The 115,343-nt window shown below is 43.5% G+C and carries 103 protein-coding genes, 11 tRNA genes and 7 pseudogenes (2 of these 121 cut by a window edge); 91 read left to right on the top strand and 30 right to left on the bottom strand.

Annotated elements, in window-relative coordinates; translation table 11 throughout:
• Positions 1 to 729, bottom strand: the 5' portion of a protein-coding gene (locus AC3CH3_RS23175; RefSeq protein ID WP_488538560.1) for an endonuclease/exonuclease/phosphatase family protein. The gene continues 642 nt to the left of window position 1, outside the view; only the first 729 of its 1,371 coding nucleotides appear in the window; its start codon is at positions 727 to 729; the stop codon falls past the left edge of the window.
• Between the two features lie 279 nt (positions 730 to 1,008).
• Positions 1,009 to 2,151, bottom strand: a complete 1,143-nt coding sequence (locus AC3CH3_RS23170) for an acyl-CoA desaturase (RefSeq protein WP_488538559.1) — start codon at positions 2,149 to 2,151, stop codon at positions 1,009 to 1,011.
• 166 nt (positions 2,152 to 2,317) lie between these two features.
• Here AC3CH3_RS23170 and AC3CH3_RS23165 point away from each other — a divergent pair, with 166 nt between their 5' ends.
• Positions 2,318 to 2,863 (top strand): GNAT family N-acetyltransferase, encoded by a 546-nt coding sequence (locus AC3CH3_RS23165; protein ID WP_019824456.1) that lies wholly within the window; start codon positions 2,318 to 2,320, stop codon positions 2,861 to 2,863.
• A gap of 170 nt (positions 2,864 to 3,033) precedes the next feature.
• Here the strand turns inward: AC3CH3_RS23165 and AC3CH3_RS23160 are convergent, their stop codons facing one another.
• Together AC3CH3_RS23160 and ylqF are read right to left on the bottom strand one after the other, a co-directional pair.
• Entirely contained in the window at positions 3,034 to 4,059 is a 1,026-nt protein-coding gene (locus AC3CH3_RS23160) for a GGDEF domain-containing protein (protein WP_488538558.1), read from the bottom strand.
• A 282-nt stretch (positions 4,060 to 4,341) separates the two neighbouring features.
• Positions 4,342 to 5,277 carry a ribosome biogenesis GTPase YlqF gene (gene ylqF / locus AC3CH3_RS23155; RefSeq protein ID WP_029405588.1) on the bottom strand — a complete coding sequence of 312 codons (936 nt, stop codon included), beginning with the start codon at positions 5,275 to 5,277 and terminating at the stop codon, positions 4,342 to 4,344.
• Between the two features lie 402 nt (positions 5,278 to 5,679).
• Here ylqF and AC3CH3_RS23150 point away from each other — a divergent pair, with 402 nt between their 5' ends.
• Entirely contained in the window at positions 5,680 to 6,600 is a 921-nt protein-coding gene (locus tag AC3CH3_RS23150; protein WP_488538121.1) for an IS5 family transposase, read from the top strand.
• A 793-nt stretch (positions 6,601 to 7,393) separates the two neighbouring features.
• Here the strand turns inward: AC3CH3_RS23150 and ltaE are convergent.
• The gene (ltaE, locus tag AC3CH3_RS23145) at positions 7,394 to 8,398 is read right to left on the bottom strand and encodes a low-specificity L-threonine aldolase (RefSeq protein WP_488538557.1); all 1,005 of its coding nucleotides are present in this window, start codon (positions 8,396 to 8,398) and stop codon (positions 7,394 to 7,396) included.
• 17 nt (positions 8,399 to 8,415) lie between these two features.
• Complete coding sequence (locus AC3CH3_RS23140; RefSeq protein WP_050634206.1) at positions 8,416 to 8,931, bottom strand: NUDIX hydrolase; 516 nt, start codon at positions 8,929 to 8,931, stop codon at positions 8,416 to 8,418.
• Between the two features lie 287 nt (positions 8,932 to 9,218).
• Here AC3CH3_RS23140 and AC3CH3_RS23135 point away from each other — a divergent pair, with 287 nt between their 5' ends.
• The 6 genes from AC3CH3_RS23135 to AC3CH3_RS23110 all read left to right on the top strand — a co-directional run bounded on the left by AC3CH3_RS23135 (position 9,219) and on the right by AC3CH3_RS23110 (position 13,033).
• Complete coding sequence (locus AC3CH3_RS23135) at positions 9,219 to 10,874, top strand: ATPase RavA domain-containing protein (RefSeq protein ID WP_019822307.1); 1,656 nt, start codon at positions 9,219 to 9,221, stop codon at positions 10,872 to 10,874.
• An 11-nt stretch (positions 10,875 to 10,885) separates the two neighbouring features.
• A complete protein-coding gene (gene viaA / locus AC3CH3_RS23130; RefSeq protein WP_488538556.1) occupies positions 10,886 to 12,331 on the top strand; it encodes an ATPase RavA stimulator ViaA in 1,446 nt (481 codons plus the stop codon).
• A gap of 197 nt (positions 12,332 to 12,528) precedes the next feature.
• A tRNA-Cys gene (locus tag AC3CH3_RS23125) sits at positions 12,529 to 12,602 on the top strand.
• 48 nt (positions 12,603 to 12,650) lie between these two features.
• Positions 12,651 to 12,726 (top strand) — tRNA-Gly (locus AC3CH3_RS23120).
• A gap of 80 nt (positions 12,727 to 12,806) precedes the next feature.
• Positions 12,807 to 12,893, top strand: a tRNA-Leu gene (locus tag AC3CH3_RS23115).
• A gap of 66 nt (positions 12,894 to 12,959) precedes the next feature.
• A tRNA-Cys gene (locus AC3CH3_RS23110) sits at positions 12,960 to 13,033 on the top strand.
• Positions 13,034 to 13,141: 108 nt separating this feature from the next.
• Here AC3CH3_RS23110 and AC3CH3_RS23105 read toward each other — a convergent pair.
• From AC3CH3_RS23105 to istA, 3 genes and pseudogenes are all read right to left on the bottom strand, one after another.
• Positions 13,142 to 13,438 (bottom strand): IS3 family transposase, encoded by a 297-nt coding sequence (locus AC3CH3_RS23105; RefSeq protein WP_428784461.1) that lies wholly within the window; start codon positions 13,436 to 13,438, stop codon positions 13,142 to 13,144.
• Positions 13,439 to 13,467: 29 nt separating this feature from the next.
• Complete coding sequence (locus AC3CH3_RS23100) at positions 13,468 to 13,782, bottom strand: transposase (RefSeq protein WP_488538555.1); 315 nt, start codon at positions 13,780 to 13,782, stop codon at positions 13,468 to 13,470.
• 48 nt (positions 13,783 to 13,830) lie between these two features.
• A pseudogene (gene istA / locus AC3CH3_RS23095) lies at positions 13,831 to 14,946 on the bottom strand (IS21 family transposase); the annotation flags it as partial.
• Between the two features lie 566 nt (positions 14,947 to 15,512).
• On the opposite strand from istA, the gene AC3CH3_RS23090 reads away from it, so the two are divergent.
• The 8 genes from AC3CH3_RS23090 to AC3CH3_RS23055 are packed head-to-tail and all read left to right on the top strand — an operon-like array spanning position 15,513 to position 24,980.
• Complete coding sequence (locus AC3CH3_RS23090; protein ID WP_488538554.1) at positions 15,513 to 16,175, top strand: hypothetical protein; 663 nt, start codon at positions 15,513 to 15,515, stop codon at positions 16,173 to 16,175.
• Positions 16,176 to 16,184: 9 nt separating this feature from the next.
• A complete protein-coding gene (locus tag AC3CH3_RS23085) occupies positions 16,185 to 19,061 on the top strand; it encodes an FtsK/SpoIIIE domain-containing protein (protein ID WP_428784459.1) in 2,877 nt (958 codons plus the stop codon).
• 3 nt (positions 19,062 to 19,064) lie between these two features.
• On the top strand, positions 19,065 to 19,334 hold the full coding sequence (locus AC3CH3_RS23080) for a hypothetical protein (RefSeq protein WP_171313557.1): 270 nt from the start codon (positions 19,065 to 19,067) through the stop codon (positions 19,332 to 19,334).
• Entirely contained in the window at positions 19,327 to 19,635 is a 309-nt protein-coding gene (locus AC3CH3_RS23075) for a hypothetical protein (protein ID WP_428784458.1), read from the top strand. Before AC3CH3_RS23080 ends, AC3CH3_RS23075 begins: the two co-directional genes overlap by 8 nt.
• The gene (locus AC3CH3_RS23070) at positions 19,617 to 20,642 is read left to right on the top strand and encodes a hypothetical protein (protein ID WP_171313559.1); all 1,026 of its coding nucleotides are present in this window, start codon (positions 19,617 to 19,619) and stop codon (positions 20,640 to 20,642) included. Before AC3CH3_RS23075 ends, AC3CH3_RS23070 begins: the two co-directional genes overlap by 19 nt.
• A 14-nt stretch (positions 20,643 to 20,656) precedes the next feature.
• A complete protein-coding gene (locus tag AC3CH3_RS23065) occupies positions 20,657 to 21,103 on the top strand; it encodes a hypothetical protein (protein ID WP_171313560.1) in 447 nt (148 codons plus the stop codon).
• A 10-nt stretch (positions 21,104 to 21,113) separates the two neighbouring features.
• A complete protein-coding gene (locus tag AC3CH3_RS23060; protein WP_171313561.1) occupies positions 21,114 to 22,571 on the top strand; it encodes a glycerophosphodiester phosphodiesterase family protein in 1,458 nt (485 codons plus the stop codon).
• Between the two features lie 9 nt (positions 22,572 to 22,580).
• Positions 22,581 to 24,980, top strand: coding sequence for a hypothetical protein (locus AC3CH3_RS23055; RefSeq protein WP_488538553.1), 2,400 nt, complete (start codon positions 22,581 to 22,583; stop codon positions 24,978 to 24,980).
• 596 nt (positions 24,981 to 25,576) lie between these two features.
• Here AC3CH3_RS23055 and AC3CH3_RS23050 read toward each other — a convergent pair.
• A complete protein-coding gene (locus tag AC3CH3_RS23050; protein ID WP_488538552.1) occupies positions 25,577 to 26,230 on the bottom strand; it encodes a YiaD family glycine zipper/OmpA-like lipoprotein in 654 nt (217 codons plus the stop codon).
• Between the two features lie 498 nt (positions 26,231 to 26,728).
• On the opposite strand from AC3CH3_RS23050, the gene AC3CH3_RS23045 reads away from it, so the two are divergent.
• The 3 genes from AC3CH3_RS23045 (at position 26,729) to AC3CH3_RS23035 (ending at position 29,140) form a co-directional block, all read left to right on the top strand.
• A tRNA-Leu gene (locus AC3CH3_RS23045) sits at positions 26,729 to 26,815 on the top strand.
• A gap of 64 nt (positions 26,816 to 26,879) precedes the next feature.
• A tRNA-Cys gene (locus AC3CH3_RS23040) sits at positions 26,880 to 26,953 on the top strand.
• A gap of 297 nt (positions 26,954 to 27,250) precedes the next feature.
• Positions 27,251 to 29,140: a methyl-accepting chemotaxis protein gene (locus AC3CH3_RS23035; protein ID WP_488538551.1), complete on the top strand. Its 1,890-nt coding sequence runs from the start codon at positions 27,251 to 27,253 to the stop codon at positions 29,138 to 29,140.
• An 84-nt stretch (positions 29,141 to 29,224) separates the two neighbouring features.
• On the opposite strand, the gene AC3CH3_RS23030 is transcribed toward AC3CH3_RS23035, so the two are convergent.
• Positions 29,225 to 30,013 (bottom strand): lipase family protein, encoded by a 789-nt coding sequence (locus AC3CH3_RS23030; protein WP_146457481.1) that lies wholly within the window; start codon positions 30,011 to 30,013, stop codon positions 29,225 to 29,227.
• Between the two features lie 349 nt (positions 30,014 to 30,362).
• Between AC3CH3_RS23030 and AC3CH3_RS23025 the strand changes: the two genes are divergently transcribed.
• From AC3CH3_RS23025 to AC3CH3_RS23005, 5 genes are all read left to right on the top strand, one after another.
• Positions 30,363 to 30,449: transfer RNA gene (locus tag AC3CH3_RS23025), tRNA-Leu, on the top strand.
• A gap of 83 nt (positions 30,450 to 30,532) precedes the next feature.
• A tRNA-Cys gene (locus AC3CH3_RS23020) sits at positions 30,533 to 30,606 on the top strand.
• Between the two features lie 44 nt (positions 30,607 to 30,650).
• Positions 30,651 to 30,726: transfer RNA gene (locus AC3CH3_RS23015), tRNA-Gly, on the top strand.
• An 80-nt stretch (positions 30,727 to 30,806) separates the two neighbouring features.
• Positions 30,807 to 30,893 (top strand) — tRNA-Leu (locus AC3CH3_RS23010).
• A gap of 64 nt (positions 30,894 to 30,957) precedes the next feature.
• A tRNA-Cys gene (locus tag AC3CH3_RS23005) sits at positions 30,958 to 31,031 on the top strand.
• 506 nt (positions 31,032 to 31,537) lie between these two features.
• Here AC3CH3_RS23005 and AC3CH3_RS23000 read toward each other — a convergent pair.
• Both AC3CH3_RS23000 and AC3CH3_RS22995 read right to left on the bottom strand, forming a co-directional pair.
• Entirely contained in the window at positions 31,538 to 32,476 is a 939-nt protein-coding gene (locus AC3CH3_RS23000) for a VirK/YbjX family protein (RefSeq protein ID WP_114635291.1), read from the bottom strand.
• Positions 32,477 to 32,868: 392 nt separating this feature from the next.
• The gene (locus tag AC3CH3_RS22995; RefSeq protein ID WP_488538550.1) at positions 32,869 to 34,059 is read right to left on the bottom strand and encodes a hypothetical protein; all 1,191 of its coding nucleotides are present in this window, start codon (positions 34,057 to 34,059) and stop codon (positions 32,869 to 32,871) included.
• Between the two features lie 621 nt (positions 34,060 to 34,680).
• On the opposite strand from AC3CH3_RS22995, the gene nirB reads away from it, so the two are divergent.
• The 4 genes from nirB (at position 34,681) to cobA (ending at position 39,768) form a co-directional block, all read left to right on the top strand.
• Positions 34,681 to 37,254 (top strand): nitrite reductase large subunit NirB, encoded by a 2,574-nt coding sequence (gene nirB, locus AC3CH3_RS22990; RefSeq protein WP_488538549.1) that lies wholly within the window; start codon positions 34,681 to 34,683, stop codon positions 37,252 to 37,254.
• A gap of 15 nt (positions 37,255 to 37,269) precedes the next feature.
• On the top strand, positions 37,270 to 37,593 hold the full coding sequence (nirD, locus tag AC3CH3_RS22985; protein WP_004731122.1) for a nitrite reductase small subunit NirD: 324 nt from the start codon (positions 37,270 to 37,272) through the stop codon (positions 37,591 to 37,593).
• Between the two features lie 123 nt (positions 37,594 to 37,716).
• A complete protein-coding gene (locus AC3CH3_RS22980) occupies positions 37,717 to 38,532 on the top strand; it encodes a formate/nitrite transporter family protein (protein ID WP_488538548.1) in 816 nt (271 codons plus the stop codon).
• Between the two features lie 459 nt (positions 38,533 to 38,991).
• Complete coding sequence (cobA, locus tag AC3CH3_RS22975; RefSeq protein ID WP_488538547.1) at positions 38,992 to 39,768, top strand: uroporphyrinogen-III C-methyltransferase; 777 nt, start codon at positions 38,992 to 38,994, stop codon at positions 39,766 to 39,768.
• Between the two features lie 51 nt (positions 39,769 to 39,819).
• Here the strand turns inward: cobA and AC3CH3_RS22970 are convergent, their stop codons facing one another.
• Positions 39,820 to 40,371 (bottom strand): DUF4174 domain-containing protein, encoded by a 552-nt coding sequence (locus AC3CH3_RS22970; protein ID WP_019822799.1) that lies wholly within the window; start codon positions 40,369 to 40,371, stop codon positions 39,820 to 39,822.
• A gap of 270 nt (positions 40,372 to 40,641) precedes the next feature.
• On the opposite strand from AC3CH3_RS22970, the gene AC3CH3_RS22965 reads away from it, so the two are divergent.
• The 3 genes from AC3CH3_RS22965 to AC3CH3_RS22955 all read left to right on the top strand — a co-directional run bounded on the left by AC3CH3_RS22965 (position 40,642) and on the right by AC3CH3_RS22955 (position 43,243).
• A complete protein-coding gene (locus AC3CH3_RS22965) occupies positions 40,642 to 41,115 on the top strand; it encodes a LabA-like NYN domain-containing protein (RefSeq protein WP_004731130.1) in 474 nt (157 codons plus the stop codon).
• An 80-nt stretch (positions 41,116 to 41,195) separates the two neighbouring features.
• On the top strand, positions 41,196 to 41,861 hold the full coding sequence (locus tag AC3CH3_RS22960) for a response regulator transcription factor (RefSeq protein WP_019822797.1): 666 nt from the start codon (positions 41,196 to 41,198) through the stop codon (positions 41,859 to 41,861).
• Positions 41,858 to 43,243, top strand: coding sequence for a histidine kinase sensor domain-containing protein (locus tag AC3CH3_RS22955; protein WP_488538546.1), 1,386 nt, complete (start codon positions 41,858 to 41,860; stop codon positions 43,241 to 43,243). Before AC3CH3_RS22960 ends, AC3CH3_RS22955 begins: the two co-directional genes overlap by 4 nt.
• 185 nt (positions 43,244 to 43,428) lie before the next feature.
• On the opposite strand, the gene AC3CH3_RS22950 is transcribed toward AC3CH3_RS22955, so the two are convergent.
• The gene (locus AC3CH3_RS22950; RefSeq protein WP_488538545.1) at positions 43,429 to 44,733 is read right to left on the bottom strand and encodes a dicarboxylate/amino acid:cation symporter; all 1,305 of its coding nucleotides are present in this window, start codon (positions 44,731 to 44,733) and stop codon (positions 43,429 to 43,431) included.
• 548 nt (positions 44,734 to 45,281) lie between these two features.
• Here AC3CH3_RS22950 and AC3CH3_RS22945 point away from each other — a divergent pair.
• From AC3CH3_RS22945 to AC3CH3_RS22915, 7 genes are all read left to right on the top strand, one after another.
• Positions 45,282 to 47,378: a TonB-dependent siderophore receptor gene (locus tag AC3CH3_RS22945; protein ID WP_488538544.1), complete on the top strand. Its 2,097-nt coding sequence runs from the start codon at positions 45,282 to 45,284 to the stop codon at positions 47,376 to 47,378.
• Positions 47,379 to 47,557: 179 nt separating this feature from the next.
• Positions 47,558 to 48,325, top strand: a complete 768-nt coding sequence (locus AC3CH3_RS22940) for a DUF3450 domain-containing protein (protein ID WP_474357324.1) — start codon at positions 47,558 to 47,560, stop codon at positions 48,323 to 48,325.
• Positions 48,325 to 49,701 carry a MotA/TolQ/ExbB proton channel family protein gene (locus AC3CH3_RS22935; RefSeq protein ID WP_171312842.1) on the top strand — a complete coding sequence of 459 codons (1,377 nt, stop codon included), beginning with the start codon at positions 48,325 to 48,327 and terminating at the stop codon, positions 49,699 to 49,701. Before AC3CH3_RS22940 ends, AC3CH3_RS22935 begins: the two co-directional genes overlap by 1 nt.
• A complete protein-coding gene (locus AC3CH3_RS22930; RefSeq protein WP_004731144.1) occupies positions 49,701 to 50,261 on the top strand; it encodes a MotA/TolQ/ExbB proton channel family protein in 561 nt (186 codons plus the stop codon). Before AC3CH3_RS22935 ends, AC3CH3_RS22930 begins: the two co-directional genes overlap by 1 nt.
• A complete protein-coding gene (locus tag AC3CH3_RS22925; protein WP_004731145.1) occupies positions 50,258 to 50,662 on the top strand; it encodes an ExbD/TolR family protein in 405 nt (134 codons plus the stop codon). The genes AC3CH3_RS22930 and AC3CH3_RS22925 overlap by 4 nt, the downstream gene beginning before the upstream one ends.
• 19 nt (positions 50,663 to 50,681) lie before the next feature.
• Complete coding sequence (locus tag AC3CH3_RS22920) at positions 50,682 to 51,302, top strand: energy transducer TonB (RefSeq protein WP_488538543.1); 621 nt, start codon at positions 50,682 to 50,684, stop codon at positions 51,300 to 51,302.
• Positions 51,299 to 52,477, top strand: coding sequence for a tetratricopeptide repeat protein (locus AC3CH3_RS22915; protein WP_488538542.1), 1,179 nt, complete (start codon positions 51,299 to 51,301; stop codon positions 52,475 to 52,477). The genes AC3CH3_RS22920 and AC3CH3_RS22915 overlap by 4 nt, the downstream gene beginning before the upstream one ends.
• 175 nt (positions 52,478 to 52,652) lie before the next feature.
• Here AC3CH3_RS22915 and AC3CH3_RS22910 read toward each other — a convergent pair whose 3' ends face one another.
• A complete protein-coding gene (locus tag AC3CH3_RS22910; RefSeq protein ID WP_017082146.1) occupies positions 52,653 to 52,973 on the bottom strand; it encodes a hypothetical protein in 321 nt (106 codons plus the stop codon).
• Between the two features lie 398 nt (positions 52,974 to 53,371).
• On the opposite strand from AC3CH3_RS22910, the gene AC3CH3_RS22905 reads away from it, so the two are divergent.
• From AC3CH3_RS22905 to AC3CH3_RS22865, 9 genes are all read left to right on the top strand, one after another.
• Positions 53,372 to 54,001, top strand: coding sequence for a PepSY-associated TM helix domain-containing protein (locus tag AC3CH3_RS22905; RefSeq protein WP_488538541.1), 630 nt, complete (start codon positions 53,372 to 53,374; stop codon positions 53,999 to 54,001).
• A 97-nt stretch (positions 54,002 to 54,098) separates the two neighbouring features.
• Entirely contained in the window at positions 54,099 to 54,617 is a 519-nt protein-coding gene (locus AC3CH3_RS22900; RefSeq protein WP_065206167.1) for a DUF2271 domain-containing protein, read from the top strand.
• Between the two features lie 94 nt (positions 54,618 to 54,711).
• Complete coding sequence (locus tag AC3CH3_RS22895; protein WP_065206166.1) at positions 54,712 to 55,548, top strand: DUF4198 domain-containing protein; 837 nt, start codon at positions 54,712 to 54,714, stop codon at positions 55,546 to 55,548.
• 115 nt (positions 55,549 to 55,663) lie between these two features.
• Positions 55,664 to 55,999 (top strand): hypothetical protein, encoded by a 336-nt coding sequence (locus tag AC3CH3_RS22890; RefSeq protein WP_017079279.1) that lies wholly within the window; start codon positions 55,664 to 55,666, stop codon positions 55,997 to 55,999.
• Positions 55,996 to 56,574: a DUF6162 family protein gene (locus AC3CH3_RS22885; RefSeq protein ID WP_171308619.1), complete on the top strand. Its 579-nt coding sequence runs from the start codon at positions 55,996 to 55,998 to the stop codon at positions 56,572 to 56,574. Before AC3CH3_RS22890 ends, AC3CH3_RS22885 begins: the two co-directional genes overlap by 4 nt.
• A 49-nt stretch (positions 56,575 to 56,623) precedes the next feature.
• Positions 56,624 to 57,559, top strand: coding sequence for a metal ABC transporter solute-binding protein, Zn/Mn family (locus AC3CH3_RS22880; RefSeq protein WP_488538540.1), 936 nt, complete (start codon positions 56,624 to 56,626; stop codon positions 57,557 to 57,559).
• The gene (locus AC3CH3_RS22875) at positions 57,559 to 58,293 is read left to right on the top strand and encodes a metal ABC transporter ATP-binding protein (RefSeq protein WP_428784995.1); all 735 of its coding nucleotides are present in this window, start codon (positions 57,559 to 57,561) and stop codon (positions 58,291 to 58,293) included. Before AC3CH3_RS22880 ends, AC3CH3_RS22875 begins: the two co-directional genes overlap by 1 nt.
• On the top strand, positions 58,293 to 59,168 hold the full coding sequence (locus tag AC3CH3_RS22870; protein ID WP_488538539.1) for a metal ABC transporter permease: 876 nt from the start codon (positions 58,293 to 58,295) through the stop codon (positions 59,166 to 59,168). The genes AC3CH3_RS22875 and AC3CH3_RS22870 overlap by 1 nt, the downstream gene beginning before the upstream one ends.
• A 2-nt stretch (positions 59,169 to 59,170) precedes the next feature.
• Entirely contained in the window at positions 59,171 to 60,094 is a 924-nt protein-coding gene (locus tag AC3CH3_RS22865) for an ABC transporter substrate-binding protein (protein ID WP_065206161.1), read from the top strand.
• 139 nt (positions 60,095 to 60,233) lie between these two features.
• Here the strand turns inward: AC3CH3_RS22865 and AC3CH3_RS22860 are convergent, their stop codons facing one another.
• Positions 60,234 to 60,464 carry a DUF2986 domain-containing protein gene (locus tag AC3CH3_RS22860; protein ID WP_065206160.1) on the bottom strand — a complete coding sequence of 77 codons (231 nt, stop codon included), beginning with the start codon at positions 60,462 to 60,464 and terminating at the stop codon, positions 60,234 to 60,236.
• A 97-nt stretch (positions 60,465 to 60,561) separates the two neighbouring features.
• On the opposite strand from AC3CH3_RS22860, the gene AC3CH3_RS22855 reads away from it, so the two are divergent.
• Positions 60,562 to 61,077, top strand: coding sequence for a GNAT family N-acetyltransferase (locus AC3CH3_RS22855; RefSeq protein WP_065206159.1), 516 nt, complete (start codon positions 60,562 to 60,564; stop codon positions 61,075 to 61,077).
• A 2-nt stretch (positions 61,078 to 61,079) separates the two neighbouring features.
• A complete protein-coding gene (locus tag AC3CH3_RS22850; protein ID WP_171314411.1) occupies positions 61,080 to 61,475 on the top strand; it encodes a nitrous oxide-stimulated promoter family protein in 396 nt (131 codons plus the stop codon).
• 146 nt (positions 61,476 to 61,621) lie between these two features.
• Here the strand turns inward: AC3CH3_RS22850 and AC3CH3_RS22845 are convergent, their stop codons facing one another.
• The gene (locus tag AC3CH3_RS22845; RefSeq protein WP_114635308.1) at positions 61,622 to 63,019 is read right to left on the bottom strand and encodes an MATE family efflux transporter; all 1,398 of its coding nucleotides are present in this window, start codon (positions 63,017 to 63,019) and stop codon (positions 61,622 to 61,624) included.
• 50 nt (positions 63,020 to 63,069) lie between these two features.
• Here AC3CH3_RS22845 and AC3CH3_RS22840 point away from each other — a divergent pair, with 50 nt between their 5' ends.
• From AC3CH3_RS22840 to AC3CH3_RS22830, 3 genes are all read left to right on the top strand, one after another.
• Positions 63,070 to 63,963 (top strand): helix-turn-helix transcriptional regulator, encoded by an 894-nt coding sequence (locus tag AC3CH3_RS22840; RefSeq protein WP_488538538.1) that lies wholly within the window; start codon positions 63,070 to 63,072, stop codon positions 63,961 to 63,963.
• A gap of 172 nt (positions 63,964 to 64,135) precedes the next feature.
• Positions 64,136 to 64,480 (top strand): winged helix-turn-helix domain-containing protein, encoded by a 345-nt coding sequence (locus AC3CH3_RS22835; protein WP_488538537.1) that lies wholly within the window; start codon positions 64,136 to 64,138, stop codon positions 64,478 to 64,480.
• 155 nt (positions 64,481 to 64,635) lie between these two features.
• Positions 64,636 to 64,971 (top strand): helix-turn-helix domain-containing protein, encoded by a 336-nt coding sequence (locus AC3CH3_RS22830; RefSeq protein ID WP_017109589.1) that lies wholly within the window; start codon positions 64,636 to 64,638, stop codon positions 64,969 to 64,971.
• A gap of 227 nt (positions 64,972 to 65,198) precedes the next feature.
• Here the strand turns inward: AC3CH3_RS22830 and AC3CH3_RS22825 are convergent, their stop codons facing one another.
• Positions 65,199 to 66,350: an MFS transporter gene (locus AC3CH3_RS22825; protein WP_017109590.1), complete on the bottom strand. Its 1,152-nt coding sequence runs from the start codon at positions 66,348 to 66,350 to the stop codon at positions 65,199 to 65,201.
• A 270-nt stretch (positions 66,351 to 66,620) separates the two neighbouring features.
• Positions 66,621 to 67,646, bottom strand: a complete 1,026-nt coding sequence (locus tag AC3CH3_RS22820) for an AraC family transcriptional regulator (protein WP_488538536.1) — start codon at positions 67,644 to 67,646, stop codon at positions 66,621 to 66,623.
• A gap of 370 nt (positions 67,647 to 68,016) precedes the next feature.
• Here AC3CH3_RS22820 and AC3CH3_RS22815 point away from each other — a divergent pair, with 370 nt between their 5' ends.
• A complete protein-coding gene (locus tag AC3CH3_RS22815; protein WP_488538535.1) occupies positions 68,017 to 69,600 on the top strand; it encodes a long-chain-fatty-acid--CoA ligase in 1,584 nt (527 codons plus the stop codon).
• Positions 69,593 to 71,242: a GMC family oxidoreductase gene (locus AC3CH3_RS22810; RefSeq protein WP_488538534.1), complete on the top strand. Its 1,650-nt coding sequence runs from the start codon at positions 69,593 to 69,595 to the stop codon at positions 71,240 to 71,242. Before AC3CH3_RS22815 ends, AC3CH3_RS22810 begins: the two co-directional genes overlap by 8 nt.
• A gap of 144 nt (positions 71,243 to 71,386) precedes the next feature.
• Here the strand turns inward: AC3CH3_RS22810 and trxC are convergent, their stop codons facing one another.
• On the bottom strand, positions 71,387 to 71,821 hold the full coding sequence (trxC, locus tag AC3CH3_RS22805; RefSeq protein ID WP_004731082.1) for a thioredoxin TrxC: 435 nt from the start codon (positions 71,819 to 71,821) through the stop codon (positions 71,387 to 71,389).
• 122 nt (positions 71,822 to 71,943) lie between these two features.
• On the opposite strand from trxC, the gene AC3CH3_RS22800 reads away from it, so the two are divergent.
• The 5 genes and pseudogenes from AC3CH3_RS22800 (at position 71,944) to AC3CH3_RS22780 (ending at position 75,900) form a co-directional block, all read left to right on the top strand.
• Entirely contained in the window at positions 71,944 to 73,041 is a 1,098-nt protein-coding gene (locus tag AC3CH3_RS22800; RefSeq protein WP_488539091.1) for a beta-ketoacyl-ACP synthase 3, read from the top strand.
• Between the two features lie 22 nt (positions 73,042 to 73,063).
• A pseudogene (locus AC3CH3_RS22795) lies at positions 73,064 to 73,442 on the top strand (GNAT family N-acetyltransferase).
• Positions 73,443 to 73,541: 99 nt separating this feature from the next.
• Positions 73,542 to 74,774 (top strand): glycosyltransferase, encoded by a 1,233-nt coding sequence (locus AC3CH3_RS22790; protein ID WP_488538533.1) that lies wholly within the window; start codon positions 73,542 to 73,544, stop codon positions 74,772 to 74,774.
• 215 nt (positions 74,775 to 74,989) lie between these two features.
• Positions 74,990 to 75,469, top strand: a complete 480-nt coding sequence (locus AC3CH3_RS22785) for a YeeE/YedE family protein (RefSeq protein WP_019822733.1) — start codon at positions 74,990 to 74,992, stop codon at positions 75,467 to 75,469.
• Entirely contained in the window at positions 75,469 to 75,900 is a 432-nt protein-coding gene (locus tag AC3CH3_RS22780) for a DUF6691 family protein (RefSeq protein ID WP_488538532.1), read from the top strand. Before AC3CH3_RS22785 ends, AC3CH3_RS22780 begins: the two co-directional genes overlap by 1 nt.
• Positions 75,901 to 76,025: 125 nt before the next feature.
• Here the strand turns inward: AC3CH3_RS22780 and AC3CH3_RS22775 are convergent, their stop codons facing one another.
• A complete protein-coding gene (locus AC3CH3_RS22775; RefSeq protein ID WP_488538531.1) occupies positions 76,026 to 76,904 on the bottom strand; it encodes an endonuclease/exonuclease/phosphatase family protein in 879 nt (292 codons plus the stop codon).
• A 303-nt stretch (positions 76,905 to 77,207) separates the two neighbouring features.
• Between AC3CH3_RS22775 and nrdD the strand changes: the two genes are divergently transcribed.
• Positions 77,208 to 79,328, top strand: a complete 2,121-nt coding sequence (nrdD, locus tag AC3CH3_RS22770; protein ID WP_488538530.1) for an anaerobic ribonucleoside-triphosphate reductase — start codon at positions 77,208 to 77,210, stop codon at positions 79,326 to 79,328.
• Between the two features lie 174 nt (positions 79,329 to 79,502).
• Positions 79,503 to 79,973 carry an anaerobic ribonucleoside-triphosphate reductase-activating protein gene (nrdG, locus tag AC3CH3_RS22765; protein WP_488538529.1) on the top strand — a complete coding sequence of 157 codons (471 nt, stop codon included), beginning with the start codon at positions 79,503 to 79,505 and terminating at the stop codon, positions 79,971 to 79,973.
• Positions 79,974 to 80,122: 149 nt separating this feature from the next.
• Here nrdG and AC3CH3_RS22760 read toward each other — a convergent pair whose 3' ends face one another.
• Positions 80,123 to 81,550, bottom strand: a complete 1,428-nt coding sequence (locus AC3CH3_RS22760) for an MATE family efflux transporter (RefSeq protein WP_488538528.1) — start codon at positions 81,548 to 81,550, stop codon at positions 80,123 to 80,125.
• 169 nt (positions 81,551 to 81,719) lie between these two features.
• Between AC3CH3_RS22760 and AC3CH3_RS22755 the strand changes: the two genes are divergently transcribed.
• From AC3CH3_RS22755 to AC3CH3_RS22740, 4 genes are all read left to right on the top strand, one after another.
• Positions 81,720 to 82,556 (top strand): AraC family transcriptional regulator, encoded by an 837-nt coding sequence (locus tag AC3CH3_RS22755; RefSeq protein WP_488538527.1) that lies wholly within the window; start codon positions 81,720 to 81,722, stop codon positions 82,554 to 82,556.
• A gap of 211 nt (positions 82,557 to 82,767) precedes the next feature.
• Positions 82,768 to 83,952 (top strand): amino acid aminotransferase, encoded by a 1,185-nt coding sequence (locus AC3CH3_RS22750; protein WP_488538526.1) that lies wholly within the window; start codon positions 82,768 to 82,770, stop codon positions 83,950 to 83,952.
• Between the two features lie 11 nt (positions 83,953 to 83,963).
• Positions 83,964 to 84,650, top strand: a complete 687-nt coding sequence (locus AC3CH3_RS22745; RefSeq protein WP_488538525.1) for an ATP-dependent zinc protease family protein — start codon at positions 83,964 to 83,966, stop codon at positions 84,648 to 84,650.
• A gap of 326 nt (positions 84,651 to 84,976) precedes the next feature.
• Positions 84,977 to 86,584 (top strand): ABC-F family ATPase, encoded by a 1,608-nt coding sequence (locus AC3CH3_RS22740; protein WP_488538524.1) that lies wholly within the window; start codon positions 84,977 to 84,979, stop codon positions 86,582 to 86,584.
• Positions 86,585 to 86,721: 137 nt separating this feature from the next.
• Here AC3CH3_RS22740 and AC3CH3_RS22735 read toward each other — a convergent pair whose 3' ends face one another.
• Positions 86,722 to 87,246: a hypothetical protein gene (locus tag AC3CH3_RS22735; protein ID WP_019822713.1), complete on the bottom strand. Its 525-nt coding sequence runs from the start codon at positions 87,244 to 87,246 to the stop codon at positions 86,722 to 86,724.
• A gap of 98 nt (positions 87,247 to 87,344) precedes the next feature.
• The gene (locus tag AC3CH3_RS22730) at positions 87,345 to 87,734 is read right to left on the bottom strand and encodes a YgiW/YdeI family stress tolerance OB fold protein (RefSeq protein WP_488538523.1); all 390 of its coding nucleotides are present in this window, start codon (positions 87,732 to 87,734) and stop codon (positions 87,345 to 87,347) included.
• A gap of 294 nt (positions 87,735 to 88,028) precedes the next feature.
• On the opposite strand from AC3CH3_RS22730, the gene AC3CH3_RS22725 reads away from it, so the two are divergent.
• The 4 genes from AC3CH3_RS22725 to modC are packed head-to-tail and all read left to right on the top strand — an operon-like array spanning position 88,029 to position 92,112.
• Positions 88,029 to 89,495 (top strand): cobyric acid synthase, encoded by a 1,467-nt coding sequence (locus AC3CH3_RS22725; protein WP_488538522.1) that lies wholly within the window; start codon positions 88,029 to 88,031, stop codon positions 89,493 to 89,495.
• A 56-nt stretch (positions 89,496 to 89,551) separates the two neighbouring features.
• The gene (modA, locus tag AC3CH3_RS22720) at positions 89,552 to 90,310 is read left to right on the top strand and encodes a molybdate ABC transporter substrate-binding protein (RefSeq protein ID WP_019822705.1); all 759 of its coding nucleotides are present in this window, start codon (positions 89,552 to 89,554) and stop codon (positions 90,308 to 90,310) included.
• Complete coding sequence (modB, locus tag AC3CH3_RS22715) at positions 90,311 to 91,009, top strand: molybdate ABC transporter permease subunit (protein ID WP_019822703.1); 699 nt, start codon at positions 90,311 to 90,313, stop codon at positions 91,007 to 91,009. It abuts the gene before it with no gap.
• Positions 91,006 to 92,112 (top strand): molybdenum ABC transporter ATP-binding protein ModC, encoded by a 1,107-nt coding sequence (modC, locus tag AC3CH3_RS22710; RefSeq protein WP_488538521.1) that lies wholly within the window; start codon positions 91,006 to 91,008, stop codon positions 92,110 to 92,112. Before modB ends, modC begins: the two co-directional genes overlap by 4 nt.
• A 324-nt stretch (positions 92,113 to 92,436) precedes the next feature.
• Here the strand turns inward: modC and AC3CH3_RS22705 are convergent, their stop codons facing one another.
• Positions 92,437 to 92,874, bottom strand: a complete 438-nt coding sequence (locus AC3CH3_RS22705; RefSeq protein ID WP_488538520.1) for a DUF3069 domain-containing protein — start codon at positions 92,872 to 92,874, stop codon at positions 92,437 to 92,439.
• Between the two features lie 131 nt (positions 92,875 to 93,005).
• Between AC3CH3_RS22705 and AC3CH3_RS22700 the strand changes: the two genes are divergently transcribed.
• Together AC3CH3_RS22700 and AC3CH3_RS22695 are read left to right on the top strand one after the other, a co-directional pair.
• Positions 93,006 to 93,977 carry a GGDEF domain-containing response regulator gene (locus tag AC3CH3_RS22700; protein WP_488538519.1) on the top strand — a complete coding sequence of 324 codons (972 nt, stop codon included), beginning with the start codon at positions 93,006 to 93,008 and terminating at the stop codon, positions 93,975 to 93,977.
• Between the two features lie 77 nt (positions 93,978 to 94,054).
• Positions 94,055 to 95,086, top strand: a complete 1,032-nt coding sequence (locus AC3CH3_RS22695; RefSeq protein ID WP_237298138.1) for a Solitary outer membrane autotransporter beta-barrel domain — start codon at positions 94,055 to 94,057, stop codon at positions 95,084 to 95,086.
• A gap of 32 nt (positions 95,087 to 95,118) precedes the next feature.
• Here the strand turns inward: AC3CH3_RS22695 and AC3CH3_RS22690 are convergent, their stop codons facing one another.
• Positions 95,119 to 96,360, bottom strand: a complete 1,242-nt coding sequence (locus AC3CH3_RS22690; protein ID WP_488538518.1) for a GGDEF domain-containing protein — start codon at positions 96,358 to 96,360, stop codon at positions 95,119 to 95,121.
• Positions 96,361 to 96,754: 394 nt separating this feature from the next.
• Here AC3CH3_RS22690 and AC3CH3_RS22685 point away from each other — a divergent pair, with 394 nt between their 5' ends.
• The 9 genes from AC3CH3_RS22685 (at position 96,755) to AC3CH3_RS22645 (ending at position 105,375) form a co-directional block, all read left to right on the top strand.
• Entirely contained in the window at positions 96,755 to 97,123 is a 369-nt protein-coding gene (locus AC3CH3_RS22685) for a late competence development ComFB family protein (RefSeq protein WP_017060104.1), read from the top strand.
• A gap of 39 nt (positions 97,124 to 97,162) precedes the next feature.
• Positions 97,163 to 97,444, top strand: a complete 282-nt coding sequence (locus AC3CH3_RS22680) for an HlyU family transcriptional regulator (RefSeq protein WP_004731023.1) — start codon at positions 97,163 to 97,165, stop codon at positions 97,442 to 97,444.
• A gap of 300 nt (positions 97,445 to 97,744) precedes the next feature.
• Positions 97,745 to 99,292 carry a Re/Si-specific NAD(P)(+) transhydrogenase subunit alpha gene (gene pntA, locus AC3CH3_RS22675; protein ID WP_019822691.1) on the top strand — a complete coding sequence of 516 codons (1,548 nt, stop codon included), beginning with the start codon at positions 97,745 to 97,747 and terminating at the stop codon, positions 99,290 to 99,292.
• 10 nt (positions 99,293 to 99,302) lie between these two features.
• Positions 99,303 to 100,700, top strand: a complete 1,398-nt coding sequence (pntB, locus tag AC3CH3_RS22670) for a Re/Si-specific NAD(P)(+) transhydrogenase subunit beta (protein ID WP_019822689.1) — start codon at positions 99,303 to 99,305, stop codon at positions 100,698 to 100,700.
• A gap of 288 nt (positions 100,701 to 100,988) precedes the next feature.
• Positions 100,989 to 102,461 carry a sensor histidine kinase VxrA gene (vxrA, locus tag AC3CH3_RS22665; protein ID WP_017065947.1) on the top strand — a complete coding sequence of 491 codons (1,473 nt, stop codon included), beginning with the start codon at positions 100,989 to 100,991 and terminating at the stop codon, positions 102,459 to 102,461.
• Positions 102,436 to 103,095 carry a response regulator transcription factor VxrB gene (gene vxrB / locus AC3CH3_RS22660; RefSeq protein WP_017060099.1) on the top strand — a complete coding sequence of 220 codons (660 nt, stop codon included), beginning with the start codon at positions 102,436 to 102,438 and terminating at the stop codon, positions 103,093 to 103,095. Before vxrA ends, vxrB begins: the two co-directional genes overlap by 26 nt.
• Positions 103,095 to 103,982 (top strand): DUF2861 family protein, encoded by an 888-nt coding sequence (locus AC3CH3_RS22655; RefSeq protein WP_488538517.1) that lies wholly within the window; start codon positions 103,095 to 103,097, stop codon positions 103,980 to 103,982. The genes vxrB and AC3CH3_RS22655 overlap by 1 nt, the downstream gene beginning before the upstream one ends.
• A gap of 50 nt (positions 103,983 to 104,032) precedes the next feature.
• On the top strand, positions 104,033 to 105,181 hold the full coding sequence (locus tag AC3CH3_RS22650) for a conjugal transfer protein TraF (protein ID WP_488538516.1): 1,149 nt from the start codon (positions 104,033 to 104,035) through the stop codon (positions 105,179 to 105,181).
• A 41-nt stretch (positions 105,182 to 105,222) separates the two neighbouring features.
• Positions 105,223 to 105,375: a YoaH family protein gene (locus tag AC3CH3_RS22645; RefSeq protein ID WP_004731009.1), complete on the top strand. Its 153-nt coding sequence runs from the start codon at positions 105,223 to 105,225 to the stop codon at positions 105,373 to 105,375.
• Between the two features lie 795 nt (positions 105,376 to 106,170).
• Here AC3CH3_RS22645 and AC3CH3_RS22640 read toward each other — a convergent pair.
• Positions 106,171 to 107,478: pseudogene (locus AC3CH3_RS22640) on the bottom strand (GGDEF domain-containing protein).
• 391 nt (positions 107,479 to 107,869) lie between these two features.
• Here AC3CH3_RS22640 and AC3CH3_RS22635 point away from each other — a divergent pair.
• From AC3CH3_RS22635 to AC3CH3_RS22600, 8 genes and pseudogenes are all read left to right on the top strand, one after another.
• Positions 107,870 to 108,061: pseudogene (locus AC3CH3_RS22635) on the top strand (hypothetical protein); the annotation flags it as partial.
• Positions 108,058 to 108,255, top strand: a complete 198-nt coding sequence (locus AC3CH3_RS22630; RefSeq protein ID WP_488539090.1) for a hypothetical protein — start codon at positions 108,058 to 108,060, stop codon at positions 108,253 to 108,255. The pseudogene AC3CH3_RS22635 and the gene AC3CH3_RS22630, both read left to right, overlap by 4 nt.
• Positions 108,256 to 108,627: 372 nt before the next feature.
• Positions 108,628 to 109,278 carry a hypothetical protein gene (locus AC3CH3_RS22625; protein WP_488538515.1) on the top strand — a complete coding sequence of 217 codons (651 nt, stop codon included), beginning with the start codon at positions 108,628 to 108,630 and terminating at the stop codon, positions 109,276 to 109,278.
• A 93-nt stretch (positions 109,279 to 109,371) separates the two neighbouring features.
• The gene (locus AC3CH3_RS22620; RefSeq protein WP_488538514.1) at positions 109,372 to 110,085 is read left to right on the top strand and encodes a hypothetical protein; all 714 of its coding nucleotides are present in this window, start codon (positions 109,372 to 109,374) and stop codon (positions 110,083 to 110,085) included.
• Positions 110,086 to 110,145: 60 nt separating this feature from the next.
• On the top strand, positions 110,146 to 110,403 hold the full coding sequence (locus AC3CH3_RS22615) for a type II toxin-antitoxin system Phd/YefM family antitoxin (RefSeq protein ID WP_016787072.1): 258 nt from the start codon (positions 110,146 to 110,148) through the stop codon (positions 110,401 to 110,403).
• Complete coding sequence (locus AC3CH3_RS22610) at positions 110,391 to 110,693, top strand: type II toxin-antitoxin system RelE/ParE family toxin (RefSeq protein ID WP_017093597.1); 303 nt, start codon at positions 110,391 to 110,393, stop codon at positions 110,691 to 110,693. The genes AC3CH3_RS22615 and AC3CH3_RS22610 overlap by 13 nt, the downstream gene beginning before the upstream one ends.
• A gap of 787 nt (positions 110,694 to 111,480) precedes the next feature.
• A pseudogene (locus AC3CH3_RS22605) lies at positions 111,481 to 111,714 on the top strand (single-stranded DNA-binding protein); the annotation flags it as partial.
• Between the two features lie 14 nt (positions 111,715 to 111,728).
• Positions 111,729 to 112,130, top strand: coding sequence for a hypothetical protein (locus tag AC3CH3_RS22600; RefSeq protein WP_488538513.1), 402 nt, complete (start codon positions 111,729 to 111,731; stop codon positions 112,128 to 112,130).
• Positions 112,131 to 112,386: 256 nt separating this feature from the next.
• Here the strand turns inward: AC3CH3_RS22600 and yciH are convergent, their stop codons facing one another.
• Positions 112,387 to 112,698 carry a stress response translation initiation inhibitor YciH gene (yciH, locus tag AC3CH3_RS22595; protein WP_008221404.1) on the bottom strand — a complete coding sequence of 104 codons (312 nt, stop codon included), beginning with the start codon at positions 112,696 to 112,698 and terminating at the stop codon, positions 112,387 to 112,389.
• Positions 112,699 to 112,701: 3 nt separating this feature from the next.
• Positions 112,702 to 113,070, bottom strand: a complete 369-nt coding sequence (locus tag AC3CH3_RS22590; protein ID WP_048660165.1) for a DUF3319 domain-containing protein — start codon at positions 113,068 to 113,070, stop codon at positions 112,702 to 112,704.
• Between the two features lie 100 nt (positions 113,071 to 113,170).
• Between AC3CH3_RS22590 and AC3CH3_RS22585 the strand changes: the two are divergent.
• The 3 genes and pseudogenes from AC3CH3_RS22585 to AC3CH3_RS22575 all read left to right on the top strand — a co-directional run.
• A pseudogene (locus AC3CH3_RS22585) lies at positions 113,171 to 113,656 on the top strand (tyrosine-type recombinase/integrase); the annotation flags it as partial.
• A gap of 102 nt (positions 113,657 to 113,758) precedes the next feature.
• Complete coding sequence (locus tag AC3CH3_RS22580; RefSeq protein ID WP_102461521.1) at positions 113,759 to 114,913, top strand: IS110 family RNA-guided transposase; 1,155 nt, start codon at positions 113,759 to 113,761, stop codon at positions 114,911 to 114,913.
• Between the two features lie 303 nt (positions 114,914 to 115,216).
• Positions 115,217 to 115,343, top strand: a pseudogene (locus tag AC3CH3_RS22575) (tyrosine-type recombinase/integrase); its annotated part runs 356 nt beyond the window's last position; the annotation flags it as partial.

Here is a 115,343-nt window from a genome sequence, read left to right as displayed (position 1 = left end):
GTACCACTCGTCACCACAGTCCATGCCTGCAGGGAACTTACTAGGATCATCACACACTGTGATTGTTGGGATGGTAGCACCTTCAAGATCTTTCCATTTAAATTCTTGGAATGTACGAGTGTTGGCCGTGTCGATTTCGTATTTAGACATCAAAGCGAACGCGTACTGGCCATGGTAGAAACCGAAGCCCCAAGCGTCACCGGGAAGTGTTCCAAAGTTACCGTCATTGTCTAAATCAAAACCAAATTCGTTCAGCAAACCTGTATTGGTCGAGTAGCTCTCAAAATACGGGTATGAGATTGGTTCTAGGTTCGCGTCACCGCCTGCTCCTTCGATACTTTGAGCAACAGAAAGGTAGTTTTTCTGGAAGCCTTCGAGTGCTGATTTGTCAGTACCTGTTCCGTCGTTGTTAAACTCAGCCATCATAAGAACATCAGGACGATTCTTTTGAATCACGGCAGCGACGTTACGGATCTGAATAACTTTCGCTGCTGTTTCTTTGTCAGCGGCATCAATCGTGTTATCCAAATAGTCGCTCACTAATTTTGTTTGAGCGCTTGGTTCAATCTGCATTTCCGTTACGAGGTCTTCGAAGGTGGCACGATCAAAAGACAAGTTATAAGTCGCGATCTTTACTTCTTCAGGTTGAACGTAATCTGTGTCACTGCTGCAACCAATCAAAAGTGCAGAAGAGATAGCGAAAGCGATAGATGTTTTTAACAATTTCATAAAGTGGGTCCGCTAATTGCTGAAAGAAATTTGGGACGCGCATGTTATGAGATGGATATCATTCTGTAAGTGATTCTTGTCACAGGCAAGGCTCTGAATTGACATCTTGTTGCATTGAAAATGTGACATTTGGAACTAGTGTCTGTAATTAGAATAAAGACTTAAAATTCATAAATTTAATTAGAACTGTGAATTAAAAAAGCCCTCATAGCAATATAAGGGCTTCAGAATAAGAATCAAACTGTGTTGTTATTGGTGTGTTAAGCGTATTTTTTTGCTTTAAGCATATTGTTCCACTGTCATCGCCCAATTTTTCTTCTGTTGTTCGAAATTCATTTTGATTTGCTGGTAACGAACTTTAAGAACTGAGTGTTCGTACTTCTTCACAACGTCTTCACGTTTACTTTCAAGCAGCTGCTTTTTAACTTCGTAATACTCGTTCATGTTTGATACTAGAGCATCAAACTCTTGTTGAAGCTTCTCCGCGATTTGTTGCTTGTCGGCACGATGCATGATTTTTTGCTGTGTGCGTTTGAGTAGCATTGACGCTTCGGCTTTCTCAATGCGAGCTTGAGGGGTCTTCTTAAGCTTACTTGTCAGTCCCATCAATGAAGCACTTTTGATCAACCACTTTGTAGGATCGTATTGCCACCAGTAGATGCCGTTACGGTAGTCGTTCTCAAAAATGTGGTGGAAGTTATGGTAGCCTTCGCCAAAAGTTAGAACCGCCAACACACCGTTATCGCGGGCCGTGTTTTTGTCGGTAAAAGGTTGGCTACCCCAGATGTGAGCAAGAGAGTTAATAAAGAATGTTGTGTGGTGGTTAAGTACCAAACGAACAGCGCCTACGATTAACAACATGCCAAGTATGTCACCGTAAATAATACCTAACGCGATAGGAACACCGAAGTTCATCAGCAATGCCAACAGAACATAATGTTTGTGCTGCCACATTACGATCTTGTCTTTTTTAAGGTCACGGCAGTTTTCATAGTTTTCATACATTGAGGTGCTGTAGTTACGAATCATCCAGCCAATGTGTGAGTACCAAAAGCCACGTTTTGCTGAGTATGGGTCTTTGTCGTTGTTATCGACATGCTTGTGGTGCACACGGTGATCAGAAGACCAGTGTAGCGCGCTGTTCTGCAGGGCACATGCACCACCTAATGCAAACAGGAATCTTAGGCTTGAATGCGCTTCAAACGCTTTATGTGACCATAAGCGGTGATAACCCGTCGTGATTGAAAGGTTACAGAACGTAAAGCAGATTGCTAGCCATATCCAGTGCTCCATGCCATAGCCAAAAAAGTAGCCATAAACGGGAGCCGCAACAACAGCAAGCAGCATACTAAAAGAGAACAAAAAAATATTGAGCCAGATTAATGGCGGCTTTTTTGTAGATTGTTTGTCGGCACTATTCATTAGCAAATTTCCATTGGGCTTACATCTGTGCGCTAGAATATCAGCGTACACGTGTAAGTCAATATTGAAAGTGTAAACGTGTATTAGTATGTTTTGCTTAAATATTGTATAAAGGTAGTGTGAAATGTAGTAGCAAGTCATAAATGGAAGTACTAAGGGCTAATAAATGGAAATTAAGGTAGCTGAATATAAAGATTATGAGCGGATTGCCCAATTACACGCGGATAGCTGGAAGCTATATTACCGTGGCATTCTTGCTGATGATTACTTAGAAAATGATGTTTTGGAGGACAGATCTGTTATTTGGCAGACTCGTTTGATTAATCCTCCTTTCAACCAACACGTGTTATTGCTTGAAGAAGGCGGTTTACTGGTTGGTTTCGTCTGCGCGTTTGGTAATCACAACTTTGAGCGTGGCACGTTCATTGATGCGTTACACGTAGACAATAATTATCGTGGCCGAGGTGTAGGCAAGCGTCTGTTGTCTGAATTGTCGAAGTGGTTGCAGCAATATTATTCGGACTCAGGGCTTTACTTAGAGGTCATGTCTGAGAACCATCAAGCGATAGCTTTTTATCAGGCGATTGGTGGTAAAGAAGAACTAGAGCAAGTTTGGAACGCACCATGTGGCAGCCAAGTGAATGAAAAAGTGATTTCTTGGAGCTCTCCCGTTGAACTTGAACAGAAAACAGCGAGCGTTGTGTATTCTTAGTCGATTCTTGTTGAATACTGTTTTTTTTGCTGAGTAGCAGGTTCTTAACGAAGCTATTTTAAAGCAGAAGAACAAAGACAAAAGCCCCGAGTATTAAGTTGCTCGGGGCTTTTTTGATTGAATTAGTGGTCGTTTTAATGATTCGCGAAGATGCGTGAAATATTGGGCGATTAATCACACCATGTGATCTTATTCCTACCGCCTTTTTTCGAAATGTAGAGTGCTTGGTCAGCGTCGTCGATAAGCTGCTCGACAGAACCAAGGGCTTGAGGGGCATGTTTCACACCGATTGAAATTGTTACTTCTAATCTAAGGCGAGTAGGGGATTCTAAAAGGGCATTAACCAGCGATTCAATTGAAGCCTCGGTTTCTCCTTGGACCAGCACCAAAAACTCTTCACCGCCGTATCGAAAGCAGTTACTGCTAGTCGGTAGTCGTTTTTGAATCTCATCGGCCAGTTCTTTAATAACCATGTCACCCATTTGATGGCCGTAGGTGTCGTTAATCGATTTGAAATGATCAATATCTATCATGATCGATGTAATGGATCGCTGACGGTCTATGCTCGGTTCTATCACCTGATGAAGATAAAGGCGGTTGTAGCAGCCCGTTAGTGCGTCTTGATAGGAAAGGGCCTCGAACATATTAGATTGCTTGCGAAGCTGAATCGCTTGTTTGCGGAGTTGCTCGGATTGAGCGAAACGTTTGTGTACTTCCAGGTCACGTCTAATACAGGCCGCTGAGATTAGGATGTAAGCCGAGATATAAACGGAAATTGTTTCTATTTCATGCTCTGGCTCCGCTTTATAAAGCAGTGGCGCAAGGCCGATGAGATAAGCCAAAAAGATAAACGACGGCGTAGATATACTGTATCTGGCTGACAATCTTGAAAACGTACCAATGTAGATCATCACTAAAATGATGCCACCTTGGTAATCGAAGTTGTTCAGCTCGATGGCTAGTCGACCGACATAGACCAAGAAAAGTGAGCTAATTACAAGGAAGGCACTTTCTACGAGTTCCAAAACGTTGGGTTTGTTTGTAATACAGCATCTGGCGGCGGCCATCATCAATAAAAAAAGTATGACTCGGAAAATGATAGGCGTAATGCACTCGCTACCAAAGTGGATGTAGTCGGTGACGATAAAAGCACAGAATATTGAGATAGGGATGTAGATGAAATTTATGTACGGCAAATAAATTTCATTATCGAAATAGGTTTTAAATCTTTGATTCTTGAACCCAGAATAAGAGCGCATTGAGAAATTAGCCGAGATTGATACACAATAATTTGCGTAGTATGTCACAGTCTTTGGGATTGTAAACGACCGTTTCTATAGATTTGTCAGTATGTTAGCTAGATCAACAAACGGTAGCAGGCAATATTCACGCTCTATTATCGATAGAGCGTGAATATCTAGAGGCAGGTGTAAGAGTGGTAAACAGAAATTAAAGCAGATTATAAAAACTAATCGCGATTAACGCTTGTTCTTCAAATAACGCTTACGACGCTCTTCTTTTTTCTTGATCTGTTGTTCGGCTTTCAGCGCAGCCGCTTCTTCAACTTCGATCAGCTCTTGTGTGATCATTTCTGGCAACTCAAGCGTTACCTTACCTAAAGTGCCATTACGCAATTCGTGAAGCAGGATTTCTGAACATTTGTGAATGTCGATATGACCACCGGCACGAAGTGCACCACGCTTACGGCCAATCGCTTCCATCAGTTCGATGTCAGACTCAGGCAGCTCTTCAATTTGGTAGCGCTCTTGCAAAAGGTTAGGGTACTGTTTTGCTAGGTACTCTACTGTGTAAAATGCCACTTCATCGTATTCCATTGCTGTATCTTTTACAGCACCTGTTGCAGCCAAGCGGAAGCCACTGTGTGGGTTTTCTACTTTAGGCCAAAGGATTCCTGGAGTATCTGAAAGGATCACGCCATTTTGCAGATTGATACGTTGTTGGCGACGAGTTACCGCAGGTTGGTTACCAGTAACCGCAATCGTACGTCCAGCCAAGCAGTTGATGATGGTCGATTTACCCACGTTCGGGATGCCCATGATCATTGTACGAATGTTTTTGCCCATCTGTTCACGGTGCGGTGCCAGTTTACGTACCAGCTCCATAACGTGGTTAACTTCTTCTTTTACGCTAGTCGTAATCGCAATCGCTTTAACGCCTTGCTCCTTCTCGAAGTGCTCAATCCAACGTTGAGTCAGTTCAGGATCTGCAAGGTCACGCTTGTTCAGCACTTTTACACAAGGCTTATCGCCGCGCAGTGAAGAGATCATTGGGTTTTCACTACTGAACGGGATACGAGCGTCCAGTACTTCGATGATCACATCAACTTGTGGGATAACTTCTTCGATTTCTTTGCGGGCTTTATGCATGTGACCCGGAAACCATTGAATAGACATAGAGATAAACCTTGATAAATATATTTACTGCACATTGTAAGGGTTGGATGATACGTGTAAAGGTATATCTATCCCGACCTTCAATGAGCTCAGTGAGTTTGCTTGAAGTATAGGCGACTTGTTGATGCGCAGTTGTTGGATCTCAGAGCAGAAATTTGTTCACGGGAAACTTGCACCAAGCTTTGAAAGGGGACTTTCCTCAACTGCCATAATGCTTGTTGGTAACTCTAATTTACTATTATCTTTGTGTTGTGGTTATACCTTGAGCTTCATATCAGGTTGTATAATAGTCTCTAAACTATTGATAAAATATGCTTTTCTTAGGCTTTGTTGCGTAATTCAATGGAACTAAATCAAGAGCCTACGATCTGATCAGCTACGTTCACTCCTTCTCGTAGCTCTATGCCTAAACCTCGTTACAAAACAACCAACTGGAAGAAATACAACCAATCACTTATTAACCGTGGCTCTCTGACCTTTTGGATTGATGAAGAGGCAATAAACGGGTGGGCGCAAAGCAAACAGAGTAAGCGCGGGAGGCCACGTCGGTTCAGCGATTTAGCTATCACGACAGCGCTCATGGTGAAACGAGTTTTTTCTATGCCACTGAGAGCTCTGCAAGGGTTTATCGACTCAATATTTAGGCTTGCCCATGTTCCATTAAGTTGTCCGCATTACACCTGCATCAGTCGTAGAGCAAAGCAAGTTGAGGTCTCATTTAAGACTAAAGCGAGAGGAGCAATACAGCACCTGGCCATTGATGCAACTGGCCTAAAGGTTTATGGCGAAGGTGAATGGAAAGTCAAAAAACACGGGACAGATGGCAAGCGTAGAGTTTGGCGAAAGCTGCATATTGCCGTTGATACAAGCACTCATGAAATTATCGCAGCCGAGCTAAGTTTATCGACGGTTACAGATGGAGAAGTCCTCCCGAACTTACTGAAACAAACACGCCGAAGTATCCTTGAGGTGTCTGGTGATGGAGCTTACGACACGAGATTGTGTCATGCTGCTATTAAGATTAAGGGAGCCATTGCGCTTATTCCCCCAAGAGAAGGGGCAGCCTTCTGGGAGCGTGGTCATCCTCGAAACCTCGCCGTGGGTTGCCAGAAGTTATACGGCTCAAATAAGTATTGGAAAGAGCGGTATGGGTACCACAGACGTTCACTATCAGAAACAGCGATGTATCGAGTTAAACAGTTACTAGGAGGACGATTGAGCTTAAGACATTACAATGCGCAGGTGGGTGAGACTTACGCGATGATAAAAGCGTTGAACAAGCTTACTGGGTTAGGTATGCCTGAAACTTGTCGTATTGACTAAGAAACACACGAAATGGGGTAGCTCTATCTATAAATTTAATTACGCAACAAAGCCAACTATATGTGCTTTAAAAAACGGTGAAGTAGTAAAAAAAGTTTATTATTTAGGAGAAGTATGAGTTTTAGTATGATTTTAAGCTGAGAGGTAGAAGCGAAATTATTAGAGAATAATTTAATATTCAATTGGATAGCTTGGTTTTACTCAATACTAATATTGACGGAGATTTTTTATTTAATTGATTTAAATAGAGCTATGGTCTATACGGGTGTTTTGGAGTTTTTGATGGGTTAATGTCATCATGAATGTGACAGTATTATTAACGAAAACACCAATTTGATTATTTAATTTATAAGTTGATTGTAGCGATTTCAGATTTTAATAATGGAGGGCGAATATCTACTTTTTCTTTATTGAAATTAGTTCTTTACAAGAATCTATTAGGATTGATGTGTTCTAGTTTTAATTATCGTGTGCGTGGTGATTAAAAACTTGAATCTGTTATTACTAAGTCATTTACCTTTAGTGACAATACAATGCTGATAAGCCATTAATGTAAATCCAACTTAAACAATAATTTAATGTTTAAATGTTAGAATAATTTTCAGAAAGTATTCTCATAGGCCAAAACGAGATCGCGTTCTGTTCCAGTCAATCAAGTGTGTTTATTAGAAAATTAGCAGGTTTCGAGGGCTATTTGGGCTGTGGAATGGGTTAATTATTTTGCTGAAAGAATAAAGCTTCCCACAGGGGAAGCTCAAATCTAAATTGCTATAGAGGCTAATCTCGTCAAGAGTTAAAGCGCATTTTCTAGCTTTGTTAGGAAAGTAACGATGTCTTCTGAACTGATATCTCTATGGGTAACAAAACGTACTGGATTACCTGGCGACATCGTAATACCTTGTTCACCTAACTCTCGCGCGATGCGGTTAATATCCACAGATTCATCTAACTTCGCAAATACAATGTTAGTTTGAATGAAATCAGGGTTAACAGAGAAGCCTTTTAGCTTGCTTAAACCAATCGCTAGGTTTTTTGCGTTCTCGTGATCATTTTTAAGTTGAGCTACGTTCTCAGTCAGCGCCATTTTACCTGCGGCGGCAAGAATACCCGCTTGGCGCATACCACCACCGACCATTTTACGCAGTCGACGAGCTTTAGCGATGTACTCTTTGTTGCCAAGGAGTAGTGAACCGATTGGAGCGCCTAAACCTTTTGATAAGCAAATCGTCATAGAGTCGAAGTGCTGTGCGATCTCTTTGATGTGTACATCCAGCGCCGCTGCTGCATTATAAACGCGCGCGCCATCTAGGTGCATTTGTAAGCCGTGTTGGTTTACGAACTCACGTGCTTCCGCTAAATAAGACATTGGAAGTACTTTACCATTAATCGTATTTTCTAAACTAAGCAGCTTAGTACGTGCAAAGTGGCTGTCGTCTGGCTTAATCGCAGCAGCAAGTTTTTTAAAGTCTAGTGTGCCGTCTGCGTTGTTCTCAATGGGCTGAGGTTGAATAGAACCAAGTACCGCAGCGCCGCCAGCTTCGTACTTGTAGTTGTGCGCTTGTTGGCCACAAAGGTATTCGTCACCACGCTCACAGTGCGCCATTAAACCAAGTAGGTTAGCTTGCGTGCCAGAAGACGTGAACATAGCGGCTTCAAAGCCTGTTTCGTCTGCTGCCCATTGCTCAAGCTCGTTTACTGTTGGGTCGTCACCATATACATCATCGCCGACTTCTGCGTTTGCCATTACATCGCGCATTGCTTGTGAGGGTTTAGTTACGGTATCAGAACGAAAGTCCATGTTTCTCTCCTAGAGTATTATAGGTAGCCGCAGAGTTGGGCTTTACTTAAACAAGCGATAGTTTTTGTATCGGTGATTTGATCGTGTCGTATTTTGTTGTGTAGTTCTTCTAAGCTCAGCTCGATCACTTCTATGACTTCATCTTCATCACATTCAAAGCGGGTAGTGAGGCTTAGGTCTTTTGCGACGAATAGATGCTGTATCTCATCGCAGAAGCCAGCTAAAGGCGTAACTTGCCCTAAACTTTGAAAAGAAGTTGCACTGTAACCTGTTTCTTCTTCCAGTTCGCGCTGCGCGCATTCAAGAGGTGTCTCATCAATTTCCATAGTGCCTGCAGGTAACTCTAGAAGCCACTTTTTGAGAGAAGGGCGAAATTGATTAATGAGGATAATCTTTCCAGACGAAGTGATAGGAAGAATAACGGCCGCGCCAGGGTGGTTGATTGTTGTATGTTTTACCATGACGTTCGTAGGGAGCGTCACGTTCTCTTCTATAAGAGAAATACTTTTCCATTGATGGATAACTTTACTCATGCAGTCTGGCCACATTCCTTGCCAATTTGTCGATAACTGAAGACGTGCACCACCATAACGTCTATGGTGTCGAAAATAAAAGAAAAATTGGGTTTAGTTATAGATTTCGTTTTGCGCCGTTCGTGATGTTACTCTCATATTTGGAATCTATGATTACATGAAAATTACGACCCTAACCATCTGATATAAATGCAACTCAATAATAAAATACACTTGTAACAAAGTGCTAACAAATGTATAAAAACATATCTACACTCTCAACAGTTAAAAGATTTCCGGAGTAACGCATGAACCCTTCTATTTCCTCACATGCTGACAAAGCGCTACTCTCTGAAAGAATCAATAAATTAGCGCATGCTCTATCCGATGGTGTCTATGAAAGAGAAGACACGATTAAGCTCTGTTTACTGGCGGCTCTCGCCGGCGAAAGTGTATTCCTATTAGGCCCTCCGGGCATCGCAAAAAGCCTTATCGCAAAACGTCTTATTCAGGCTTTTGACAACAGTAGTTATTTTGAATATTTGATGACACGTTTCTCTACGCCAGAGGAAGTGTTCGGCCCGCTAAGTATCCAAGAATTAAAAGACAACGGTCGTTATGTAAGGCTGACCGAAGGTTACCTACCAACAGCACAAGTTGTATTCCTTGATGAGATCTGGAAAGCCGGCCCTGCAATCCTAAACACACTGCTTACTGTAGTGAACGAAAAAACATTTAAGAATGGCAGTGACATTGAACGCGTACCTATGCGCTTGTTGGTTTCTGCATCTAATGAACTTCCAGATGAAGACAGCGGCCTAGAAGCACTTTATGACCGTATGTTGGTTCGCGTGTTTGTTAACCGTATTCAAAACAAACAAAATTTCAAATCAATGCTGACAACCGGTACTTCTCAAGAAGCTGTGATTCCAAAAGGTTTGGCGATCACTGACATTGAGTACCATCAATGGCAGAAAGAGCTCGACAAGCTAGAGCTGACCGATAACTCGTTTAACAAGCTGTATGAACTGAAAACCATGCTTGAAGAGACGGTTAAGAAGCAAGGCTCAGCCTCAGAGTCAGACTTGTATGTATCGGATAGACGCTGGAAGAAGGCCGTTAAACTATTGAAAGCGAGTGCGTTCTTCAGTGGCCGCGATAGCGTGAACCCGCTAGATATCATGCTTCTGCAGGATTGTTTATGGCATAGCCCTGAATCGCGCGATGTAGTTCGTAGCGTGGTGAAAGACTTTGCATTGAACCGAGCGTTTGATCAACAAGAGTCGAAAGCTCAAATTGAGATGTCTCGTGAAGAGTTAGAAGAGATTCAAGACGATGTTGAATCGACGCTATCAGTTTCGCTCTCTATGGAATCAACCAGCGGCTTGTTGCGTAAAGACGTTTACCAGAATGATATCAAGAACGCGAAAATGTACAGCGTGGGCAGTGCATACAATCTAGTGAAACTCGTTATGCTGCAAAGCAACATGTCGGTGTCTGAATCTGAGAAAGGTGATAGTCGTTGGGTATACGTAGCCAAAGACGATTTTGATCGTGTTCTTAAAGAAGGCCACGGTGATATTTACGGTTACGTAAACGAAAATAAAAACCTATGCCGCTTAAAACTCGACTTGGATGCATCGAACCAATTAGTGATTAAAGACATTGCCAATCGCTCTGTCTTGGTGAGCGTTGTTACCACAGATGGTTTGGATCAAGAACTGTATAACAAGTGGTTGAGTGGTGCTGAGAAAGCCTTAGAGCAGTTAACTGAAGCTGAATTCAAGTTAAAACGTGTTCGTACTGAATTCCATGATGCGTTACCTCATAACTATATTGACCCTGATTTACCGAAAGCGATGGAAGCAAGTTTGCAAGCGGTAACGCAAGATCTTGAAACCACGAAAGTGAAGAGTGCAAAGATTGCTCAGCGTATTAAGTTTATGAGTCAGTACTTCGAGTAAGGGGAGAGCATATGTTAGGAGCAGACGGCTTAAACCTCGCTTTGATGGTGGCTGATTCAGGAATCATTGATACAGCGATGAACGATCTCATTGCTCGCTCTCAAGTCATGATGGCTGCTGAGAATAAAGGCGTAAAAACATCAGTCAAAAATCACTTAGTTAAATGGCGTGGTAAGGTCAAAAAGCGCGTAACTAAAGTGTGCGAAACCGACCGATTTCAAGAAGAAATCGCCCTCTACCAAGAAGTGATTCACTGGGATGAACCGCAATTCTTTGATGAGATTGATAGTGTCATCAAAAAACTGGAGTGGCACTCCGCGTTCTATCTACAAGCAAGACGCTTGATGGAAAACAACAAAGGCGTTTATAACGCGATGTTTCCACACTACTTTTGCGACCAATGGTACCAATCTCTTTCTGATGCGATCAAACAAGCTCAAGTAACCGAACTCGAAACAAGCAAAGAAAAAGTCTTAGCCGATCTTTATCAGCGCATGGAAACCATGAAAAACATGGACAAAGTGACGGAGTCGGGTGATGAAGGCAGTGTAGGGCGCTTGTGGGACATGGCATCTGCCAAGTTAAGCAAAACAGACCTTACCATCATGAAACGTCATGCTGAGTTCTTGAATAAGCACAAGGGCTTGCAAGAGATCGCTGAAAAACTAGGCCGTATGGCTGGTGAGGAAGATGATCCTTCGCTACATAAAGCCCCTGTAGAAGAATTGCAGATGGTTGAAGAGAAAAGCGATGAAGCGGTCGATGATATTGTTGGGATTCACGAAAGTGATGACCTCAACAAGATGCTGCCAAACGAAACCATGTTCTTAGCGTACCCAGAGTTAGAAGTCATTTTCTACAAACACTTGGCCGACAAGCGTTTGCTTAGCTATCGTTCGCAAGGTAAATCTCGAACCCTACGTAAAGTCAAAGCTCAAAAGCCAGACAGCAAATCGGTGGACATTGAAAAAGGTCCATTTATTGTTTGTGTTGATGCTTCGGGGTCAATGAGTGGTTTCCCAGAACAGTCGGCAAAAGCGATGGCTTATGCCTTGATGCAAATCGCCTTAGCTGAAGAACGCGACTGTTATGTGATTTTGTTCTCTTCAGAACACATTACTTATGAATTGACGCGACAAGACGGCCTACGTGAAGCCAGTGACTTCCTAAGTTACTCATTCCACGGCGGGACAGACCTTGAGCCAGTGCTAATGAAGTCGATAGATTTGATGATGGGCGACAAGTACAAGAATGCTGATTTGATCGTTCTTTCTGACTTTATCGCACCAAAGCAGTCTGATGAAATGATTGCTCAAGTCGAGAAACTTAAAACGCACAAAAACCGTTTCCATGCAGTTAGTCTTTCTAAGTACGGTAACCCTCAACTTATGACCATGTTTGATCACTGTTGGTCGTATCATCCAAGCCTCGTTGGCCGCTTCATGAAAAAGTGGTAGGGCGCAAACTCCTTAAATGAATCGACTTTGCTGTATGCTTTTTGAATAAAAAGATCGAACATGCAGCAATTTGATTTAAATGTCAGCAAACAGAATTTAAATTCACATTTTTGTTTGACTATCTTCACTCAATCCGTAAAGTAGGCACCCGAACACAGCGGGGCTAACGTTTAGTCGGTTCTAACGTGTTGAAAAATGGCGCCTTGGCAGAGTGGCTATGCAGCGGATTGCAAATCCGTGGACCTCGGTTCGACTCCGGGAGGCGCCTCCATTCTCTTTCTCTCTTATTTAGTTAATGAGAAATTAGACGAATGAAATTGCGATACTAGCTCAGTTGGTAGAGCGCAACCTTGCCAAGGTTGAGGTCATCGGTTCGAACCCGATGTATCGCTCCAAATTTTGTAATGTTGATTCATTTTGACATTAAGATGGTGTTTTACTTTTCAGTAATCGGCATCGCAATAAAGAATTGCGTGCCCTGGTGGTGGAATTGGTAGACACAAGGGATTTAAAATCCCTCGGCGTTCGCGCTGTGCCGGTTCAAGTCCGGCCCGGGGCACCATCTATTTGATTGTTACCTTTTGTTTGGTAGTTTTCAAAAGAGTTGTTCTCTTTAAACACTATTGAAGGCGCCTTGGCAGAGTGGCTATGCAGCGGATTGCAAATCCGTGGACCTCGGTTCGACTCCGGGAGGCGCCTCCATCATTTAGAAAAACCAGTCCTCGTGGCTGGTTTTTTCGTTTCTGGCTTATTCTCTTATTCTCTTCTTATTTCTTATTTCTTATTTCTTATTTCTTATTTCTTATTTCTTCATTTTGCTTTGGCAGCTCGTCCATATCGCTTCCTGCTAGTGCAAGAGCGATAGCCCATATTTTGCAAAAGCCTCTGTACTCGCTTTTTATTGCAAATAAAACCGTTAGCAACAGCCGCCTCCCAAAGTTTTCGATAACCAGGAATACAGTGCTGAGCTTTGCTTTCCCTCCTCAAGTAGTTACTTAAGGACTCATTTTCTGTCTCTCGTTTCGAGGGTTGTCTCGTGAGCCACTTGTAGTAACCCGCTGTAGAAACGTCTAACCATCGACATAAGCGAATAACAGGAAGCTTCACACAGGTTTTCTTTAGGATGTACTCGAACCTTATTCTTTTTGGCTGTCGAAGAAAGCCTTCGCTTCCTTTAAGAAATCATTCTCCAGCTCTGCCATCTCTAGTTTCTTCTTCAATTGACGGATCTCTTTTTCCAATTGAGCAACGGATTTTTCGGGGCCTTGATTTAGTATTGGGAGGGAATTAATCTTCTTCGACGTCATTTGGCATCTCCAATTAGAAAGTAGCACCTGCGATATTCCTAAGGATAGTGCTACTGACTTAACGGTGTCAGAAGAGTTGAGATATTGCTGAACAGCTTCGCGCTTAAATTCGTCTGTAAATTGTCTTTGTGATTTTACTTTCATGACACTTAATACTCTGTATTAAGTGTCTACTTTAATGGGGTCACATCAAGAGACAATGCTCCCTTTGTGGTAGATACGTTTTATTTGATGCGTTGCTTCAAGCTCAACTGGTTGCCCAAAAAATTGGTGCGGTACAGAGTAGAAATGCTTTCTATATTGGATGTGATAATCAGGGGAGACAGTGGCTCGTTTAGTTTCGATATACCCATATGGTTGCGATGGCAGTGGTTTTAACGTTGGGCGGTCAACTCTGTTGAACAAGTCATGTCAATTGACACCAAGCTGCTTCATCTCTCGTTGGTTTAAGTCATACATCAGCTTTCGGATAGCCAGATTCAGCTCAGCCATTGTATGGAACACTTGATGGCGAAGGCGCATCATTATCCAGCGCTCTACGATGAGAACTGCGTTCTCAACTTTGGCTTTATCTTTAGGCTTGTAGGGTCTGGCTGGCATCACGGCAACACCGTAATGTTGTGCCAGTTTTCGGTAGCTCTCATTGAGAATAGGGCTATGACGGTCTGCTTTTTTTACAGTAGATTTCAGGTTATCAGGTACAAGTAGATTCGGAGTACCACTAAAGTGCCATGAGGAAGTGTTCAAGCCCTTGGCTCTCACTCGCCTCGACATAGGTGTAATTTGACGCCCCTAAAGTGGCGACAAATACCTGAGCATGTTGGCACTCTCCTGTATCTGGATTTACAACAGGGACCGTTGGGCCACAGTAGCCAATGAAGAGTTTGTCACCAGAATGGTGAAGTTGGAGATACTGCGTTTTTGTTTCTTTAGCCAGCGTCTATACAGTTCGCAGAACGGCGTATACCCATAGGCTTGGTCTTGATGCTGATGACAATACTCTTCCCAAAGCAAAGCTTTAGTCATCCCTTTACGCTTCAATTCTAAGTAGCAGAGAGTGAAATCAGGTATCACTTTATGCTGAGAAAATGAGCGACCACTAAACAAAGCTTGGGTGATTTTATTTTCATGATGAGTCTCTTCCAGTGGCCAAGTGAGGCCACTCGATTTAAATCGAGATAGATGCTGAGATACAGTGGAATGAGCAATATCAAGGCAAGCTGCGATCTGTCGATTGAAAAGATTGCACTCGCATCGGAGGCGTAAGGTCTCCTTAATTTTATTCATTGGCATTCTCTTTTTTGGCATGATTTATCTTTAGTCTTTCAACATGAAAGACTCAGGTTAAAACTATTGATTTAAAGAAGAAAAGAGGTTTATTTCGGTAAGTCGACCATCGATTTCGGAAATACACCGAAAAGTGGATGATTAAAACCGAAATGAGTGGTCGGCTAGCTCCGAAATATGCACCTTTTTCTCGCGTTATCTACGCCGAAAATTTATTTTTGTGAAAATTGCAAAAACTTTACGGACTTTCTAAATTTTTACGTTCCTATCTATTTTAGGTTGTTTTGTATATTTTTTGCGATGATAAGGCGTAGCCCTAAACCTTTATGAATAAAGCTCAATGGTTTTCATTTGATGTGGTTTTCTTCACATTTTTATCAGTAACTAAGTGTGTATGCCGATTTTGCATATTCATCAAATTGAACCAATATAAGGTGCGTGATACTGTCCTTGTTCGCTATAAAATGTGTGAAATTTTAGCATCATCTATGGATTGTAAGCTGAAATATATAGCTTGTTTGCTAGGGATGTCAGGACGTTCCTAGCGATTGTATGAGTGTCAATTTAACAACTTTATTAGGAAGAATATGCAAGACCAAGGTTTGGCAAACTTCGAGAGTATCGAAGAGTTTAGACGTGCCTTTTTATCAGTGCATGAAGCACGCGTAAAAGCAGGAAAAAGTATTGAGAATAGTCAGAAAACTGTAGAAAACAGTACAAAGGTCGTTCAACACCATAGTTCTTCTCTTAGACGTATCATGTCATCCATTGAGACTTACCTCTCAAAAAATCAATCTGTGATTGATTCATCGCTGGATGATTTGCGCCAAGGCGGTAAGCCTTCTTCTTCTTTGGAAAGTGAGCGTGAACACGCACTAGCATTTACCAATCTACTGAGTCAAGCTCGTCAGCTAACAGATATTTCCAATAAGACTCCATTAGCACAAGACATCGCAGCTCAACTTGCAACGTACAGCAAACAGATCCCTCAAGAATGGCAGCCAGTTGCAGATACTTTAGGTGAGATCCGCGCATCAGAAAATGCATTCTATAGCCACTATCAGCATTTGCTTGATGAAAAAAGAGCAGAAGAAAAACGTCAGCGAGAAGAAGAAGCTCGCTTGAAAGCCGAGGCTGTAGTAAAGGCTGAATTAGCCGCTTCGCGCCGTAAGAGTCTACAAAAGAAACTGATGTGGACCGCGGCATTCATTTTAATGGTAGCTGGCTTTATTCAGACTCAAATGGCTTAAGGTTTTCCGATGATTGAACTAGATACAAAACTTAAAAATGCGGACCTAAAGCGCAAAGAGCTGGGTCAAAAATTCAAACAAGCATTCAGCGGCAGAGCTGATAGCGTTCGAGAAGTGGTCAATTACCTAGAAGAAACGGTATTGCCCAACGCACAAGTACAAGCTGAACAGGCCGTTTCAGCTAGCCACCAAAAGCTTGCCACATCCGTGGACGAGATGGGGCAGGTATTGGCTAGTTTACCCGCACCGCTGCAACCTTGGTTGTCAGACGTTGATTGGAATAACTACGCATTTGATCATAACTACCTACCGCGTAATTTTGTTGTGGGTATGGAAGACATCATCTATACCGATGGTAAAAATGCGGAAAACGTTGTTAGCGTACCGAAAGAGATTCCATTTTATAGCTCTGATTACTGCTATTACTTTGTTCAAGACGAGAACTCAATCAGCATTATTAACGCTTTCGTTTTTCGTCTAGCAACAATGCTACCGTACTCGTCCCAATTCACCCTGATTGACCCAATTAAAATGGGGCAAAGCTTCCCATACACCAAACGTTTGCCGTTTAAACGTATGGTAGATAATGATGTATCCCGTGTACTGGAAGAAATTCTCACAGATATCGTACGCATTCAAAACAGCTACCTTGATAACAACACAGAACGTCTGGTTGATGTTGATGAAGAGATTTTGGGTAACGCAAAGTTTGAACTGATTGTTGCAAAAGACTTCCCGCAAGCGTATGACCGTCGTTCGATTGAACTGCTGGCTAAAATAGCTAACACTGGGCCGAAAGCGGGTAAAATGGTATTACTTGATCTTGACTCAAATGCCGAGTTACCAAACGGTTTATCACTAAAAACGCTTTTTCCTGAGTTGCGCCATGTATACAAAAACGAAAATCAGATCCTCTGGAACCTAGGTAAAGGTTATCGAGATAGCGTTGAAAATTCAGATGTAATGAATGCGATCCTTGACGGCTTAAGCCGAGCAAAACCAAAAGAGACCAAATTGGGCTTTTCCGATGTGATCGTTACCGACCCAAGTCAGTGGTGGCAAGAGAACGCAACGGAGGTGATTTCGGCTCCCATTGGTGGTTCTGGTAGTCGTAAGAACGATATTGAGCTTTGGTTTGGTGAACGTAATAAACAGCCATCATCACACGGTATGCTAGCGGCAATGACAGGTGCAGGTAAGTCTAACTTGTACCATGCGTTTATTTTGTCTTTGGCAAGTCGCTACAGCCCTGAGGATGTTCAGTTCTACCTTATTGATGGTAAGCAGGGTGTTGAATTCCAGAGCTACCCAAAACTGCCTCATGCACGCGTAGTCTCGCTTAACACAAGCCCACAATTAGCTCGTAGCGTACTTCAAGAGCTATTGGATGAAATGAACCGCCGTAACGACATGTTCAAAGAGCTTGGCTTCTCTGACTTTATTAGTTACCGAAAAGCGGGATCCCCAAATGGTAAATTACCGCGTTTAATGCTGATCATCGACGAATATCAAACACTGTTTGAAGATGACAAAACGGGGCTAGGCTCACAGCTAATGATTGCTATCGCATCGCAAAGCCGAAGCGCAGGTATTCACATGTTTGTTGGTTCACAGAAATTCGTGGTGCCGGGCATGTCTCAACCTCAAGCGACATTTAGTAACATCAACTTACGTGTTGCGATGAAAATGAGTGGTGAAGAAATTACGTCATTACAAGAGTTTGGTTCAAAAGGTAAGCAGCTAATCCGCGGTTGTACCGAAACCGGCCAAGTGGTGACGAGCCACAATGGTGGTGTCGATGAAGTGCCATGTGATACCGGCCGTGTGGCATATATTGAAGAGTCTCAGCGCCAACAACTGCTTGATCAATTTATTGCTAAGTGGGCCGATCAAGGTGGCGAAAATCACACCGTATTACTTGATGGCTCAGAGCAACCTCAACTGGTGGATAATGCCCAGCTAAATACACTGTTTGCTCATTACCCACAACGTCCAACGGAAGATGAGTGGATTCGTTACGCGAACCAACCTCAGCACCTTGGCGGTCTAAATGAACACGAATGGTATCCAGTGGAACGCCCTTCTGTTTTCTGGCTTGGTAAAGAGATGAACATCCATGGACAAGCAAAAGTCATATTACGCCGTCGTGCCGGTGAGCACATGGTGTTAGTGGGCGATAGCAATGAAGCTCGTTTAGGTATGCTTGCCTACATGGTGGCTCAAATGCCAATCAATGCATTGGGTGATCAATACCAAGTTCATATTTTAGATCGAAGCATTAAAGGTTCTCAGTGGTATGGTGTTATGGCAGCTGCCAATGAGAAAGCGCTAGCAAACAATGCGACCTTCTGCGAATCCTTTAAAGACTTCGCCCCTCAACTTGGCGCCGTTGCTGCAGAACTGGAAAAGCGTCGAGAAATGGACGAAGAAGAGATGTTAACTGAACCATCAATCTTTATCGTGATAAACGAAGCACAACGTGTGAAAGAGCTGGCGAAGCAAGATAATGCTCACGGTATGAAAGTCCATGTGGATGAAAGCGGAGCGCACTTTGCAACGCTACTAGAGCATGGTTCTGAGTATGGTATCCACTTAATCTTGAGCTTTGATAACGTTCGTTCAGTAATAAAAGCTTTCGATCGCAATGATATTGAAAGCTTCCGTCATAAAATTGCTCTGCAAATGTCAGAAGAAGATAGCTTCCGCCTATTAAAAACTCGTGATGCAGCCAAACTGCAAGCAGACGGTAAGAAGCCTATTTATGCACTTCATATTGACCAAATGCAAAACCGCCCAACGAAGTTTAAACCGTATTGCTACACCCAAGCTGATTCGCTCAAAAGCAACTTAGTGCACTTAGCTCAGCTATACGCTAAGTGGAGTTAATCCATGTCGTTAGATCGAGTTGAAGAGCAAATCCCTTTGTTGCTAGGAGAGCTTGAAGCGCTCAGTAGCCAAGTGAATAAGCAAATCGGTCTTCTAAGTGTTCAGGCAGAGAATACTCTGCCTGAGCTACCAGAAGATATGCAATTACAAATGCAGCGTGACTTAGTAGAAATAGAAGACCTAGCAGGTTTAATTGCTAATGTTCGCTGCACCGAGTTGGCCGACCAACTGCAACATAAGTTGGCGATCATCAGGAGTTATCTGCATGAATAAGCTACGTCAGCAAGAAGCACTGCAAGAGCTCACCATTGTCACGAATCAAACACACACTCAAATCGAAACCTCAGTGGACTCAATGCGAAGCCGTTGGGCGGCGCTGCGAGAAGATTACAATGGCATCGGCGCCGAAGATGTTGAATCTGAAATCACGACTATTTTAGCGCAAGCCGATCAATTGCTGAGTAAATTGATGGAATGGCGTGACTACTGTACTCCTGATTTCCAAAAGCAGCAGGCTGATGCAAGCTCTTCAGAAGCGCAAAGTGAGGAGGAACCATGCAACCAAGATGGTTAGTCAATCAACTGGAAGAGTTGGATTACCAAACCGACTTTCAACTAGAGCTGGTGACATCCTTACTTCATCAGTCTCAAGCCATGAATACGTTAACGCAAGATTACATTGGCCTGGCTAAGTCCGATGTGTTTGCTTGTTATGAGTTGTATGAGTCATTAGAAAAAGGCTATCAAGCGGCTTTAGAGCATGCCCAAACACGTCATCGTCGTGTGGAAGAGCAATTGGATCATGCTATTGATACTGAGACATCAAGCACCACTAGTTTGGAAGATGCGCATAACCTGCGCTCGATTTGGAGTGAACAAACAGATAAAGCTCAGAACTGGTACACACAAGCTGATAATCACTATGCGACCTGTAAACAACAAAAAGAAAGGGCACAACGTGATGATGACGCGGCTCAAAGTCGAAAAGATCGCGCGTATCATGCTTTGCAAGTAGCGAGAAGTCGACCTCCAGTTCGAGTATATGATGGGAAAGACAGTAGTGGCCGAGACGTATACCGCTATGAGCCGCCAGATACTCATGCGGAAGAGATGGCCTATAGCGCGGCATGTGCTCATGCTCAACACTGCCGAAGTCTCTACAACAATGCTGTCAGAGAGCTCGACGCCGCAATACGTGAGCGAAATAAAGCCATACATCAACTCAATGGTGCTCGTGCGGCGCTTTCTGATGCTCGAGAGTCAGTAAATCTTGCTGATCAAGCGTTACAAGTGGCCAATGATGGCAAACGTCAAGCGAACTATAGCCATGATCTCTCTACACAGTGCTTACAAGTATTGGAACAAGTTAGATCGTTGCTCGATGAGTTCAAAAAGACATGCCAACAGCAAACAGATACGGTTTCAAAGCTAGAAAGTGATGCAAACCAAGCGTTTTTGCAATTGCGCAACCTAGAAAACCATCATGAATCGATTCAAGGTGAAGTGTTCTCTTTGAAGTACACGCTTCAAGACAAAGTTTCTTTGCTTATCGCATTTGATCAACCTCTTAGCCGACGGTAGTTTTAGAGTCCATTATGCCTTCATTTGAACCTAGTTATTTTCGAACCACGCTGACTCATCTAGAGGAAGAGCGTGAAAATACATATTACTCCAAGTGCAACTTTGAAGAGCACTGGGAGACGCTGCGTGCGCAATGGAATGATGCCGCAGGGCGCAATGTCGACACACGTAATATTACCGCTTTGGTAGATGTGTATGCTCAAGCTTTAGACCAGAGCCAGCAGCATATTGAAACCACCAAGCAATGCGCTGATTTGTTAGATAGTTTACGCCGATTATTGATTGATGCGGCTCATCATCATGAGCAATACAACCGCTTATTTAATGAGGTAAATAACCAAAGTGAAGATCGCGACCGCACTTTACGTAGTAGTGAAAACTTGACCAAACAAGTGGAACAGCAACAAAAGCAAGTGGCAGCGAAAAAGCAGTCTGCTGGCAACCATGTACCGATGATTTAAGGATAAAACCGTGAAGTTAGTAAGAATACTGCTTAGTAGCTTGGTGATAGCATTGGTCGGCTGTTCAAGTAGTGACAAGCTTCCTAGCAACGATAGTCAAGATGAAGTGACAGGCTTAAATAGCTTGCCTATTGGTGCGGAAGGGCGAGTGTTTAAACTCTCACCTTACACACCACAGCAGGTACAAGATATTCAATATGCACTGAATGCTCGTGGTCTTTATTGGACCGCAGCTCAAACCCCAGCCTATTTGAATAGTCAGGCCTGTCCTATTGACATCTACGCCCACCGTGGGCATTACAACTACCCAGAAAACTCCTCCTCCTCAATCTTAATGGGTGCTATCGGTGGCTTTGACGGGGTAGAAATTGATGTGATGTTAACCCGTGACGGTTACTGGGTCGTCCACCATGACAGTTACACCGGTCGTGCAACAGGACGAACTGATGGTAAGCGCTATCGCATGTCGCGTATCAAAGGGAAAGAATGGAATAGCTTAGTGGTGCGTGACAAAGAGGGCTACTTAACTAACGAGCGAGCGCCGTATGCAATAGATGCGTTTGAACGCTGGGGAAGCAGTTATCAACTTGGCCAACAATTGAATATTGAAATTAAAGAAGATGCCGACATCGTAGAGCTAAATCAGTTACTGCGCATGGCTCGCGAGACGCTTCCGCGTGGCAGTTATTTCTTTAGTTCACTAGAGTTTGATGTATTGAAGAAGATGCGTGAACTCGATAAAAATGTTTACTTAGGTTATGTATGGGAACCACACCCCACTTCGATAGTGAAAGCGAAACAGAGCGCCAAAAAAGCGGCTAAGTCTGACGTGCTTTACCAGAAATATAATCGTCAGGTCAACTGGGTGTCGGACTATGAGGCGCGTAAGCGTTCTCGTAGTAAATCGCAAAAACATTCAGCGAAAACGGTTCGTAATGCCCTTGGAACGAACAGTGGATTGCATGTCGATATTCGCAGCTTTGTTGGTGCATCGACTATTTACACACGCTCTCATCAAGCAGGCTTAGCGCGCGTTGCAACCTACAGCATCAATGGTACGGATTACCATCAAGCTCAATTGACTTACTTGGAAAGTCGAGGCCGCCAATTGCCAGATGAGAGCATCATGGATACCTCTAAGTTTGAGGCTTGCCATCGCTTGTACCCTAACTTAGCGAATAAGGTGCGTTCTTATTCTCCGACGACAAGCTATGGTCGCGCGATCATGACGCTACCCAATAACGCAGACTTCAGTCGTCTTGAAGAGCAATTAATGTACCTAGAAGACAATCACTACATCACATCTAATGGCAAAGTTCATTCTATGGCAAGAGCCTCAAGACCGGCTGTGAAAGTGAAATCGAAGTCGAGCACAAAAACGTCTATTGCCTCTCCACGTGTATTCATCCCGGAGGATGAAGAGTTATCGCTAGAGACAAAGCCCATTCATATCGAAATTCCTAATTAAGAACCCAGTATGGCTACAGAAACGAAACAAGAAAGCGTAAGCAAAGAGAAAAGAGCAAAGCCTAAATGGTTTGCGATAATACTGTTTGTTATGTCGTTATGCTATCTCATTCCAGAGGTAGTGTTTAATGCGAAATTAGTAGAAGTTGCGGGTGGCGGGAGCGTTGATGATCAAACGCTGCACCTTGTTGAACTATTTGGACGCACAATTTCAGGTATTGGCGTTACTTTGTTAATCGCCGATTTGCTGCTTAAAGGGCGACTGGTGAGTTCAGTACCAAGAGCCATTATGAGCTTTTTTCTCGTGGCTTTAGTTGTTTGGCCAACGGTGTTCTTCGGCCAAAAACTTCTTATCGATAAATTTTTAGTTGAACCATCGACACCGCAGCAGCGTCAAGAAGCGTTCTTCGCTTCGATATTACGCTCAAGTTTAGCTGCGAATGTGGTGCAGATATCTGGCCTACCATACGATTCTAAACATGCGACTTCACCAACGGAAATGACCTTCTTAGCCATGATGGGGGGCCTTGTTTATGCCAATGATGAGTTTATTCATCATGTCGATGATAAAAAGCGTCAGATCCTAAATCGCTATATTGAAAATAAAGCGAACAGTCAGTTTGATGAATACTTCAACGACTACACAAGCATGCGTTCTGAGGTGTTGTCTTCTTACAAGCAGTATCAAGCTGGTGTCGATAAGTACAACAAGAATGTACGTCAAGTATTAAGCAGGGCGAATGAAGCATGGGAAGATGTCGAAACGCAGATTGCTCAAGGTTGGAAAGACTACCGCAACGCTGAAAAAGCCTATCTAGCGAGAGCAGAAGCTCGCGCGCAAAAAGTGGCACCGAAAATCTATGACCACTTTGAAGACCGCAACCGCTGTATCGACCGTTACGGTGGTAAAAGCAGTAAACGTGACCGTCTCAACCGTTGTATTACCGATGAAGATAAGCAATACGCAAAAACGCTGAAAAGCGCAGGCATTCCATATCAAGAAATGGACTACTGGTTGAAGCGTGAAATGCGCAGAACCAAAGGTGAAACATCACTGTCTGAAACAGCAATGACGTTAGGCTTGTCTGCGGTACTTGCGGGTTTAGAAATAGCAACCGGTGATGCCGGCAAGCAAGATATTCGAGAAGTATTCACTAACGAGGTCGCTCACTACACACCACGCATCTTAGTACTATGGAAAGGTAAGTTTGAGCGTGAGACGGGATACCCAATGGGTATTAGTGGCATCAAGCAGTTCCGTAATCACTCTGTCACTGCACAAAAGGTGCGTTCGAGAGCAGCGAAAAAAGGTATTAATCTTAAGAAGAGCTGGCGTATTTCTCATATCACAGCATTCAAAAACACCGTAAAAACGCAAGCGCACAAGAAGATCGACCAGAAATGGGATGATGAAATGGCAAGCCGTGGCATGGATATGAAGCCAAACTTATCTTGGAAGTCGTTCCAGACACATCCGCAAATTCAGGCGCGTATTTTGGAGTCAATGAGTGAACGTAATTACGTGAAACCTATGATGGCAGACTGGAATAACAAACAGTTCTACACCAAAGTAGTGAAGGTAAACATCAAGCGTGAAACTCAATATTGGCTTCGCTATATTGAGTCAGTTCGTTCACAGTTTGAAGATGGGGCACCATTGGCAGAAAATGGGAAATCGGCACTTCGCTCGATTATCGTACCGCCCATTTCTATGTCGCTGTCACTATTATTGGTTCTACTTACCGTAGTTAAGCTACCGTTCAAGTTCTGGGCGCTGATTGACTACGACAAAGATTTTGAAAACGATCAAAATCCGTGGGAGAAATATGTCAGCCCAGCATTATCAGCCTTACTGATTATTGCGATGTTTGCTGTGCCTCTGCTAGTGGGGAATTCTAAGTTTACGGAAGAGAAATCGACCACGAGTTACTTCTTAGATCAGTTTGACGAGACAGTCTCGCCAGTTGGATCCATTGCACTTAAATGGGTACTCCATACCCAGCCCATTGTGCAGCCAATTGGGGCTAAGTTTGATGAAAATATGCAGATTACCGCATTGTTCAAAAAAAGCCTAGAGCACTCTATTGGTGAGTTGGACAAGATAGTAATGGTTAAGCTTAACCCGCCGAAAGCATTGGCTTCTAAAGAGGTACGCCAAGGCTTTGAGGATCAAAAGCAGGCGATTACTCAATCTGGTCAGTTGGTCGATTTACCGTTTACAGTTCAGACCAATGCGCCAAATGCCAAAATTCGTGTAATGAACATCAAGCCACGGTATAAAGCGGGAATGAAGCTTCCTTCTGGCAACTACCATGTCGAAGTAAGCGCCTCTGGTTACAAAACAAAACGACTTTGGGTTTCCCACAATAAAGGGAATAGCACTCATCAAGTCAATGTCCCAAAGAGTTAATTAAACCGACTGCCCTACTGAGATGTGGGGAATGACTTAAAAAGGTGCTGAAATGCACCTTTTTTATTTCGTGGTAATAAGTGGTGAGGCTCTGATTGACCATCGATAAATCTCAATAAAAAGCCAAATTATACCAGAACTTACGATTTCTGGTCTGATAGTGGAAGCTAAAGGGGCAGTGAAGTTAGCCACTGGAAACAAGATTAACGACAAGCAATAAGTGATCTTATATGCTCTGAATATCACACTATCAAGTACCAGTGAAAGTGTGTGTGAGTGCTAATTTTTAATCCACTTAGTCAGCGTATAGAAATCATCACCAGCTTTTGTTTTTACCTTCACATAGTGTCTGCTATTTGCGTTGACGACGTTCCCATTATGCTTAAAATCCAATGTACGGTAACTGTTTGGTTGGTTACGTACCTTTTTTAGCTCTTTCATACCAATAGCCAAGGTATATCTACAAATCGTAATATCTGTAATCGCAAATGGCACGAAGCTAGCGTTCAAATGTGCGGTCTCTGGGTTGAAAAAATCAGACACCAACCAGCAGGAATGGCTTGAGAAAGCGGTTAAAAAACATAAAACAAAGCCCTCTAGTTCATCGCCAAAATGTTGATTTCAACACGACGGTTACAAGCACGACCTTGGATGGTTTTGTTATCACAAACGGGGTAACGCTCACCAAAACCTTGTGTTACAACACGTCCAGAAATCACCTTCTGATTAATGAGGTAGTTACCTACCGATTGAGCTCGCTCTTCTGAAAGTGTTTGGTTATTTGACTCATTGCCAGAGCTGTCAGTATGCCCTTTAATCTCCAATCGCGTATCTGGGTATTCAGCGAGGATCAGCGCTACGCTATTCAAGGTAGGGTAGATAGCTGAAGACAGGTGATATGAACCTGAATCGAACCCAATACCATTTTCCATAATAAGCTTAAGTTCTTTCTCGTTAATGCGTTCCACTTGAACACCAGAGCTTACCAATTGTTGGCGTAGTGCTTGTTCTTGCTGGTCCATATAGTAGCCAGCACTGCCACCGACCACGCCCCCAATAGCAGCGCCGCGTAGTGCATCAGAGCTATTTCCTGTAGCTGCACCGATTGCAGCGCCCGCTAACATGCCAGCTAAAGCTCCTTTAGTTGTCGAGTTTGTTTCGGTTTCACCTGTTGTAGCATTTTGTCGTTGAGTCGCTTGACAACCAGAAAGCAAAGCTGCAATAGATAAGGTGACGATTACGCGTTTCATAGAATCTTTTCTCACTAATAGTCGTTGATTAGTTTTGATGATATTGGTCATAAATGAGTGGTAGATGCATTCAATCTATTTACACTCGATACAAAAGAAACGGTAATAATATGGGTAAATGATTTTTTGTTGGACAGTAAAAATACCGCTTTATCGTTTGATTGATTAAGTTCTGATTAACTAAAGATGTGATGTATTACTATTTGAAGAGCGGTATTTATGAGGAATATATTATAGAGCATCCCGAAACTGATGCTCTATAACAGATTAACAACTAGGGTGAATGAATCATTCTCTTTTCACACTGTATTATACCAATCGTAGTAAAGAACTGTTCAGCCTAGCTTGTTAAAATGCTCGATAACTGCGTTACAAATTTGATTGTAGAATAACTGCTTATCGAAAAAAATTGTCGAAAAGAGCTGCCTCGTTCTCACGGCTTAGGTCGCTGAGAGATGGTGTTTTACTCTTGAGTAATCAGCATCGCATGACTGCGTTGCCCTGGTGGTGGAATTGGTAGACACAAGGGATTTAAAATCCCTCGACGTTCGCGTTGTGCCGGTTCAAGTCCGGCCCGGGGCACCATCTATTTGATTGTTATCTTGTTTGGTAATGCTCAAAAGAGTTGTTCTCTTAAAACACTATTGAAGGCGCCTTGGCAGAGTGGCTATGCAGCGGATTGCAAATCCGTGGACCTCGGTTCGACTCCGGGAGGCGCCTCCATCATTTAGAAGAAACCAGTCCTTGTGGCTGGTTTTTTCGTTTCTGGCTTCTTTGTTTCTTGTTTCTCCATCCTTGCCTCTTCATTTCTCCCCTTTACCTTTTATAGACCCACTCTATTTTGATGAGATCCTAAGTTGAACCTTTGTTGATAGACAGGTAAATAAACCAAAGTCACAATTAACCATAATGCTCAATTTGTTTCATTGTTTTATGGGATAACCCAAATTAAAACATATGTATGAGTGATAGTGTCCCTCTTTTATATTTCTTTAATTGTTCTATAAGAGGTTCTTAAATATGCAATTTAGTCTAAAGAGGAAAATGGTTTTCTCTGTAGTTTTGGCGATTGCTGTTACATCTGCCATTCTTCTTTTCATGGGTTATAAGACGTTTCAAACAAACAGCTGGCAAGCAATCGAAAGTGAAAGCCGCAATACGCTTCAAGCTCATGCAAAAGGCATCAGCGACTGGTTTTACGATAAGAAGCAAGCAGTACACGGGCTTAAGCAACAAGTTCAGCTTAACCCTTCAATAGATATCGTTCCTCATTTACGTCAAACCTTGGTATCTGGTGGGTTTGGATTGAGCTATTACGGTAACAAAGAAGGTGAGATGTTTCGCCATGATCCTTCATTGAATAAAGCGGGTTACGACCCAAGAGTCCGAGGTTGGTATAAACAAACATTGGCTGAAAATCGAGCTGTGACAACAAAGCCGTATGTGAGTGTGACGATGCAAACCTTGGTGGTGACACTGACCGATCCTGTGACCGAAAATGGTTCAATCATCGGTGTTGTGGCATCTAATCTTGCGTTAGACAAGCTAATTGAAGATGTGTTGGCTATTCAGGTTCCAGGTAATGGACGAGCGATACTAATTGATAAGCAAGGCACGGTCGTTGCTCATAAGAATAAAGATTTCATCCTTAAGGAAGTCAAAGAGATAGCACCTGAATTAAGTGTTTCTGGATTAAACAGTGCTGCGCAGAACTTGACGACGATCTTTACGCAAGTGGATGGTGCCGAGCGAGTCATCATGGCTGAGCCAATTAAAGGCACTGACTGGTTACTTGTGATTGAAATGGATAAAGACGTACTAGAGCAGCCCCTGTTCGATATGTTGATTAGCCAAATTACCACAGGTTTGATTGTATTGATCGTTATGGCTGTAGCAACCTCATGGTTTGTGGCTCGTCAATTAGTTGAACTGGGTCGAGTGAGTGAAGCATTAGCTGATATTGCGGAAGGGGAAGGCGATCTCACCCAAAGACTACAAGTGTCGAGCCAAGATGAGGTGGGTCAGCTTGCCGATAAATTTAATGTCTTCGTTGATCGACTCCATCAAATGATGCAAAACGTCACTCAAGTTTCTACCGCGATGAACAGCGGTGCCGAGCATGCTAATACCAGTGCGATGAAGCGCAGTGATAGTGTAAGCAAACAACAAGATGAGATCACGATGGTAGCAACGGCTGTGACAGAAATGGCGACAGCAACAGCCGAAATCGCCACGAATGCTGAGAGTACGGCCAAAAGTGCGACTCATTCGGTGGAGTTGAGCGAGCAAGGTTTCCAACAGATGGCCAAAAGCCAATCATCGATCAATGAACTTGCTACTGAGCTAACAAGCGCTGTGTCTATCATCAGCGAGCTTGAAGAGCATGGTCAACAAATCGCGTCTATCTTAGCGACGATTCGTGAAATAGCGGAGCAAACTAACTTACTCGCGCTCAATGCGGCCATTGAAGCGGCTAGGGCAGGCGAACAAGGCAGAGGTTTTGCTGTGGTGGCTGACGAGGTTCGTGTGCTTTCTCAACGTACTCATGCTTCAACAGAAGAGATCGAAGACAAGATCAAACGCTTACAACAAGCGACCAATGGTGCGGTGAAAGTGATGACACAAAGCCATGATATGGCGAAAACAAGCGTACATGACGTGGACATGGCCGGAGAGAGCCTAGCTCAAATCCGTGAAGCGATTCAGATGATCAGTGATATGGCGACTCAGATTGCTTCTGCCGCTGAAGAACAATCTTTAGTTACCGCGGAAATCAATGCGAATACTGAGTCTGTTCGTGAAGTTAGTGATGTGATGGCGCTTGATGCGACAGATGCAGTTTCGCAAGCCGATCAGCTCAGCCACTTAGCTAACGATCTCAAACAGGAACTATCAAGATTTAAACTTTAAGTTCAGTTAAAACCATAAAGAGCACAAGTCATTACAGGCTTGTGCTCTTCTTTTATGCAGCCAGCATCAACTTAATTCACTGCCTCAGTGCTTATCGAAGAAATCTTTGTTACGAATATACTTGCTCATTAGGTGATAAGAGAAAGGCCGGATCAACCAACTGAAAATTGAGCGTCCAAGGCGTATTAACGTCGGTGTGTTTTCATAGATCCTGCCGTTATAGAGCCAAAGTACTTTCCCTACATGCCAATACAGCAGTGGCACGGGCGGCATGAAGGTGACAATATCGATGTCACAACAGATACGGTAGGTTTTCTTGCTCAAACGGTAGTTCTTTTTAAAACTCCAATCACCAATTGCAGGTTGTCCAAAAGTCACAATTCGTTTGATACAGCCTGGATACTTTTGGTCTAGGTAGTCAGCAAATACACAACCAATAGAGCCACCAGAAGAGTGCCCAGTAATAGAAATTCTTTTCCCTTGCTCTAACAAAGGCAAGAGCGTGGCTTCTAAGCGTTCGATAACGGTTTGCCCAAGCTTGTCTTCGTTACGACCTGGTTGGCTTTCTTGGAACATAAGATGATAGAAGCCAGCGTGTACCCGATAGTTCAACCCAATCCTTTTACAGCTTCTGGTCCATAGTGCAAAAGTGAGTAGCCAGTCAGAAACGCTGTGTGACCCCTTGATAACCACGACGACTTCATCTTTGTCGCTGCTCCATAAGACTCGAATCATGGTTTTGCCAAACTGATTCTTTATGATGCGCTGTCCATTAGGATCAAAACCATAACGAGTTTGTTTAAATACTCTAGGGTAGGCGAGGTTGCAGAGCACGGCGTAGCGTTCATATTGGTATCGTTTTAGTGGCTTCACGTTGTCATTTCGTAATAGTTGTTACTTAAAACTTTAGTCTTTGAATGTGAAAAGCACATGAAAACGAGGGAGTGTTTCGTTCATTCTATGGAATCAACAGTATTTAGTGAATCTTCGAACTGGATTTCGGCTTATGAGTTCCCGTTAAAACTCAAAATCTACGTATAAGAACCGTACAAGCTGCACTAAATTCAATCGTTTGAGTTCGATAATTAATCACTTGAATTGAAAGATAAAAATTACTGTTGACGAATTTTTTCTATCCGTTAAAGTACACGTCGTTCTCACGGCTTAGGTCGCTGAGAGATGGTGTTTTACTCTTCAGTAATCAGCATCGCATGATTGCGTTGCCCTGGTGGTGGAATTGGTAGACACAAGGGATTTAAAATCCCTCGGCGTTCGCGCTGTGCCGGTTCAAGTCCGGCCCGGGGCACCATCTATCTAGTTTCTACTTTAAGTAGAGTGTTGAACAAAGAGTGGTTCTCTTTAAACACTTCAATATATTTTTATGTTGATAAAGGCGCCTTGGCAGAGTGGCTATGCAGCGGATTGCAAATCCGTGGACCTCGGTTCGACTCCGGGAGGCGCCTCCATTCTCTTTCTTATTTAATTAGTGAGAAATTAAAAGAATGAAATTGCGATACTAGCTCAGTTGGTAGAGCGCAACCTTGCCAAGGTTGAGGTCATCGGTTCGAACCCGATGTATCGCTCCAAATTTTGTAATGTTGATTCATTTTGACATTAAGATGGTGTTTTACTTTTCAGTAATCGGCATCGCAATAAAGAATTGCGTGCCCTGGTGGTGGAATTGGTAGACACAAGGGATTTAAAATCCCTCGACGTTCGCGTTGTGCCGGTTCAAGTCCGGCCCGGGGCACCATCTATTTGATTGTTACCTTGTTTGGTAGCGCTCAAAAGAGTTGTTCTCTTTAAACACTATTGAAGGCGCCTTGGCAGAGTGGCTATGCAGCGGATTGCAAATCCGTGGACCTCGGTTCGACTCCGGGAGGCGCCTCCACTATTTAGAAAGCCCGATCAGAAATGATCGGGCTTTTTTACGTCTGTAGGAAAGTGGTTTCGGTTTAGATAACTTCTTGTCTTGTCTATCTCCGGTATCTTGCACGGAATTTCTAGGGGAAGGATGCGCGAGGAAATATCTGCGCTGATGAGTCGTGCGGAAGTTTTGTGCGAAAATACCGAAGGGAAAACCTCCGGTATGTCTCTGATCTTTGTCTTGTCGGGCGGAAAGCGTACACGAAGCTTAAATAAAAAAATTAATAGAGTTGGTGGTAACTTTTAGCCGGCAAGTGTTAACTGACATGTTATTAGGCACAAAGGTGTCAGTGATGATCATTACTGACTGTGATCTCGCGAATCGAAGTGGTACTGCCATTTAACTAAGTACGAGCTCTAACTGTCATTCAGGTGATACCGAGATTGTTAATTTTGAGGATATGCACTACGTTACTTTTCATGATTCGGAGAAAAGTGATGGATACTCGTATATTCATAGTGCCTAATTTATCACTCGTCATAAGAGTATTTTAATGCTTCTTTGAATGTCGTTTTGGTGTTGTCTAACCATTCATAACGGCGGCGGTACATAGAACGTTTAGAACGAGACATACCTTCGATGTCGCGGCGTGGTGCATCAACGCTAAGCGAATAGAAGTTACGGTCGTATTCGGTGCCGCCCAGTTCAATCCATAATGCGTCGTAGTCAGTCTTAATTCGCCCATTTTTATAGCGTTTAGCCGCAAAAGTGTGAGACTGTGTCTTCACCGCAAGAATGGTCTCTATATCCCAGATCTGTGCAAGGATACTCAGTAGACTTACCATTAGACTTTTTGGACGTTGGCCATAAAGTTTACGAGTCAGATTTTTTATCTTCTCGTTGCTGGTCTCGTTACTGCGTGGACCTTGCAACCCGCCAATCTTAATGCAACGGATCCCATTTTCATTCCCGAGAATAAAGGAGATTGTGTAGAAGTTACCGTCCTCTTGGCTATGCAGTACTAAGCTCATATCGCCTTCTTTTTGATAGCGCTCTTCATATACCAATTTCACAGTGTATAAGATCTCATTAATCTCAAAGGTCATAAGAGTAAGCCCTATGGAATCTGTATAGATCTGTTTCATTAATGTTGGTGATATCAGCTTTGATGCTGTTTTGTAATGCTCAATAACAAGCTCTGAGCGATCGATAGCCGGGTTGTTTTTGATGATGTACGGGCGAAAAGGTTTTTCCAAAAAGCGATGCGAGCGTGTACACAGTATCTCTAACATAGACTCTTCAATGTTATTAGCCAAGTAGTTGAATGCCTTTCTGTAGAATAAGGCTCGCGCAATAAACTTGATACGGTAAATCCAGATCGGGTGAAAGTTCTCTGCAAACTGCTCCGAGTAAATAGTCTTGCTTTGATGAACGATGGATTTGTTCATGGTCATTTGATGATCAGTCATTAGCCAGTGCTTCTTTTGAAATGAATGACGCAATTTAACGTGATTTAATGTAATTTGACGTAATTTAATGTAACCCAACTTTATACAAAGTTAAGAAGGGCTGCCCAAAAAATACAACGATTGAACAAAAGCTCGAGAATGGACGTATTAGATGTCTTCAAAAAGAGAGAAAAGCAAGCTTAAGTAAGGCTTGCTCATTGTTCGACATTTTTCGCCAATGTGTGTATCAGAGGCTAAAGTGTGAAAAACTCGTCAAGTTGAGCTTGCTCCTGGGAGAGGAATGTTCTGAAAGCTTCGTGCCCGACCTACCTCCGGTGTCTTGTGCGGAGTTTCTAAGGGAAGAGGTACTTTGAATCATATCTCTGTTTGATTAGTAAACACGTGTATGTGAATCAAAGAGTCCAACGCTGATCAGTGAACTGCACTTGTTCAATGCTTGATAGGGTATTCAAGCCATCGCGTGAAGTAACGGTGTCATTGAGCTGAAATTTACCGCCCCCAAGATTGTGGATTTGGTATTCACTTTTAGGACCATGTACTACAACCGTATTAACACCTAAATTTCCGGTTACCTTATTATCATATCCATTGATCTCAATATTTGCGTTATTCTTGCCAGATAGCGTTAGTTTCGTCAGATATTGAGAGTGATGAGTGTAGGGCGTTGCTGGGTCATATTGCATTTCAAAAGTGCCGGTGAATGTATCAGCAACGTATGCGTCGTAAGCCAGGGTTGGAGAGAAAATCTGTTCCGTAATATATTGCGCGTTAGGATCTCTTGTAGAAAAGTCGTCGCGAGTTTTAACTCTGTATAACCCCCACATACCTTCGCCACTATACGCCCCCCAAAGCCCGTAATAGCTATCAATGACGGCTGCAAAGTACTCTTGGTCAACACTGACTTCTTCTTGCCACTCTTCCAAAGTGTCAACTGGAGGTGTATAGGCATTATGTAAAGCCTGAGTCTGTATTGTATTTAGCTCTTTTTGAAATAAAGGTAATGCCGATTCGCCACTTTGAGGGGAGTTAAGAACACCAATACCATAGTCATGGACTAGGTGGAGAATTTCCTCGTAAGACGCATCGCGATGCTCTTCATAATCCTGTCGAACATACCATTCTCCGCCTTCTACTTGAATTTCCTCTTCGAACAAGGGTTGGCCATCCAAATCGTCGTTATATTGGGGCTCATCGTGATAATTCATTAGTTTCAATATTGCGCCATTGTTCGCCATCGCATTTGCAATATCGCGTTTTGAGTCAGCGCTCCCGTATTTAGTGCCATCAACGGGGGTTAGATAGTGGTTGAGAATATTGACTGCTTTGACTATTTGATAATCGCTCAGGCGATCCATAATTAGAATATGGATAGATTTGCCATTGGGGGCATTGACCGCGACATGTCGGTTATAACCTGCTTTGGAATACGCAGAAAACTGAGAAGGGACTGCTCCTATTGTGATCCCGTGAACAACGGATGGTTTGACATTTTCTTGGCTTGCCACAGGCTTGCTTTGGCTTGAACTATTACAACCGACAAGAAGAACAGTGGCAGCGAATGCAGTTAAAGATAACACTTTCATGGGACACATCTTATGATTTTGAACGTAGTGCCAATATACCGAGATGTCGCTTGATATTGGGTGATTACAGTTGCTGTAATACATATCCATACAATGTCTTACAAAGCCCGTGATCCTAACCGTTCTATCATTTTAAGTTGTTAGCGGCCGCGAGTAGTGTCGAGGTATGGATGAGTAAAATGGCGAAGGTAATAGTTTCGTCTGTCATAGACACGTTATGCGTAATAGTGGAGGAGATGGTATTTGCTTTGTCACCATTAATTGATCATATGACTCTTCACAATTACTCATACTTCTTCATGAAGTAAGAGGTTTGGCAATTTGTAGAGTAGAAAATGGAACGGTAAATGAAAATGATTGTCATTTACTTACGTTGTTGCTAACCTATTATGAAACTTTACAACACTCTTTCTAGTGCGCCAAAGTGTATATAAAATCCCGCTAAACCCTATCAAAACCAAGGTTATTCGTTTGCTTAGCTCGATAAACAAGCAGATCTACCTCTTTTGTTCTACCCCTTTCGGGTAGTTCGTTTTCGTAATTGATTTACATCATATTTTCATTTTCTTTCATAATTCATTATTCGTGTAGTTAAGAAATATATAACCTTCAGGAATTCTTATGAGCAAGATGAAGCTAGTCGTAATCGGTAACGGGATGGTCGGTCATCGCTATATCGAAGATTTAGTCGAGAAGACAGATGTTGCGAACATGGACATTACGGTGTTCTGTGAAGAACCACGTGTTGCGTATGACCGTGTGCACCTTTCTTCTTACTTTTCACACCACACTGCAGACGAACTTTCTTTAGTTAAAGAAGGCTTCTACGAGAAAAACGGCATAAACATGCTGATCGGTGAACGTGCAATCAACGTTAACCGTGAGAAAAAAACGGTTTACTCAAGCACTGGCCGTGAAATCCAATACGACAAACTTGTTCTTGCTACTGGTTCTTTCCCTTTCGTTCCGCCAATTAAAGGCAACGAAGGTAAAGACTGTTTTGTTTACCGCACAATCGAAGATCTAAAAGCTATTGAAGCAACCGCTAAGAATTCTAAGTCTGGTGTGGTTGTTGGTGGCGGTTTACTAGGTCTTGAAGCGGCTGGTGCACTAAAAGCACTTGGCGTGACAACACACGTTGTTGAGTTTGCTCCTAAGCTAATGGCTGAGCAACTTGACCTAGCGGGTGGTAACCAACTTCGTCAAAAAATCGAACGTATGGGCGTAAACGTACATACAAGCAAGAACACGCTTGAGATTGCTCCTGAAGGCACTGAAGCTCGTAACGTGATGCGTTTTGCAGACGGAACAGAGCTCGAAACAGATTTCATCGTATTCTCTGCTGGTATTCGTCCACAAGACAAACTTGCTCGTCAAATGGGCTTGGGTATCGCACCTCGTGGCGGTATCGAGATTAATGATCACTGTCAAACGACGGATAAAGACATCTATGCGATTGGTGAGTGTGCGTCTTGGAACCAAACGTTCTACGGCCTTGTTGCTCCGGGTTACAAAATGGCGACCGTTGCTGTTGACCACGTTGTTGGTAACGAAAGCACATTTGAAGGTGCTGACATGTCTGCGAAGCTTAAGCTTCTAGGCGTGAAAGTAGGTTCTATCGGTGATGCAAACGGCCGCACTCCTGGCTGTAAGAGCTACGTTTACCAAAACGAAGAGCAAGAAGTTTATAAGCGTATCATCGTTTCTGAAGACAATAAGAAGCTTATTGGCGCAGTGATGGTTGGTGATACGTCGGACTATGGTGATCTTCTTCAGTTAATGCTGAACGAAATCGACCTACCAGAACACCCAGATGCACTGATTCTTCCTGCGCACGCGGGTGCTGAAAAACCAACACTTGGCGCGGATTCTTTACCAGAAACTGCAGTTATCTGTTCTTGTTTCGACGTAACCAAAGGCAAGATCGCTCAAGCGGTTGCTGAAGGTCACCACACCATTGGTGATATCAAAGCAGTGACTGGCGCAGGTACAGGTTGTGGTGGTTGTATTCCACTTGTGACTTCTGTGCTAAACGCTGAACTTGCTAAAGCGGGTGTGGAAGTGAAGAACGACGTTTGTGAGCACTTTGCTTACTCTCGCCAAGAGCTTTTCCACCTAATCCGCATCGAAGAAATCAAAACATTCGACGAGCTACTTGAGAAGTACGGTAAAGGCTACGGCTGTGAAATCTGTAAGCCTCTAGCGGGTTCTATCCTTGCTTCTTGCTGGGGTGAGCACATCCTTAAGCCTGAACTAGTGAAACTGCACGATACCAACGATAACTTCCTAGGTAACATTCAAAAAGACGGCACTTACTCGGTTATCCCTCGTATGGCTGGTGGTGAAGTAACACCTCAAGCACTTAGTGTTCTTGCGGATGTGGCGGCTGAATACAACCTGTACACCAAAATCACAGGTGCACAACGTATCGGTCTGTTCGGTGCTCAGAAAGATGACCTACCAGCAATCTGGAAGAAGTTAATCGCAGCAGGTTACGAAACAGGTCAAGCTTACGCAAAAGCACTTCGTATGGCTAAGACATGTGTAGGTTCAACTTGGTGTCGTTACGGCGTTCAAGATTCAGTTGGCCTAGGCGTGATGATCGAGAACCGTTACAAAGGCATCCGTACTCCTCATAAGATGAAGTTTGGTGTGTCGGGCTGTACTCGTGAGTGTGCTGAAGCTCAAGGTAAAGATTTAGGTATTATCGCGACTGACGCGGGTTGGAACATGTACGTGTGTGGTAACGGTGGTATGAAGCCTCGTCACGCAGACCTACTGGCAAGCGACCTAGACCAAGAAACATTGCTGAAATACATCGACCGTTTCATGATGTTCTACATCCGCACGGCTGCGCCACTACAACGTACTTCGGTATGGATGGACAACCTAGAAGGTGGTGTTGATTACCTACGTGAAGTGATTGTAGACAACAAGCTTGGTATTAATGACCAACTTGAAACTGACATCGCTGGCCTAGTTGATAACTTCGCTTGTGAATGGACAGATACAATCAACGACGAAGCTCAACTTAAGCGCTTTGCACACTTCATCAATGCTGATGACCGTGATGATAACGTTGTGTTTGTTGAAGATGGCCGTGAACAACACCGTCCAGCAACATTCACAGAGAAACACCCTGAAGCCATTACTTCGAAGCATCAGGGCGACATCATTCACGTTGAACTGGTTTAATTGGGAGACGACATCATGGCATTTACCAAAGTTTGTAAGATCGAAGATATTATTCCAGGTACCGGTGTTTGTGCATTGGTTGGTGGTGAGCAAGTTGCTATTTTCCGCCCAACGAAAGCCGAAGAAGTGTTCGCTATTAGTAATACTGACCCGTTTTTCCAATCAAACGTTTTATCTCGTGGTTTAACGGTTGAGCACAAAGGTGAGCTTTGGGTGGCGAGCCCACTTAAGAAGCAACGCTTTAACCTAGCAACAGGTGTGTGCATGGAAGACGAGAACTTCAGCGTGAAAGCGTATAAAGCTCGTATTACCAAAGGTGCGGTTGAAATCTCAGCATAATCGAATACGTAACAAGATTTGATAGTTCAAGGGTTCTAGTTCCCGACATTACCTTAGTTCGGCAGCTAGAGCCTTTTCCTATCCAATTTTAACTTTTAATTTTAACTTTTTAAGGACAACCTTATGTCTCCTGATTTTAAACCAGCTGAATTCGTTCAAACGATGATCGATGTGGGTGAAGCGAAAACGAAAACAAGTACTCGCGATCTTCTTATTCGAAGCACAATGGCAGGCATCATTCTTTCTCTTGCTGTTGTTGTGGCAATTACGACTATCGTGCAAACAGGCATTGGTATTGTTGGCGCTCTTGTGTTCCCAGTAGGCTTCGTTATTCTAAGTGTTATGGGCTACGACCTAGTAACGGGTGTATTTGGCCTTGCTCCTTTAGCGAAATTCGATAACCGCCCAGGTGTGACTTGGGGTCGTGTTCTACGTTGTTGGGGTATTGTTGGCCTTGGTAACCTCATCGGTTCTCTAATCGTTGCGGTATTGGTTGCTATCTCATTAACGGGTAACTTCTCTTTAGATCCAAACGCAGTAGCACAAAAGTTCATTGCGGTTTCTACAGCTCGTAGCTTAGGTTTTGAAAACATGGGTATGGACGGGTGGATCACGTGTTTCGTACGCGGTATCTTCTGTAACCTTATGGTATGTCTTGGTGTGATTGGTAACATGACAGCGCGTACTGTGTCTGGCCGTGTAGCAATGATGTGGTTCCCAATCTTCATCTTCTTCGCTCTAGTATTTGAGCACACAGTAGTAAACATGTTCCTATTCCCACTGGGTATGATTCTTGGCGCTGATTTCGGTATCGCGACATGGTTGAACTTCAACCTTATCCCAACAATCCTAGGTAACATCGTTGGTGGTCTACTAATGACGTGTGTTCCTCTATACCTAACTCACGCTAAAACAGCTCCTTCTCTAGGCGCTAAGTAATTCTGAATAGGGTGAAACGTAATTTAGTATGAGATTGAAAGCCCCAACGAAATGTTTGGGGCTTTTTTAGTTCGAATGCCTTAAGCATCACCAAGGTGTTGATTCTTATTGAGTAATACCAATCACAGTAAGTAAGTGATCAGAAATAGCGCAGGAAAAAGGCTTGAGAACAAGACAGAATTTTTCGATAAGTAGTTATTCTACAATCAAAAATTCTAACGAAGTTATCGAGCGTTTTAACCAGCTAGGATGAACAGTTATTTACTACGATTGGTATGAAATACCTGCAATAGATCGTTTTGTTATAATTACTTCTATCTTCGTTAGTATTTAAACTGAATATTTATATCAACACCTGATAGTCTAAGGGTTAAGGATTTGGATAAGTCATCATGAATACAGTGACTTATCACATAGATTGAAGCTTGAGATAAAACAAGCAAACCTTCGGAGCACAGCATGTCAGAAGTATCGTCATCGAATGTTAAAGAAGTAAACAAAGGATTTGTTTCATTGGTAGGCGCAGGTCCAGGCGACCCAGACTTACTTACGCTAAAAGCGGCACGAGTGATTCAACAAGCAGACGTCTTGGTATATGACCGCTTGGTATCAAAAGATATCTTGGCGATGGCTAACCCAGACGCAGAAATGCTGTATGTGGGTAAAAAGCTCGATCATCACTGTGTACCTCAAGATCAGATCAACCAATTATTGGTCACTAAAGCCCAAGAGAACAAGCACGTAGTACGCCTAAAAGGTGGTGACTCGTTTATCTTTGGCCGTGGTGGTGAAGAGTGTGAAACGTTAGCTGAGAATGACGTGAGATTTGAAGTCATTCCGGGCATCACAGCAGCTGCAGGCGCAACGGCTTATGCGGGGATTCCGTTGACGCACCGTGATCATGCACAAAGCGTGCAGTTTATTACCGGCCACTTGAAGAAAGATGGCGAAGATATTGACTGGCAATCTCTTGCTCAGCACAACCATACCATCGTGTTCTACATGGGGTTAAAAGAGAGTCCAAACATTCAGAAAAACTTACTGGATAACGGTATGCGAGCGGACATGCCGGTTGCGATCATCGAAAACGGTACTCGCCAAGACCAAAAGGTGTTTAGAGGTGGGTTACGTGATTTGGCTGACCTTGCTAGTGTCGCAAAGAGCCCAGCATTGATTGTTGTAGGCAGCGTGGCTCAGCTCCATGAAAAACTGGCTTGGTTTAACAAGCAAGCTTAATTGTTTGACCTTCTAGTTGGCTCTCTAAGCCACTACTGAGCTCAGCAAGAATCAAATACTGCAGCGGCTGCCTTGTCGCTGCATTTCTTGTTGGCGCATCGGCATTTCGTCAATGATATTGGTGATCTGTTTCCAATCTGTTTTGCCACTCCACCGGTGCTTCTCTTTTCCGTCTTTGCCAATCAAAACAGCGGTGTGTGATCCTTTCGGGATTTCATAAATGCTAGTGACAGCCTCTAAGTTAAACTCTTCTTCTAGCCAAGTCGGGACTGTATAACCACTCTCTGCAATAACCATAATGACGACGTCTCGCTCGTCTAATTGACAGTTATTTAGCAACACTTCATTCAGAAACTCTTTAACGACTGAATCTTCCTTTGGAGCGAAATAAATCACACTGCGGTGCGGCAAAGGCTTTGAGTGAGAATAGGCGGGGTAGGCGAGTACTGAATTGATGGTTAAGCTCATGATTAATACCGTGCTGATGGTCAGTAGTTTAAGCAAACTAAACCAGACACCAGAGTTTGATGGTTGATTTAAAGTTTGCATCGCTTTGGTTGTGTCGATGCTTACGTTCGATTTGTGTGTTTGTCGGTGCAGCATTGCCAACCTCCCTTTAAAAGTTCTAAGCCTCAGTACGATTTGAATGCTACGTAAAGAAGAAGGTGAAGATCAGACCCACCTAAGAAACGTTCAAAACAAATCCACTTACAATAAGCATAGTTAGGATTACGTTAAAGACACTTAGCTTTATGCTAAAGATATTATGTTTACGTTAACGATACCTGGCAGGTTCATTTTTATTGAGTAAAGCGACTCGCATTTTACAATTGAATAGAATAGGGTATACGGAAAATCTAAAGGTATGAATTTATGGAAAACATAGCAATTTTGGTCGACGTTCAGAACGTTTACTACACGACGCGCGATAAATATCGTTCTAACTTCGACTATAACCAGTTTTGGTATGTTGCCACGGAAGGGCGTAACGTTGTTGCCGCTAATGCTTACGCAATCTCTAGCCAAGATCCTAAACAGCGCCAATTTCACCATATCCTTCGTGGTGTGGGTTTTAATGTGAAATTAAAGCCGTTTATTCAGCGTCGAGATGGCAGTGCAAAAGGCGATTGGGATGTGGGTATTGCGTTAGACGCGATAGAACTTGCTGAGACGGTTGATACGATTGTTTTGGTATCAGGAGACGGTGATTTCGAAATTCTTGTAGAGCGAATCAAAGAGCGCTTTGGCAAGCCTGTTGAAGTGTATGGTGTTCCGGGGTTAACTGCTCAAAATCTTATCGATTCTGCCTCAAAATTTGTACCGATTGAAAAAGATTTTCTTCTATAGAGGAAATCGGGCACTTTATAATTGAAATCAATAATAACGATAATTAGAATGCAAACAGTTCTTATTTATCGGTGTGTGTAATGTCTCGCGTTTTAGTTGTTGATGATGATATTCAGTTGTGTGAATTACTGGGTGAAGTGTTAGAAAATGAGGGGTATCACGTTGATACTGTTCATTGCGGTGAATCCGCGCTTGAGTTTATTCAAACTCATCCTGTCGATTTGGTTCTACTCGATGTAATGCTTCCTAACTTAAGCGGCATTCAAGTAGCAAGACGCATTTGTCAGCGTTTTGCTACTCCTATTCTTATGCTAACCGCACTTAACGACGATGCCTCAATGCTCGATGGCTACCAAGCAGGCGCCGACCAGTACATCGCTAAACCTTTCAATGTTCCAGAACTCTTAACCCGTATTAAGGTGATCTTGCGCCGAGTGGGTTTTGAACGCCAAAGACAATCTTTAGCTTCGTCTAATCACGGCTTGTGTGAACAACTCTCTCGTTTGCCATTAACTGGCACTGAAAAAGACTTGCTTGATTATTTGGTCAAAAATGACGGTATTGTCGTCTCAAAATCTGATCTGCAAATCCATGTACTCAAGAAAGAACTGTGTCCTTTCGATCGTAATTTAGATATGCATATCAGCAATATACGTAGAAAGCTCGTTCAGGCCGGTTTGTCTAAACAACATATAAAAACCGTTCGTGGTAAAGGTTACAGTTACCTAGAGTCGGTCGGAGCATGAGTAAAAAACTGCTGCGATGCCCTGATTTTATTACTAAACGTAAAGACGGACTCACTTTCCAATTGTTCAGTTACCTGACCGTCATTTTGGTGAGTATTTTGATCCTGCAAGGTGTTGCTGAAAGAGCCTTGATGAAAGCGCTGCTTAAAGTGCCAGAATCGGTAAAAGCGGAAATGCTCGACCTTGCTTACCAAGCGAATGTGTTGATTGAAGAAGGGGACATGGATGAACTCGCGGACTGGGGTAATGCTCAGCAGTATTATCTGTTCGTCATCGACAAAGACAATCGCCCGATCACACATCGTCACATGCATCCACATTTTGAATTTAAGCTCAAATACTTAAGAACGTTAGATCACCAACTTAGTGATCGTGTGAGTAAGCCCATCTTCGGTCTACCACTGGATAACGGTAAAACACTGGTTATCCAACTACCGCACCAATTTCATCCCGCTAAATCTTTTGCGCCATACTCCTATATGCTTAAAGCATTGATTGCATTGGTCGTATTGTCTCTGTTCTCGATTATCATGGCCAAAAGCCTTCAGCAACCGTTGGATAGATTGAGAGAAGCGAGCCGCAGACTGGCTCAAGGTGACTTCACGGTCAGTGTGGTGTCGGAGTTGAACTCCACCACGCGTGAATTCAACGAGCTTGCACACGATTTTGATCATATGACCTTTGAAATTAAATCTCTGGCTGAAAAGCAACGTCGTTTGATTCGTGATGTCTCACACGAGTTAAGAACACCATTAGCAAGGCAAAACCTCGCACTACACCTGCTGCGCAGCAAGGTTGATGATAAAAGCATTGGTTTGCTAGAACGAATGGAAAGTGAAACAGAAGAGATGAACAAACTGGTGGGTGAGATACTTGAATTTAGCCGCTTAGAAACCTCTCGCTATGACTCCAAGTTAAGTTTAATGCACCTTGAGCACTATTGTTCAATGTTGATCGCGCAGATGCAAAACGATTTAAAACCGAATCAAACTTTGATTGGCTCTCTAGAGACAACGACCTCAATGGTGAACGTTGATGAGAGACTGCTGCTTCGAATGATTGGTAACTTGGTCGGAAATGCCATTAAATACGCGGGTGAGAACGCTCATGTTGTCGTGACGACATACGAACAGGTCACAGATAAACGTTACAGTGTCATATCTGTAGAAGATGACGGTGATGGCATTCCTGAGAACAAGATTGCAGGTATATTCGACCCGTTTACACGAATAGAATCAGCCCGAGACAAACAGTCTGGTGGTTACGGTCTAGGCCTTGCGATTGTTAAAGAAGCGATGGGTGTGATGAGTGGACATGTGACCGCTGAGAATAGAGAAGGTGGGGGACTGAGAGTGAACTTGATGTTCCCAATCGGTGATTAGCTTTCTCTATTGAGAAGAACGCAAAATCGATAATTGTCCCAACTCAGTTGTACTGACTTAAGCGATACCCAATAAAAAACGCCACTGCATCTGCAGTGGCGTTTTTCTTTATGCGCTTTGGTGTGGGCTAGGCGTAGCCATTAATTACGCCTGAGCTTGAAGACAAGAGCATAAGATAAGCGAGACTATGCCTGTTGGCTAGCTAGCTTAACTTCTTCTTCTTTCTCACCTGCTGCTGGGTCGTTGAAGCGAGACTCGTCTAGAGCGCCTTCAGACTTAGCAACGATGATAGATACGGCACTATCACCTGTGATGTTTACTGCGGTACGAATCATATCAAGAAGACGGTCAACACCCATGATAAGCGCGATACCTTCAAGCGGTAGACCAACTTGGTTCAATACCATTGCTAGCATAACAAGACCAACACCAGGAACACCTGCAGTACCAACAGACGCCAATGTCGCAGTTAGGATAACCATCAAGTAGTCACCCATAGTAAGGTCAATGTTGTAGGCTTGTGCGATAAACGCCGTTGCAACACCCTGCATGATAGCAGTGCCGTCCATGTTCACGGTTGCACCTAGTGGTACAGTGAAAGAAGCGACTTTGTTATCTACGCCCATGCGGTTTTTAGCCGTTTCCATAGTTACTGGAATCGTCGCATTTGATGAAGCCGTTGAAAATGCAAACATGATGGCATCTTCCATCTTACGTAAGAACGTAATAGGGCTTAAACCTGTGAAACCTTTTAGCATCGCACTGTAAGTAACCAAACCGTGTAGGAGTAGGGTACCTGCAAGTACTAAGAAGTATTCTGCTAGGTTCCAGATTGCGCTTAAACCAAGGCCGGAGAACAGCTTCGCCATCAAGAAGAACACACCATAAGGCGCAAGGTTCATCAGTAGCGCAACAAGCTTCATGATCACTTCGTTCAAATCAGAGAAAACCGCAGCGATACGCTCGCCAGGTTTACCCGCTGCACTGATTGCAATACCAAACAACACAGCAAATACGATAACTTGCAGCGTTTTGCCCTCAGCCATCGCCTGAATAGGGTTGGTTGGGAACATGTCGATGATTACTTGGCCCAAAGAAGGGGCATCCGCTGATTTGAAAGAGCTCGCAGCAGTAAGATCCGCACCAGCTCCAGGTTGGAACAGGTTGCCGATAGTAAGTGCTAGAGTGATAGCAACGGCTGTAGTACCAATATAAAGTGCAAGCGTTTTGCCACCCATACGGCCAAGAGTTGATAAGTCTTTAAGAGAGCTTGTACCGCACACTAGTGAAACGAAGACTAGAGGTACAACAAGCATTTTTAAACTGGCGACAAAAATCTGTCCGCCTACTTCAAAGAGTCCGTTAACGATGTAGTTGTTAACAAATCCGCTGTCTGCAAAAAGGGATTGAATGGCAAATCCCGTTAATATGCCCACGACCATACCGAGGATAACTCGACCAGTTAGCGACATAGGTTTCTTGGTATTCATTTAGAACACTCCTTATTATTTATAACTTTGATACCTTTTCAAAGTGAGCGGGAGATTAGCAGTCGGTGGATCAAATCGAAAAACAAAAAATGAGTTTGAAATTATAGATGTGATCAGAATCACTGATAATTGTGTAAATTAAACAAATAAAAACAAAATAATTCACCATTTATTTACATTTATCGAGGGTTTTATACATCAATCAGTCGTTTCAAAGGTAGTAAATAAGACAAGACAATATTTGTATTGATCTTGGCAGCTTAGATTGATCAGACCAATGACCTTATAGTGAAATGTTGAATTGATGTTTACAGATCTACACGCTCAATTAACGTATTAAATTGATTTTGTTGAGCTAAAGAAAGCGTGCGTTCAGTGGGCTTTACAAATCTTTACGAATGCAAAGAATGTAAATTTAATGCAAATGGTAATAATTATCACTTATATTCACTCCCGAAATGATTCAGTGGTACCGGAAACGGTTCAACCGAGCACATCGAATAAATAACAAAGTGCTCGTACAAAAGAATAAAAGCGGAGTAAAGGACATGTTTTCAAAGAGCCCATTGGCCTTAGTGATCGGCGCAGTATTAGCTTCACCAGCAGTATTGGCAGAAACAGTAAAAACAGACGAGCACATGGTTGTTGAAGGTCGTGACTACGGTTACAAGGCCGACACGAACACAACAGCAATGCGCATGGAGGCCACTCAATTAGAGACTCCGGGACAAGTTTCAGTAATCGATGAGCAAATCATCGATGAACAGCGTGCAACAACGCTAGGTGACGTTCTTAAGAATGACGCGAGTGTAAGTGCTGGTGGCACAAGCCGTAACCGTGAGCGTTTTTCTCTACGTGGTTTTTCTGTACAGAGCTCTTCGGGCTTCCTCAAAAATGGTCAACAACACTGGTCTCACTACCGCCAACCAATCGAACTTCTAGAGCGTGTTGAAGTACTTAAAGGTCCATCAGGTCTTCTTTACGGTATTTCTGCTCCAGGTGGTTTGATCAACATGGTAAGCAAGAAGCCTACTTACGATACACAAGTAAGCCTTAGCCAAGACATCGGCTCTAATGATCACACTCGCACGACTCTAGATGTAAGTGGCGCATTAAACGATGCCGAAACTTTACGCGGCCGCGCAATTCTATCTAAAGAAAGCTACGGCTCTTGGAGAACATACGGTGATGGTACTGAACCACAAACAGAGCGTTTTGTTGGTGGTGTCTTCGTTGATTACGATGTATCTGAAGACGTGACGGTTTCTGTTCACTACGACAAGACTAACGACGAAGGTAGCGTAGATTCTGGTGCACTATACACACTAGACGGCAACCGAGTGGGTAGCGACAAGCACATTTGGGATGCGCAGTGGTCACAAATTGAAAACGATGTTGAGAACGTAGGTTTTGATATTGCTGCTAACCTGACAAACACATGGTCTTTAAAAACAGGTTTCAACTACCAAGATTTCGAACGCATTGATATGGAAAGCTACCCAAGCTTTAGAAATATGAACCCTGATGGTACGGGTACAGTCACTCAAGGTGGTAACTATCGTCACGATAAATGGCGTTTCAGAACGGCTTACGTCGATCTAACTACAACCGCTGATCTTGCTGGCACAGAGCACCAATTACTATTCGGCGCTAACTGGTTAGGTTACAGCTATTATCGTGGTATGGATCGCTTCAGCAGCGGTGAATACGCACCAGATGCAACGGTACCAGCACCGTCAGTGGGGTCAACATCGCTAGGTAAGATGAGCACTTACGATACTTGGGGTTTCTATATCCAAGATCTGATTACTATCAATGACGAATGGCAAGTTCTTGCGGGTGCCCGTTTCGACCGTAAAGTAAGTGATGGCGTTGCAGAAGAAAACGTAGCACCTAAGCTTGGCGTGATTTACCACCCAGCATCAAACGGTAGCATTTACGCTTCTTACTCCGAAAGCTTTGAGCCACAAGGTGTTGTCTCTAGCGGTAGCCGTAATTACACGAACGATGGCGAACTTCTTGATGCTGCGACAGGTGTGTCTTACGAAGTTGGTACTAAGTGGGAACTGATGGACGAGCGTCTATTCGTTTCAGGTGCGGTATTCGATATTACCCAAGAAAACATCTCGATGGATGTAGAAGACACTTCATCAGGCGATTGGACGAAGACACAAGGTGGCGAACAAGTTCACCGTGGTGCTGAGTTAGCAGCGCAAGGTTTTATCTCAGAAAAATTCTCTATGTCTGGTTCTGCAATGTACTTAGACGCTGAAATCACGAACCATGAAACCTATGAAGGTAACCGTCCAGTTGACGTACCTGAGTTTGCAGCAAGCGTTTGGTCTACTTACGCAGCAACAAACGAAGTTGATGTTAACCTAGGTCTTATCTACGAAGGTTCTCGTTACGGTGATAGTGCGAACACGTTCAAGAAAGATGGCTATGCTCGTGTCGATATGGGTGCAGCATACACACTTAAGTACGACGACTCTCTAGACTTCGTTGCTCGCCTAACAGTAGAGAACGTATTTGATAAAGAATACCTAGCGGGTGGTGGTTCAACTTCTTCAAAATACCAATTTGCAGAAGACGTAGTCATTGGCGAAGGCCGCAACTACATGGCAACACTGCAGGTTAAATACTAATTTGTTTGTAGGGTGTCATTGATAGCTTAAATACTAAGGGGAAGGTTTCGACTTTCCCCTTTCGTGATTCTGCTATTTAGTAAAAATATCCCTAGTAATGCGAGTGACTTTTAATGATAATGAGACCGCTTATCAATAAAGCTCATTTGACCTTCTTCTTATAGTAAATGACGACAATTATGAATCTTTTAAAAACTAGCCTAGCGCTTGCCATCAGTTTGGTTGCAACGTCTTCGATGGCAAACAGCTTGGATCAAGCTCAATCAATTCAAAACAAGACCAATAACGCGTCGGCTTCGAGCCAAAAGGTTATTGATAAAAGCTCACAAGCGACTTTAATGCTGCAAGCTGAGATTGAGCGTCTGCAAGAAGAAGTTAAAAACTTAGAAATCTATCACGACCATCTTGCTGCATTGGTTGAGAGCCAGAATCAAGAAGCTCAGAGCATTGAAGCGCAGATCGACGAAATCAAATATACACGTCAAGGTGTTGTGCCTCTGATGTACCAGATGATTGATGGCCTTCAGCAGTTAGTTGAGCAAGATGTGCCAATCAAGAAAGAACAGCGTCTAGAAAGAGTTGAAAAGCTGCAAGCGATGATGACTCGCGCGGATGTAAGTGATGCAGAAAAGTATCGTCGTATCCTAGAGGCATATCAAATTGAGATGGACTACGGTATCAAGCTGGGTGTTTATCAAGGTCGTGTAGCATTGACCAGTGAAAAAACGATTGAGGCTGATGTACTGCACCTAGGTCGCATCTCTTTAGTCGCTCGCAATCTAAATGGCAACCAATACTGGTCTTGGGATCAAACAGAAGATCAATGGCAAGAGCTTGATTCTTCAATGAAATCTGAGCTGGATAAAGCCTACGATATTGCTGGTCAACAAGCGGCGCCAAGCTTGATTACTTTACCTGTTTCTCTAACTGTTGCGGAGGTTAAGTAATGAACTTAAAACCGTTGGCCGCATTACTTTGCATTACATCTATTTCATTCTCTGCTTTCTCTGCATCAGACACGACTGCTCAATTAGTTAATAAAGCAAAATCAGAGAGTCGAACTCAAGCTTCTCACAACGTGGTTCGAGAAGCGGATTTCAAAAAGACAGAACAAGAGCTCAAAGCGATCAAAGTGCAGCTTGAAGAGAAACGCACCTCAATCCAAAGCGCTACAGACGTTCTGACTCAAACATTCAGCGACAACGAAAACAAACTTGCTCGTTTAGAAGAGAAACTGCGTTTAGAAACGGGTAGTCTCGGTGAGTTGTTTGGCGTCGTTCGCCAAAACGCAAAAGAGCTAGGTGCAGAGCTTAGTTCTACAGTGAACAGTGTTGATCGCGCTGAACATACTGCAACCGTTGAGCAAATCATTGATGCTAAATCATTGCCATCAATGCCACAGCTATCTGGCTTGTGGATGAGTATGGTTGAGCAAATTCAAGCGAGTTCTGAGCTTGGTAAATCTCAAATTGCGTTCATCAACGGTGAAGGCAACACACAAAAAGCTAATGCATATCGTCTAGGTTCAATCGGCCTAGTGACTGACCAGGGCTATGTTAACTGGAACACCCAGCGCGAAGATGCAATTGCGTATTTGAAACAGCCATCAAATGGTCCAACATTCGCGTCGCTTTCCGCACTTGCGAATGGCGACGTATCTAATATCGTTGTCGATCCTTCTCGTGGATTCATGCTAGAACAATTGGCTTTGGAACCTAGCCTAACTGATCGTCTTCAAGCTGGTGGCGTAGTAGGCAAAGTGATTCTTGGCTTGTTGGCAATTGGTTTAATCATCGCATTGGTTCGTGGTATTTCTTTAGCTATCGCTCGTCAGAAAATTCGCGCACAACTGAAGAACCCTGAACAAGCGGGCGACAACCCTCTTGGTCGCGTTCTTGCAGTTTACAACAAAGAGCAAAACCAAACGGTTGAAGCACTAGAGTTACGTCTTTTAGAAGCCGTCGTTGATGAACAGACTCACTTAGAGAAAGGTTTATCGATGCTGAAACTTCTAGCTGCACTCGCTCCTATGCTTGGTTTGTTGGGCACCGTAACCGGAATGATCGAAACATTCCAAGTGATCACACAGTTTGGTAATGGTGACCCTAAAGTCATGGCTGGTGGTATTTCTATGGCGCTTGTAACAACCGTACTTGGTCTTGTTGCTGCAATACCACTACTACTGGCACACAACATTCTCAGCACTCAGTCAGAAAATATTCGCAATATTCTTGAGAAGCAGGGTATTGGCCTTGTTGCTGAGCAGGCAGAAAAGACAGTTGAATCAAAAGCTGTTGTTTCACCAGTTGGGACTGCTGCGTAATGGATATTTTGTCGGGTTCTCTATTACCAGCGAGTTGGTTAACGAGTGACTGGCTGCTGTCTTTATCAAGCTTTATGGAGCAGGGCGGTTTCGTCCTGTGGTGGCTAGCTGCTGTTGTCCTAGTGTATTGGGTGCTTGTGGTAGAACGCGTGCTTTATCTTGCGTTCTATTTTCCAAAACAACGCCAAGCTTGGATTACAAAGTGGCATGAAAGAGAAGATCACTCTTCTTGGCATGCCAAAGCCATTCGTGAAGGTTGGTTAGGACAAGCGAGTATTTTGCTTAACCAAAACTTGAATTTTATTAAGCTGTTAGTCGCTATTTGTCCGATGTTGGGCTTGTTAGGCACCGTTACCGGTATGATCTCTGTTTTTGATGTCATGGCGACTCAAGGAAGCAGCGACCCTAAATTGATGGCTTCAGGTATCTCGTTAGCAACGCTGCCAACCATGGCGGGTATGGTTGCTGCACTAGCGGGCATGTTTGTTCACGCGCGTTTAGCGAAAGTGTGTAACCGTTTAGAATTAAAATTAGAAAAATCTTTAAGGAGTCAACGATGAGACTCGGTCGACGTCATTCTAAAAACGAAGAGGCTCAAATAGACCTTACTTCGATGCTTGATATCGTATTTATCATGCTTATTTTCTTTATTGTGACCAGTTCATTTGTTCGTGAATCAGGGGTTGAAGTCAATCGCCCACAAGCTTCTAACGTAGTAAGCCAAAAGGATGCGGGCATCTTTGTTGCGATTACGTCTGCGAATGATATCTTCATCGATAAACGTGTTGTCGATGTTGAACGTGTTCAGGCGACGTTAGAACATTTATTGCTAGAACAACCTGATGCTTCTTTGGTCATTCAAGCGGATGAACACGCTTATAACGGAACTGTTGTAAAAGTGATGGACGCCGCTAAAGGTGCCGGTGTGAAAAACATTGCGCTTGCTGCTGAAAAGCGATGATCTTGGAGGATCTTTATAAATGATTCGCCTTTTTCTTGCCTTACCGATAGCGGGGGCACTGGGTTTAGCTCTGTTTTCCTTCATGGCTTGGATGGTTGATAATGGCCATCAACGTTCTCCAGAAAGTGGTGATACTTTAAGTTTCAACATGGTGATGGTGGAACAAGAACAAGACGTTCAAAGAAGACAACGTGCCGTTCCTGAACAGCCAGAAATGCCAGAACCACCACCAGAAGCGCAAACGTCTCAGTCACAAGCTGAAGTTACGCCTCTGAATTCGATGTCTTCACTGCCTTCATTGGATTTGAATACATCTGTTGATGGTCTAGCGATTAACGCGCCGACATTTTCTGATTTTGGGTCAAACCAACAGGCAATGCCTCTGTATCGAGTAGAACCTCGTTACCCAGCGAAGGCGCTTAAGCGGGGCGCTGAAGGTCATGTCATTATGTCTTTTACTATCGATGAGACGGGGCGCCCAGTTGATATTCAAGTCACTGACGCAAACCCACGTCGTATGTTTGAACGTGAAGCGATGAGAGCACTTAAAAAATGGAAATATCAACCGAAAGTCGTCGATGGAAAAGCGATAGCTCAGGTTCGTCAAACCGTGAAACTAGAGTTTAAGTTGGCAAAATGATGAAACAGATATGGATATTAGTGGGCGTGTTGTTAATGCCCCTTACAACACAAGCAAAAGAGCTAACTCAATATACTGCTATTCGTGTTCAAAAAGCGCACAAGCTTGCTCAAGATGAACAGGTTAAACAGGCGATTGACGTTCTTGCAGGCTTGGAGCTTTCTAAAGGCTACGACAAAGCGTACGTAGCTCGTATGCTTGGTGTGTTTTACTGGCAAGATGGGAAAACTGACGCGGCGATTAAGCAGCTAACTTATGCCGTCGATACTAATTTGTTGGTCGATGAGCAAGCTTGGATAACGAAGCGCATGCTTGCTGATCTATTACTAAACGATCAGCAGTTTAAAAACGCGCTTCCGCACTATTACGAGTTAGTGAAAACAGCGCCAGAAAAGGAAAAGAAAGACACGCTTTGGATGCGAATTGCACAAGCTGAATACCAAATTGAAAACTGGTCGAAAGTACTAGTGGCCATTGGTAATCATGACAAGTTCAATTCAAAACCAGAGTTGTCGCCTTTATCACTAAAACTGGGTGCACAACTACAGTTAAAGCAGTGGAAGCAATCTATTCCAACACTGGAAAGCCTTATTGAACTTCAACCAGAAAAAGACAACTGGTGGCGTCAACTAGTGGGTATTCAACTAAGGTTAGAACGTAACCGAGATGCATTAAATACGTTGGCGCTGGCCGATCTACAAGGTGTTGAGCTGAAAAACTCAGATCGCCGCTTGTTAGCACAGCTTTACGCGAAACGCGGCATTCCAGAACGCGCAGCACTAGAAATTAGCAAGCTAGATGATGCGAACAGCGATGTTCAACTTCTGGCTGAGCAAGCAACTTACTGGCAGCTAGCGAAAGAGTGGGACAATGCCATTGAAGTGTGGACATTAGCGTCTAAAAAGGACAATCAATACCACTGGAATGTGGCACAGCTATTGGTTCAGCAAGGTTACTACGACCGAGCGCTGGTTGTTTTAGACAAAGTGAAAGACAAAAACAAACAAGCCGACGTCGCATTGGCGAAAGTACGTTCTTGGTACAAGTTAAAGAACCTTGACAACGCACTGGCACAAGCGAAGCGTGCGAACAACATTGAACCTTCTTCTGAAGCAAAAGGTTGGATTAAATATCTGACTCAGCTAAGAACAGTTAGTGATAACGGAAACGTTTAACTGCTGATAGCTAAAAAAAGAAGATAAGAGACAGCACATAGAAACTAGAAATAAGAAAAGCAAAAGGGTGCCATTTGATCGTTCAAATGACGCCCTTTTTTATATATTGAATAAAATTGAGCCTTAGTGCTTCATTAGGCCTTGGTGTTTGAGCGAGGTATGAGCAAAGGCAAAATTAAGGGCTACACATCTCGCCACTGTGCGATCCCGCGATGATCATTCCGTTTTGGTCAGCAACCCAGTTGATAGTGCAGTCACGATAGGGATTTTTGAAAGCATGTTGTGTTTCGCCATTCTCGAGTGGGGTTTGAGTTTCTACCCAAGCAAACGTGCGCGACTCCCAAAATGAAACAGCTTGAGAGTGAGGCGTTAAATATAACTTTTGGGCGTCGGCAATATTGGAGCCGATATAACTCTCGATATGTTCGTCAGTGCCGATAATTTGGCTAGTACAAGCCGTTACCAACAGGGTAAAAGCTAAAATAATAATACGCATTTCAAAATCCTTTTAAACATGTATCGCCATGCTCGTTTTATAGACAATAAGCTTAAACTACTCTTGAACAGATCGTGATGTTAATGATCTTGATAGTGATCTCAGTTCTAAATACTTCCAGTTTTCTTTCCTTGAATGCACGGTGTATCCACCTATTGGTTTCTATCGATGATCTTTCGGCTGAATCAGATTGACGTTTTAACCAGTTATTACCGCCAACTCTAAACGTTAACAAGATTTACATGTTAACAGAGTAGATAAACAGTTCGATTACTTCCCATGTAATGTTATGTAAATTTCCTTACGCTGCTCGGCAAACGTAAACAATGTAAATTGAATGCCAATACGAATGATTATCAACTAAATTGACGCCATAAAATTTATAGGTATTGGTTTGTATGTCGTTAAAAAGTAGGGCGGTTCAATCATGGGCTCGTCGACTTCATGTTTATATTTCAATGGCGCTTCTGTTCGTTGTTCTTTTCTTCTCAGTGACAGGCATCACCCTTAATCGCCCTGAGTTATTTGAATCAACACAACCCAATATCCAACGGTCAACGTTAACGCTTCCTGCGAATTTATTCACGATACAAGAAGGACGATTGAAAGCCGACGAAACGACCTTTGAGAAGTTTTTGTTTGAAGAAGCCAACTTATCTGGCGTTCCTTCAGGTTTAGACATCTACGCAGAGATTGAAAACGGTGAGTTGCTCATCGGCGAAGTGTCTATGGACTTCAAAGGACCAGGCTACAACGCCTCTGTGTTCGTTGACGTGACGTCTGAAATGGTGGAAGTCGAAACCACCAATTACGGCGTTATCGCGCTTTTGAACGACCTACACAAAGGCCGTAACAGCGGTGAAGTTTGGAAGTGGTTCATCGATATCACTGCTCTGCTGATGATCTTTTTTGTGCTGACTGGCGTGTGCTTATTGTTACCTAAGAAAAAAACGCTCAATACCTCCATTAAATGGACGGTGTTTGGGTCTGCAATCTCTCTTGCTATCTATTTTGTCGCCGTACCTTAATTCTTAATTAGCTTGATCAATCAGGTTGATGAGTCAGCTTGGTGAATCAACTTGAAGAGCGAATTAAAGGTTAAACGGATTTAAAAGGTTGTTAAACATGAAAAAAATGAACTGGAGCAAGGTGCTTCTTGCTTTATCTCTTTTGCCAAGCCTAGGTATGGCACAAGCGATCCCTGATACGGCAAAACTTGATGTGAACTTTAAGCTTCCAAAGATTGATACCTCTATGTACGCACGTCCTTATGTGGCGGTGTGGGTAGAGAACAGCGAACGAAAGTCAGTGAAAACCATTGAGCTTTGGGTCGGTAAAGATGAATGGCTTAAAGATTTACGTAGCTGGTGGAGAAAGGTTGGGCGTTATGATCGTGAATTGGTTGATGCAGTGACGTCTGCAACGCGCCCTGCTGGCCAGTACCGCTTCGTTTGGGATGGTAAGAGCGATGATGGCCAAACTCTAGAACAGGGCGAGTACACGGTTCATATCGAAGTGGTTCGCGAACACGGTGGCCGTAATTACCTTCGTCAAAAAGTATCGCTAACAGATTCAAACGCTTCTTATGAGCTAAAGGCGACGGAAGAGACGGGTGAAATCACTCTGAACTACATCGCTAAATAACAAGTGCGAATAGCAAACTGAACAGAATAGACAGCAGTCATCGTAGGCTCAGATAGAGCGACACGGCTAACAATTATAAATAATGGAATTGAACATGATGAAACAGACAAAAATCAAGGCACTTGCACTAGCGGGTGTGATGGCATTCGGCCTAGCCGCAACGACAACAGCACAAGCTCACCCGCGTTGGATACTACCATCTCACTTTACTGTATCGAAAGAAGGCGGTGATTGGCTAACGTTCGACGTGACTGCATCTCACGGTACGTTCGTTTTCGATAAGCCAGCAGGCAGTGAAAACGCTCATGTCATCATGCCAGACGGTCGCAGCGAGCGTCCAAACTTTGTTGTTCGCGGTAAACGTCGTTCAATCTTCGACTTCTATTTTGAAGAAGAAGGCACACACAAAGTGGCGATCAACAATGAGCCTTCTTACTACACGCAATACAAAGCGGGCCGTCGTGACACTGTAAAGTGGATCAAAGCAAACAAAGCGGAACGTGACTCTGTGCTTCCTGAAAAGTCGCGTGACGTGGTAACACAAATCAGTTTCACCCGTGCAGAAAGCTACATCACAGTGGGTAAGCCATCGGATTCAGTATTTAAGATTGAAGGCAAGCTACTTGAAATGAAGCCAGTAACGCACCCTTCAGACATCATTGAAGGTGAACCTGTGACATTCCAATTCTTCTACAACGGTGAAATCCAGAAAGACGTGAAAGCTGAGATCACTCGTGAAGGCACGCTTTACCGCAACCACCAAGAGCAGATTGATGTTGTGAGTAATGAGAACGGTGAAATTACATTTACTCCAGACGTAGCAGGTCGTTACGTAATGAAAGCGAACTACAAAGGTGAGTTGATTGACAACCCACTGGCAGACAAAGCAAGCGCGAACGTTCACCTAACGTTCGAAGCATTGCTTCAATGATTTGTGATATCGGGGTTAGACCCCTGATTAAGCAACCAAAAACTTAAGGGCTCATTTGAGCCCTTTATCGCTCAGTTTACTTCTGAGAATTTGCACTGTGGCTAGGGTACGAACCATGACAATAAAAACAAAACTAAAATCGATAATCACTCCATGCTTGGCTTTGGGACTTGGTTTCGCTGCATTACCTGCGCAAGCACACTTTCCACTGATGAGCTGCTGGTTTGAAGGCAAAACTGTTGCTTGTGAAGCGGGTTATTCTGATGGCAGCAAAGCGATTGATTACGCGGTTGAGATGTACGATTACGAAGACAACTTGATTGCAAAAGAGATGACAGATAAACGCTCTATCGTTGAATTCCCAAATCCTGACACTGAGTTCTACCTTGTATTCGATTCAGGCCATGAGTTTCCTGTTGAAGTCGATGTTGTTGAGATCAGCGAGAAATGATGATTCAAGGTGTACGTGCTGATACGGGTGGCAGAGAAGGTAAATGGGTAGTGCTGAGCATTGTATTCATCCTTTGCTTTGCAACCGTCGCGATCCCATTTCATCAGGCAGAATCTCACGTTAAATCAGTGCTTGATCATCAAATCCTGGTGACTGATGTTGAACAAGAAAACTTGGCAATGTTGTCAGAGTTACGCTTAGCGCATGAAGAAATTCGTGACTTGCGTATGGACTCTGACGGTGAATGGCCGAGTGTTGTGTCACTTAGGGATGAATGGGTCGCGCCATTTGTTGAAGACCAGAGTTGGAAGCGCAAAGGTTCTCATGCTTGGCTATTGGACGAGCGTGGTTACTACTTTTCGACGCCAAGCGAATACGCTGCACAAAGCGAACATGGCTTTGCTGACTCCTTTATTTTAAACGCCAACAGTGTCTCTCCTGAAATCTGGATTTTCTTTGGTGGTGTAGCGAAACAGCCAGATACTTTTGACCAACACACGCTTGAGTCTACCGGTTGGAAATTGGTGGTGAATGAGTCAGAAGTTGCTGATCAGCATGATGCTTCTTCTCATTAACCCCAGATTCTCGAAAAACAAAATGTTCAAAAATAATAAGAGATTTACTATGCGAATTATGACTCTGTTCATGTCGTTATTGGCGGTGTTAATGACACCCAATGCATTAGCAAAAGAATATAAGATCGACAGTGATAAGCTGACGATTGGCATAACCCTTCAGCCTTATTTCAGCTACGTAAAAGCCGTGGTGGGTGACAAAGTGAACATTCTTCCTTTGGTTGATGCTGGATTTAATCCTCATAACTACTTACCGCAACCCAATGATTTAAAGCGATTGAGCCAGATGGATGCGATTGTGGTAAACGGTATTGGTCACGATGACTTCGCGCTTAAAGTGATTTCAGCCGCGCAACGTGATGACTTAGTGGTGATCGAAGCGAACAAAGAAGTGCCTCTACTTCCAGCATTAGGCCAGTCTGTTGGTCAAGGTGCCGTGAACCCGCATACGTTTGTTGGTCTTTCGACAACGATTCAAAAGGTTTACACCATCGCGAGTGAAGTCTCTAAGCTCGACCCAGACAACGCTACGTTTTATCGCAAGAACGCACGTAAATACGCCAAGCAATTTCGTTTTATGAAGCGTGATGCGATGTTGTCATTAGGTGAACTCGATACTTCAGGCATGAAAGTGGCGACCACGCACAATGCTTATGGGTACATTCTGCAAGAGTTTGGTGTTGATGTCGCGGCGGTGATTGAGCCAGCACACGGTGTTGAGCCAAGTGCGAGCCAACTGCAAGATACGATCGAAAAGATCCGCGCTTCGGGCATTGATGTTCTGTTCTATGAGCTCAACATGCCAAACCGCTTTGTTGACACCATTGAAGCGGAAACAGGTGTTCAGCTTTACCGTTTTTCTCACATGACGCATGGCGAATATGAAGACGATAAAGTGGAAGTTGAGATGAAGAAAAACCTAGAAACGTTAATCGAAGCAATGAAATTTGCGGCGGCGAACCAAGTTAAAAGCGGGAACGCATAATGTTAGGTCCATCAATCTCAATTAATAAACTCGGCCTGCAATACGATAACAATGTGATTCTTGATGATATCTCGCTAGAACTTAAAGCGGGTGAGTGTCATGTGATTATGGGACCAAACGGTGGAGGCAAAACTTCTTTGTTGCGATCTGTACTTGGACTTACGCCTTTCTCTGGTCAAATCAATATCCACTGGCCAGAAAAGCCAAGTATTGGTTACGTTCCGCAAAAAGCGACGTTCGAGTCGAGCTTACCTTTGACGGTAATGGACTTCGTATTGCTTAACCAAACGCGAATCCCGTTGTTTTGGCGTCGCAAATCTAAGCAATTGGATCTTGCACTCGCACAGTTAGATCGCGTTGGTATGGCGACACGCAGCGACCGCCGTATGGGACAGTTATCCGGTGGTGAGCAGCAACGGGTGTTGTTTGCTCAAGCGTTGTTGGATAACCCAAGCTTACTGGTGTTGGATGAACCAACGACCGGTATGGATGAGCAGGGCGTTCGGTATCTTGAATCTCTAATTCGTGAATGTGTTGATGAAGGCCGTACGATCCTTGCGGTTCACCATGATGTAACCGCAGTGCGTCGCCTTGAAGCGAATGTGCATGTTGTGAATCGATTCTTGGTGGATAGTGGTCCACATGAACAGGTACTACATCCAAGTAAGATTGAGAGTCTATTCCAGCACTACAGCAGTGGCGCAGCTATCGTTAAATCGAAGGAGGTTGCGTAATGGATTGGTTACGACAACTTGCCATAAGTGGCGTTGAAGCGGGTTGGTTATCAGACAGCTTCATGTATGCGTTTATGGTGAATGCCTTGGTTGCGGCGCTATTACTTGGCCCGTTATTAGGTGGCCTTGGAACTTTGGTGATTGCAAAGCGTCTCGCTTTTTTCTCTGAAGCGGTAGGTCACGCCGCATTAACTGGTATTGCTATCGGTGTTTTGCTTGGTGAGCCACCAGAAAACCCAATTATTGGTCTGTTTAGTTTCTGTATGATCTTTGCTTTGCTTCTTCATTTTGTAAGAAACAGAACCAATGTGCCATACGATACTTTAGTCGGAGTTTTCCTTGCGCTAGCATTGGCAGTAGGCGCGGCATTGCTGATGTACGTAGTACGTAAGATCAATATCCACATGCTTGAGAACGTGTTATTTGGATCGATTCTGACAGTAACAGACCAAGATTTAGCAATTCTCGCAGGCAGCTGCGCGATCATCATTTTGCTCTTGATACCGACGTTCAACCGCATTCTTTTGACTTGTATTAGCCCCGATATTGCCAAGGTTCGTGGCTATAACACCAGCTTCTACGACTACCTGTTTGTCATGATGATCACTCTAGTGACGATTGCAGCGGTGAAAATAGTGGGTGCGGTTCTGGTTGGCGCGTTATTGCTGATTCCTGGAGCTACGGCTCGATTGCTGACTAAACGCATGGGCAGCTTTGTTTTGTTGTCTGCGTTACTGGCAACCATCGCGTGTTTGGTCGGAACAGTATTACCGATGGAACTTAAACTGCCAGTGCCATCCGGTGCTTCAATCATCATCGTTTCTGCAACGTTTTTCCTAGCGGCAACGCTATACCGAATTGTAAGAAAGGCATAATCATGACTTCTTTAATGAATCGTATTTCAAGTTCACTAAAAGCAACGGCTCAAGTGAGTGCGGTCAGCAGCATGTTGTTAGGTGCCTCAATGGTGTCTTTCAGCGCTAATGCCGAAGATATCCTAACCAGTACGCCGGTGACCTATGCGTTGGCGACTGAGCTCACCAAAGGCACTGACATTACGACTGAATACTTACCACCAAAACGCTACGGTATTGATCGCTTGCCTAATTGGTTTGGCACTAAGGGGGCGAGCAAAGTCCTTCAATCAGGAGAAAAGGCGACCGTAGCATTAACGCTGTCATCTATCTGGCAAGCTGATCCTACATTTGTATACGCAAGACAAGGCAACATCCGTTTGGTTGAGGTTGATGCGGCTCAAGCGATTACTCCACGCGCACAAGGTGTTGCAGCGCTGACGTTATCGAGTGGTGATGTGTCTAAGTTCGCGTGGTTAAACCCAACTAACTTAACGCGTATGGCCGCTATCGTGGCTGACGACTTTAAGTTGTTGTGGCCAGAACAAGCTGAAATTATTGATAGTAATTTGCAGCGCGTGATGCTTGATGTTCGTGAACTGATTAACAAGCAACAAGCGGTGTTACTGGATAACGACGTAGATTCAGTATTGTTGCTTTCAGAAAGCTTGGAAGACTTTGCTTCGGGTAGCCAACTGTTTGTTGAAGACCGCATGTTCAAAGCAGAGCTTGAATGGACAGAGCAAGATATAGCGAAACTCAAAGCGATGTTTTCAGAAGACGATGCACTGTGGTTAGTCACAGCGAAAAAGCCGACGACGTTGATTAAGTCACTGGTGCCTAATGAACGAATTCTTGTTGTAGACTCGGTAGACCGTTGGGGAAGTGCAGGCATTAATACAAAAGCGCCGTTCGCACGCTGGGAAGTTGAGCCTTTCAAAGGTTAAGTGGCTAAAACAAGTTAGCTAATAAACCGCTCGTTCAAAAAACACGATCAAAAAAGCAGCCCAAATAGAGGCTGCTTTTTTTGTTCTTGTCCGTAGGCTCTGGTCAGAGTGCTGGGCAAGAATACTGCGAGTTTAAAACTTACTCTGCAGCTTTTGTATCTTTAGTTTCGATACCAGCTTCTTCAGATTCAACAGAAGCTTCTACCGATCCTTCCGCTTGCTCTTGAGCGGCTTTTGCTTGCTCTTCAGCTTCCATTTTTGCGCGGTCAGCTTTAGAAATATAGCGAGGCTTGTTGCTACCATGCAGTTTAGACGTCGCCTGTTTCTGTCTTTTCTTTAGAATTTGATTGATTTTTTTCTTACGGTTCATTGCTGCATAGCCTTGTATTTAGTTTATGCGGTGGAGGATAATCATTTTAGATCTAGAACTCAATATTTACATGCTATCCAGCAAGGAAAATATCACTATGCAGGCAGTCGAGACCGCACGTTTACGATTAAGAATGATCACACCTCAAGATGCGGTGTTTATCCAACGATTATATGGCTCAGAAGATTTCCTGCGTTACATCGGAGACAAGGAAATCAGCGACGTAGTCAAGGCTGTTGAATACATCGAAAACAACATTCTAAAAATGCATCAAGAGAAAGGTGTGTGCTTATTGGTGGTTGAAATAAAAGATCCCTCAACGCCAATTGGAGTATGCGGCTTAATCAAACGAGATAACTTAGAGTCGCATGATATTGGCTACGGTTTTGTTCCTGAAGTCTATGGCCAAGGTTTTGCATTAGAAGCGGCACAAGCGATAATTGAACAAGCTAAGCATAATGCTGATATCGATCATTTAGTTGCCATCACTACCTCTGATAACATTCGAAGTATCGCACTGCTGACTAAGTTGGGTTTTGTGTTTGAGCGAGTCGAGGACGTGTTAAGTGAAAGCGTCAACCTCAACCTGTACGGTTTATCACTGAGTAATTAATCATGTTTCAACATAACAATATTCTGCAAGGCGAACTCGCAACCGAGTACAAAACCGTTATCGCGATGGTGCACATCTATTGCAAAGATCATCACGATGCCGTTCGTTTGGACAACGCGTTATGTGAAGAGTGCGAGCAACTGTTGCGTTATGCCGAAACACGACTTGATCGCTGTCCTTATGGCGAGGCGAAACCAACCTGCAATAAGTGTCCAATTCATTGCTATAAGCCTGACCCTAAAGAGCAGATGCGTTTAGTGATGCGATATGCTGGGCCAAGAATGCTACTCAAGCATCCGATTTTAGCGATACGACATTTGATACATGAGAAGCGGAAAGTGCCAGAGAAGCCATTGCCGAATGTGTCGAACCGCCATATCCGAATGAATAAGAAGTAACACATTGTTTACTGTGTGAAAGTATGTGTAATGTGAAAGTAATCGAAACAAAAAAGGTCTGATTACTCAGACCTTTTTGATGTAGATACACTTCTATCTAAGCTTGAATGCAGCTAGGTAGCTAGGTAGCTAGGTAGACAGGTAACTTATGCCGCTTGAGGCTCGTCGTAGGTCACTGTGAGGTTGTTGATCCAGCGTCGGCTCAAGTATCGGTGCGAGCATATAGCTAACTTCACCACTTCTTCTACCAACATCAGACCATAGATGTATTTGAAATCCCATCCAGCGACAAACGCACCGTAAACACATACTGGAATACCCACCATCCACATCGCGATGAAATCCATTCGCAGGCAAAAAGCGTTATCACCACCAGCACGAATAATACCGTTAATGATCACCATGTTGAGCATACGAATGACTACCGCAAAACACATAATAGTCATTGCAGGTGCAGCGAGTGGGTACAATGCATCGGTAGAAAGGTTTAGCCATGATAGAACATGTTCTTTACCCATAAACAGTAGCAACCCAACGACCGCGCCAAAACCAACGACGGCTTTAATGAATGTTAGACCCATGCTCATCGCGTCATCAAATTCATCACGGCCTAATGAATGGCCTAACAAAACAGAACACGCCACTGAAATACCAAAGAAGATCGAGTAACACAGAGATTCAAATGGTGCGAGCATCGAGAACACCGCAAGCTCAGTCGTGCCCATGTGACCGAAAATCATTTGATATGCCATGGTACCCATTGCCCACAACACAGCATTCATCGTCAACGGCAAAGCAATGCGACGGTAAGACATCCACAATGATGGGCGATGTGGCGAGCTCGGTGTCGTTAATAGCCAATGTTTACGCATACGCATGTAGCTATACATCAAGCCCACTTGAATTAATCGCGCTAAGGTTGTCGCCAATGCCGCACCTGCGACGCCCATTGCTGGAATGCCGAAAGCACCTTTAATAAGAATGAAGTTAAGCGCAATGTTGAGTGCGATGGTAACGCCACCTAATAATAGTGGAGTTACGGTGTCACCTGATGAGCGCATGCTTGCTTCTACCACGACAACAATGTGAGTCAGAAGTAGAACAGGGAAGCCATACCATAGGTAAGTCGCGCCAAGTTCAATCACGGTTTGATCGCTGGTTTGCAACATCATTAAAAACTGAGAACCAAGAGTGATGATTGCAGTAACAGGCAACAGAACTTTTAAGCCAAATATCATCGCAATCGAGGATACTGTTCGTGCGCTTTTTCGGTCATTCTTTCCCCAGTATTGAGCGACTAATGTACCGTTTGCTGAGGCCAACCCTGCCATAATCATAATCGCAACGAAGTGCCATTTTGATGCAATTCCCACAGCTGCAGCTGCTTCCATACCATAATCACTGACCATTAATACGTCAGCAAGGGCAAGAATAGCGACAAGCGCACTTTGCAAAGCAACAGGCAAACCAAGTTTAACGATACGAGGTAAGATACTCTCTGGCTTGTTATTCATAGATGAGTTAGGGTTGATGTTAGTTGTCATAAGCTCTCCGATTTATGGCAGAACTATAGTGTTTTGAGCGAAATAACAACATGTTTAAAAAACAACAAAACCTGTGCGAATCCGTCATTGATTCAATGAGACCAAAATCAACTTGGCGCGATGATGTTTTTCTCGCTGAACAGTGCAAAGAACGTTTTTTGACCGTTGAAGATATTCCAGAGATGAAAAGCTTTGGTGTCTATATGGGCGGTATGGCGAAGCTATATGATGGCTACTGGGTTGAGCGCGAATCCGTTAATGTTCATACGTTGATTTTTACTCAAGAAGGGGGCGGAATTCTAACCACTTCAACCTCGGTACAAGCGATTACACCTTATACGCTGGCGGTTCTTCCTGCCGAAACCCCATTTCGTTTTGAACTCGATCCTCAATACAATTATTGGAAAATGGCGTGGATGCTAACGCCCGATACGCAGCAATGGCAGCACATAGCAAGTTTAGGTCAGGGGATAGTGCCGTTCGGAGAGTGTGAGCAGATCTGGTCATTAATGAACTTGGTTTACTTTGAGATAGGCGGTAGAGCCAGTTACCGTAAGTTGCTCTTGAGTGAAATCATCCGAACGTTGACGGGGTTTGAACCCAAATCGACCAGCACCACAGCACGTGTTCAAGCACTCTATAACGAGATTGAAAGCAGTCTGCACCAGCCATGGACCGTCGCAGGGATGGCAGAACGTGTTTTCATCAGTGAAGAACAGTTAAACCGAGTCACTAAGTCGTTGTTTAACGTGTCTCCACGTAGCAAGTTGATACAACTGAGAATGGACAAAGCGACCAGCTTGTTGAAGCAGCAAGATTGGTCAGTGTCGATGATTGCCAACCGCTTAGGCTACAAAGATCCTTATAACTTCTCACATCGCTTTAAAAAGCATTTTGGTTTATCGCCAAGTCAATATCGAAAGAGTCATCGGGTCTCAGGCTAAACAGTGGGACTGCTGAAGCATCAAATCTATACATAATATAAAACAGTGTTCATTTGCAACATCTAATAACGGCGCAATGCAGTAAATTTACTGTATTGTTCGCCGCTGACGTTATGTACTTTCCTCCTACTTTTATGACAATGGTTAAGGCTTACAAAATTAGAGGTTAGTGATGCCACAAGATGCGACAGAGATACTCGACTTTGAATCAGACAGAAAAATCGTAATTAATATGAGAGAATTCCATACGAAAACGAAACTTGTCCGAAAAGCTGGCTGTGGTTCGATTGTCGGGACGTTATCCGAGCCTCATCGTAAGGTACTTTTTTATCTTTACGAGAATAAAGGTGAGGTGATCAGCAAGGATATTTTGAAGCGTGTTGGCTGGGCTGGCAAGTCTGTCACTTCGGCTTCTGTGCTTGTGGCTATTTTTGAAATACGCGGAATGATAGACTGTAAATTCATCTACACCATACCTAATGAAGGCTATATGTTAGAGACTGACTCCTACTGTTGATAATCTGTTCATATTCTAATAATAAAAATTTAATCTCTTTACCGTATACGCCACTTTCATTATCTTCGATTTTAAACGTCCATTTATAAGTGACGTTATTAAACACATCTCTTAATGAAGTTGTGTCGTTGGTTGCTCTGTTAGGGAATATGAATATGGATACTTACCCAGTAATTGAAGGTAATAAAGTTGAAAGCAATGCGGTATTGGAGGTAAACGGTAAGGTTATTGAGCTAAATACGAAGCTCATACGAAACGTTGACAATGGTTATGTGCTTGGAACGATGCCATTAGCGTACAGAAAAATCATTTTATTTATGAATCGGCATCGCGGACAGTTATTCAGTGTTCGTCAGCTTAAGAATATCGGTTGGGAAAGTGAGAAAGTCACCAATTCGTCGGTAATTGTCGCTATTTCTGAGATACGCTCAATTTTAGGTGATGGTTTGATCTTAACGATCACTGGTGAAGGTTACGTTTTCCAGCCTTAAATAGCATTTGCTTCAGCAGCGTTTTCGTCATTAACACAGTTTTGATAAATCGAACGATTTCAATATATTGAGCGTTAGTCCCCCCCTACGTATCAAAAAGGGCGCTTCCTTCAGGCCAATAGCCTTTAATGAAGAGCCCCAATAATATCGACTCGTTTAGAATGGTCAGAACTGTTTAACCAATTATCTACTATTTACTCCCTGCGATTTACTCATTACCTGCTATATCACTCGCCAGCAATCTGTAGAGGAGAGCGCTTTAGACTTGCGATTAACATGTAAATCGTTGTCGCTAGCAGAGACGCAAACAGGTAAGTAAATAGTCCTGCTTGAGAGTCCATAAAGCTATCCGCAACTAATGGTCCTGCGACTGAACCGATGCTGTAACACAACAGCATAACCTGAGTCACTGATACCAGATAGCTTGGGTCTAAGTTACGACAACCTAAGTTAATCGCAATTGGGTAAAGTGCGAATGTTGCCATGCCCAGTACGAATAGGCTCATGCCTAGTACGTAGAAATCATGGTTTATCGTTAGTACACCAATGCTTGCAACCCCTAGTAGGCTGAACAGAGCCATTAATAACACTTGTCCTATGTGGTGAGATAACCATGTCACCATCGGCTGAACAGCCATACCACCCATAATTACTAACGCCATCAAACCACCAATATCTTGGTGTGCGATGTTGCGCTGAGCGAGCTCTACAGGCATCAAGCCATAAATAGAACCAAGTGTTAGCCCCGATACAATACAACCAATTAGTGCGCTGTGGCTCAGTTTGCTGATTTGCTTAAGTGATAAAGACTTAGCATCGTGAATTTGTGGTGCTGTCGCTTGTCCGTACATCAACACAATGATCGCACCAAACAACAAGGTGAACATTGCAATGAAAGGCACGCCGCCTGTAATACCAAGGTATCCAATGCCAAGTTGACCAACAGCAGATCCGCCGTATAGCGAACACATGTAAACCCCTAAACGTTTCGCACGCTGAGATTCATCACCGCTCATTAGCCAAGATTCTACAATCACGAAGATACCTGCAACAGCCACACCAGCCACAAAGCGAGCTAATAGCCATACCGCTTGGTGTGGGATCAATGGCAATACAAGGATCGTTGCGATGAAGACACTCAATGCAATGACGAACGCGTCTTTGTGACCAACGCGAGCGATCGCACGCTCAATCAATAACGTACCCGCTAAAAGACCTGCATAAAAGGCACTCGCCAACCAACTCGATAGATTACTGTCTAAGCCATACTCAGACAGCATTAATGGTAATGAACTCATTAAGTAGCCTGAAGCGATCGCGTAAAAAGACAATGCAATAACAGGAACAGTTATGCGAGTTGTTGGTTGGATGTTGTCCAATGCAGGAGCCTCTAAATAGTAAAAGAAACGATGAATTTTCCGCGACTATGGGGGAGAAACTGAATTGGGTAAAACGAATAAAAATGGTCGTTAAGATAAAAGAAATCTATCGTGTTTGTTGGCTAAAATACCGTTGTGATATTTCATGTTTTCGCGATATTTTCTGCGGTTAAATAGCCGATAAAGCGTTGTTCAAACGACTATTTAATTTGAAAGAGGGAGAGAGATTCGTTGTATTCATCAGATTTTAATTTAGGGCGTTTAATCGTGTTAGACCACTTCTTTTCGGTATTGTCTGGGCGAGCTTCCACTCCATTTACGAAAGGCATGTCGAAAGTTAGCGCTGTCTGAAAACCCAACGCGCTCAGATATTTCTTCAATGCTCATTTGAGTTGAAGAAAGGTAGTGTCGAGAAAGGTGAAAACGAACGTGGTCAAGTATCTTCTGGTAACTCGTATCGACGGCTTTGAGGTGTCGGCGCAGCGTTCGAGAAGACATCCCCAATTCTGATGAAATAGATTCTATCGAAGGGTAACAGCCCGGTCTCTCTAGCAGCATTTGAGAGACTTTTTCTTTTAGGCTGGTGGACGCACTGACTTTTGCCAACATGTCGTCACACGATTTCAGACACATCTGCAGCGTGATGGTATTGGCGGTAGGAAGAGGCGAGTACAAACTTGTTGCATCAAACTGCCATTCAAGGTGATCACTATTGAATTCAACGGGGCAACGGAAAATCTCTGTGTAGAGGTCGCCGTATTCTGGCTTCGGGTAAGGGAAGCGGATCACTTGAGATGGGAATGGTTGTTGCAGTACTTCTTCACACAGGCTTTGAATTGCGGTGAACCAATATTCGCAACAAAATGGCAGCAGCGAGTCCAAGTCGATCAGCTGCTCGGCTCTAAAGTATCCAACGTTATCTTCTACTGACATCGTTTTTCTAAGTACAGGGCCAGCAAGCTGCAGATATTTAAATCCAATCAGCAAAGCATCTAACAGCGTTTCACTACTGAATACCGCATAACCTAGAACACCAAAGTCGCTAAACCGTGCCTGTTGGCCGACTCTTAACCCTAAACCGCCTTTATCAGTGTTCGCCAATGCGTTACTGAACACCGCCAACTTTTGCGCCAAGGTAATGTGGGTGTCTGGCGTGTTGAGTTGCAGAGCATCAATGTTACTGCCTTCCAATAATGCTTCGATATTGAGGGCGGGTGACATATAGCGATGCAGTAATTGAAGATCAAGAATACCGAATGCTTGCATATCGGGTTCGTAGACTGCGGTGTATTCCATAGGATGCCTCTTGTTGAATATTCCCATCTTAACCGAACTCTTAACATTTACGCTTGTCGCCTGTTCTCACTTTCCCAAGCTTGTTCAAACTTTTGCTTTATGTGTGCAAGGTTTTACAAGGCCTGATAGAGCTGTGTCCGAATATCACCGGTTTTTGTCTTTTTGAAACCTGTTCGAAATGTTATCAAAATGTTGTAATTTGATGGGTTGCATATTGGAACATCTTAAACATTTTGCTCAATAAATACTCTTACCTACATGACACACCAATGTGCAGGCTTTGATAGCAACAAAGACAACACTTATTACAACGATTAAAACGTCTAAGGCGAATGTGACCGCTAGGTCAAGCCGAATAAGGAGATCATGGATGCACAATCTTGCTGTTAACTTGGAGCGCAGCGCTTCGCTTTTTCCAACTAAAGCCGCTCTGCGTATGGGATCGGATGAAATCAGCTTTTCTCAGTTAGAACAACTTTCTGGAAACGTGGCTGCTAACTTGAAAAGACTTGGGTTGCAGAAAGGAGATAAGGTAGCGTTGTCATGCCCGAACGTGACTTACTTTCCGATAGCCTATTACGGGATTCTAAAAGCGGGTTGTGTAGTCGTGCCTTTGAACGTGTTATTCAAGGCCAGAGAGATCGCTTATCACCTTAATGACTCTAACGCGAAGGCCTATTTATGTTTTGACGGCAGTGAAGAGCTTCCAATTGGTCGCTATGGTTTACAAGGTTTTGAGCAGGCAAATCAGTGTGAATATTTTATTGAGATGCCACTCCCAACAAGCTCAGGAACTCCTTCAGAAGCACATCAGCAACATGAATCGATTACCGACTGGATGGCACAACCTTTGGCTTCGTTTGAGTCTGTGGCGTGCAATGGTGATGATACAGCTGTAATTCTGTATACCTCAGGTACTACAGGTCAGCCAAAAGGCGCAGAGCTTTCACACACCAACATGCAAACCAATGCGATGTCGTCACAATATTTGATGAGATTGGAATACAGCGATACGACAATGGCCACGCTCCCTTTGTTCCACAGCTTCGGCCAAACCGTCATGATGAACGCTAGTGTGTTAACGGGTTCAACCATGGTATTGATTCCGCGTTTTGAACCATCGTTTGTGATTGAACAGATCATTAGCCACAAAGTCAGTGTGTTTGCGGGCGTACCTACTATGTATATCGCGTTGTTGCGAGCAGAAGAAGAGTCGTTAGAGCGCTCTGAACAAGTCAAACACAGCTTAAGGCTTGGCGTGTCTGGTGGGGCTTCTATGCCGCTTGAGGTTATTCGTCAATTTGAATCTCGATTCGAACTTCCAGTATTGGAAGGTTATGGGCTGTCTGAAACTGCGCCAGTTGCTACCTTTAACCATATTGATGGTGATCGCTTGTCGGGCAGTGTTGGCCAACCCTTGTGTGGTCACCTCATCAAAATAACAGACATACAGGGTAATTCTGTCGCCATGGGAGAGTTGGGCGAAGTTTGCATCAAAAGTCCAAGTGTCATGAAAGGCTACTATCAAAGACCAGAAGCCACGGCGGAAGCCATTAGAGATGGTTGGTTCCTAACAGGAGATATCGGACGCACCGATGAGCATGGCAACTTGTTCATTGCTGACCGAGTGAAAGACATGATTATCCGTGGTGGCTACAACGTGTATCCGCGCGAAGTTGAAGAAGTCTTGATGTGTCATCCTGATGTCGAAATGGTCGCAGTTGTGGGCGAGCATCATGATCGCCTAGGCGAAGAGATTCACGCGCATGTGGTGCTTCATGAACATACACAATGTGATAGCCAAGCACTGATAGCTTGGTGTCGTGAACAATTAGCCGACTACAAATACCCTCGCAAGGTGTTCATTCGTAAAGCTCTGCCAATGACGGCGACAGGCAAAATTTTGAAACGAGAATTACACCCACTAGAAATAGCGGAGATGACCAATGGATAGTTATGATTTTATTATTGTTGGCGGTGGTTCTGCGGGTTGTGTCATGGCTTCGCGGTTGTCGGAAGACCCGAATGTCACTGTTTGCTTGTTAGAAGCGGGCGGTAAAGACACGAGCCCATTCATTCATACTCCGGTTGGCGTGGTGGCAATGATGCCAACCAAACTGAATAATTGGGCTTTTGAAACCGTTAAACAACCGGGTTTGAACGGCCGCAAAGGTTACCAACCGAGAGGCAAGACACTTGGCGGCTCTAGTTCTATCAATGCCATGATGTACGCTCGTGGGCACCGTTATGATTACGACACATGGGAAAGTTTGGGTAACACTGGGTGGGATTATGAATCGTGTCTGCCTTACTTTAAGAAAGCAGAAAATAACGAAGTTCACCAAGATGAGTATCACGGCCAAGGTGGTCCATTGAATGTGGCTAACCTTCGATCGCCAAGTCCGATGTTGGAACGTTACTTAACAGCATGTGAGTCGATAGGGGTTCCTCGTAATGAAGACATCAACGGTGCTGCTCAATTTGGTGCGATGCCGACTCAGGTGACTCAGATTAATGGTGAACGATGCAGTGCTGCCAAGGCTTATTTAACGCCAAACCTTTCGAGGGAAAATCTTACGGTCGTGACCAAGGCAACCACGCATAAGATCTTGTTTGAGGGGAAGAAAGCGGTTGGGATCGAGTATGGTTCTAACGGCAAGCGTTATCAGATCCGATGCAACAAAGAAGTGATTCTATCCGCTGGCGCCTTTGGTTCCCCACAATTGCTGTTATTGTCGGGTGTCGGCGCTAAAGGTGAATTGGAGGCGCATGGTATCGAACAGGTTCATGAGTTGCCTGGAGTGGGTAAGAACCTTCAAGACCATATCGACTTAGTACATTCGTACAAATGCAGTGAAAAACGTGAAACTTTCGGTATCTCGTTGCAAATGGCCTCTGAAATGACCAAAGCCTTACCGCTCTGGCACAAAGAACGCCGTGGCAAGATGACCAGTAATTTTGCAGAAGGGATAGGTTTTCTCTGTTCAGAAGATCATATCGCCGTGCCGGATTTAGAGTTTGTATTTGTCGTCGCTGTGGTTGATGACCATGCCCGAAAAATACATACCAGTCATGGATTTACGTCTCATGTCACCTTGCTACGACCGAAAAGCATAGGCACCGTAACGCTCAATAGTCGTGACCCTTATGATCAGCCTAAGATCGACCCTGCGTTTTTCAGTCATCCAGAAGATATGGAGATTATGATTAAGGGCTGGAAGAAACAGTACCAAATGCTAGAAAGCTCGGCGTTTGATGATATCCGTGGCAATGCTTTTTACCCAGTCGACGCAAGTGACGATAAGGCTATCGAGCAAGATATTCGTAACCGTGCGGATACCCAATATCATCCAGTCGGAACCTGCAAAATGGGGACTAATGATGATTCGCTGGCCGTGGTAGATAACGATCTTAAAGTCTATGGGTTGATTAATTTAAGAGTCATTGATGCTTCTGTGATGCCGACATTAGTGGGAGCGAATACCAATGCGCCAACCATTATGATTGCCGAGAAAGTCGCAGACCAGATCAAACAGGAATACGAGTTAGGTAAGCAAGAAGCTGGCATTAAAGCGAAAGGCGAAGCTGTGGTTTAAATCAAGAAGTTAAGTGATAACCATTAATAAAACAGTAGGTTAGAGAGTCTTGGTTTGATAAGACTCTCTAACCTATTTTTGTGTGCTTACTTAGAATTAAGTAATGCTAAATCGATAGCTTAACTAATAGTCTAAATAATAGTGTTATTTGGTTAGAGCTTGATTAAGCCACTGATCAAATTGGCCTTTTGGTAACGCACCGTTAATCGTATCGACACGTTTGCCATCTTTAAACACCATCACCGTCGGAATACTTCTGATTTGGTACATTGCGGCAAGCTGTTGCTGAGCTTCAGTATCAATCTTAACGAATCGAACATCTCCAGAACGCTCTTTTGCAACGTCGCTGAACACGGGCGCGAAGCCCACACATGGGTTACACCATGTTGCCCAGAAATCGACAACTACAGGTTGTGAACTGTTCAAGATAGATTGGAAATTAAGTGACGTTCCCTCGATAGGAGCGCCATCGAGCAGTGCTGTTTTGCACTTACCACAAGTTGGGCTTTCTGAAATTCTTTCTGAAGGAACTCGGTTTACGCCATTACAAGAAGGGCAGCGTGTGTTGAATGTAGACATAACTTTCTCTTTTTATTGCAACTCCGTGGCTAACGCGATTTACGAATCACGCACAGAGCGCTTATACTGTTTAAAACAAGAATACGATACTTAAATAAAAACAAACAATAAACAGGTAAATGATGACAAAATTTTACGCCGAAATTACTGGCTGGGGAAAGTGTCTGCCACCAGCCGTGCTGTCCAATGATGATTTAAGCACTTTCATTGATACGTCTGACGAGTGGATTCGAACTCGAACTGGTATCGAAAACCGTCGTATCAGTCATGTAAATACCTCTGAACTTGCGACTGTTGCAGCGAAACATGCAATGGCGTGTGCTGGCCTAACGGCTGAAGATATCGATCTTGTTATCATCGCGACGTGCAGCCCAGACTCACTTATCCCAAACACCGCATCTAAGGTTCAACAGAATCTAGGCATTAAGAGTGCAGCGGCTTTCGACCTTAATGCGGCATGTACTGGCTTCATTTACGGTGTTGAAACGGCGACTCGACTGATTCAAGCGGGTAACTACCGCAACGCTATCGTTGTGGGCGCAGAACGTTTGTCATTCTTCATTGATTGGACCAAGCGTGATACCGCGGTTCTTTTCGGTGATGGCGCTGGCGCTGTGGTTCTATCCCGCACCGAAGAACAAGTTGGCTTACAAGAAGCTCAGATCGGTTGTGATGCTGAAGGTCGTGATATTCTAGCGGTACCAAAATTCGGTACATCTATGGATCGTTTTGCTGCGGACAACGGTTATTGGGACTTTGACTTCGTTGGTAAAGAGATCTTCAAACGTGCAGTGAAAGGCATGGGCGCAGCGGCACATACAGTATTGAGCCGCACTGGTATCTCAACCGACAACATTGACGTTGTGATTCCGCACCAAGCGAACATCCGAATCATTCAAACTCTGTGTGATATGGCGGGTATCGATCGCGATAAAGCGTTTGTTAACATCCAAAATTACGGCAACACATCCGCTGCGACTGTACCAATCGCATTGTGTGAATCGCTAGAGCAAGGTTTCGTTAAGCCTAACGACAATATTCTTGTTGCAGCGTTTGGTGCGGGTTTAACGTGGGGTGCTGGCCATATTAAATGGGGTAGCCGTGTTGAGCCGCTAGGTCAATCAGATGCTAAGCTTCCAGAAGCAGATAAGTCGGCTTTAGAGCTTTTAGAAAGAGCCATTTTACACTGTAAAACGCGTCCTAATTCTGAGAATGGGTAGTAGCATCGCGCAAGTTCGTTTTATGACAAAAGCCGACCTTGATGGGGCGGCTTTAGTTCACCAAGCTACTTTTGTTCGACAGCAAAACTCAAAATATTGGTTACAATGTAACTTAAGCGCTGCACCACGCTTTCTTAACTTTGTTGCGGAGAGTGAAGGCGAGGTCGTGGGTTACATCATCTGGGTTCAGAAAAGCGGATTTAGACCTGAAGCTGTTTTAGAACTAGAGCAACTTGCCGTGCTCGACGCTAAAACATGTATTGGTGACCACCAGAGCAGACAACTTTGCACAAAAGCTTTATCAATCGACGCTGGGTGCAGAAGTCGAAACCACGATTTCAAACCTGTACTCTGCTGATGAAGTGCTTATGATAGTTCGCAATGTAGGTGAGCGAATCTGATCGCTGAGTTTTTAGAACCAATTATAATCAGCGGTATAAATTGATTTACGTTTAATTAGGGACTTCTACAGTCCCTTTTGTTATTTCTTAGGAAGTGTTTTGAAGAAAGTTTTAGCAATAGGCTACGTTTGGCCAGAACCGAATTCATCGGCGGCTGGCAGCCACATGATGTCTCTTTTACGTCTATTTAAGAGACAAGGTTGGTCAGTTGAATTTGCAACACCCGCTCAAGAAACCGAGCACATGATTGATCTCTCTGAAGAGGGCATTACAAGCCAATCTATACAGTTAAATTGCGATAGCTTTGACGATTATATTGAAGAGCTGCAGCCCGATGTCGTGATGTTTGACCGTTTTATGATGGAAGAACAGTTTGGTTGGCGTGTCGAGAAAGTATGCCCGAATGCCTTTAAGTTACTGGATACGGAAGACTTACAGTTTCTACGTAATGCTCGACACGAAGCCGTTAAGAAAGAAACGGAACTGACCAAAGCACACTTGTACAGCGACTTGGCTAAACGTGAAATTGCCGCGATTCTACGCTGTGATCTTTCGTTGATCATTTCAAGTTACGAGATGGAACTTCTTCAATCTGAGTTCAATATCGATCCCAAACTGCTTCATCATCTGCCTTTCATGGTTGATCTTAATACGCTACCTGAAAGCACGAAAAGCTTTGAAGAACGTAAGCACTTCATGACGATAGGCAATTTTAGACACGCACCTAACTGGGATGCTGTGCTTCAGTTACAGAAGATTTGGCCGAAGATTCGCAAACAGCTACCTGACACTGAACTTCATATTTATGGATCGTATCCGCCGCCAAAAGCGACTGCATTACACAACCCTAAAACCGGTTTCCATATCAAAGGTTGGGCAAAAGACGCTCAAGAAGTGATGGAGCAGGCACGTGTGTGTGTTGCACCTCTACGATTTGGCGCGGGAATTAAAGGCAAGTTGCTTGATGCGATGAAGTTACAAACTCCGAATGTGACGAGCGAAATTGGTAGTGAAGGCATGTTACCGCAAGGTGAGTTGCAATGGCCTGGCGCAGTTGCAGGCGATATCGACGAGTTTGTTGAAGCTGCCGTTGCCCTCTATAAAGATGAAGAGAAGTGGCTGAAGGCACAAAGCCAATGTCATGCGATCCTTGAAGCGCACTACGAGCAGAATCAACTGGGTGACAAATTGATCGAGCGTTTGATTGCGCTAGAGTCCGAGCTTGAATCACATCGACTGGATAACTTCATTGGCTCTATGCTGAAGCACCACAGCATGGCGAGCACTAAGTACATGTCGCAGTGGATTGCTGAGAAGAACAAGATCAAATAGCTGTTTTTTTTCCAAAGACAGAATAAATCTTAAGCCCTTAGGTTAACGCCTAGGGGCTTTTTTATGGGGGACGCTTTTCGACTTTTGGCTTTAGACACTAGATTTGCAAACCGAAACATAGCGCGTTACATTAGCATTGACTAATTTATATTTATTAGTAAACTCTAATTTAAATAGTGGTGAGTTAGATTTGAGTTTGTGGATAGGAGAGGTCAGTGATTAGTTTTATACCTTGGGATGCATTTTTTGGTGGCATGCTGCTAGGCGCGTCGGCAATTGTTCTGATGTTGGGCATCGGGCGAGTTGCGGGAATCAGCGGAATCGTTAGTCGCTTATTGCCATCTAGAAAGAATAAAAGCTTAGAATCAGGATCTGAATCCAGCTCGGACTTCCGCATTGAGAAAACCGAGAAACATTGGCGACTTGCTTTTGTTGTCGGAATGGTTGTGAGCGGTTGGTTGTTGATTCCAACTGGCTATCAACTTCCTCAGTTAGAAGAAATCAACTTTGCAGTGGTTATCATAGCCGGCCTTTTGGTGGGCTTCGGCACTAAGGTTGCAAATGGCTGTACGAGCGGCCATGGCATTGTGGGAATGGCACGTTTGTCTAAACGTTCAATTGTCGCGACTTGTGTGTTTATGGGTGTGGCAATGGCAACTGTGTTGGTTAAGAATCTGATTGGTTTGGGGGCGTAATGAAAAACTCTTCGTTTACTATCGTTATTGGCTTGCTCGCAGGTCTTCTTTTCGGCTCTGGCATGACCATTTCAGGCATGGTTGATCCGAACAAAGTACTTGGCTTTTTAGACATTACTGGCGACTGGGATATCAGCTTGGCATTCGTGATGGGTGGAGCGTTATTGGTGTTCGCACCGTTTTATCATCTGGTCATTAAAAAGCGCGCTCAAGCCATCAATGGCGAGCCGTTAGATAGCCATAACAATCCGCTAATCGACAGAAAGCTGATTCTAGGTTCAACTGCCTTTGGTTTAGGTTGGGGGATTGCAGGCTTTTGCCCGGGCCCTGCAGTAACCAGCCTTAGTGGCGGTAACCCAACGGTATGGCTGTTCGTCTTAAGCATGCTGGTGGGAATGTGGCTGGCGGGACGTACGAATAAAACCTGCTAGCAGTGTGGATATTGCTTATCCGATAGGCTGATATGACCATTTGAGAGGTTGACTCGCTTTAAGTAAAAAGCCAGTCAGCCTCTTTCCGTATCTACTATTTTCGATTATCTGAGGATATCTGAAACTTATTTGTTGATCGTCGTTGAAACTGGGCAATGGTCGCTAAGTTTGTAATCAAGCACATCCTGCGTTTCAAATACCTTCTGCTTTGCAGGAGAAGCATTTAGCGACTTACTCACTACAATATGATCAATCACAGAGCGGAACTGGTGCGTGCGATGGTTATTGCGGTTAGATCGCACCTTACAATCTGCTCGAGTTTTTCTTGTTGCCAACTGGGCATCGGTATTTTGCGTTATATCTTTCCACATCCAATCTCTTGAGTAGGATAGGTTATGGTTGAAGTCGCCTAGTATCGCGTAATCCTGACCGTTTCTTTCTCTTTGTTGAATCCACTTATTAAGTTGTTGTGCTTGGTCTTTAAGTCTTGAACAATCGCGGTTCGACTTGTAAGCGCCGCTGCAGCCCGCTTTTAAATGTACCGATAGCATATGAATGGGTTTAGTCTCTGTTTCTATAACGATATAGCTGGCAAACCTAAGCTTGCTGTTAGAACTCGATTCCAGAGGAAAGTCAGCGTAGTCGGTGAGGGTTACTTCTTTACGAACCGCAAACCCAGTGTATTGGTTCACTTCTTTGAACTGGCGGTTACTGTTTTCTGGTAATGCTCGGTCAGACATCAATATCTTGTATTGATCACTAGCCACACGCTGAATGGCATTTACGTCGTCGACTTCTTGAAAGGCGACCACATCCGCATTTAAGGATTGAAAGTATTCTTCAAGTTTGTCGAAATCAGCTTGATCACGTTGGGCTGAAAACTTATTCACAGCCTCGTTGGTTGATAACCATTCGATATTCCAACTGGATATGGTCAAAGGTTCAGCAAATGTCTGGCTACTGAGTAAGCAAGCTAACATTATCCAGTTTTGAAGTCGTTTCATCCCAAATATCCCTAATTTTGTCGTCCAATTTAGTTGAGCCGTTATCCTACAACACTTACCAAAAATTCAACTCTTTTTAGTAATTTTTTTATTGTTACATTGTTTCTTTTCGACTTGAGAACTAGCGTAATAATATTGAATTGATCTTAGTCAGCGTGAGAGTTTTATTGATCCAAATCAATACTCAAAGTTGGTGGTTCTCGTTAAATACGCCACAATATCTAGTGTTAGTTAAACGATAAATCGCTCTATATAGTGTGTTTGTGGATAAGTCTGTGAATACCTCAAGAGTAAGGAGAAGTGGTGAAATCAATCGTAATCAAGCGTGATGGCTCAAGAGCTCCATTCAGTAGAGATCGCATCCAAGCTGCAGTGGAAGCAGCGTCAGACAAAGCCGATAAGGAAATTGCTATTTATGCACTGAATGTGGCATTAGCAGTTGAGTTGAAGCTCGAAGACTACGATGAAGTTCATATCTCTGAAATTCAAACCATGGTCGAGAACGAGCTAATGCAGGGACCATACAAGTCTCTAGCTCGTGCCTACATTGAATATCGTCATGACCGCGACATCGCCCGTGAGAAGCAAAGCGCTTTAACTCGTGAGATCGAAGGTTTGATCGAAGAAAGCAATGTTGATCTGATCAATGAGAATGCCAACAAAGACGGTAAAGTTATCCCAACTCAGCGTGACTTGCTGGCGGGTATCGTGGCTAAACACTATGCAAAAACTCACATTTTGCCGCGTGACATCGTACAAGCTCACGAGTGTGGTGACATTCACTACCACGATCTAGATTACGCACCGTTCTTCCCAATGTTTAACTGTATGCTTATCGACTTGAAAGGCATGTTAACGCATGGCTTCAAGATGGGTAACGCGGAAATCGACACACCTAAGTCGATTTCTACGGCAACAGCGGTAACTGCGCAAATCATCGCGCAAGTGGCGAGCCACATTTACGGCGGCACAACGATTAACCGTATCGACGAGGTTCTAGAACCTTACGTGATGGCGAGTTACGAAAAGCACTTATCGCTAGCGAAAGAGTGGGACATTCATAGCCCAGAAGCTTTTGCTATCTCTCGTACCGAGAAAGAGTGTTACGACGCGTTCCAATCTTTGGAATACGAAGTAAACACGCTACACACGGCTAACGGTCAAACACCATTCGTTACGTTTGGTTTTGGTCTAGGCGAAAGCTGGGGTTCAAAACTTATCCAGCAATCTATCTTGAAGAACCGCATCGCAGGTTTGGGTAAGAACCGCAAAACAGCGGTATTCCCTAAACTGGTGTTTGCAATCAAAGATGGTTTGAACCACCAGAAGCAAGATCCAAACTACGACATCAAGCAATTAGCGCTTGAGTGTGCGTCTAAGCGTATGTACCCAGACATTCTTAACTACGACAAAGTAGTAGAAGTGACAGGGTCATTTAAAACGCCTATGGGTTGCCGTAGCTTCTTGAATACTTACGAAGAAAACGGTGAGTTGATTCACGAAGGCCGTAACAACTTAGGTGTTGTTAGCTTGAACTTGCCACGTATCGCGATTAACGCGAAGCAAGATATGGTTAAGTTCTACGAACTGCTTGACGAAAAACTGAAGCTGGCTCGTCGCGCTCTAGAAACTCGTATTTCTCGTCTAGAAAACGTGAAAGCGCGTGTTGCCCCAATTCTATACATGGAAGGTGCGTGTGGCGTTCGCTTGAAAGCAGACGACTCTATTGCCGATATCTTCAAGAACGGCCGCGCGTCTGTTTCTCTTGGTTACATTGGTATCCACGAAGCGATGACAGCACTTTACGGTACTGACGTTCACTTGTACGACGATGGCGAAATGCGTGCTAAAGCGCTTGAGCTGGTGGAGTACATGAAACGTGAAGTGGAATCTTGGACTAAAGAGACAGGTTACGCATTCAGCCTATACGGCACACCAAGTGAAAACCTATGTAGCCGTTTCTGTAGCATCGACACCAAAGAATTTGGTGTGATTGATGGCGTAACAGACCGTGGTTACTATACAAACAGCTTCCACTTAGATGTGCAGAAGACAGTGAACCCATACGACAAGATCGATTTCGAGATGCCTTATCCTGAAATCTCTAGCGGTGGTTTCATCTGTTACGGCGAATTCCCGAATATGCAGAAGAACATCGAAGCACTGGAAAACGTATGGGACTATAGCTACAAACGTGTTCCTTACTACGGCACCAATACGCCGATTGATGAGTGTTACGAGTGTGGATACAACGGTGAGTTTGACTGTACAAGTAAGGGCTTTACGTGTCCTAAGTGTGGCAACCACGACTCAACCAAAGTGTCGGTGACGCGCCGTGTTTGTGGTTACCTTGGTAGCCCAGATGCACGACCTTTTAACTTCGGTAAGCAAGAAGAAGTTAAACGCCGCGTGAAGCATCTTTAACCTAACGAAGGATCTTAGTTAAGGTCTGCGATCTTTAGCTAGTTAACTTAGAAGATCTACGTTTCAAGAAATAAGATTGGTATCGGCGCTATGTCGGTACCAATTCTTTCGTTTCAGTTGTTACAGCATTTCGCTTCAAACTATTAAGCAATAACGAGTTTTCAATACTGCCTTATGAATTATCACCAATATCACCCAATCGACGTTGTAAATGGCCCTGGAACACGCTGCACTTTGTTTGTGTCGGGTTGTGTACACCAATGTCGCGGGTGTTATAACCAATCAACGCAAAGGTTGGACTCTGGGCATTTGTTTACTCAAGAACTGCAAGACCATATTATTGCTGATCTCAATGATCCGCGAATCAAGCGTCGTGGTTTGTCGCTTTCTGGTGGTGATCCTCTGCATCCTGCAAACGTATCTGAAGTGTTTAAGTTGGTTCAGCGTGTGAAAGCAGAATGTGAAGGTAAAGACATCTGGATGTGGACTGGCTATGAACTCAGCGAACTCGATGAAAAGCAGAAGCAAGTGCTTGAATACGTTGATACCTTAATTGACGGTCGCTTTGAGCAAGACAAAGCAGATCCAATGTTGGATTGGCGTGGTAGTTCAAACCAAATCATTCATCGATTTACTGACTTATAAGCGTGTTCTGATTTAGTACTTTCGTAAACAGAAACAGAAACAGAAACAGAAAAAAGGGCATCATCGTTAGCGCAATGCTACGAATCAGCCCTTGGGTGTGAGTTCTTTTGAATCGATCGCCTGTACGTCTATGTCAGTTTGGCGCTTGCTTAAATAGGAATGTGCTCAGGCTCGTCGATTAGGTTGTTTATCCATTTCTTAGATTGAATCCTATGACTGGTCAGAACTATTTTGGCTAGCTCTTCCAGCAGCACAATCATTAAAACCCATTCTAGCGGCCAACCCAACACCAGCGCAGTAAAGTAGGCAAGGGGAATACCGATTGCCCATTGGCCAAACAGGTCGATGAAGATGCTGTAGTTGATGTCTCCACCACTTTTCAGCACGCCACCAATACCAACCATATTGAAGACTCTTAGTATCATGCCGAGTGCCATGACTAAGGTGACGTTAACGGCCGTGTCTTTAAGCTCTAAGTGAGTAAGACCGATCATGTATACGATCGCTGGTTTAGCAAACCAGCAAAATAAGGCTAGTAAAGCCGCGAGCCCACAACTGACCAAGACATAACCCCAAGCAGTATTCTCAACACGTTGATAGTTCTTCGCGCCGATCTCGTTACCTAAAATGATCGAAGCCGCGACTGCAAACCCCATGAACGCCGAGATCAAGATGCTTTCGACAGGCGATAACAGTGAAATGATCGCAAGCTCGCCAACACCCATCTGACCAACAATAACGTTATAAATCAGAATGCCACCCGCCCAAGCCGTGTCATGAATCAACATCGGAATCGCTATCTTGAAATACTTCTTTCTATGCTTAGGCAATATTGCATCGCGCCAATTGCTTAGTGTTGGGAATAGGTGGGCGTAGTGTTTCTTTGCCATAACAAGCAGGGCTATCGTTTGAAAGAATCGAGACACCGTAGTACCGATCGCCGCGCCAACCACACCTAACTCTGGGAAGCCGAATAATCCGAAGATCAGAAATGCATTGAGAATCGCATTGATGATGATCGCCCAGATGCTGATCTTGGTAGGTAGCTTGGCTTCGCCGACCGATCGCAGTGCGCTTTCTAGTGGCACTACGATAGCCGTACCAATAAGGCTGGCTCCTGTTATCCAAAGGTAATCCGTTGCCAATCGGACGTAATCAGGGTCTGAGGCCACTACAGACACCACTGATTCAGGAACCAATGTATAGATGAACACAAAGGGGATGATGGCAAAGATCGACAATGCCCATGATTGCGCTAATGTGCGTCTAATTCCGTTGAAATCACCTGCGCCAAAACATTGCGAAGCTAGCACGCTCACAGCTCCGCTAATGCCGGATACCATGATCAAGTTGAAGAAGAAGATGCGGTTGCCAACGCCAACAGCGGCGGTTGCAGAATCACCCAGTTGGTTAACCATAAAAATATCGACTACGCCAAGTAATGAAAACAACATGGTTTGTAGCGATACAGGCAAACCGATGTGTAAAAGCTTTTGCCAAAAATCTTTGTCTAGATGACGATATGTCGAGCGCATCGCATTTCCCCTGTGGTTAATATGCGAGAAGTTTATCGGCATTTGTTTTGCCTGTATTGTTCAGGTTCATCACAAACTTTTGCCAAACTATCTATTTTTAAAAGCTGTCTATTTTTCAAAACGATCTGTTTTAAAAATCATCTACTTCAAAATTATCGAATGACTAATGTGGCGATTTAATTGAAGACAAACCTAATGAGCGACCAGTGAAATGAGTGAGAAACACGAAAGGTATGAGATCTCTGATCTGACACACCAAGAGTTTGTCGATCAAAGCCATGTATTGGCATTCGAAGAATTGGGTATCGTTCAGTGTGGGACGGCGTCGTGCCGAGATTTCTTTTCTGTCCATCGGAAGAATCCACAGAAACACATGCTGCTATACACGGTTAGGGGCAAAGGGTGGTTAGAAAGTGGGGCGTGTCGCTATATTCTAGAGCCAGGGTCATGCATTATAGTTCCTGCGGGCACAGAAAATGGCTTTGGGATTGAAGAAGAGACATGGCAAATCGCATGGATCTTTCTCTCGCCCGATAAACAATGGGACAAAGTGGTGAGTGATGAAGTGAGTTACACGTTGTCTCCGGCCGCAGAAGTCGTCTCGTCGTGCATTTACACTCTATTGAGAAGCATTGCCTTACCCATCAATTTGGGGGGAGCGATCGCCAATCACAGTGTCGCTCAAATAGAGTACATGATTAATGCCCCAGTCCCGCAGCAGCAATCACGTAATTTAATTCGTTTAAGACGCGTGTTCGACAACGTACAAAAGCAGCTCCATAAAGAGTGGAATGTTCACGAGCTTGCGAGCTTGTTCCCGTGCTCAGAGCCGCATTTCCATCGTTTGTGCCAGCGCTATTATTCACACAGCCCAATGACTCATATCATGCGCATGAGAATGGAATACGCAGCACGTTTATTGAAATCGAGTGACTGGTCGATTCAACACATCGGCGAGATTGTGGGTTATCCGAATGCGGCTAACTTTAGTACTCGATTTAAAGTTTGGTCGGGAATGACACCAAGGCAATTCAAACAAGACATTTAGCCGAAAATCAACAAGGTACTTTTTAAACAAGCTACTGATCTTTTGATTAAGCATTAAAATTGTTCGAAATTTGCGCTGTTTCGTGACGTAAAATGACCAATCTCTGATTACTTATTTTAACTAAGCGCTTCTATTAAAAAATGTTTCTGATTTGTCTACGATAATGTTAACGTGAAACTCATTACTTGAATTTCAAAGGGTTGTGACTTTCATGTTTTCACATCTACCAAAACCAACTTTAGATCCAATTCTATCTCTTTCTGTTGCTTACCGCGGCGATACTCGTACTGATAAAGTCGACTTAGGCATTGGCGTTTACAAAAACGACCAAGGCGAAACACCGATCATGAAAGCCGTTTCTAAGGCTCAAGATATCGTTGTTGAAACACAGAAGACTAAAGCGTACGTTGGCCTAGCAGGCTGTGAAGAGTTTAATCAGAGCATGGTTGCTCTGCTGCTTAAAGGGACTTCTGCAATGGATCGAGTTGCTGCGATTCAAACACCGGGTGCAAGTGGTGCACTTCGCATGTTGGGTGACTTAATGAAAGTCTCTCAACCAGACACCACGGTTTGGATTTCAAACCCAAGCTACGTTAACCACAAGCCGGTGATGGAAGCGGCTGGCTTAAAAGTTCGATACTACAATTACTTCAGTCCTGAAACGAAGCAAGTTGATACTGCTAAAATGTTGGATGACCTTTCAAAAGCGGGTCCATCAGACGTGGTATTACTGCACGGTTGCTGCCATAACCCAACGGGTGCGGATATCGACTTTGAAGCGTGGCAGGAAATCACCAAATTATCGCAGAAGAATGGTTTCTTGCCGTTCGTTGATATCGCCTACCAAGGCTTTGGTGATGGCCTAGAAGAAGATGCTAAAGGTCTTCAACACATGGCTAACAATGTCGAAGAGATGTTAATTACAACATCTTGTTCGAAGAACTTCGGTTTATACCGTGAAAGAACGGGTGCCGCTATCGTGATTGGCAAGAACAGCGAACACGTTGGTAATGCTAAAGGTAAGCTTCTTACACTAGCTCGTTCAACTTACACTATGCCGCCAGATCATGGTGCCGCTTTGGTTAAAACAATTCTTCAGAATCAAGAGCTAACATCGATTTGGAAGCAAGAATTGAGTGAAATGCAGCAACGTTTGTTAAATCTGCGCCAAAGTTTATGTGATGAATTGCGAAATACTTATAACACGTCACAATTTGACTTCATTGAAAGCCATAAAGGCATGTTTAGTGTACTAGGCTTTAAAGAAACTCAAATGAATCAATTACGTGAAGAATATGGAGTCTATGGTGTTGGTGATGGACGCATCAATATCGCAGGCCTTTCCGAATCTCATATTCCTTATGTAGCAAAAGCGATAGCCAACGTTTCAAAATAGAAGGTGACTGAATGTATAACTGGAAAGCGATTGTAGTTTTAATGCTAAGTGGTGGCCTGTTTGCTTGTTCGGCTACAACTCAAGCTCCTGTTGAGCCAGAGCAAAAGCCTCAAGTAGAACAACCTGTTGTTGATGACTCTTCGAAGACTGACGCAACTGAAGGCGAGAAAGTAACCGAACCTACGGAAAAGCCTGAAGAAGTAAAATCGACAGAGCCAGAAGCGAAACCAAAGCCTGAAGAAAAGCCAGCTCCAAAGCCGACTAAAACAAGCGATGGCAAACTGATTCTTGGTGAAGAAGAGTGGGTGTTTGTTCCTGGCTTGAAAGAAGCGTTTAAAGCACGTGTAGATACAGGTGCAACAACATCTTCAATCAGTGCGGTTGATATTGTTGATTTTGAACGTGACGGCAAAGACTGGGTTAAGTTCAAAATCGAACACGACGGCATCACAACGGAAGAGATCAGCTTACCGGTAGAGCGTTGGGTTAAGATCAAGCAGTCGAGCGCGGAAGGTACACAGCGACGTGCTGTGGTTGTCGCTTCAATTCAAATAGGTGACCTGAAAGACAAGACTGAGTTTACTCTAGCGGACCGAACGCATCTTTCTTTCCCACTTCTGTTGGGTAGAAGCTTCTTTAGAGATGTTGCGGTAGTGGATGTAAGCCAAAAATACGTTCAAAAGAAAATTACTAAATAACAAGTTCTGCTCGTCATCAAAGCTTTTCGTTTTGAAGAGCTATGGTTTCAAAAGTGACGAGCTTAAAAGACTTTTAGTGTTGATACAATGAGATCCCTTCTAGTTCTGCTGGAGGGGATTTTTCTATTTACACCCCAATAACGTATGAAAAGCATCTAAATGGTCTATGTTTACGATTCGTTTACTGTTTAGCCTCGACAACGTGATCGAGATCTCTATATAATCCGCGCTTCGATTTTTGTTTAATCCATACTTTCGTACTTCTTATTTAGGTTCTTGAAATAGCCTAATAATTATCTGTCAGTACACGCTTAGGAATTAGTTCTTTGATATCTACCGCGAACATCACAATGCAATTTGGCGCAGAGCCGCTGTTTGAAAACATCTCTGCTAAATTTGGTAACGGCAACCGTTATGGTTTGATCGGCGCTAATGGTTGCGGAAAATCAACGTTCATGAAAATCCTAAGTGGCGCATTAACGCCAAGCTCGGGCAACGTTTCTATCACTCCAGGAGAAAAACTGGGTGTGCTAAGCCAAGATCAGTTCGCTTTCGAACAGTACAGCGTTATCGACGTTGTGATCATGGGCGACAGAAAACTTTGGGAAGTAAAACAAGAACGTGACCGCATTTACTCTTTACCAGAAATGAGCGAAGACGACGGCATGAAAGTCGCAGAACTTGAAAGTGAATTCGCGGAAATGGATGGCTACACAGCAGAAAGCCGTGCTGGCGACATCCTAATTCAAGCGGGTATTGAAGAAGAGTTCCATTTCGGCTTGATGCAGCAAGTTGCTCCTGGTTGGAAACTGCGTGTGCTATTGGCACAAGCTTTGTTTGCAAACCCAGATATCCTGCTTCTTGATGAACCAACCAACAACTTGGACATCCACACGATCAACTGGCTTGCTGAAGAGCTAAACCAGCGTAAATGTACAATGATCATCATTTCGCACGATAGACACTTCCTGAATTCTGTGTGTACGCACATGGCCGATATCGACTACGGTGAGCTCCGTGTTTACCCTGGTAACTACGAGTACTTCCTAGAAGCATCTGGCTTGATTCGTGAACAGCTTCTAGCAAGCAACGCTAAGAAAGCGGCTGAAATCAGCGAGCTTCAAGATTTCGTAAACCGTTTTGGTGCTAACGCATCTAAAGCAAAACAAGCAAGCTCTCGCGCTAAGAAAATGGACAAAATCACGCTTGATGAAGTGAAATCATCGAGCCGTATGAGCCCATCTATTGATTTTGGCGAAGGTAAGAAACTACACCGTCAAGCGCTTGAACTTCAAGACCTTGGTCACGGCTTCGATGGTGAAACATTGTTTGCTGGTGGTAACATGCTACTTGAAGCAGGTACTCGTCTTGCGGTTATCGGTGAGAACGGTGTGGGTAAAACCACGCTGCTACGTTGCCTAGTTCAAGAGCTAGAACAAAATGAAGGTATCGTTAAATGGTCAGAAAACGCATCGGTAGGTTACTGTCCACAAGATAGTACGTCTGACTTTGATAACGACCTGAGCATCTTCGATTGGATCTCACAATGGCGCACAGTGAAGCACGATGACCTGATGGTACGTGGCATTCTAGGCCGTTTATTGTTTACTGCTGATGATGCAAACAAGAAAGCGCGTAACTGTTCTGGTGGTGAAAAGAACCGTCTGTTATTCGGCAAGCTAATGATGCAAGACATCAACGTGCTTGTAATGGACGAACCAACTAACCACATGGACATGGAGGCAATCCAAGCCCTTAACGACGCGTTGAAGGTTTACACGGGCACGCTGATCTTCGTAAGCCATGACCGTGAGTTCGTTTCTTCACTGGCAACACACATCATCGATGTAAAAGATCAACAGCTAGTGAGCTTCCAAGGTACTTATGAAGAGTACTTAGATCATCAGAAAAAGATGCTGATGGTTAATTTATAAAGCAAGTCGCTGGCTCAGGTCGTGAACGACTAAAAGCCAGCGAAACTAACAAACAAAAAAGCCCCGAACATTAATATGTTCGGGGCTTTTCTATGTAATACGTATAGCTATTTATTACTCAGTAATTGAAATCTAGATTAGAATCCGAATCGAGCCGACATTAAGATTTGGTGGCCATATGTGCCGTTATTGCGCATATCAAGACCAACAGACAGTTGATCAGTTGAATGGAAACGAGCACCGATACCCACAATTGAACGAGTGTCATCGTTGTCGATCAGTTGACCAAGGCGTGCGTTAACTTCAACGTTTGCCATTAACCACGCTCTCAAACCGATGTTGATTTCAGTCTTGATGTGATTGTCGTCATTACGTTCAATGTTGTGTAATAGCATTTGACCCGTAACGTCAGCAAATTGACTAATTGGGCCGTTGAACCCCATACCTACCGCTGCATCCCAGTCACTTTCAAACTCTGAATCGATACGAGCAACAAAGTGAGAGTTCTGAGTGAACATTGTTGTGACTTCACCACCGAAAGTACTTGGGCTAGTACCCATGCGCAGCTCGAATGTGTTGTAGTTAAAGTTGTTTGCAGACGCAGAGAATGAACACAGTGCAGCGAGTCCTAAAAGGACAGTCTTATTCGTGCAACCTAGCATGGTGACTCCATATAAATTGTATTTTTCGGCAGTATAATACAAAAAAGCCTGCAATATGCAGGCCAATTATTTGAAGTCAGTATTTTTATATTAATCGCTTATAGAACCTGGATGTGGTCCACTTCGATTTCCGGTGTATTGCCGCCTTCATATTCGCCGAAGATACGAACTTTTGTATCAGCGGTCAGTGGTTGTGCTAGGCGGATATCATCATCCAGTTCGATTTGAATTTCACTCTGGCCATCAGAGAAGACAAACGTGTCATTCTTTAGTTGACGAACAATCTTGCCATCCACAATTGCTTCTTGCTCTGCGAACATGCTTGTGTCGGCAAGTAGTGTCGCAACAGAAACGGTTTCAATCGGTCCAGTATAAGCAATAGCGCTTTCGTGCTTGCTGTTGAGATTATTATTGTTGTGGTCACTAGCCATTGCGAAAGTAGGAGTAAGGATAATAGTAGATGCGATAGCTAATACAGTTTTTTTCATGGTGAATCCCTTAATGTTGTTTTTAGTAGAAACGTTTTTCTGAATTTGAAACGTTTCTTTTCGTTAGTACGTTTTTTGTTGAAGCGCCTGTTATCGTTCACAAGCTTCGTTTCGATGGAGCTATTAAACAACACTGGGGTTGAATCCAGAGTGAGTAACGCATTCATTTTCCATTCATTTTATTGAGCATCTACTCGGCAATGACGTTAAGATGGAGGCAGAGAGAGATTGCCCAAAGCTATAAATTGAAAATTAAGAAATTAAGAAATTAAGAAATTAAGGATTTAAGTAAAAATGCGAGCACCATTAAGTGCCCTTATGGTTCAAGGGACAACGTCAGATGCCGGAAAAAGTGTTTTGGTGGCAGGTTTATGCCGTGTTTTGGCAAGGAAAGGAGTCAAAGTGGCACCTTTCAAACCACAGAATATGGCCTTAAACAGTGCTGTGACAAAAGATGGTGGCGAAATTGGTCGCGCTCAAGCAGTTCAGGCGCAAGCTTGTAATATAGAGCCAACCGTTCACATGAACCCTGTATTGCTAAAGCCTAATTCAGATACCGGCGCGCAAGTGATTCTGCAAGGCCGAGCGCTGAGTAACATGGAAGCGATGGGATATCATGATTACAAGAAAGTTGCGATGGATACGGTTATCGATTCGTTTGACCGACTTTCTGAAGAATATGAAAGCGTGATGATTGAGGGTGCGGGTAGCCCAGCCGAAATCAATCTTCGCGAAAATGATATCGCTAACATGGGATTTGCAGAGACAGCGGACATCCCAGTGATCATCGTTGCTGATATTGACCGTGGTGGCGTTTTTGCGCATCTCTACGGCACATTAGCTCTATTGTCTGAATCCGAACAAGCTCGTGTAAAAGGCTTTGTGATAAATCGTTTTAGAGGCGATATCGCACTTCTTCAATCTGGCCTAGATTGGTTAGAGGAGAAAACCGGCAAGCCAGTTATTGGTGTTTTGCCATATCTGCATGGTTTTAACTTAGAAGCGGAAGATGCCATTACCTCTGCTCAAGAGTCTGACGGAGAAGCTAAGCTTAAGGTGGTGGTGCCAGTGCTAACCCGAATCAGCAACCATACAGACTTTGACGCGTTAAGACTGAATCCTTCGATTGATTTACGTTATGTCGGTAAAGGTGAACGTGTAAACAACGCTGATTTAATTATCTTGCCGGGTACAAAGTCGGTAAGAGCAGATTTGGATTACCTAAAACAACAAGGCTGGGATAAAGATATTCAACGCCACCTGCGCTTAGGCGGCAAAGTAATGGGTATCTGCGGCGGCTATCAAATGTTAGGTAACATTATTCACGATCCTGATGGCGTTGAAGGGGAACCCGGCAGCAGCGAAGGGTTAGGATATCTGAATACTGAAACGACCCTTACACAGAAGAAAACCTTAACCAACGTACGCGGCACTATGACGCTGGATGGCAAAACAGCACAAGTAAAAGGGTATGAAATCCACGTAGGCAAGACTGATGTCAAAGAAACAGTCTTACCGGTTCAGTTAGAATCTCGCAGCCTAGATGGCGCTGTGAATCAAGATAACTCGATTTTTGGTACTTACGTGCATGGCGTATTCGACAACAGTGATGCGTTATCGCTGATTTGCGAATGGGCAGGAGCCAGCGATATGACCGCGATTGACCACGAACAGCTTAAAGAGCTGGGTATTAATCGAATCGCTGATGCCATCGAAGAGTACTTAAATCTTGACCTGCTTTGGCCAGAATTAACCGTTTAAGCCGCCAATTAGAAGTTAACTAAAGAACCTAAACGAACAATAGATAAGTGATAACAATGATAAAGCGAGTCTTCCTTTTAACCATGGCCTTAACTTCGGCATTGAGTTCTAGTCATCTTTTTGCTGCCGAAAAGCTACGAGTTTACGCTGCATCGTCGATGACTAATGCGGTTAATCTGTTGGTTGAAGAGTTTGAGAAAGACCATTCTGTCGATGTGATTCCTGTGTACGCGAGTACGTCGTCTTTGGTACGACAAATCGAAAGAGGAGCACCAGCAGACATTTTTATCTCGGCAAATGAAAAATGGATGACGCATTTAGTCGATCGCAAATTTGTTTCTAGTGACAATGTCACAAATCTTTGCGAAAACGAATTGGTACTGATTTCACCGAACGAGACATCGGTAACATTAGATCTATCAAAAGGTGAGCAATGGGCTGAACTGCTTACTAATGAAAGGCTTGCAGTGGGTAACACCATGTCGGTTCCTGCTGGTATCTATGCAAAAGAAGCGTTAGAAACGTTAGGTGTATGGGACGATGTGAAGACTCGATTAGCACCAAGTAACAATGTTCGTATGGCCTTAGCCTTAGTCGAGCGTAGTGAAGCTAAGCTTGGCATTGTCTACAAAACGGATGCGTTGCTTTCTAAAGAAGTAAACCTAGTGTCGGCCTTCCCATCAGATTTGCATACGCCAATACGTTACCCTGTAGCGAAATTGAGCGATAAAGTCGTTGCAGAAGAGTTCTATACTTTCCTAAAGAGCCAAAAAGCGAAAGACTCCTTGAACAGTTTTGGATTTGAAGTGCGTTAGATGATGTATTTATCGGAATACGAATACCAAGCCTTAATGCTGAGCTTAAAAGTCGCTGGATTTGCCATCTTATGGCTTATCCCAATCGGCATTGGTTTAGCATGGCTACTTGCTAAGAAGCAATTTGTAGGCAAGAGCATTGTAGAGAGCATTGTCCATTTACCCTTGGTACTTCCACCTGTGGTCATCGGCTATTTACTGTTAGTGATGATGGGCAGGCAAGGCATCATCGGCTCGTGGCTTAATGACGTGTTTGGTATTGTGTTCAGCTTTAGCTGGAAGGGCGCAGCACTCGCTTGTGTGGTTGTGGCGCTGCCATTGATGGTTCGCTCTATTAGATTGAGCCTAGAAACCGTAGACAGTAAACTTGAAGAGGCTGCTGCTACATTAGGCGCTTCACCTCTTCGTGTGTTTTTCACGATCACTTTACCCTTGATGATCCCAGGGATCATTACCGGCACCATGCTTTCATTCGCAAGAAGCCTAGGGGAGTTTGGCGCGACCATCAGCTTCGTTTCAAATATTCCCGGAGAAACTCAAACCATTCCATTGGCTATGTATACCTTTATTGAAACCCCTGGTGCGGAAATGGAAGCGGCGCGTTTGTGTGTCATTTCTATTGTGATAGCGCTGGGTTCATTGATGCTTTCTGAGTGGCTTAACAAAAAGTCGGCACAACGCTTGGGAGGCAATGCATGAGTGCTTTGATCCTTCAGTATCAGCAACAACTTGGTGAAACCTTCTTTGATATCGATTTGGAATTACCAAGTAGCGGCATTACGGCAATCTTCGGTCGTTCTGGTGCGGGTAAAACCTCACTTATCAATGCGATCAGTGGCCTTAAACAGCCCGATAAAGGTTTGATCAGCGTATCTGGCACCACACTGTTCGATAGTCAAAATGGCATTAATTTGCCGACTCACAAACGCAACGTCGGTTATGTGTTCCAAGAGTCGCGATTGTTCCCACACATGAAGGTGACGGCGAACCTTAAATACGGCATGAAAAGCGTCGATAAAGCGCATTTTGACCAAATTGTCTCGTTGTTATCTTTGGGTTTGTTACTTGATCGTTATCCAGCTCGCTTATCTGGCGGAGAGAAGCAGCGTGTGGCCATTGGCCGTGCACTGTTATCTAAGCCAAGCATTCTGTTGATGGATGAGCCTTTAGCGTCTCTTGACTTGCCTCGTAAGCGCGAAGTGATGCCATTTCTGGAAAACTTATCCGAAACCGTCCAAATACCGATCATCTATGTCACTCATAGCCTCAATGAAATTTTACGCTTGGCAAATCACCTTGTGATTATTGACCAAGGCAAAGTGATTTCGTCGGGTGTGACGGAAGAGGTTTGGGCATCGAGAGCCATGCAACCTTGGCAATCTTTCTCAGAGCAAAGCTCGTTGTTTGAAGCGACATTAGCGGAACACAATGACGATTATGCGCTGTCTCGCCTGATGCTAGGAAAGTCGACGTCGTTATGGGTTCAGAAAGTATCGAGTGAGCTTGGTACGACAGTGAGGCTGCAAGTTAGGGCAAATGATGTCTCTATCACGCTAGAACAGCCGAAAGGAACTTCGATACGTAACATCCTTCCTGTCACCATTAAAAGCGTAGAGACGCACCAACAAGGCACAAATAAGCAGAGTGTCGCTGTCGAGCTAGAGTTAGAGTCTGGATGCTATCTATGGGCAACCATTACATTGTGGGCGCTGGATGAGTTGAATCTAGAAATCGGGCAGCGTGTTTACGCTCAAATTAAAGGTGTGAGTGTCGCTCAAAGAGATATTGCGGTAACGCATTAAACCTGACAAGGTCAGCTTTTCGATATTGTCGCGATACTGCCGGTTCTAGGTTCTGAAAATACGATCTTGATTCCATGAATGGATACATGCGTCATTTTTATACGGTATAACTGCCAGTTTTGAGCCACACTATATGAGTGTTAATGCTTTTTATTTGTCGAATTATACAAACATTAGCAACAAGAAAATACAGACGTAACGATCGACGAACAGCAAGACGTACAGAAAATAGCGGATATAAAAAAGCCGCGTGTTTAATGCAACATGCGGCTTAATCTTAAGTATTACTGTTAGCGCTCTGCCTAGATTTAGGCGATTAGCGACTTACTTAGTAAAAACTTCTTTGAAATCACGTTTCAAGATTGCATCACGACGAGCTTTCTTGATTTGTTTAACCATGTCTTTTACACAGTTGTGTAGAACTTGGTCTAGCAGTTGAGCACGGTACTCTTCTTTTTCTTCGTCAGTCATGTCTTCTGGAAGTTTAAGAGTAGGGAACTCTTCCATCACGTTAACACCAGCGAAAGCTTGACTAACTGAGATTAGAGCGTGGAACTGTTCGAAGTTGTCTAAAACATTTTGTGCGCTTGCTGGAAGGCTGTCCCAAGCTTCGCGTACTGCTTCTTCAGACACTTCGTGAATAGAAGTAACCATAAAGTGCATCTCTTTTGGCACGCCATCAAATTCGATAACTTGACGAAGTTCTGGTGAGATGGTGGTTAAATCGATTTCTTGTTGTACGTTGTTTGTAGCGTCTGACATAGTATTTCTCTTTAAAAAGAAACAATGCTAAAAAGATCTGTAAAAAAGTCAATATAATATAGAGATTAGGGCATGATTTAAGCCCAAATTTGAGCTACTTTGAATATTCAACACTAGATAAAGGTGATGTGATGATAGAAAAGGGATCTTCGATGCGTATATTGCTGGTTGATGATGTTCAACTAGATAGGATGCAACTTGCTATCCGACTCAAGCAACTGGGTCATATTGTGGAAGCTGTTGGTAGCGGAAAAGAAGCCCTGAACGTTTATTCTGAGTTTGATCCTGAACTTGTGTTACTTGATATCAGTATGCCAGAGATGGATGGTTTTGAGGTGGCTAACGAGGTTCGTAGGCAATTTCCAGAATGGGTTCCGATCATCTTTCTAAGTGGCCACGAAGAACCTGAGATGATCGCGAAAGCGATTGACGCTGGTGGTGATGATTACCTGATCAAACCGGTAAACAAAGTTGTTTTAAATTCTAAGTTGATTGCGATGCAGCGTATCGCGCACATGAGACGAGAGCTAAAACAAAGCACAGCCAAACTCGAAGAACTGAACATCCTTCTGCAGCAACAAGCCAATGAAGATGGCTTGACCAAATTGAACAACCGTCGATATATGGACACTAAGCTTGAAGAGAGCATTGCGTGGCATGGAAGGCGTAATATACCCATGACAGTTATATTGCTAGATGTAGACTTCTTTAAGCCTTACAACGATAATTACGGTCATATTCAAGGGGATAAGTGCTTGCAAGGGCTTGCCGATACCTTGAAGCAGCTTTTTGTACGTGCGGGAGAGTTTGTCGGTCGCTACGGCGGTGAAGAGTTTGTTCTTATCCTAAGTGACACAGACAGCGATGCTGCTATGTTGCAGGCGACACGTATAAAAGAAGCGTTGCATGAAATGGATTACGCTCATGAGCACTCAACGGTATCTGATAGAGTGACAGTGTCACAAGGTGTACTATCATTTGTGCCTGATGGGGGAGAATCTATCGCCTCTATTTACGAAAAGGTCGATCAAGCGCTTTACCAAGCGAAACAAAGTGGCAGAAATACCTTCATACAACGCAACATTTTGGAGCTTGCTCGTTAGTTGGCGAGCTCTTTGAGATATTTGAATTTATACTTTACTGGCGTTTTAGCTAGGAAGTGCTTTAAGTGATAAGAGAAATGCCAGATTCAAAGTCATTTTATGTGACTAGCACATGTTGGACGCTTGCGGTTCCTCTACTTTTAACCGCAGCTCCTCTATTTTTAACTGCAGTGCCAACCACCGCTAATGCTAACTCCCTATCTGATCTCTTCCGTAAGGATCTAGAGCAGCGCTTTGCCACCAGTGTATTACTCAACGATAACGATGTTTTCACTTTTGGTATCAATAACTTCGATCCGAACAAAGTGCTGAGTTTGGACAATGACGACATTGGTTCGAACGATTCGGTGAGTCGTCGACAAAACATCACATCTCTCAGTCTTCCTTACACATTTGAGCTACCAAGTTACATAGAAGACAACCATCAAGAGGTAACGCTACGCCTGTCAGCGTTACGAATTGAGAATGATGTGGAATATGCGTCAACAATCAAAAGTGACTTTCAAAAAGAGTCAGTGATTTCTGGTTACGTGGCGTTTGCCAATGTGTCTCAACTCAACGAACACTGGAGTTTCAGCTCTGCAATTGGTAATCATATTTCTTATTATCGTAATGACTTTGAATATCGGTCTCCACTACTAGAACCTATTCAAGAACAGTTAGACGGGGTCTATTACAATACCGATGCATGGGCATACATAATTGAACCAAAGATCAAGCTGACCTTTGAAGACAAAAATGATTGGGGCAGATATAAACTCAGTACCAGTTGGCATTACTTTAATGGCTTCGGATGGGGCGAAGCCAATAACGGCGATATTGGTCATCCCGAAGGTTGGTATATCGCAAATGAAGCCAAGATTTTCTATGACTTAATACGCTGGGATAAGAACATTACTTCTATGTACTCCAGTATAAGAAGAATTGATATTGGTGGTGACACCGTGGCTTCTATGGGGACAACATCTTACTACGAGGGCAGCGTAGGTTGGTTGCTTAACCCAAACCTGTTTAATGACTGGGTTGATAATGTTGGAATTGGGTTTACGATCAATTACGGAAGTAGTCTGAAAGGAGGGAGCTTAGTTATCTTCTTCAACCAAGATTAATCTCCCTCTAGTCTCGTTATCGACACTTACGTTTAGCTATCAACACACAGCTTGTTTCGGCCGGTTTCTTTCGCTTTGTAGAGTGCCTTGTCAGCAAGCTTCAATACTTCTTCAGGATGCTTGGTGGTTGTGCTATCAGACAGCCCAATACTCACCGTCACGTTTACCACTTCCGATGGTTTTCCGTTCTGACCACGATTTTTGATACCCACTTCATGATCGTCGGGGCGCTCATGGCTATTCCGAATCGTCATGTCGTAGTTTTGAACTTCGGAAATCAGAGCTTGAAGGTGCTCTTTAACTTGTTCCGAATGTTTGCCTTTGAAGATAATCGTGAACTCTTCTCCACCATAGCGATAAGCTTTAGCGCCGCCTGTGGTTTCCCTCAGAATACGCGCCACCAGTTTTAACACATCGTCGCCAATGTCATGGCCGTAGGTGTCGTTGAATTGCTTAAAGTGATCGATATCGACCATCGCCATCGAATACTTACGCCCTAAGTGCTTCATATCGACTTCTAAGGCGTGTCGACCTGGAATGTTAGTCAGTTGGTCATTAAAGGCCATATCATGACTAGCAGACATCACATAGACGATGATCAACGTGCCTGACAACGAGAACATGGTGCTCGAGATGTACTGAACGTCGAAGAAGATGAACGCACAAGAAGAAAGCAGGATAGCGCTATAAACCACAACATCGATAGAGCGGTTATACACCAACACTAGAATGGCAGTAAGGCCAAGTAAGCAAAGGCTATACAACACCAAAACAAAAGGCAGTTTGGAGAAGTCTCTGACAATAAACAGAAGACCTTCACTCCATGATTCAAAACCGCCGGCATGGAAGTGAGAGACGATCAATTGTGCCCACACCATAAATAGAATGAGAACGATGGCGTAGAGCAGCATCGACTTTGAGTTTACGCCGTTATCAGGGAAGGCATAAACAAGTAAGCAAGTGACAGGTACTAATGCCGCAAGTAACGAGAGCTCTAATAGCGTTGTGCCATTATTGAGAGGCGTTTGTAAGCGAACTTGGATGATTAGATAAGCGACAAGCATGGTCACCGATACCATCGCCATTCGACCTTGTCTGAATGTGTGGCATAGCAGGACCGCAACGCTCAATAAAATGTAAGGGAGGTTGCTAGCAAACCCTAAATTTGAGTTCGTCACGAGAATGACGTTGTCCATACCAACGAGCAAAATTGTTAACAGGACTAAAGGGAAGCAAAATCGAAACATGCTCGACGTTACAAAAGATGATGCCATTTATGTGGTGAGCCTAACTATATTGATGATCTTATTATTTAATACTATGCGTAGGATACGGTTAAACAAGCGATTGCCAAGCTTTTTACCTAAATTAGAGCAAAAACATAGCCATAGGTCGCTATTGGTGCAATCATTTTTATATGTATTTGAGTTGCTATTAACCATAGAACGAACTACACAGTATATATGAGAAATTAATTAGTCGTTATAGATACTTAGAAAAATCTAGGTGGTTTGTACTCAATGGTTACATGATGACCAACAAGCGAGAACTGTAAATCTGTAATGAAGTTCGAGTAAGGTCTAGAACGGAATTAATGTAAGTTCTGGGATAAGGTTGTTGATTGATCAAAACTAGGTCATAAACAACCGCTACAAATGGAGGTGTGGTATGCAAATTAGTGTTGATGTACATAACTATATGGAAACTCTGGTAGGTCATGTTTTGGCTACCGAGGAATATGTGTCTAGTTATACCAATGAACAGTTGGCCGACCTCGCGTGCTTGGCTTTAGGTCAGCTAAAACCTATCTATATTCGTTTTGATATCGATTTTCTCTCAGCATTGCCAGAAGACAAATTGGTGCTCTATAAACGCAATAGCGAGATCGCGGTCAAAAATGCTGAAAGTATGATCATTGACGATCGAAGACGCGAACGTGACGACAATGTGCCCGTTATATTTAGTCAACACAATTTTGATGATGACGTAGAATTGCAATGGTACGAAAAGCCGTTGTTGAACCGTAAACAGTCATGATAGTTTAGGGTGAATACGGTCATTTAAGGAGTAAAAAACGTGGGATTCTTTTCTAGATTATTTGGTGGCAAAGAAAAAACCGAACAAAAAGTAGAGATTGAGCCAGTCGAATATAAAGGTTTCAATATCTATCAAGATGCCATTGCAGAATCTGGTCAATACCGTGTTGCTGGGCGAATCGAGAAAGAATTCGACGGTGAAATCAAAACTCACCGTTTTATTCGTTCAGATGTTGTTTCAAACAAACAAGATGCCGATGAATTGATGCTAAAAAAATCGCAGATGTTCATCGACCAAATGGGCGACAATATATTTAGCTAACCAAATAGGGTTAGAATTGATGTTGGTCATAATTTAGAGAGCTTTCAGTGTATATGCTGAAAGCTCTTTTTAGTTTTAGGGACAAAGAACAGCTAGTAAGTTGTTATTTAAAGGATTATTTGCAAGTGGTTTGACCTCTTCGTTCGAGACGGTCGTCATTTCTTCAAATGAAGCGCTCAAATTCCATCCAAATCGTTATAAGTAATAACTTTTCCTGTTCTTTGAACAAAACGCTTGAAGTATTAGTTGTCGTTAGATACAAACGAATAAGTCATTCGTGCCAATAGTCAAGGAATAGCTATGCAAATTGGTGTACCAAGAGAAACGCTCGCAGGTGAAACGCGAGTCGCTGCTTCGCCGAAATCGGTAGAACAGCTTCTAAAATTAGGATTTGAAGTTTGTGTTGAATCACAAGCAGGTGCGTTAGCAAGTTTTGAAGATGCAGCTTATGAACAAGCTGGAGCAAAAGTTGTCACCGCAGATGAAGCTTGGAAATCCGATATTATCTTTAAAGTTAACGCTCCGATCGTTGACGAGTCTAAAAATGAAATCGATCTTCTTAAAGATGGCGCAACATTGGTCAGCTTTATTTGGCCTGCTCAAAATCCAGAATTAATGGAACAATTGTCCAGTCGTAACATCAACGTGATGGCGATGGATTCTGTTCCACGAATTTCAAGAGCTCAGGCGTTAGATGCATTGAGTTCTATGGCAAACATCGCGGGTTATCGTGCTGTTGTTGAAGCGGCGCATGAGTTTGGTCGATTCTTCACGGGTCAGATTACGGCTGCGGGTAAAGTTCCACCAGCAAAAGTACTTGTTGCAGGTGCTGGTGTTGCTGGCCTAGCGGCAATTGGCGCTGCGGGTAGCTTAGGTGCGATCGTTCGTTCATTCGATGTTCGTCCTGAAGTTAAAGAACAAGTTGAGTCGATGGGTGCTGAATTCTTGGAAGTGGATTTCAAGGAAGATACCAGTGCTGGTGACGGCTACGCAAAAGAGATGTCTGAAGCATTCAATAAGAAAGCCGAAGAACTTTATGCAGCTCAAGCGAAAGACGTTGATATCATCATTACAACAGCGCTGATTCCAGGTCGCCCGGCTCCGAAGCTGATTACCAAAGAGATGGTAGACAGCATGAGTGCAGGTAGTGTGATTGTAGACCTTGCGGCAGCCAATGGCGGTAACTGTGAATACACGGTTGCGGATCAAGTCATTACAACGGCTAACGGCGTTAAGGTGGTTGGTTACACTGATATGGTTGGGCGACTGCCGACTCAATCATCTCAACTGTATGCAACGAACCTAGTTAACCTGCTGAAACTGCTTTGCAAAGAGAAAGATGGCAACATCAATATCGACTTTGAAGATGTTGTTCTGCGTGGTGTTACTGTCGTTAAAGAGGGCGAGGTCACTTGGCCAGCTCCACCAATTCAAGTTTCAGCTCAGCCACAACAAGCTAAGCCAAAAGCGGCCAAACCAGAGCCTAAAGTTGAAGAACCTGTTTCTCCAATTAAGAAAGCGGCGGGTATGGCGGTAGCTGTTGGTGCATTCGCTTGGGTAGCTTCGGTTGCTCCTGCTGCGTTCTTATCTCACTTTACCGTTTTTGTTCTCGCTTGTGTGGTGGGTTATTACGTAGTTTGGAATGTAAGTCATTCTCTGCATACGCCTTTGATGTCCGTGACTAACGCGATTTCAGGCATCATTGTAGTAGGTGCACTGTTACAAATCGGACAAGGAAGTGGCGTCGTCACGTTCTTATCATTTATTGCCGTATTAATTGCAAGTATCAATATCTTTGGTGGTTTTACCGTGACCAAACGTATGCTTGAAATGTTCCGTAAAGACTAAGGAGTAACAGATGTCTGAAGGATTAGTACAAGCAGCTTATATTGTTGCTGCTGTATTCTTTATTATGAGCTTGGCTGGGTTATCGAAACAGGAATCTGCGCGTGCAGGTAACTATTACGGTATTACTGGTATGGCAATTGCGTTGATCGCGACGATCTTTGGTCCTCACTCTGCAGGTATTGTATGGATCATCATTGCTATGGTGATCGGTGGTGGTATTGGTATCCACTACGCAAGAAAAGTAGAAATGACTGAAATGCCAGAGTTGGTGGCGATTCTGCACAGCTTCGTAGGTATGGCGGCGGTACTTGTAGGTTATAACAGCTACATCGATCCACCTGCTACTGTTTCTATCAACCCTGCAGATATTCATGCAGAGCACGTGATCCACCTAGTGGAAGTGTTCCTTGGCGTGTTTATCGGTGCGGTGACGTTCACGGGTTCTATTGTTGCGTTTGGTAAGCTTCGCGGCGTGATCTCTTCGTCTGCATTGAACATCCCTCATAAGCACAAGTGGAATCTAGCGGCTATTGTAGTTTCTACACTACTGATGATCATGTTCGTTAAAGCGGACGGCAGCATGTTCGCGCTAATGGTGATGACGCTTATCGCATTCGCATTCGGTTACCACTTAGTGGCATCGATTGGCGGCGCAGATATGCCAGTAGTTGTCTCTATGCTGAACTCGTACTCTGGTTGGGCAGCAGCCGCGGCAGGTTTCATGCTTGCAAACGATCTGCTTATCGTAACAGGTGCATTGGTTGGTTCGTCGGGTGCGATTCTGTCTTACATTATGTGTAAGGCGATGAACCGCTCTTTCATCAGCGTTATTGCTGGTGGATTCGGCCAAGAAGTGGTTGTGTCTGATGGCGATGAAGAGCAGGGTGAACACCGCGAAACATCAGCTGAAGATGTGGCTGATATGCTGAAAAACTCTAAGTCAGTAATCATCACTCCTGGATACGGCATGGCAGTAGCTCAAGCTCAATACCCAGTGCATGAAATCACTGAGAAGCTACGAGCGCAGGGCATTAATGTTCGATTTGGTATCCACCCAGTTGCAGGTAGGTTACCGGGTCACATGAATGTACTGCTTGCTGAAGCAAAAGTGCCTTACGATATCGTTCTGGAAATGGACGAAATCAACGATGACTTCGATGAGACAGATACTGTATTGGTAATTGGTGCGAATGACACCGTAAACCCCGCAGCACTTGAAGATCCAAACAGCCCAATTGCTGGTATGCCAGTACTTGAAGTTTGGAACGCTCAGAATGTTATCGTATTCAAGCGTTCGATGAACACAGGTTACGCCGGTGTGCAAAACCCACTGTTCTTCAAAGAGAACACGCAGATGCTGTTTGGCGATGCTAAAAAGAGTTGTCTAAGTATCTTAGAACATCTATAGAGAGCACCTCTAAACAATCTGTAACAACTCGATAAGGAGCTCATTTGAGCTCCTTTTTTATCTTACGAAAGCGACTCTATGTGTGATCTCAGTTGATACGAAGTTGACGAAGCCTGATGCAAAACTTGTCGCAATTGAGGTTGGGCTTGCCAATCAGCCTACTAGTACGTATGTACAATGTGGCCGTAATATATTGGCCTTTATCTCTGTAGCTCGCCATTCTCACTGTTTTTCATGCGGTTAAAAATTTATCTTTGATAGCGAATGGTATATATTTGGTTGATCTATATGAATTTGCGTTGGTTTGTGATCATCAAAAGAACATTTACTCTTCTTATCGCTACGTTGTCTGTGTCTGCAAACGCATTTGCTGACTCTTTACCTGAGCGTATCGATAATTTCACCAAACTCTTTGATCATGAAACGGCAATCGAATCTTACGATATTCGAGTGCTACAGGCTGATTACCCAACACGTTTGATCATGCCGTCTTCTATGCTGCCACAAACAGCAGAGTACCCGTTAAAAGACATTCAGCGCTTATACCAGTTATCAAAAACCTGTAGCGGTAAACTGCCGTTAAGCCCTTTGATTACTGAGCCTTTAGTTTTTACTCGTGCAATGTGTAAAGGCACCAAGCTTTCTGACCGTTGGTTTAGCCGTAGTGGTTTGATTCACCCTGGCGGCGGTTCTTATGCGGCACGATACGTTGAGAAGTACCCAGAAAAATTCGACTCTCTGAAGCGCTTTATGCATATTCAAGAGCGACCAAACACCGAACACGATGAACTACTGTCTCGCTTGCAACAAATGGATAGCGAAGCAATCACCGCGCTGTTAGCGGGTGCGAGTATGTTTGTTGAGCTTGATGAGATGTGGGTAAAACGCGGCGACAGATATTACCTGTATAAAAAATCAGTCTGGAACGAAAATGCCACGCTTGCTGGGTTATCGTTTAGCTTGTCTTCAGAAGGTAAAAGCTGTTTTGTCCAGCGTGGTAATGTGTGTTGGGAAATAGAAGATCATTCAGAGCTTCTGCAAGTCGCCATGTTTATCTTGGTTATTGCCAACATCATGCTTGTCTTAGGTTGGGCGATTTACCGCTGGAACAGCAAGAAACAAGAGATGAAGAGTCGCATGCTGGTTCTTCAAATCCTAACGCACGAATTAAGAACGCCGATTGCGAGTTTGTCATTGACGGTGGAAGGGTTCAGGCGTGAGTTCGAACACTTACCAGAATCGGTATATGATGAGTTCCGTAGACTGTGTGAAGATACACGCCGTTTAAGACAGTTGGCGGAAGCAAGTAAAGATTACCTGCAATCAGATAACCAACCGCTCGCAACAGAGTGGGTGCCAAGTGTTGAAGAGTGGCTCCAATACAAAGTTGAAGAAGACTTTGCGCCGGGGATTGAACTGCGTGTAAACAAAGATATAGCTGCAAAAGTGAACGTATATTGGTTAGGAACGTGCATCGATAACCTAATCAGAAATGCCGTGAAATACGGTGTGGCTCCAGTAATTCTAGAACTGAATACTTCTGACAAGAAGCTGACATTCAAAGTTATAGATAATGGAGACTTGTCTCGCAAAGATTGGGGGCAACTAAGAAAGCCATTCGTAAGCAAGAGTGGACTCGGTTTAGGTCTGACGATAGTGGAATCTATGGTCGGAAAAATGGGCGGTCACATGACGCTTATTGGCCCCCCAACAACATTTATTTTGGAGATACCTTGTGAAACAGACATTGCTTCTCGTTGAAGATGACAAAAATTTAGCTGACGGTTTATTAGTTAGCCTTGAGCAAGCTGGATATGAATGTTTGCATGCAGAACTGATCTCTGAAGTTGAAGGCTATTGGGAACAAGCGGATCTAGTGATTCTAGACCGTCAACTTCCTGATGGTGACTCAGTAGATTCACTTCCAGGTTGGAAGAAAAAGAAAGATATCCCTGTTATTTTGCTAACGGCTCTCGTGACAGTAAAAGACAAAGTAGCGGGCCTAGATTCAGGTGCAAACGACTACTTAACAAAGCCATTCGCAGAGGCTGAGCTGTTTGCTCGAATTCGAGCTCAACTTCGACTGCCAGACTCTGAAGAACAAGATGCATCAAAAGTGATCGCTCAGAATCTTGTTATCGATAAAGCGACACGTGAAGTGTTTTTCAATGAACAAGAAGTAACGTTAACGCGCACTGAATTTGACCTTCTACTGTTCTTGGCAAGTAACCTTGGACGTGTGTTTACACGTGATGAACTGCTTGACCATGTATGGGGTTACAACCATTTCCCAACAACACGTACGGTAGACACGCACGTTCTGCAACTAAGACAGAAACTGCCGGGTCTAGAAATTGAAACGCTGCGTGGCGTTGGTTACAAGATGAAAGCGTAATGAGAATAGCCTTACTTCCACTATTAATGTTTTCTTGCGTAGCGGATACCGCGCAAGCAACGGATTGGTTTAAGAGCAGCGATGCTCTGACTCAAGTTCATAAACATCTGCTAGATAATGATTTACCTCAGATGTTTGATTCATTAGTGGAAGTTTGGCAAATCAACTCTTCTCAATCACGAGAAGATCACCTCAATGAACTGTTCGATCAAGCATTGAACAAAGATTGTGGTAAAACGCTCACCAGAAAAACACTCCCAGATTGGATCAGTTCCATAGTCGTCAAAAGACACATCATTCAAAGCCCTGGCCGAGATACCTTTCGTGTATCGATTAATGTCGAATCCGAAAACAACATTCAAGACATTACCTTCGAGAAGTGGGTCGATAAGATCGTTTCTTCGGACAGTGAGTTAACCAAAGACAGTGAAGTGGTTAACAATGCATCGGTGAGTCTATACCGCAAGCGTTACAATTTAGCCTCTCAACTTGAATCCGGTTTATATCGTTTAAGCGTAAAAGATGATGGCGGAAAGTCTTGGAGCACTTGGATTGTTTTGGGTGAAGTTGCCATGCGTCAACAAGTTCGCTGGGCATCAAAAGACACGTGGCGAATCGATAAAAAAGAACTACTCAATCCTTATTGTCCACTTCCTAAGCTCGAAATCGGTTTGTACGATTACGTTGATGAACACTATGAACAGGTGTGGGGCAAGAGCTACGAATCTGATTATCCAATGAACCTCACTGGCGAAGAACTTCCCAATGATCGCTATGTTTTGGCGGTTTCAATGGTACATTCACGCTGGCAAGGTGACATAGCGATAGAACAAGCACAAACTATCAGTAAAACTTATGATATTTCTAGCGAAGAAGAGTTAAAGTAATTTAAAATTGTGCCGTTAACTATGTAAGGGATCTAACAAAGATAAACGGCATGAAAAAAACTACAAAACTACTCGCAGCGTCAATTGCATTCGCCAGTCTTCCTCTTTCAGCAGCAAACTACGCCATTGAAGCGCGTGGTGATGCGATGGGTGGCGTTGGTGTTGTTTCAGCAAACTTCCTAACAGCTCCATTCTATAACCCAGCACTTGTTGCGATTTATCGTCGTAATGATGACATGGGAATGATCACGCCAAGTTTCGGCGGTACCTATAATGACCCTAACGACATGAAATCGAATATCGATAGTGTCGTTGATGCGTCAAACACCGCAGACTTAGATGCAGCGCTTAACAAACTTGATGGAAACCAAGCTAATGTAGAATTGGGTGGTGTTGTCGCGTTTGCTCTTCCTAATCAGTTTGTCGCGGCAAACCTTTTCGCTAAAGCTTATACAGAATCATTTGCGACTCCTAACGTTTACACGACAGGTTCAGATGAAGACAAAGTAGAATTGTCTACTGTTGAAGCGGTTTCAATAGGCGTAGCAGAAGTTGGCCTTTCTTTAGCAAAATACCAAACCTTTATGGGTCAACACATCTCATTTGGTATCACACCTAAGATCCAACGCATTTATACGTATAACTATGTTGCGTCGGTTAATGATTACGATTTGTCCGACGTTAGAGAAAACAGCGATGGCGACACTGCATTCAACATGGATGCCGGTGCACTTTGGTTCTTCGGCCCGTTCCGAGTAGGTGTTGCAGCAACTAACTTGATCTCTAGAGATATCGAAACAAAAGACACAACAAGAACACTTACCAGCAGCACAAGTAGTGCGACACACCAAGTTGGTGGTAAATACACTTACCAACTAGAGCCGGTATACACAGTGGGTGCAGGTATCGTTTCTGATTACTTTACGTTGAGTGTTGATTACGACCTAAACGAGACAGAGAAGTTTACTTCGTTCGAGGACAACGAACAGATGATTCGTGTTGGTACCGAAGTCGATCTTCTACGTCAGCTTAAGTTAAGGGGAGGGTACTACAAGAACCTGGCTTACTCTGATTTAGAAGGAACAGTCACAGCCGGTATTGGTATCTCGCCACTCAACTTGTTCCAGTTAGATCTAAGTGCGAACTACACAAACGAAAATGCAATGGGTGCTTCAATCAATTTCCTTGCTAGTTACTAACAGTCCTTATATAGTTCTGCTCCTAAATAAAGGAGTAGAACATGCTAAACGACTTACCAACCCTTTCTCACGAAGAACAACAGAAAGCTGTTGAACGAATTCAAGAAATGATGACTCAGGGCATCAGCACAGCACAAGCTATCAAAATCGTTGCTGAGCAAATTCGTGAAGAAATGAGTAATAAAGAAGAGTAGGGCATCAGCCCTTCTTTTTTAACACCTTAATGCACTATAACTAAATATATTACCCCTCTAGTAGATTATCTCGTACATACCCACTCTTTAGTTACCCTAAATTCCGACCTAATCAAAACTCTTAAATCTAGCTTATTCAGTAAGTTACAGCGGAGTAATCCACTTTGTAAGCTTTTCTCGGTTTCTATTTGTAATTAAATTACAGTAAGATCTGAAAGTAAAACAATTGCCATTTTAGGTGTCAGTATTTATGTCACCATGCCTAAGTGGTTCAATATATGGCGTTTTTTAAGGCTAGTGACGTTGTGACTTCTGTTTTTAGCGGATACGAGTGTATGAATGTTCACAAGCAGACAAATGAGGATTTCATCTAAAAACAGTGCGAGATAAGTAGCGACGGTAATGTTCAAAACCGATACCGCGAGTGACCGAGCACTGGTTAGAGCAAGCTTTACTCGCCAATACGTGACTGCAGAACAAGTGCTAAGGAAGCTTAGAGGCGTAAGGAAGAGCTGTTTATAGAGCGATTCAGGAACGATACGTATCAACCTGAGAATGCTATTGATGGCGTTATTACAGATGGTGTTATAGCAGATGGCGAGAGCGCGCTTATAGGTATACGAATCGATTAGAATTCTGATGAGCCAACAAAGCTTATGATGGGCTTGTCTAGTTAGCGCTTAAGAATCTAACGGCCGCTTAAGTGGAGAGTCGATATCGACAAGGTATTAACTGCGTGTTGATTGAGTAGTGGCCGAGAGTTGAATGTGGAGCTGCAGTCCAGTCTAGCGAGCCTTAATAAAACGTAGCGACTTGGTTTCGTCCGTTGTCTTTAGCTTGGTAGAGCGCTTTGTCTGTACGCTTGATGGCAGCACGTATCGATTCATGCTCCTTAAGCTGCGTTACTCCGGTCGAAGCCGTGACTTTAAGCGCTTTAGGCCAAGGGCTTTGCTCCATTGCTAGGTAAAAATTATCGATTGATTCATTACACTGTAGCGCAGTTTGTTCGAGACAAACGAGTAGAAACTCCTCACCACCCCAGCGATAAAGCACGTACTGCTCACCAAGGCTCTTGTTCGCCGTTGCGACAAACTGAATAAGTACTTTGTCACCCACTTCGTGGCCATGTTGATCGTTGATCTGCTTAAAATGGTCTAAATCAAACAACGCGATGTGAATCGTTTTTCCTTGTTGCGCCAACCATTCGAAATCATAGAAGGTATCTAAAGCTTCGGTTCGGTTTCTACATCCGGTCAACGGATCGGTTGTGGCCTTTACCTTTAGCTCTTCAATTTCTTGGGTTAAATGGCGTTGTTGCTGTGCTGAACGCGTTTTGTTTCGTTGTGCAATATGTAAAGCACAAGCGACATAGTAGATCGCGTATACCACCCATAGTCCAACCAATAGCTCACCTAGCAAAGCCTTGCTGATGATTTTACCGTGGAACACAATACTCGAGATGTTAAGTGAATGATGCCCAGCAAGCGTGCTGGCACCAAGCCCGAGTTCAACAGATACCGCGTTCGTAATGTCTACAGCGCTATCAGAAACAGGGCGGTTATAATGATCAATCCGCCAGAAAGGAACATTGAAGTAGTCTAAGTCGATGTGGTTTTTATCTGGTAATGAGAAGTCTAAGCGATTGAACTTGTTCGACATAGCATCGCCTTTCACGCTGTAATTCTTGTCGTAATTACGAATGTAGAAGCGAAACCTTGGGTCTTCTTGGCCTTGGTAATCCATATTAATGGTGACCGAATCGAACGTAGAGAGATCGAGCCCTTTACCTTGTGTCGATATAACGAACTCAATTTCACAGAATGGCAAGCTATAGGTTCGTTCAAAGTCACACTGTAACTCAATTCCATCTTATGACCTTTGTAACAAGCCAACGGTGCCACCATCGTGGTCTCTGTCTGTGTTAACGCGTGTAGGGTATTTGTCTGGTGTAATAACGAGGCTCTTATTCATGAGCGTATTAAAAGAGATCAACGACACTAGCGTGATTGCTAGGCAAAAAATCGAAAGGAATATGTTGAGTTTTCGGAATGCTTTGTCGCTCATGATACTAACCCGTACACGTGATTCGAATGTAATGCGCAATGCCTTAGAGTTGGCGCAATCGGAGATTAAAGTATTAGCATTGATAAAATTGCTATACCCAAAACTGATCCAGAATTGACGTTTATACAGGAAAGCGCACCATTAGACCAAATTCAAGTTTAAAAATTGAACGCAGACTCTTGATTCTGAATGTTATTTGCTCAATAAGTACGGTTTTTACGGGGGTTATAATTTAACTGTGTATTTATACAGTTAAATTTAAAGTGGCTCGGTTTGTGTAATCAGAGCTGTGTGTGCGAGCTTTATGGCTTGCTGTGATAACGAGGCACGAGGCCACTGTTTACTGTTCATCAATTAAAGCGGAGGGCAGTTATGTTGCAGTGTCACTTTTTGGAACTCGTTTTATCGAAACACTTTGTTGTCTATGAGAGCGTTCGTACCATTCATTTTGTCTTTTAATCCCATTTACGCGCCCTATGTTGAGCAAGGCTTTAACGCGTTGCAGAACATCCCTAACTCTTATTGGTTTATAGTCGGTGCTGTTTTGGTCGACACGCTAGGCATGTGCGTTATTGTGCGTTATCTCCTCGAGTTTTATGTCTCGCGATGGAAGGGGAAATGATGGACTTTATCGACACACTGATTATTGCATCCATGACAGGCGGAGTCTCAAGCCTTGGCACGATTGCGGCTTTGAAAACGGACATCAACTGGATAAAGCGAGTGCAGCAAGACCAAGAGCAACGGATACGAAAACTGGAGATACCTAATGAAAGGACACAAGTGCAAGGGTCGACGACCAAACGGCCAACTTAAGAAAGGTCACACGCTCAAGAACGGGCGCGTGGTGCTGGCGAACACCACACGAAAACGTTACAAGAAACGCCGATAAATCACACGAATCAAAAGAGCCTCTTTGTTATAAAAGTGGCTCTTTTTGCATGTCGTCTATAAGAGACTGAGCTGTAAGCATCTAGTTTTACATCCAATGATTTAAATCACTGTTATAATTAGAGTTTATGGTTATAATTTATCCCCATAAAGCAAACTAGGAAGAAATCTATCACATTGATAGTGAAATATTGTCCTAATAAGTCATTAAACGGACGACGTAGCGGTTGAATTGCGTTTACGTTGTTTAACTAGGCGTTACATGATTTTTTGGTAAAATATATAAAAAGGTCAATCATGAAGCTTGCAGTAAATGTCGCTTATAAATTTGTTAATTTTGGCTGTGTTCAGCGTGACCTCGATGAAAATCGTTTGTGGGACTATGTTATATACCCTAGTACTTTCTATTTTGATAATGTCACTAACCTACAAGAGAAGTCTGTTTTAGAGGCTTTTAAAGAATATCCAGAACATTATCCCCATATAGCCAATGGTTTTTGTGTCGGGAATAATCTCAATTTCATCACAAACGAAAACTACAATGATGATGACGAAATCATGATGCAGTTTGTCGATATGCAAATTTATGCGTTAACCCGCTTTCTGAGTCCTAGTAGAGATTCAGCTAATATTTTAATCAATTTTGAAGAGTATGTTTATAAATTACCTCAAATAAAAGACCAAACACTGAAGCTCGATGATAATGAACTAAGGCGGATTAGTGAGCTTCATTATAATGTAGTCCCAATATTTCATGATATACAAAATCGTTTTCATCGGTATGGTTGGAAAGATGGGCGGCCAGCGACATCATTAGCTTTGATCGCTGATGATACTTATGAGGATTTTGGTTTTGAGGCTCATGTCATAATGCAAAAATTTAGTGGAATGTTAAAATTACCTGAAGGCGAACTCTTCAATAAATTGAATCGTGTTCCCTTGAGGTAAGCGCTTAAGACAGACTTTTTAACCAGTTTTTACGGAGCAATTTTTATCAGGTTGGTGTCGCTCACTACTTAAGCCTGCATTTAGGGAGAATACATGGATTCATTGTACAATGATTGGTTCTCAACTGGAGCAGCAATAGCCGTTTTAGTTGGTCTGTTGCCTTTCTTGAGATTTTTTCATGAGCTGGTTTCATCTCACAAGCAGTTCAAAGTGAAGAACTTAGAGTTGTTGTTCCATAGTTTTGAAAAGGAAGTTAACCCTGCAACGAGGTTGGTCGTCGAACAACAGTTTCGGTTACTCTTTAAGTATGAAGCCAACTATGATGCAATTTGTGTTTTGCTGTTAAGTCAAAAGCCAACTAGTACGGTCGAATTGTATAAAGATGGTGGTCAGTACTTGGTTTGTGAAGAAGGAAAGTTTCGCTTCAAAGAGCAATATGTTGATGAAACAAAGCGATTGCGAGAGTACTTTTATAGACCACTAAAAAACTTCACCTTGTATATGGTGTCAGCCTTACCCGCCGCTTTTTTATGTGTGGCACTCATCTCACTAGTCACGACGACAGAACTCTTTGAATTAACGATTGGTCTTCCTAATTTGGCTTGGTATTTAATATTAGTAGCTTTCGCTGGACTGTTTATGAGAGTGGCTTACCATAGGATCACAGATACACACAGCATCAAGTACGCGGATGAACTTTTACTGCATTATGAAAGCGCTCACGTTAAAAGGGTTGAGCTAACATTCTGGAAGAATATAAGTAAAATGATTGAGTATGATGTAATACGCGGTGTTTTTATGCGCTAAACTTGTAAGATTAAGAGTGATACAATAGTATCACTTTAATCTTCAGTTGGAGTTATTCTCATGAAAGTCGAGCTCGTTACTTCCCTTAAGCGTCAAGCGACTAAAATCCTCGCCGACCTACACGACACCAAAGAGCCCGTGTTGATCACCGAGCATGGCAAACCTTCTGCATATTTGGTTGACGTCGATGACTATCAGTTTATGCAAAACCGCTTGGCTATCCTCGAAGGGATCGCACGTGGTGAGCGTGCCATTTCTGAAGGCAAGGCGCTGAGTCATGACGAAGCCAAAGACAAGATGTCAAAATGGCTGAAGTGATTTGGAGTGAGCCCGCGTTATCTGACCTTAACGATATCGCAGAATACATTGCTCTTGAAAATTTGGTCGCAGCCAAACAACTCGTTCAAAACGTCTTCGACAAAGTTGAACGCCTCGTCGATTTTCCTGAGTCTGGGCGTCTGCCTCCTGAGCTCGATCACCTCAATTATCGCGAAGTCGTAGTGAATCCATGCCGGGTTTTCTACAAGCAAGAAGGTGACAAAGTGTACATCTTGTTTGTCATGCGCGCTGAGCGAGATTTACGTCGATTTTTGCTGAGTAAACAGTAAAGCGTTTTTGCCACCTCTGGTAGGCTGATGGTCTACGCAGACGAGGGTTCGACATGGTGAAAAAGAAAAAAGCACTTCATTCTCAACGTCCCACCAAACCAGTGCCTTCATGGACTGAGGCCAAATTGGTCACCATTCGACGACACCGTATTGAGGGTGAATTGAGCTTCGGCGTATCGACTATCTTTCGGCAGCAAATCTTACATAATTATGAGCGCGTTTGGAACAAAGTCTTGTCTAAGAAGCGTACCAACAAGCGATTTCTGATCTGCTAGAGCAGGGCAACGTCGTGTTAAGAGTCGAAGACTAAATAGCTTTATAGATTATCAGTCAAAACTATTGAGGATTAGTTAGGTTAAGTTTGGTCGCACATTCAGGCGTGAGGTCAAAGTGTATCTAAATCCATTCCAATGATGATCTAGGGGCAAGTAACCACTAGAGTGAATGTTTGTGAGTTTCGGTAAAGTGACTTAACCCATGTGAACATGTCTGTTCGTGACATTGCGTAGATCTGAAGAACACAGAGTAATCCAATAATCTAACCAACAAGCACAAACTTAGAGCGAGCTGTAAGTTGGGTTTAAAAAACTCAGCATGAAAACTTACAGACGAGCTCGTGTGAGAAAACTTAACTGGTTTAGTGGATAGCCCAAAACAGAATTCAACGTGTGTAGCCAACAAGAAACACGGTGGCGTGTGTAAAATCTGAAAAAGAAACGACAGCAATGCCCACAAGGTTTACACACAGCGCGCTGAATCATGAGTACAAAACAGATGTAAGCAGACCACAAGAACATTACCAGGCAAAGATGGTAAACAAGCTAGAACGATAAGAGAACAAATCGGATATGCATATCTAGGTGGTAAGTTCCCAGTCGAAATGAAGCTATCATTACAAGACGACCAATCTGCATATAAATCAGGAAACTACAAACTTGATAGCTCAAGCTTTACCGTGAATAACTTCGGTGGACTGGAATTAAAGCGCTTCGGCATTAAGCTCGTGAGGTCGATGAAATAATGGAAGATCAAGTCATGAAATCTGATGAACTCCAAGAAGTCATTAACTGGTTACACAACGATGTAGATAAAGCCGTTGATGATGCCAATGATGTAGTTGCCAAGCGTCAGTACAAAAAAGTCTTCGACAGCTTGGAGTTATTAAAAAAAATGCTGCTCATGAGTGAGTCCAACCATAACTATGTAAAAATGCTTGGCTATCGAGATGACACAGACCAAGTTCAATGTATGGTGTCGAATGTTGTTGGCTTAAACTTCCAAGAAGTGAATGAACTTGCTGATGAGATATTCTTAGTTGGTGACTGGTTCATGTCAGTTACAAGCGTTGATAAAGATGAAAACCACAACGTAAAAATCTATGGGCCATATGAGACAGATCAGAAAGCAATGGAACATGCTCTAAAACCTTGTCAGTAACAACGTTCAGAATCTCTGTATGAGCCCAGAAAGCCCCTCAAAAACAAACTAGCCTAAGTGCGTATTATGTACGTTATGTTAAATAAGTCGGGTTTGATGTTTATAAGGCAGGACTCTTTGTGTGATGCCCTGCCTTTATTTGGTGTCGATATTCTCTGAATTATACTGTGTATTTAACCATATTGCCTATTTACCATAAAATACCTAATATCCAGTGATAATAATCTTCGATTTTAACCCTGGTATTAGTTAGAGATTAGCCGCCAGCAAATTTAACTTTGTAGCCTTTCTTTTCAAGGTGCGCTTTGATCTTGTCGCGCGCGTCACCTTGAATTTCGATGTTACCATCTTTTACTGAGCCGCCGCAGCCGCACACTTTTTTGAGTTCTGCTGCCATTAGTTTTAACGGTGCGTCATCTAGGTCTAAGCCAGTTACGACAGAAACGCCTTTGCCTTTACGGCCTTTGGTTTCTTTTTGGATTCGAACGATACCATCGCCTTTAGGACGTTGGACTTTCTCTTCTTCAGGTTTAATACGACCTGTTTCTGTTGAATATACTAGGCTCATAAATTACTTCTTTTGTTGCTCTGCTTTTTGTTTTGCGAGTAAGTAAGCTTCTATATGACGCTGGATTGCAATCTTGCCGCCTTTGATTAAGCGACCGTTAAACATGCAATACCACGCATTAGGCTCACCGGTGTCATTCTTGATTTGGTAGCCGTTGAAGTTTTCAGTCGAGCCACCAGTTCCTCTCGACTTATTTAATGACGTGAATTCTTTTGGATCAATAATAGACGCGGTTTCAATCCACCAATCAATACTCTTTTTTACGGCAGCTAGGTTGCCCTGAATAACGTTGTTTTTTAATTTAGCACGCCAAACTGTGTTATTAGCATCTATCGATTGAAGATGGACGCTTCGGTAAATTGAATTAGCCATATCTATTAATCATCTTTTTGTTTTCACTACATTAATCATAAGTATACTTATAATGATATCAAGCATAATATGGTAAAAAAACCTGTTGAGGTACGGTAATTTGAGAAAAAAAGTTCCTATTTTAACCGACTCTGTGATAATTAATTCATTTGTTGAAAAATTAAAAAGGCACGCGACAATTGAAATTATAGATGAATTGACAGGATTTCAATACTCTCACAATTCACTGTTGGGTATCTATAGTGATTGGAATCGCTATCATGCATTCTGTACCAAACATCGTATTAACACACTTCCCGCTTCTATAACCGCTGTGCGTCGATTTCTTGAGATGGAGTCCAACGATAGAAAATACGCATCCTTGAAACGTTACACTGCAACGCTTAGTATGTTACATACTGTGTTGAGCTTTGCTAACCCGATCAAGCATAGGCAAGTTCGCTTTACCCTGCTCCACTTACAATCTCAAATGGCCGGTGACGCCAAACAAACCAACGCTATGACATCTGTGCATCTCACTGATTTAAATACGTTACTCTCCCATGATAAAGCAAACTTGAAAGAGATCAGAGACATCGCTATTTATAGACATAATGACCCCCACGAGGTGCTAGCCTCCAATTTCGTGGGTTAGCGTAAAGCCAGAGCCATAATTAGTGTGTTCAAACAACTAAATTTGGAGGCTAGCATGAATAACGATAGCATAATTTTCATTGGCTTAGATACGCATAAGTCATTTATCCAAGTCGCCGTCTTGCAAGAGCAACGCGGGGCTACACCTGAACATTTGGGACGGATAAAGTCTAACAAGTCCGCCCTCATTAAACTCACACAACAACTGCAATCTAAATATCCAAAAGCCACCCTCCATTTTGTCTACGAGGCTGGGCCATGTGGATACTGGACATACCGATTGCTCACCAGCCTTGGCCACTGCTGCTGTGTCATCGCTCCTTCCCTTATTCCAAAGAAATCAGGGGATAGAGTCAAAACAGATAAGAGGGATGCTGCAAAACTTGCCAAGCTTTTTAAGGCTGAAGAGCTTACGCCTATTTATGTGCCTGAATCTGAAGACGAGGCGATAAGAGATTTATCAAGGGCTCGAGAAACCGCGATGAAAGATCTTAAAGATGCAAAATTCCAACTCAAAGGCTTTCTTCTACGTAATAATGTACAAGCGACGGTGAATGATAACTGGTCTAAAAAGCATCTACGGTGGCTAACCGACCTCATTCTTCCCCATCACAGCCAACAGATTGTATTGCAAGAAATGATCATCACCATCAGTGAGCGGATGCAAAGATTACAACGGTTAGATAACGAGTTATTACACCAAGTCAAAAACTGGCGTTACTACCCTGTTGTCAAAGCCATTCAAGCTATGCGGGGGGTGCGACTCCTTGTTGCTCTCGGCACCATTGCCGAGCTCGGCGACCTACGTCGCTTCGACCATCCCAGAAAACTTATGGCTTATGTTGGCCTCGTACCGACTGAAAGCTCCAGTGGCGGTAAAACGAAGCGAGGGAGCCTCACCAAATGCGGAAACAGTCGAGCACGACGGTTGCTTATTGAGGGCGCACATACTTATAAGCACAAAGCTAATATCTCCGTCGAACTGCAACTGCGACAAGAAGGACTGCCCAAAGAAATTGTCGATATTGCTTGGCATGCTCAGCAACGATTATGTCGCCGCTATCAACGATTACTACAAAAAGGCAAACATCGAAACGTTGTCGTCGCCGCTATCGCAAGAGAAATGATCGCGTATATCTGGGCTATCGCAAGAGAGGTGGTCGTTAGCGCAGTCGAACCAAAAACACGGATTGCAAGGCTGCCTGTATGAGAAAAGAATTAGTGTTAACGCATTGGATAGAGCATCGGGTGTGGCACAAACACCGACGGCGTTAGGATGGCAATAAAGCTCGCGCTTTATTGAACCACGAGCATAGACTGAAGACAGGTGCCACGACGAAATAAGTAAGGTAGGCGCTGCTCATCTCGCGATGAGTAATCCACGTATATCAGCATGAGAACCGACGAAATTACTTGCTTCATCTATGCGTTAACACTATCTCAAAATAAACAAAAGGCTCTGAAATGTGGGAGCAGAAACTTCTACGTTTTAATTGACAGTGGGGGTCATATCAACGTTATGTTCGAGTGTGCTTTAAAGCGCTCAGAACTTAAGGCGTTGTCGATTACCGATGTTGAGTACGTTGAAGATCATTACCAAGTAACAGTCAAAGATTCAGCTTATCAGTTATCACAAATAG

Source organism: Vibrio sp. QJM3NY_35 (assembly GCF_057785915.1).
The sequence above is the reverse complement of the archived record's forward strand: the minus strand, read 5'-3'. Positions and strand labels throughout refer to the sequence as shown.

Excerpts from the sequence above, each read along its gene's own strand:
- AC3CH3_RS23170 (WP_488538559.1), bottom strand. The coding sequence starts at position 2,151 with ATGAATAGTGCCGACAAACAATCTACAAAAAAGCCGCCATTAATCTGG.
- AC3CH3_RS23165 (WP_019824456.1), top strand. The coding sequence starts at position 2,318 with ATGGAAATTAAGGTAGCTGAATATAAAGATTATGAGCGGATTGCCCAA.
- ylqF (WP_029405588.1), bottom strand. The coding sequence starts at position 5,277 with ATGTCTATTCAATGGTTTCCGGGTCACATGCATAAAGCCCGCAAAGAA.
- AC3CH3_RS23150 (WP_488538121.1), top strand. The coding sequence starts at position 5,680 with ATGCCTAAACCTCGTTACAAAACAACCAACTGGAAGAAATACAACCAA.
- ltaE (WP_488538557.1), bottom strand. The coding sequence starts at position 8,398 with ATGGACTTTCGTTCTGATACCGTAACTAAACCCTCACAAGCAATGCGC.
- AC3CH3_RS23140 (WP_050634206.1), bottom strand. The coding sequence starts at position 8,931 with ATGAGTAAAGTTATCCATCAATGGAAAAGTATTTCTCTTATAGAAGAG.
- AC3CH3_RS23135 (WP_019822307.1), top strand. The coding sequence starts at position 9,219 with ATGAACCCTTCTATTTCCTCACATGCTGACAAAGCGCTACTCTCTGAA.
- viaA (WP_488538556.1), top strand. The coding sequence starts at position 10,886 with ATGTTAGGAGCAGACGGCTTAAACCTCGCTTTGATGGTGGCTGATTCA.
- AC3CH3_RS23100 (WP_488538555.1), bottom strand. The coding sequence starts at position 13,782 with ATGAAAGTAAAATCACAAAGACAATTTACAGACGAATTTAAGCGCGAA.
- AC3CH3_RS23090 (WP_488538554.1), top strand. The coding sequence starts at position 15,513 with ATGCAAGACCAAGGTTTGGCAAACTTCGAGAGTATCGAAGAGTTTAGA.
- AC3CH3_RS23085 (WP_428784459.1), top strand. The coding sequence starts at position 16,185 with ATGATTGAACTAGATACAAAACTTAAAAATGCGGACCTAAAGCGCAAA.
- AC3CH3_RS23080 (WP_171313557.1), top strand. The coding sequence starts at position 19,065 with ATGTCGTTAGATCGAGTTGAAGAGCAAATCCCTTTGTTGCTAGGAGAG.
- AC3CH3_RS23075 (WP_428784458.1), top strand. The coding sequence starts at position 19,327 with ATGAATAAGCTACGTCAGCAAGAAGCACTGCAAGAGCTCACCATTGTC.
- AC3CH3_RS23070 (WP_171313559.1), top strand. The coding sequence starts at position 19,617 with ATGCAACCAAGATGGTTAGTCAATCAACTGGAAGAGTTGGATTACCAA.
- AC3CH3_RS23065 (WP_171313560.1), top strand. The coding sequence starts at position 20,657 with ATGCCTTCATTTGAACCTAGTTATTTTCGAACCACGCTGACTCATCTA.
- AC3CH3_RS23055 (WP_488538553.1), top strand. The coding sequence starts at position 22,581 with ATGGCTACAGAAACGAAACAAGAAAGCGTAAGCAAAGAGAAAAGAGCA.
- AC3CH3_RS23050 (WP_488538552.1), bottom strand. The coding sequence starts at position 26,230 with ATGAAACGCGTAATCGTCACCTTATCTATTGCAGCTTTGCTTTCTGGT.
- AC3CH3_RS23035 (WP_488538551.1), top strand. The coding sequence starts at position 27,251 with ATGCAATTTAGTCTAAAGAGGAAAATGGTTTTCTCTGTAGTTTTGGCG.
- AC3CH3_RS23000 (WP_114635291.1), bottom strand. The coding sequence starts at position 32,476 with ATGACTGATCATCAAATGACCATGAACAAATCCATCGTTCATCAAAGC.
- AC3CH3_RS22995 (WP_488538550.1), bottom strand. The coding sequence starts at position 34,059 with ATGAAAGTGTTATCTTTAACTGCATTCGCTGCCACTGTTCTTCTTGTC.
- nirB (WP_488538549.1), top strand. The coding sequence starts at position 34,681 with ATGAGCAAGATGAAGCTAGTCGTAATCGGTAACGGGATGGTCGGTCAT.
- nirD (WP_004731122.1), top strand. The coding sequence starts at position 37,270 with ATGGCATTTACCAAAGTTTGTAAGATCGAAGATATTATTCCAGGTACC.
- AC3CH3_RS22980 (WP_488538548.1), top strand. The coding sequence starts at position 37,717 with ATGTCTCCTGATTTTAAACCAGCTGAATTCGTTCAAACGATGATCGAT.
- cobA (WP_488538547.1), top strand. The coding sequence starts at position 38,992 with ATGTCAGAAGTATCGTCATCGAATGTTAAAGAAGTAAACAAAGGATTT.
- AC3CH3_RS22970 (WP_019822799.1), bottom strand. The coding sequence starts at position 40,371 with ATGCTGCACCGACAAACACACAAATCGAACGTAAGCATCGACACAACC.
- AC3CH3_RS22965 (WP_004731130.1), top strand. The coding sequence starts at position 40,642 with ATGGAAAACATAGCAATTTTGGTCGACGTTCAGAACGTTTACTACACG.
- AC3CH3_RS22960 (WP_019822797.1), top strand. The coding sequence starts at position 41,196 with ATGTCTCGCGTTTTAGTTGTTGATGATGATATTCAGTTGTGTGAATTA.
- AC3CH3_RS22955 (WP_488538546.1), top strand. The coding sequence starts at position 41,858 with ATGAGTAAAAAACTGCTGCGATGCCCTGATTTTATTACTAAACGTAAA.
- AC3CH3_RS22950 (WP_488538545.1), bottom strand. The coding sequence starts at position 44,733 with ATGAATACCAAGAAACCTATGTCGCTAACTGGTCGAGTTATCCTCGGT.
- AC3CH3_RS22945 (WP_488538544.1), top strand. The coding sequence starts at position 45,282 with ATGTTTTCAAAGAGCCCATTGGCCTTAGTGATCGGCGCAGTATTAGCT.
- AC3CH3_RS22940 (WP_474357324.1), top strand. The coding sequence starts at position 47,558 with ATGAATCTTTTAAAAACTAGCCTAGCGCTTGCCATCAGTTTGGTTGCA.
- AC3CH3_RS22935 (WP_171312842.1), top strand. The coding sequence starts at position 48,325 with ATGAACTTAAAACCGTTGGCCGCATTACTTTGCATTACATCTATTTCA.
- AC3CH3_RS22930 (WP_004731144.1), top strand. The coding sequence starts at position 49,701 with ATGGATATTTTGTCGGGTTCTCTATTACCAGCGAGTTGGTTAACGAGT.
- AC3CH3_RS22925 (WP_004731145.1), top strand. The coding sequence starts at position 50,258 with ATGAGACTCGGTCGACGTCATTCTAAAAACGAAGAGGCTCAAATAGAC.
- AC3CH3_RS22920 (WP_488538543.1), top strand. The coding sequence starts at position 50,682 with ATGATTCGCCTTTTTCTTGCCTTACCGATAGCGGGGGCACTGGGTTTA.
- AC3CH3_RS22915 (WP_488538542.1), top strand. The coding sequence starts at position 51,299 with ATGATGAAACAGATATGGATATTAGTGGGCGTGTTGTTAATGCCCCTT.
- AC3CH3_RS22910 (WP_017082146.1), bottom strand. The coding sequence starts at position 52,973 with ATGCGTATTATTATTTTAGCTTTTACCCTGTTGGTAACGGCTTGTACT.
- AC3CH3_RS22905 (WP_488538541.1), top strand. The coding sequence starts at position 53,372 with ATGTCGTTAAAAAGTAGGGCGGTTCAATCATGGGCTCGTCGACTTCAT.
- AC3CH3_RS22900 (WP_065206167.1), top strand. The coding sequence starts at position 54,099 with ATGAAAAAAATGAACTGGAGCAAGGTGCTTCTTGCTTTATCTCTTTTG.
- AC3CH3_RS22895 (WP_065206166.1), top strand. The coding sequence starts at position 54,712 with ATGATGAAACAGACAAAAATCAAGGCACTTGCACTAGCGGGTGTGATG.
- AC3CH3_RS22890 (WP_017079279.1), top strand. The coding sequence starts at position 55,664 with ATGACAATAAAAACAAAACTAAAATCGATAATCACTCCATGCTTGGCT.
- AC3CH3_RS22885 (WP_171308619.1), top strand. The coding sequence starts at position 55,996 with ATGATGATTCAAGGTGTACGTGCTGATACGGGTGGCAGAGAAGGTAAA.
- AC3CH3_RS22880 (WP_488538540.1), top strand. The coding sequence starts at position 56,624 with ATGCGAATTATGACTCTGTTCATGTCGTTATTGGCGGTGTTAATGACA.
- AC3CH3_RS22875 (WP_428784995.1), top strand. The coding sequence starts at position 57,559 with ATGTTAGGTCCATCAATCTCAATTAATAAACTCGGCCTGCAATACGAT.
- AC3CH3_RS22870 (WP_488538539.1), top strand. The coding sequence starts at position 58,293 with ATGGATTGGTTACGACAACTTGCCATAAGTGGCGTTGAAGCGGGTTGG.
- AC3CH3_RS22865 (WP_065206161.1), top strand. The coding sequence starts at position 59,171 with ATGACTTCTTTAATGAATCGTATTTCAAGTTCACTAAAAGCAACGGCT.
- AC3CH3_RS22860 (WP_065206160.1), bottom strand. The coding sequence starts at position 60,464 with ATGAACCGTAAGAAAAAAATCAATCAAATTCTAAAGAAAAGACAGAAA.
- AC3CH3_RS22855 (WP_065206159.1), top strand. The coding sequence starts at position 60,562 with ATGCAGGCAGTCGAGACCGCACGTTTACGATTAAGAATGATCACACCT.
- AC3CH3_RS22850 (WP_171314411.1), top strand. The coding sequence starts at position 61,080 with ATGTTTCAACATAACAATATTCTGCAAGGCGAACTCGCAACCGAGTAC.
- AC3CH3_RS22845 (WP_114635308.1), bottom strand. The coding sequence starts at position 63,019 with ATGACAACTAACATCAACCCTAACTCATCTATGAATAACAAGCCAGAG.
- AC3CH3_RS22840 (WP_488538538.1), top strand. The coding sequence starts at position 63,070 with ATGTTTAAAAAACAACAAAACCTGTGCGAATCCGTCATTGATTCAATG.
- AC3CH3_RS22835 (WP_488538537.1), top strand. The coding sequence starts at position 64,136 with ATGCCACAAGATGCGACAGAGATACTCGACTTTGAATCAGACAGAAAA.
- AC3CH3_RS22830 (WP_017109589.1), top strand. The coding sequence starts at position 64,636 with ATGGATACTTACCCAGTAATTGAAGGTAATAAAGTTGAAAGCAATGCG.
- AC3CH3_RS22820 (WP_488538536.1), bottom strand. The coding sequence starts at position 67,646 with ATGGAATACACCGCAGTCTACGAACCCGATATGCAAGCATTCGGTATT.
- AC3CH3_RS22815 (WP_488538535.1), top strand. The coding sequence starts at position 68,017 with ATGCACAATCTTGCTGTTAACTTGGAGCGCAGCGCTTCGCTTTTTCCA.
- AC3CH3_RS22810 (WP_488538534.1), top strand. The coding sequence starts at position 69,593 with ATGGATAGTTATGATTTTATTATTGTTGGCGGTGGTTCTGCGGGTTGT.
- trxC (WP_004731082.1), bottom strand. The coding sequence starts at position 71,821 with ATGTCTACATTCAACACACGCTGCCCTTCTTGTAATGGCGTAAACCGA.
- AC3CH3_RS22800 (WP_488539091.1), top strand. The coding sequence starts at position 71,944 with ATGACAAAATTTTACGCCGAAATTACTGGCTGGGGAAAGTGTCTGCCA.
- AC3CH3_RS22780 (WP_488538532.1), top strand. The coding sequence starts at position 75,469 with ATGAAAAACTCTTCGTTTACTATCGTTATTGGCTTGCTCGCAGGTCTT.
- AC3CH3_RS22775 (WP_488538531.1), bottom strand. The coding sequence starts at position 76,904 with ATGAAACGACTTCAAAACTGGATAATGTTAGCTTGCTTACTCAGTAGC.
- nrdG (WP_488538529.1), top strand. The coding sequence starts at position 79,503 with ATGAATTATCACCAATATCACCCAATCGACGTTGTAAATGGCCCTGGA.
- AC3CH3_RS22760 (WP_488538528.1), bottom strand. The coding sequence starts at position 81,550 with ATGCCGATAAACTTCTCGCATATTAACCACAGGGGAAATGCGATGCGC.
- AC3CH3_RS22755 (WP_488538527.1), top strand. The coding sequence starts at position 81,720 with ATGAGTGAGAAACACGAAAGGTATGAGATCTCTGATCTGACACACCAA.
- AC3CH3_RS22750 (WP_488538526.1), top strand. The coding sequence starts at position 82,768 with ATGTTTTCACATCTACCAAAACCAACTTTAGATCCAATTCTATCTCTT.
- AC3CH3_RS22745 (WP_488538525.1), top strand. The coding sequence starts at position 83,964 with ATGTATAACTGGAAAGCGATTGTAGTTTTAATGCTAAGTGGTGGCCTG.
- AC3CH3_RS22735 (WP_019822713.1), bottom strand. The coding sequence starts at position 87,246 with ATGCTAGGTTGCACGAATAAGACTGTCCTTTTAGGACTCGCTGCACTG.
- AC3CH3_RS22730 (WP_488538523.1), bottom strand. The coding sequence starts at position 87,734 with ATGAAAAAAACTGTATTAGCTATCGCATCTACTATTATCCTTACTCCT.
- AC3CH3_RS22725 (WP_488538522.1), top strand. The coding sequence starts at position 88,029 with ATGCGAGCACCATTAAGTGCCCTTATGGTTCAAGGGACAACGTCAGAT.
- modA (WP_019822705.1), top strand. The coding sequence starts at position 89,552 with ATGATAAAGCGAGTCTTCCTTTTAACCATGGCCTTAACTTCGGCATTG.
- modB (WP_019822703.1), top strand. The coding sequence starts at position 90,311 with ATGATGTATTTATCGGAATACGAATACCAAGCCTTAATGCTGAGCTTA.
- modC (WP_488538521.1), top strand. The coding sequence starts at position 91,006 with ATGAGTGCTTTGATCCTTCAGTATCAGCAACAACTTGGTGAAACCTTC.
- AC3CH3_RS22705 (WP_488538520.1), bottom strand. The coding sequence starts at position 92,874 with ATGTCAGACGCTACAAACAACGTACAACAAGAAATCGATTTAACCACC.
- AC3CH3_RS22700 (WP_488538519.1), top strand. The coding sequence starts at position 93,006 with ATGATAGAAAAGGGATCTTCGATGCGTATATTGCTGGTTGATGATGTT.
- AC3CH3_RS22695 (WP_237298138.1), top strand. The coding sequence starts at position 94,055 with ATGCCAGATTCAAAGTCATTTTATGTGACTAGCACATGTTGGACGCTT.
- AC3CH3_RS22690 (WP_488538518.1), bottom strand. The coding sequence starts at position 96,360 with ATGGCATCATCTTTTGTAACGTCGAGCATGTTTCGATTTTGCTTCCCT.
- AC3CH3_RS22685 (WP_017060104.1), top strand. The coding sequence starts at position 96,755 with ATGCAAATTAGTGTTGATGTACATAACTATATGGAAACTCTGGTAGGT.
- pntA (WP_019822691.1), top strand. The coding sequence starts at position 97,745 with ATGCAAATTGGTGTACCAAGAGAAACGCTCGCAGGTGAAACGCGAGTC.
- pntB (WP_019822689.1), top strand. The coding sequence starts at position 99,303 with ATGTCTGAAGGATTAGTACAAGCAGCTTATATTGTTGCTGCTGTATTC.
- vxrA (WP_017065947.1), top strand. The coding sequence starts at position 100,989 with ATGAATTTGCGTTGGTTTGTGATCATCAAAAGAACATTTACTCTTCTT.
- AC3CH3_RS22655 (WP_488538517.1), top strand. The coding sequence starts at position 103,095 with ATGAGAATAGCCTTACTTCCACTATTAATGTTTTCTTGCGTAGCGGAT.
- AC3CH3_RS22650 (WP_488538516.1), top strand. The coding sequence starts at position 104,033 with ATGAAAAAAACTACAAAACTACTCGCAGCGTCAATTGCATTCGCCAGT.
- AC3CH3_RS22645 (WP_004731009.1), top strand. The coding sequence starts at position 105,223 with ATGCTAAACGACTTACCAACCCTTTCTCACGAAGAACAACAGAAAGCT.
- AC3CH3_RS22630 (WP_488539090.1), top strand. The coding sequence starts at position 108,058 with ATGATGGACTTTATCGACACACTGATTATTGCATCCATGACAGGCGGA.
- AC3CH3_RS22625 (WP_488538515.1), top strand. The coding sequence starts at position 108,628 with ATGAAGCTTGCAGTAAATGTCGCTTATAAATTTGTTAATTTTGGCTGT.
- AC3CH3_RS22620 (WP_488538514.1), top strand. The coding sequence starts at position 109,372 with ATGGATTCATTGTACAATGATTGGTTCTCAACTGGAGCAGCAATAGCC.
- AC3CH3_RS22615 (WP_016787072.1), top strand. The coding sequence starts at position 110,146 with ATGAAAGTCGAGCTCGTTACTTCCCTTAAGCGTCAAGCGACTAAAATC.
- AC3CH3_RS22610 (WP_017093597.1), top strand. The coding sequence starts at position 110,391 with ATGGCTGAAGTGATTTGGAGTGAGCCCGCGTTATCTGACCTTAACGAT.
- AC3CH3_RS22600 (WP_488538513.1), top strand. The coding sequence starts at position 111,729 with ATGAAATCTGATGAACTCCAAGAAGTCATTAACTGGTTACACAACGAT.
- yciH (WP_008221404.1), bottom strand. The coding sequence starts at position 112,698 with ATGAGCCTAGTATATTCAACAGAAACAGGTCGTATTAAACCTGAAGAA.
- AC3CH3_RS22590 (WP_048660165.1), bottom strand. The coding sequence starts at position 113,070 with ATGGCTAATTCAATTTACCGAAGCGTCCATCTTCAATCGATAGATGCT.
- AC3CH3_RS22580 (WP_102461521.1), top strand. The coding sequence starts at position 113,759 with ATGAATAACGATAGCATAATTTTCATTGGCTTAGATACGCATAAGTCA.